The organism is Tardiphaga sp. 37S4, assembly GCF_021044645.1.
Taxonomy (GTDB): domain Bacteria; phylum Pseudomonadota; class Alphaproteobacteria; order Rhizobiales; family Xanthobacteraceae; genus Tardiphaga; species Tardiphaga robiniae.
This window is the reverse complement of the sequence record NZ_CP088008.1, coordinates 2,620,019-2,732,979: the sequence shown is the minus strand read 5'-3', so window position 1 is coordinate 2,732,979 and position 112,961 is coordinate 2,620,019. Positions and strand designations below refer to the sequence as shown.

Below are 112,961 nucleotides of genomic sequence, written 5' to 3'. Positions count from 1 at the left end.
CCGCGATCAGATCTTCCTTGTCCTCGATACCGACAGACAGCCTGACAACGTCGGGCCCGGCGCCGGAGCGCGTCTTGGCTTCGTCGTCGAGCTGGCTGTGGGTGGTCGAGGCCGGGTGGATCACCAGCGAGCGGGTGTCGCCGACATTGGCAAGATGCGAGAACAGCTTCAGGTTCGACACCAGGCTGACGCCGGCGTCGTAGCCGCCCTTCAGACTGAAGGTGAACACGGCGCCCGCGCCCTTCGGCGCATATTTGCGGGCGAGGGTGTGATAGCGATTATCCGACAATCCAGAATAATTTACCGCCGCCACTTTCGGATGTGCCGACAGCCATTCGGCGACCGCCTTGGCGTTGTCGCTGTGGCGCTGCATGCGCAGCGGCAGCGTTTCGATACCGGTCTGGATCAGGAATGCGTTGAACGGCGACAGTGCCGGGCCGAGATCGCGCAGGCCGAGTACGCGGCAGGCGATGGCGAAAGCGAAGTTACCGAAGGTCTCCTGCAGCTTGATGCCATGATATTCCGGGCGCGGCTCTGACAGCACCGGATATTTGTTGCCTTTCGACCAGTCGAAGGTGCCCGCGTCCACGATGATGCCGCCGAGCGAGTTGCCGTGGCCGCCGAGAAACTTGGTCAGCGAATGCACGACGATGTCGGCGCCGTGGTCGATCGGCTTGATCAAATAGGGCGTCGCCAGTGTGTTGTCGACGATCAACGGAACGCCGGCCTTGCGCGCCACGGCCGCGACCGCCTCGATATCGGTGATCGAGCCGGCAGGATTGGCGATGGACTCGATGAAGATCGCCTTGGTCTTGTCGGTCACCGCGCGCTCGAACGAGGGGACGTCATCGGGATCGGCCCACACCACGTTCCAGCCAAAGCTCTTGAAGGCGTGGCTGAACTGGTTGATCGAACCGCCATAGAGTTTGCGCGAGGCAATGAATTCGTCGCCGGGCTGCAGCAGCTGCTGAAACACCACGAGCTGCGCGGCGTGGCCGGACGCGACGGCGAGGGCGGCCGTGCCGCCTTCCAGCGCAGCAACGCGTTCCTCGAGCACGGCGGTGGTCGGGTTGGTGATGCGCGTATAGATGTTACCGAAGGATTGCAGGCCGAACAACGAGGCGGCGTGATCCGCATCGTTGAAGACGAACGAAGTGGTCTGATAGATCGGCGTCGCGCGGGCACCGGTGGTCGGGTCGGGCTGCGCGCCGGCATGGACGGCGAGGGTGCCGAAGCCTGGAATACGATCGTTCATCATCACTCCCTGTCGAATAGCGGTTTGTTGGCGCCAACCTGATCGGGCGCAGCGCTGCCGTCAAGGCGAGGCGGCATTTTGCCCTGACTTCGCAACAGTCGTGCTGCGCTGTGTCATTTCAAAGGAAATAAAATCGCGAAACGCACCGTCAGGCGGTGTCGTTCTTGTCCTTGTTATTTTGCTGCGCAACGCGATCGGCCGCAGCGGTGCTACCACCGCCAAGGCTGCTGCGATTCAGCGACAGCCGCATGCCCTGGGTCGGGATCGGCGCGCGCTTGGAGCTGAGCGTGCGCGAATTGACACCCATCCACTGGATCTCCGACGACAGCCGGCCATATTCGATCTTGGGGCAGCGGTTCATCACCACCTTGATGCCTGCGGCTTCAAGCTTGGCGGCGGCCTCGTCATGGCGCACGCCAAGCTGCATCCAGACCACCTTGGGCAGCGGATTGAGCGTCAGTGCGAGTTCGACGATCGGCATGACATGGTCGGCGCTGCGGAAGATGTCAATCATGTCGATCGGGCGACCGATCTCCTGCAGCGAGGCGACGAAAGGCTTGCCCAGCAGGCTCTTGCCGACCTGGCCCGGATTGATCGGGATCATATCGTAGCCGCGTTCGGCGAGATACTTGAATACGAAATAGCTCGGCCGCACGTTTTGCGGGGAGGCGCCGACCATCGCAACGGTTTTGACGGTGTTGAGGATCTCGCGGATATAGGCGTCGTTATAGCTGTCGTGGTTCATTTCAATTACCGGTCTTCCCACTTCGGCTCGCGCTTTGCGATGAACGCGCCGATGCCTTCCTCGGCATCGCGGGCCATCATATTCTCGGTCATCACTTCAGCGGCGAAGCGATAGGCATCCGCGAGATTCATCTCGGCCTGGCGATAGAAAGCTTCCTTGCCGATCTTCACCGTATGCGCCGACTTGTGCGCCACTTGTTCTGCCAGCGCGATCGCTGCATCGCGTTCGGTGCCGGCAGGTACCACGCGGTTGATCAGGCCGATCTCGCGGGCGCGGGTGGCGGAGATGGGCTCGCCGGTGAGCAGCATTTCCATCGCCTGCTTGCGCGGCACGTTGCGCGATAGCGCCACCATGGGCGTCGAACAGAACAGGCCGATATCGACGCCGGGCGTCGCGAATTTTGCGTGTTCGGAGGCGATAGCGAGATCGCAGCTCGCCACGAGTTGGCAGCCTGCAGCAGTAGCAACGCCTTGCACGGCGGCGATCACCGGCTTTGGCAGCCGCACGATGGCCTGCATCATGGCGCTGCAGATCGTCATCATATGCGCGAAATAGGCGCGGCCGCGATCGGCATCAGTGCGGCGCGCGGTGAGTTCTTTCAGGTCATGTCCGGCGGAGAAGACCGGGCCGCTGGCGGCGATCACCACGGCGCGCACGGTCTTGTCGCTGGCTATGTCATCGAGGGCGGCGTGCAATTCGCCGATCAGTCCTTCGGAGAGGCTGTTGCGGGCAGCCGGACGATTCAGCGTCAACACGCCGATGCTGCCGACCGTTTCACGCAGAAGAATGGATGGCCGCGCTGTTTCCGCGCGTGCTGGTTGAACCATGACTTGAGATTCCATCGCTGGGCAGGACCGTCACCATATTGTAACAGGACGGCACAAGCGAGAGCAGGGTAGAGACATGGCGACTGCGAAAATGAGCGTGGCTGAACTCGAGGCGTTTCTGAAGCGCGAGTTCCCGCAGGCCTTTGGCGCCGGCGATATCGCGATTGAAAGCGCTGATGGTACCACTTGCCTGCTGCGCCAGACCTATGGCGAACGCATGCTGCGGCCGGGCGGCACGGTATCGGGTCCGACACTGATGGCCCTGGCCGATTTTGCCATGTACGTCGTGCTGCTGTCGGCGATCGGCCCGGTCGGCCTCGCGGTGACCACCAGCCTGAACATCAATTTCCTGCGCAAGGGCCTGCCGGGGCAGGATGTGCTGGCAGCCGCCAAGCTGCTGAAGCTCGGAAAACGCCTCGCAGTGGGCGAAGTGACCCTGTTATCAGGCACTTCCGCCGATCCGATCGCCCATGTGACGTCGACCTATTCCATTCCGAACGTTGGGTAATTTGAAGGGTATTATAGAACCATAATTATAACGTCATGATTTAATAGGCGAATTCTGCCATATTTGGCATTGACGGAATCCGGTTGTCTATCTAGAAACGCCTCAGTTCGGCGGATCACCGCCGATATCCCCTTTTCATGGATATTCACAATGAAGACGTTTTCGGCAAAGCCCGCCGAGATCACGAAGAAGTGGATCGTCATCGACGCCACTGGTCTCGTGGTGGGCCGGCTGGCCACGTTGGTCGCAATGCGGCTGCGCGGCAAGCACCTCCCGACCTATACCCCGCATGTTGATTGCGGCGACCATGTCATCATCGTCAACGCGGACAAGGTGGTTTTCACCGGCCGCAAGCGTGAAGACAAGGTCTACTATCACCACACCGGCTTCATCGGCGGCATCAAGGAGCGCACTGCGAAGTCGATCCTCGAAGGTCGTTTCCCGGAGCGCGTTGTCGAGAAGGCTGTTGAGCGCATGATCCCGCGCGGTCCGCTCGGTCGCGTCCAGTTCGGCAATCTGCGTGTTTATGCCGGTGCAGAGCACCCGCACGAGGCCCAGCAGCCGGAAGCATTCGATGTCGGCGCTTTGAACCGCAAGAACAAGAGGGCCGCATAATGTCGGATACCATGCAGTCTCTCGATCAGCTGGCGTCGCTGAAGGTGTCCGCTCCGGATGCCCCGAAGTACGTCAAGAAGGTCGACAAGCAGGGCCGCGCCTATGCGACCGGCAAGCGTAAGGACGCTGTCGCTCGTGTCTGGATCAAGCCGGGCGCCGGCAAGGTTGTCGTCAACACCCGTGAAGTCGAAGTGTACTTCGCTCGTCCGGTGCTGCGCATGCTCATCCAGCAGCCGCTGGTCGCTGCAGCCCGCGCTGGCCAGTACGACGTGATCTGCACCGTTGCCGGTGGCGGTCTGTCGGGCCAGGCCGGTGCCGTGCGTCACGGCATCTCCAAGGCTCTGACCTGCTTCGAGCCGGATCTGCGCGGCGTCCTCAAGAAGGGCGGCTTCCTGACCCGCGACTCGCGTGTCGTCGAGCGCAAGAAGTACGGCAAGGCGAAAGCCCGCAAGTCCTTCCAGTTCTCGAAGCGCTAATTCCTGCTTCGATAAAATTTGCTGCAAATGCGGTGAATACAATTTTGAAAAGGGCGCCTTCGGGCGCCCTTTTTGCGTTCCGGGACATTCCGGATACCGACAGATTGATGCAGTTTTTCGTGAAAACTTGTGCAGGCACGCAAACGGATTTCCAATCGGTACACTCGTATGTTCGATGATGGCGAAGAGGCCAGTCCGAATCATGATGGTTTGGAAATCTCGCAACAATTGCCGGTGCTCAAATATGTCGCTCGATTCTTCCACGCTCTATTTGGTGGCAACCCTGGTTGCGGCGATGTTGGGCGGGATGCTGCTGTTCTTCGGACGACAGGAAAAGATCGCGGCCCTCAACTGGTGGGGGCTGGCTTACCTGCTCGGCGCCGTATCGGTCGCATTGTGGACACTTGCCGCGTCGCTCCTGGGCGACGTGCTGTCGCTGGCATTCAATGCCGTGGGCTTCGTGGCCTGCGGCATGGTGTGGAACGCTGCGCGCGTGTTCCATGGCCGCAGGCCGAGCTGGGCCGGCCTGTTTCTCGGCGCCATCGCCTGGATCGCTGTCATCTTCACCCTGCCGGCTGAGGCTGCGTCGCTGCGCATGACCATCGGCGCCGGCATCGTCGCGCTTTATGCGATGTTGACGGCGCATGAATTGTGGAACGAGCGTCGCAAGGCGGTGCAACGGCGGTGGCCGACCATTTTGGTGCCGATGCTGCATGGTTTCGTCCTGATGCTGCCGATCCTGCTCGGCGATCTGCTGCATGGCGATCACAGCAATTTCGGCAATAGCATCTGGGTCACGGCCTTTGCCGTCGAGCTCGTGCTCTATGCGGTCGGCACGGTGTTCCTGATCTTCATGCTGGTGTCCGAGCGTGCGGTCACGGCGCACAAGGTCGCGGCGTCCTGCGATCCGCTCACCGGCCTGTTCAACCGCCGCGGCTTCTCCGAGGCGACGGCGCGGATGATCGAGCGCGAGGCGAAAGCAGGCCGCCCGGTCACGGTCATGATCTTCGACATCGATCACTTCAAGTCGATCAATGATCGCTTCGGCCATCCCGCAGGCGACGAGGTGTTGAAACTATTCGCCACGGTCATCACGCATACGCTGCGGATCACCGACCTGTCGGGCCGCATCGGCGGCGAGGAGTTTGCGGCGATGTTGCCCTGCAGCCTGGACGAGGCAATGCAGGCGGCCGAGCGCGTGCGCGAGGCGTTTGCGACCTGCGGCATTCAGGTCGACGAGGCGCCGGTGGCAACCACCGTGAGTATCGGCGTGGCCGGCGGACCGGCCGGCACTGAACTCGACGTCCTGCTGGCTGCCGCGGACACTGCGCTCTACCAGGCCAAGCGCAGCGGACGTAACCGCGTGCAGGCCGCGGAAGAAGAGCCGCTGTCGCTGGAGCAGGGGCGCCGCGCTGCGGCGATCGGGCAGGCGGCGAAGCCGAGCGTCGTGCGGGCTGCGGTCACGATGACGGCAAGCAGCGCGCGATAAAGGATCCGTTTACCATTCGATCCCTACTGTCATCGCATGATGACCTTGCCTGACTCGACCTCCGATACCGCTTTGATGTCCCTTGAAACGGCCGCTGCCTCGGCCCGTGCCGGCTTTGCCTGCATGTTTTCGAGCTCGGACGAATACGAGATCGCACTGATCACCGAACGTCGTGCGCAGGGGCGCTACGGCGTGCAGCACGGCAGACTGCCGGTCATCGCTTTCATCGGCTGCTGCGTCATGCTCGTCGGCACGGTTCTGCTGTTCGCCTGATCACTTTTCGGCGGCTCCTTCACCGAACCCCGACTTTGCGGTAAAGACACCGACCGTAAAACAAAGGGTCGGGAAACCATGATTACTGAAATCGCACAGATCGACGTCAAGCCGGGCACCGAGAAGGATTTCGAGGCGGCCGTCGCCAAGGCGAAGCCGCTGTTCCTCCGCGCCAAGGGCGGCAAGGGCTTCGAGCTGCACAAGTCGGTCGAGATGCCGTCGCGCTACCGTCTCGTCGCCAAGTGGGAAACCCTCGAAAACCACACCGTCGATTTCCGTGGTTCGCCCGATTTCGCTGAATGGCGCGCGCTGGTGGGCCCGTATTTCGAAACGCCGCCTTATGTCGAGCACACTGAGACTGTGCTGACGACGTAGGGATAACCCAAACTCAGTCCCTCATGGTGAGGAGGCGCTTCTTCAGCGCCGTCTCGAACCATGAGGTGACTTGGCTCGAAGCCTGTGGCCATCCTTCGAGACGCGCGCCTTCGGCGCGCTCCTCAGGATGAGGGATCAGGTTAAGCCGCCATCGCCTTATCCTGCGCGGAGGCTTCGTCCTCTTCGCGCATGAAGTCGATGACGACCTTGACGATCGCCAGCACCGGCAGCGCCAGTGCGAGGCCCCAGACGCCGAACACCACGCCGAGCAGAATCTGGAACGCGAACAGCGTGGCCGGCGGAATGTCCAGCGCCTGCCGCTGCAGGATTGGCGTCAGGATGTAGCTCTCCAGCGCATGCACGCCCATGAACAGCGCAAAGGCTGACGCGGCGGCGACCCAGCCCGAGGCGAGGCTGGCGAGCACGACGATCAACCCGCCGAGCAGGGCGCCGACGGTGGGAATGAAGGCGAGCAGGCCGGCCTGAACGCCGAGAATGAAGGCACTGGGAATCCCGATCAGCTTCAGCCCGATCCAGGTGATGGCGCCGACCACCACCATGGTGAGCATCTGCGCGATCAGCCAGCGCTGCAGCGTGTCGCTGATGCGATCGACGATGACCGTCATCGGCCCGCGATGTTTCCGCGGCGTCAGGTGCAAGAGCCCTTTGCGATAGACGCTGGGCTGTGCGGCAAACGACAGGCCCAGAAACAGCACGATGAAGAAGTTGCCGACCGCGCCGACCGTGCCGAGCAGGATCTTCAACGTCTGGCTGACAATCGCCCCACCTGATGATGCGATTGTGCCGGCGCTCGGCAAGCCGCTGCTGGACTTCGGCGTTGAGGCGGCGGGCGACGTGCCGGGCTCGGCGGGCGGATCCGACGTGATGCTGTTGAAATCGAAATAGCTGGTGTCGACACCGTGCTGCTCGAGATAGGTCTTTACGTTGACGACCTGTGACTTGAGGGTGCCGGACAGCGTCTTGGCCTGATTGGCGATGGTCGATCCGCCGAGATACATCACGCCCACCAGCATCGCGGCGAGCACGATGCAAATCATGACGAGCCGCATGGGATGCGGGCCGCCCATGAAGCGCCCGAATAATTCCGTCAGCGCATTGAGCGCTACACCGAGCAGAATGCCTGCGAAGATCAGGAATAGCGTTCCCGAGAAGTACCAGGCGAAGCCTATGAGGATCGCAAAGGACACCGTGGCGATGCCGCCCGCCGTGATCGCCCAGGTCAGGTCGCTGCGCGTCTGGACATTGGCTTCTGCGGGCACGGTGGATCCTCTGCATCGATCGGACTTTCACTGTTCCGTCAATTGCATCGGGGATCAAGACATATCGCCGCTTTGACGTCTCCGTCGCGATCGTGCATGGCCGATGGGGGAGGCCAATAATAATGAACATGCTGAAATGGGTCGGTCCGCTCGGACTGCTCGCTGCCCTGGTGATCGGCGATCAGATCCGGATCAACCGGCCCGCGCACAAATATCGGCTGACCATGGAGGTCGAGACGCCGGACGGCGTGAAGTCGGCCTCGCATGTCGTCTCCGTGCATCCCTATCGGGGCTACCAGCCTGGCGGCAAGGTGACGTCACGGGGCGATGCCGTGGTCGTCGATCTCGGCGGCGGCAGGAATCTCGCCGCGCTGATGTTGCATGACGACAAGGGCAGCGCGGATTTCGACGGCGCCAATTTCGTGGCGATGCGCGCCTATCAGGCGGCGGGGCGCAAGATCGCCTTTCGCGACGTCAGCAGCCAGACCGGCGCCGTTCCGGTCACCGGCGAATTGATGCCGGTGCTGGCCAGTTTGACAGACCCCCGGGATGCATCGACGGCGCGGCGGCTGCAACCGGATGATCTGTCGCCCCTCGGCGCTGGCACGCGGCTGCGCGGCGTCACTGTGGAGGCGGTGCCGAATGGTCTGTGGCCGATCGATTTCGGCGGCTTTCTTGGCGAGCCGGTTACGCGCAGTGTCGCGGTGAAGCTGCCATGGGCTGGTCGCGAAGAGGAGGCGGCCAGAGCGCTTACAGCGCTTGGCTTTGCCGCTGCATCGGAGCCTGCACGCTCTCTCACGCGACCATAAGCTGGAAGTTCGAGAAACTTACAAATCGCTCGCAACTTGCTTCCCAAGGCGCGTTTGTTGTGTATATTCAACCTGTGATTTTATTTTAGTCGACTGACACGTTCGACTTCGATCTTTTCTGCATTGCGACGACTTCAGCTTCTTTTCAGTCCGGGAGAATTCTGATGACGACCTGCGCAATTTGCACCCCGAAATCGCTTCCGAAACATCAACTTGAGAGTGCCGCGCGGAAGGCGATGGAAATCAATCCGATGAACGCAGCTCCTGTTCACAGGATTGCTGCGATGGTTCGCGACGACGTGCCCCACACGGCATTGATTTCTGTACTGACCAACAAATACTGGCACTCAACGGGGCTGGTTCGCCTGACCGTCAGCTTTATGGATGGCGAGGCTGCAGACCTTCGCGCGCGCATTCTGTCGCACATGAATGCGTGGTCGACGCGATTGAACGTCTCGTTCGTCGCCAGCAATACCGACGCGCAGGTTCGCATCGCACGGACGGAGAATTCCGGCTACTGGTCGTATCTCGGAACCGATATCCTGAGCATCCCGTCCGGTGAGCCGACGATGAATTTGGAAGCGTTCACGATGAATACGCCTGATTCCGAATTTCATCGCGTCGTCCGGCATGAAACCGGCCACACGCTTGGCTGCCCGCACGAGCATATGCGACGAGAACTCGTCGAGAAAATAGACCGCAACAAAGCCATCGAATTCTTTGGACAGACACAGGGCTGGTCGGCGCAGCAGGTCGAACAGCAGGTTCTGACGCCGATCGAAGACAGCTCGTTGTGGGGAACGACGCATGCGGATGCGCGCTCGATCATGGCTTACCAGATTCCCGGCACCATCACGAAAGACGGTGAGCCCATCATCGGAGGTACCGATATAGACGAACAGGACTTCGCATTCATGGCGAAGGTCTATCCGAAGGCCACCGTCAACGCGCCGGTTGCGGCGATCGACGACAGAAGCCTGGAAATGGCCGCCACGACGTTAAACGCTCAGGACCAGGAACGGGCGTTTGCGCAGCTTCGCGACGATAACGGCGTTCTCAAGAAGGCGATCGGGATCCTGACGCGCGATCTATGACAGCATAGCGCGATGCGTTGCTGTTCTGCAACGCCGTGTCAACATGAGCTAAACAACGTGGGTTGAAGCCAGGCTGAACGGGCCCTGAGGCGAACCAGAAGAATGCTCCTCACAAAAACAAAGGCGCTCCTCTCGGAGCGCCTTTGCGGTTTGATGGACGCGTCGTCACTCTTACAGCGAGTAGTACATGTCGAATTCGACCGGGTGCGGCGTCATTTCGTAACGCATCACTTCGGTCATCTTCAGTTCGATATAGCTGTCGATGAAGTCGTCGTCGAACACGCCACCGTTCTTGAGGAAGCCGCGATCCTTGTCCAGGTTCTCGAGGGCTTCGCGGAGGGAACCGCACACCGTCGGGATCGACTTCAGCTCTTCCTTCGGCAGATCATAAAGGTCCTTGTCCATGGCCGGACCCGGATCGATCTTGTTCTTGATGCCGTCGAGACCGGCCATCAGCATCGCGGCGAAAGCGAGATACGGATTGGCCATCGGATCCGGGAAGCGGACTTCGACGCGCTTGGCCTTCGGGTTGGTGGTGTAGGGGATGCGGCAGGAGGCCGAGCGGTTGCGCGCGGAGTAGGCGAGCAGCACCGGGGCTTCGTAGCCGGGGACCAGACGCTTGTAGGAGTTGGTCGACGGATTGGTGAAGGCGTTGATCGCCTTGGCGTGCTTGATGATGCCGCCGATGTAGTGGAGGCAGGTCTCGGAGAGATCGGCGTACTTGTTGCCGGCGAAGGTTGGCTTGCCGTCCTTCCAGATCGACTGGTGCACATGCATGCCCGAGCCGTTGTCGCCGAAGACGGGCTTCGGCATGAAGGTGGCGGTCTTGCCGTAGATGTGCGCGACCTGATGGATGCAATACTTATAGATCTGCATCTGGTCGGCCATGTAGGTCAGCGTGTCGAACTTCATACCGAGTTCGTGCTGGGCGGACGCCACTTCGTGGTGATGCTTCTCGACCTTGACGCCCATGCGCGCCATCGCGCCGAGCATTTCCGAGCGCATGTCCTGCACCGAGTCCTGCGGCGGGACGGGGAAGTAACCGCCCTTGGTGCGGATGCGGTGGCCGAGATTGCCGCCTTCATATTCGGTGCCGGAGTTGGTCGGCAATTCGGACGAGTCGAGCTTGAAGCCGGTGTTGTATGGGTCGCTCGAGAAGCGGACGTCGTCGAACACGAAGAATTCGGCTTCCGGACCGACGAACACGGTGTCGCCGATGCCCATGGACTTGACCATGGCTTCGGCCTTCTTGGCGATGCCGCGCGGGTCGCGGTTATAGGGCTCGCCGGTGGAGGGCTCGAGAATATCGCAGGTGATGACCATGGTGGTCTCTGCGAAGAACGGATCGATCGTCGCCGTTGCCGGATCCAGCATCAGCATCATGTCGGACTCGTTGATCGCCTTCCAGCCGGCGATCGAGGAACCGTCGAACATGGTGCCTTCGGCAAACATTTCTTCATCGACCATCGAGACGTCGAAGGTCACGTGCTGCCACTTGCCGCGGGGATCGGTGAAACGCAGGTCGACGTACTTGACGTCATTGTCCTTGATGGACTGCAGGACTTCTTTGGCGGTCGTCATGGGGCTCCCTACCTTTTTTGCGGGCCGATTTCCGGGACGTAACAATCTGTCGTGACGATCAGGTCACAACGGCACGTTTTCAACAAGACAAACCGTCAACAACAGAAGGCTGCCGAAGCAGCCTTTTTGGTGACGCCTTGAAGCGTTGAATGTCGGATAGCACCCGGCTTGGAGAGCGTCCAGTCCGTCAGATCGCGTCGAGTCCGGACTCGCCGGTACGGATGCGCACGGCTTCCTCGATGTTCGACACAAAGATCTTGCCGTCACCAATGCGGCCGGTTTGTGCGGCGCGACGGATGGCATCGATCGCCTTTTCGACGAGGTCGTCGCCAATCACGATCTCGATCTTCACCTTGGGTAGAAAGTCGACAATGTATTCAGCGCCGCGATAAAGTTCGGCGTGGCCCTTCTGACGGCCGAAGCCCTTGGCTTCCGTGACGGTAATGCCTTGCAACCCGACTTCCTGAAGAGCCTCTTTCACCTCGTCCAGCTTGAAGGGCTTGATGATGGCTTCGATCTTTTTCACTGAACGTCTCCCCGGCACTTCCAATCAGGCCGCAAGTTATTTGCCTCAAGTAGCTTTGACCATTGCGCGTTGTGCGCACACTGTTCGATACCCAATTTCGGGCGTTATTGCGCTGCCGCCACGCCGCACAGACGAAATCTCGCCCGATGCGGTAGACGGTCGGCCACCCCTGTCTCTTAAACAGGTGTCTTTCAACATTTGCCGGTGAGCGCGACGGACCCGAAGCTGGCTTCCCTAAAAGCAGGGTCCGTGCCAAGTTCGCTCCTCGGCTATTTTTGAAGCATTATCAGGTTATTACATCGCACCTGACGAGGTTCGCATCAAGAGTATTCGATTACTTTTGCCTACATAGTGATCAAAGTGATCGCATGATGTGCAGTTTTACTCTGCTGCGTTCGCGTGTGACGCGAGTGCCTTCCAAAAAGGCGTAGTGAGAAGCGAGATGGATATTCTAACGACCGACGAGATGGCGCGCGCCGATCAACTCACGATTGCGTCGGGCACGCCAGGCTTCAAACTCATGCGCGCCGCCGGACGGGCGGTCGCGGACGTGGCGGGCGAACTGGCCGAGGAGGGGGTGATCCTGGTCGTTGCCGGTCGTGGCAACAATGGCGGCGATGGCTTCGTCGCGGCGGCCGAGCTCGCGGCGCAGGGGCGTGACGTTTCGGTGATCCTGCTCTGCGACCGGGCAACGCTGAAGGGCGATGCGGCGCTGGCTGCCAAGGGATGGAAGGGCGAGGTGCTGCCCTGTGATCCCTCCTTGATCGGGCAGCCGGCTTTGATCATCGATGCGTTGTTCGGCGCCGGGCTCAATCGTCCGGTCAAGGGCGATCCGCTGATCATGATCGACGCCATCAATGCGGCCGGCGTGCCCGTGCTGGCTGTCGATCTGCCGAGCGGTATCAACGGCGATTCAGGGGCCGTGATGGGCGGCGCTATCAGGGCGACCGAGACCGTGACGTTCTTTAGACCCAAGCCGGGCCATCTGCTGGTGCCGGGCCGGGTGCATTGTGGCCGGCTCCGGGTGATCGACATCGGCATCGACGAGGATGTGCTGGCGGAAATCCGCCCGCAGACCTTCGAGAACAATCCGGACCTGTGGGCCGACGCGTTTCCGGTACCGAAGATCAACAGCCACAAATTCTCGCGCGGCCATGCCGTGGTTGTCTCCGGCGACATCGCCGCCACCGGCGCCGCCCGGCTGTCCGCTCGCGCCGCCTTGCGAGGCGGGGCAGGGCTGGTGACGGTGGCGTCGCCGCGCGATGCGCTGGCGGTCAATGCAGCCGCGCTGACCGCGGTGATGGTGCGGCCGGTGGATACGTCGGCGGAGTTCGCCGCGCTGATCGGCGGCAAGGTGTCAGCCTGCGTGATCGGGCCGGGCGCTGGCGTCGGCGAACGGACGCGCATGTTCGTGGAGGCCATCCTGGCTGCGAAGCGACATGCGGTGCTCGACGCGGATGCGCTGACCAGCTTCGCGGAAGTGCCCGAACGGCTGTTCGGTCTGATCAAGGCCAGCCCGGAATCCGGTATTGTATTGACGCCGCACGAAGGTGAATTTTCGCGCATATTCAGTAAATTGGACGGGGAACATCCAGCGTTATCTAAACTGGAGCGGGTTCGTCTGGCGGCGCAGCAGTCAGGCGCTATCGTGCTGTTGAAGGGACCGGATACGGTCGTGGCATCGCCTGATGGCCGAGCCGCCATCGCTGCCAACGCGCCGCCATGGCTGGCGACTGCCGGTTCCGGCGATGTGCTGGCCGGCATCATCGGCGCGCTGCTGGCGCAAGGCGTTCCGGCCTATGAGGCCGCATGTATCGGCGTCTGGATGCATGGCGAGGCCGGCAGCGAGGCCGGGCCGGGGCTGATCGCCGAGGATCTGACCGAGGTGCTGCCGGCGGTATTCCGTCGGCTCTACGACCAGCTCGGTATCCAGTACTGAGAAGGCCTAGTCGACGCCGTACCAGCGGACCTGCCGCGGGGCGGCCCAGTCGGCGACGAAGGCCTCCATCAGCCAGCGCCCGACATTGTTGGCGGCAAAGGCGATGCGCTGGGTCTGGCCGACGTCCAGCGCCAGTGTGTCGAGCCAGAACGGTTTCCAGCCGTCATCGAGCCTGTCGAGCAGGCGGACGTGATGGCCGTGGATCTGGAATACCATCGGGCTGGTGGCCCGGTTGGTCAGCGCAAGCACCACGGTGCGGCCGGGCTTGGTCCGGAATGCCGGCGGCGTGCTGGCGGACAGATCGACCGGCTTCACCCATTCGGGACTGACGGCGCTCAGGGCCATATCGACGCGCAGCGCGCCCTTGAGATCGAGCTGAGCTGGCAAACCGTTGGAGGGCAGCGGCGCGGCGGCCGGCAGGGGCGTGGCCCGTAGCGGTGGATCGTTGGACATTTGGATCTGGCCGATCGGCCGGGCTGTCTTGCCGTCATGGAGCAGGATCGCCGAGGTCGATCCCGCCGGCCTGACGGCGTCGAGGAAGACGTCAACCCGCGTTCCGGGCGCCAGCACCACCTGATTATTACGGGCAGGGAATGGCTCCGAGGGCTGACCGTCGATAGCCATCACGCGGACCTCGTGATCGTCAAATTTTATAGCAACCACATTGCGTTGGCAGCCATTGATGAGACGGAGCCTGAGCCGTTCGTTGACGCGGGCCGACAGCTCCAGCGTGGATTTCCGGTTGATCAGGAACAGCGCCGCGGCGTCTTTCGGATCACTGGCGGGGGCGAGCAGACCGCCGTCCGGCCTGAGGCGGAAGTCCTCGATCAGCAGCACCTCGTCGCGGTCCACCTCGACCGGATCGCTCTCCTGGACGACCACGCTGCGGACCTGAGACGGCAGCGCCTGACCGTCGCCGAGCAGGCGCATGTCCAGATACGACGTTCCGGCGCTGCGCATCTGCAGCTTGAACGCGTCATTGGCCCCGGCCGCGACCGGCTTGCGGTCGAGCAGCGGGCCGATCCCGGACGTGCCGTTAATGCCTCGGCAGTTCAAGACGATAGGGACCGGCAGCTGATTGGCGAGTTGAACTGTGATCTCGTCGCCGCGGTTGAAGCGCAGCGGCCCCTTCTGGGCCGAATGGAGCGTCCAGGCCTCGGTGGAGGCGCCGGGCTTCACCGGGAAGGGATCAGCCTTGGCCTGTAGTTCCAGCGCGGCGACGGCTTGCGCGAGGCTGACCCGGGGCAGAATCGGGGCGATCAGCGCGCTTCCGGCGCCTGCAAGCAGGGTCCGGCGCGTGAGGGGGAGAAAGCGGTTCGTCATGCCCAAATCCCGACCATTTTGCCGCGCCAAAGTCCAGTTGCCGAGGCTGCGGCAAGTAAGCCGCTATGTGACCATTTTTTTGCTGCGAACCACGGTCCCCATGTTATAAGCCCGCCGCTCGCGACATCGCGGCCGGACATGATGTTTTTCGCGGGCGTGGCGGAATTGGTAGACGCGCTGGATTTAGGTTCCAGTGACGAAAGTTGTGGGGGTTCGAGTCCCTCCGCCCGCACCAAGCGCACATAGCGTTTGACCATGACGATTTTCGGACGTGTTTCCGCAAGGTTGGCCTTGCAGAGACAGTTCGCACCACCGGCGCGGGCTCTGGCCTGATGCCGCACAGATTTACAATGTCCGGGCCATTGGGCCGGACCAAGCGGGAAGAAGATTGACGCCATGCAGGTGAATGAAACCCTCTCCGAGGGATTGAAGCGCGAGTTCTCGGTCAACGTGCCGGCTGCCGACATCGAAGCCAAGGTCGATGCGCGCCTCGATGACATGAAGGGCAAGGTCAAGCTCAACGGCTTCCGCCCGGGCAAGGTTCCCGTCGGTCACCTGAAGCGTCTCTATGGTCGCTCGGTAGCCGCCGAGACCGTCGATGAATTGATCCGCGACACCAACACGCAGATCTTCACCGAGCGTGGCTTCAAGCTCGCTTCCGAGCCGAAGATCACCATGCCGACCGAGCAGAAGGAAGTCGAAGACATCCTGTCGGGCAAGTCGGACCTCAATTACACCGTCGCCATCGAAGTCGTACCGCCGATCGCGCTCGCCGACTTCAAGAGCTTCACCGTCGAGAAGCCGGTGGCCGAAGTGACCGATGCGGACGTCGATGAAGCCATCAAGCGCGTCGCCGACCAGAACCGTTCGTTCACCGCGAAGACCGGCAAGGCCGAGTCAGGCGACCGCGTTACGGTCAACTTCAAGGGCACCATCGACGGCGTCGCCTTCGAGGGCGGCACCGGCGAGGAGATCCCGGTTGCGATCGGCTCCAACACCTTCATCCCGGGCTTCGAGGACCAGCTGATCGGCATCGCCGCCGGCGAGACCCGCACCCTCAAGGTGTCGTTCCCGGTCAACTATGCGAGCGAGACGCTGGCCGGTAAGGCCGCCGAGTTCGAGACCACTGCAGCCAAGGTGGAATCGCCGGTCGACACCGTGATCGACGACGAGTTCGCCAAGACCCTCGGCCTCGAGTCCCTCGACAAGCTGAAGGAAGCTGCACGCGAGCGTCTGGTTGCCGAATTCGCCGGTGCGACCCGCCAGCGCGTCAAGCGCCTGCTGCTCGACCGTCTCGACGAGACCCACAAGTTCGATGCGCCTCCGTCGCTGGTCGACGAAGAGTTCAAGCTGATGTGGAATTCGATCCAGCAGGAGATGGCATCGTCGGGCAAGACCTTCGCCGACGAGGACACCACCGAAGAAGCCGCTCAGGAAGAGTACCGCAAGATCGCCGATCGCCGCGTGCGCCTCGGTCTCGTACTCTCGGAGATCGGCGAGAAGAACAAGATCACCGTCAGCGATGACGAGGTCAGCCGCGCCGTGATCGAGCGGGCCCGTTCGATGCCGGGCCGCGAGAAGGAAGTGTGGGACTTTTACCGCAGCAATCCCAACGCGCTGGCCCAGCTTCGTGCACCGATCTACGAGGACAAGGTCGTCGACTTCATCCTCGAACTGGCCAATGTGACCGAGAAGAAGGTGTCCAAGGACGACCTTTACAAGGACGAAGACGAGAAGACCGCGGCCTGAGCCGCTTCTTCTTAGAAGACGTTAAAAGAAGCGCCGGCCGGGTCCTCCAGCCGGCGTTTTGACGTTAAGGATACCGCTCGAAACAGGTTCCAAAAGGGCTCCAGTGCTTTGCGGTGGCCGTCCGAATCGGCTTGAACTGAGGTTCAGGGCGGCATGTGGACCGGTGGTCTTGTTGCCGCTCGATTGGTCCATATCTGTGGGCTCTGTTTGTTGTTCCTGCATCACGGGACGTTCGTCCTCTCCCGGCAAACCGTAACCGGTTCCAGTCTTGCCGATGGACGTGTGTCTCCTCCAACCTTTCGGGTGATCAATGCGCGATCCGGTAGAAACCTACATGAACCTCGTCCCGATGGTGGTCGAACAGACCAACCGCGGCGAACGGGCTTACGATATCTTTTCGCGCCTTCTGAAGGAGCGCATCATCTTCGTGACCGGTCCGGTCGAGGATGGCATGTCGACGCTGACCGTTGCCCAGCTTCTGTTTCTCGAAGCCGAGAATCCGAAGAAGGAAATCTCGATGTACATCAACTCGCCCGGTGGTGTGGTGACGTCGGGTCTGGCCATCTACGACACGATGCAGTTCATCCGTCCGCCCGTGTCGACGCTGTGCGTCGGTCAGGCCGCGTCGATGGGCTCGCTGTTGCTGACGGCTGGCGCAAAGGACATGCGCTTCGCGCTGCCGAACGCCCGCATCATGGTTCATCAGCCGTCAGGCGGCTTCCAGGGCCAGGCCACCGACATCCTGATCCATGCCAAGGAAGTCGAGAGCCTGAAGCGCCGGCTCAACGAGATCTATGTGAAGCACACGGGACGTGCTTACGAGGACATTCACAATGCGCTCGAGCGCGATAACTTCATGACCGCGGATCAGGCGAAGGATTTCGGGCTGATCGACAAGGTCATCGACAAGCGCGCTGAAGAATCGACCCCGGCGAAGCCGGCCTAAACGACGCCGTTTCGGCGAACATATCGAGACCGAGACAGACGGCGCCCGCGCGCCGCCTGTCCCAAGCCAGCCATATCGATCAAGTTATTCCCGAATTGGTACTATGTGCCGACGCCAGCAGACGCGAGAGTTCCGCTTTCGTGCTGGTCGGGTGGTGTCATTCACGCAACGTTCCCCAATTTTCGGGGTTCTCCCGCGCAAATGCCGCAAATCACGCTATTGTCACGCTCCAGGCGATGGAGCCGATTAGCGAATTCTTGATCATCGGCTGTCAGCATGGTTCGCTGATGCGGATCGGTTAGTATCGCGGGGATTCGAGTGAGCCGTGATTCGAGCGGCATTCTGGAACGAGGTCTTTTTTGGTACGGATTTTGCTCTATCTACGGGATATGTCCCGTAACTGGGCGACCGGCAGACAAAGATCGAACGGCGGACGGAGATAGGAATGAGTAAGGTCGGTACCAGCGACTCCAAGAATACGCTGTATTGTTCGTTCTGCGGCAAGAGCCAGCACGAAGTTCGCAAACTGATCGCGGGTCCTACCGTCTTCATCTGCGACGAATGCGTTGAACTCTGCATGGACATCATCCGCGAGGAGAACAAGTCCTCGCTGGTCAAGTCGCGCGACGGCATTCCGACGCCGAAGGAAATCTGCAAGGTGCTCGATGACTACGTCATCGGTCAGTTCCATGCGAAGAAGGTTCTCTCGGTCGCGGTGCATAATCACTACAAGCGCCTCAACCACCAGACCAAGCACAATGACGTCGAACTCGCGAAGTCGAACATCCTGCTGATCGGTCCGACCGGTTCGGGCAAGACGCTGCTCGCGCAGACGCTCGCCCGCATTCTGGATGTGCCGTTCACGATGGCTGACGCGACGACGCTGACCGAAGCCGGTTATGTCGGTGAGGACGTCGAGAACATCATCCTCAAGCTGCTGCAGGCTGCCGACTACAATGTCGAGCGTGCGCAGCGCGGCATCGTCTATATCGACGAAATCGACAAGATCTCGCGCAAGTCGGACAATCCGTCGATCACCCGTGACGTGTCGGGTGAGGGCGTGCAGCAGGCTCTGCTGAAGATCATGGAAGGCACCGTTGCCTCCGTGCCTCCGCAGGGCGGCCGCAAGCATCCGCAGCAGGAATTCCTGCAGGTGGATACGACGAACATCCTGTTCATTTGCGGCGGTGCGTTCTCGGGCCTCGAGAAGATCATCTCGTCGCGTGGACGGACCACCTCGATCGGCTTCGCAGCGCAGGTTCTGGCACCCGAAGATCGCCGCACCGGTGAAATCTTCCGCCACGTCGAGCCGGAAGATCTGCTGAAGTACGGCCTGATCCCCGAATTCGTCGGCCGTCTGCCTGTGGTCGCGACGCTCGAGGATCTCGACGAGACCTCGCTGAAGAAGATTCTGATCGAGCCGAAGAACGCGCTGGTCAAGCAGTACCAGCGCCTGTTCGAGATGGAGAACATCGAGCTGACCTTCGCCGACGAGGCGCTGGGTGCGGTGGCCCGCCGGGCTATCGAACGCAAGACCGGTGCACGTGGTCTGCGGTCGATCCTGGAGAGCATTCTGCTCGAAACCATGTTCGATCTGCCCGGTCTGGAAGGTGTCGAGGAAGTCGTCATCTCCAAGGAGGTTGTGGATGGGACGGCTCGCCCGCTCTACATCTACGCCGACCGTTCGGACCGGACCGCGGAGAGCAGCGCAAGCGCCTGATCGGCGCGGCTTTCGGGCCCATCGACTTAAGTTCAATAGGCGGCTGCCGGTGATCGGCAGCCGCCTATTTTATTGCTGCTACGCTCTGTAAACCGCCCTTGTTCATGGGTATTTCCGCGACTTGACACCCCCCCGGCCCATAGCCACCTAATGCTCTCGGCGAACACAAAATCTCCCTCAAGATTCGCCATAACGATCCGGACACGTAGAGCCTGAGACGGCCGAGCAAAGACGGAAAATCGGCACCTTGTGCGGTTGCGCCATCGGGCGGACTGCTTGCAAGGGGGCACAGCAAAAGGAATGGGCCATGACTGCCTCCAAACCCCGGCCAACCATTGTTCACGGCGAAAGCCACTCCTATCCGGTGTTGCCGCTGCGCGACATTGTCGTCTTCCCGCACATGATCGTGCCTCTCTTCGTTGGCCGCGAGAAATCGATCCGCGCGCTCGAAGAGGTGATGAAGAATGATGCGCTCATCATGCTCGCCACGCAGAAGAATGCGTCGGACGATGATCCATCGCCGGACTCGATTTACGAGATCGGTACGCTCGCCAGCGTGCTGCAGCTTTTGAAGCTTCCCGACGGCACCGTGAAGGTGCTGGTGGAAGGGCTCGAGCGCGCCAAGGTCGAGAAGTATTCCGATCGCACCGAATATTACGAAGCGACGGCGGTCGCGCTGGCCGATACCGATGCCAAGAGCGTCGAGGCGGAAGCGCTGTCGCGTTCGGTGGTCTCGGACTTCGAGAGCTATGTGAAGCTCAACAAGAAGATCTCCGCCGAAGTCGTCGGCGTGGTGCAGGCGATCACTGACTTCGCCAAGCTCGGCGACACGGTCGCGTCGCATCTCGCCGTCAAGATCGCGGATCGCCAGGGCATCCTGGAAACGCTGTCCGTCACCGCGCGCCTGGAGAAGGTGCTTGGGCTGATGGAGAGCGAGATCTCGGTGCTGCAGGTCGAGAAGCGCATCCGCTCGCGCGTCAAGCGCCAGATGGAGAAGACCCAGCGCGAGTACTATCTCAACGAGCAGATGAAGGCGATCCAGAAGGAGCTCGGCGACGACGAAGGTCGTGACGAGCTGGCCGACATCGAAGAGAAGATCGCCAAGACCAAGCTGTCGAAGGAAGCCCGCGAGAAGGCGCAGCATGAGCTGAAGAAGCTGCGCCAGATGTCGCCGATGTCCGCGGAAGCGACCGTCGTGCGCAACTATCTCGACTGGCTGCTGTCGATTCCGTGGGGCAAGAAGTCCAAGGTCAAGAAGGACCTCGCGGCGGCGCAGGCCGTGCTGGATGACGATCACTACGGGCTCGAGAAGGTCAAGGACCGCATCGTCGAGTATCTCGCGGTGCAGACGCGCGCCAACAAGCTGAGCGGGCCGATCCTGTGCCTCGTCGGTCCTCCCGGCGTCGGCAAGACCTCGCTCGGCAAGTCGATCGCCAAGGCGACCGGACGTGAGTTCGTGCGCGTGTCGCTCGGCGGCGTGCGTGACGAGGCCGAGATCCGCGGACATCGCCGGACCTATATCGGTTCGATGCCCGGCAAGATCATCCAGTCGATGCGCAAGGCTAAGACCACGAATCCACTCTTCCTGCTGGACGAGATCGACAAGATGGGCGCCGATTTCCGCGGCGATCCGTCGTCGGCTCTGCTTGAGGTCCTTGACCCCGAGCAGAACGGCACCTTTGCCGATCACTATCTGGAGGTCGACTACGATCTGTCGAACGTGATGTTCATCACCACGGCGAACACCCTGAATATTCCGGGCCCGCTGATGGATCGTATGGAGATCATCCGGATCGCCGGCTACACGGAGAACGAGAAGGTCGAGATCGCCCGCAAGCATCTCATTCCGATCGCGCTCTCGAAGCACGGTCTGGATGCCAAGGAATGGTCGATCGACGACGACGCCTTGCTCTTGATGATCCGCCGCTACACCCGCGAAGCGGGCGTGCGTAATCTGGAGCGCGAGCTCTCCACACTGGCCCGCAAGGCCGTGAAGGAGCTGATGCTCTCGAAGAAGAAGGTGGTGAAGGTCACCGAGAAGAATCTCGAAGAGTTCCTGGGTGTGTCCAAGTATCGCTACGGCGAGATCGAGAGCGACGATCAGGTCGGTGTCGTCACCGGTCTGGCATGGACGGATGTCGGGGGTGAATTGCTCACCATTGAAGGCGTCATGATGCCCGGCAAGGGCCGCATGACCGTCACCGGCAACCTGCGTGACGTGATGAAGGAATCGATCTCGGCAGCGGCGTCCTATGTCCGCTCGCGCGCGATCAACTTCGGGATCGAGCCGCCGCTGTTCGAGCGGCGCGACATCCACGTCCACGTGCCCGAAGGTGCAACGCCGAAGGACGGTCCGTCCGCAGGCGTGGCGATGGCGACGACGATCGTGTCCGTGCTCACGGGCATTCCGATCCGTCACGATGTCGCCATGACCGGCGAGATCACGCTGCGCGGCAGGATCCTGCCGATCGGTGGTCTGAAGGAGAAGCTGTTGGCAGCGGCCCGCGGCGGCATCAAGACGGTGCTGATCCCCGAGGACAATGCCAAGGATCTCACCGAGATCTCCGACGCCATCAAGGGCGGGCTGAACATCATCCCGGTCGCCCGGATGGACGAGGTGATCGCCAACGCCCTGGTGCGAGCGCCGAAGGCGATCGTCTGGGAAGAGGATACCAAGCTGCCGGTGAAGGCCGACGGCGCGGAAGAGGCCGGCAGCGGTCTGACGGCCCACTAAGGCTGATATCCTCGACAACAATCAGCGGCGCCCTTCGGGGCGCCGTTTTTTTTATGGCAAGATCGCAGTTGCTTGAGATGTTCGGGAGACGGGACGATGCAGATCGACGGTCATCAGCTATCGCGCGACGATCGATCCGCAGCGGGTGTCGATCTGTCACTGCACGGATTGCCAGATGCTGACGGGTTCGCCCTATCGCGTCACGGTACTGACGCCGGCCGACACGATCGAGATGACGGGCGGTGCGCCGAAGATCTATGTCAAGCGCGGCGACAACGGTCTCAACCGGCTGCAGCACTTTTGCGGGGACTGCGGCTCGCCGATATTCGCCAGTGGCGAGGAGGCTGAGGATAACGAGTGGGGTATTCGCTGGGGCAGTATCCGCCAGCGCGCCGAGCTGCCGCCACGACGCCAGATTTGGTGCCGGTCAGCCGCGCCCTGGGTTTATGATCTTGCGGAACTGCCAGCGCGGCCAAAGGGATCGAACGATCCATAGAGGGCCAGGGGAGGTGGTAGGCGGCGAGAGATTCGAACTCCCGACCCTCTCGGTGTAAACGAGATGCTCTAACCAGCTGAGCTAGCCGCCCTCGGGCAATCACCCTCACGGCCTCTCTTTAACGCCAGCACTCCGTCGCGGCAAGACGTTCCCGCGTGGATATTCCGATCTCGCCCTCAGGTGTTTCGCCTAGCGCGCCGCCAGCACCTTGGCGAGTTGAACGCCTTCGTTCAACAGCGCCATGCGCAGCAGATCATAGGTCGTCTCGGACCCGCATGCGTTTGCCAACCGCAAAGCTTGCAGCATCGTGACGATCAGCTCGTCGCTGTCCTTGCCGCCCTGAATGACCTGGAACTGATTGGGGGACATCGGCATCAGGCGATCCGCCGGGATGTCTGAGGCAGTGCAAAGACGCTGTCTTTGATGGCGACACTCTTGCTGACGCGGGCGAGACACTTTTCGCTGACATGAAACAGCACGGCGATGGTGGCCTCGCCATCGATCATGGCTGGCAATCCCAGCGGCTCGATCTCCAGTCCGAAGCCCTGAAGAATCGGGATGCGCAAGGGATTGATGACCGAGGTGAAACCGGACAGGCCTTCCATCAGGCCATATTCCTGAATCGCGAGCAGCAGTTCGAAATAGTGATGGCTGCGGCGTTCGGATTTGCGCATGGCAAAGCGTGTCAGCTCGAACACATCGCGGCGCTGGATCAGCGCGCCATCGACAAGCTGCGCAAAATTCTCGCTGAGCATGTGAGGCAAGACGGTTGGATAGAGCCGGAAGCCGCCTGCGACAGTGCCTGCGTCGTCGGCCGCGACCAGATAGACGGCGGCATCATCGTCATACTGGTCTTTCTCGTGCTCGCCATCGACATCGAAGGCGGTCCAGCCGCGCTCGCCGACAAAGACCTCGTGCCGTAACCGAAACTGCTTGTCCAGGAGATCGCCGAACTGCCCAGCATTACCGCTGTGAATGACCTCGATCATAAAAAGCTCTCCACGCTCGTCTGCGTGGAGGGGTCTCATGATGAGTTTGGTCGCGATATTCCGTGGGCAGGGGATTGACAATTCAGAAAGCGATCAGTCCTTGTGTGATCGCTTCGGCCACGGCCTGCGCGCGCGTATGCGCATTCAACTTGTGCATGGCGGCGGTGACAGTCTTGTTCACCGTATCCTCGGAGATACCGAGAATGACGCTCGTGTCCCAAGCGGTCTTTCCGGCAGCGACCCAGCTGACGACCTCGCGCTCCCGCAAGGTGAGGGCGATCAACTTCGCACGCTGGTGAGAGCGAAGCGTTGCAAAGCGGTTGAACGCATACATGGTGACGAGCTCGATAGCGCCGTGCGCGTCTTCGGTATTTTCGACTTCGTAGCCTGCGAGTGACAAGCCGGCCTGATAGCCGTTCATGCCGTGCACGGGTGCGCAGAGGCCGAACTTCAATCCGTAATCGACAGACGCGATCTCCATGATGGTCCGTGATATCGGGCTGACCTCATCGAGCCGGATGTCGGACCAGGTGAACAGCTCGGGTTGCCGGCGGATCCGCGGCGCAACGGGATCCGAGGCATAGAAATTGGACGCGCTATATTGTTCGGCCCATGGCTTGGGCCATACTTTCAGCAGCACGCGATCTTCGAACGGTTGGTTGACGCCGGTCGAGGCCAGAAAGCAGATGTGGTTGTAGCCGAACGATTTGGCCGTAGCGGCCACGACATCGCCAACCGCAGACATGGAGGCGGCATTGGCAATGCTTTCGATGGCCGACAACGCGGTCTGAAAATGCTTGCCTTTGAATGACCCCATGGCGCGCCTGCATATCAGCTGAAATGGAGCTATGTTTTTGGGAAATAATTCTTATTATAATTTGTAGTATGTACTGGGGAGGATATCGCGGCCGTCACGGCGCGCAATTCGCCATTCGATTGACACCACAACTATACACCGTTCCGTCACGAATGATGCGGCTTGGGCGGCCTCATGATAGTTATGTTTAGTGGTTCCCAGTTACCGGAAAGGCTGCCTAGCTTAGCGCAGCGGGGGTCAAATACCCTTTGTATCTGACGATCGAGCCAACCAATGGCATCGCGATATCCACATCGAAATGGAAACGGCCGTTGTTGTCCACGCTTTCGCGGGCGCTGGAGCGGGGTTGCAGGATGGACGGCAAGGGAAGTCCGAGAAGTCGTGCACCGACGATGTGCAGCGTCAGATCCGAATCCGTCGCTTTCCATTCCAGTCTGATGGCGACTGGCCCGAACACCTCGTCCAGACAATGCGTGAACGGATCGACGTTGCGCAAGTTCGAGCGCATCGTCACATCGGGATAGATCCGGGTCCAGGTTTCCGACCCGTCGTTCTCGCTGCGCATTTCTACGCGCAGCGGCATGTTCGTGCCGCCGCGCGGAAAGCGAAATACACGTGAAAACATAGCAGTGATGATCCCATCAGGACTGGTCGCATCGGCACGGCCTTCGAGCACGAGAACGCCACTCACGTCGTGGCTATCGCGGATGGCGGCAGGCAAAGTGTCATAGTCGGCGCCGAGCAGTCGTTTCATTAGAGGCGGTGGCGCCGCCGTCTCGGATTGCTCTGCCGTGATGCCGTGATGGGCAAACTCAGCAGCAATGACGTCGTACGGAATGATGCCGGCACATGCCGCAGCGCCGCGCCACGATAGACTGTTATCAGCGAGCATCTTCAGCGCCGCGAGCGCCGGCAGCGTCGGAATATAGGGGCCGACGCCTGCATTTGCCGATAGCGTCCAGACCCGACGTGCAAGATCGCCTTTGTCGTTGATGAGGAGTGCATCGATCCGCATGCCGCCGCGGTCGGAGCCGAAGGGCTTGAAGAGATCGGCGATGGCTCGCAACGGCCGCGCCAGCGGGGTGAGCGTCTTGATGAGGCCGAGACGGACGAACAGTCCGAGCGCGGCAACGCCGTAGTGCAATAGACCGAGTTCAAGACCGGCGCGAAAGATGGCATCTGCCTTGGGATGATAGCGCGAGACGAGGAGATCGAGATCAGGCGTTTCGCATAATGCGACAGGACGACTGCCAATGCCAGGCAACGTCACCTTTTTGCCAAGGCTCCAGCCGGCATATTCACTCCAGCGACCGCTGCGAAACACGCGGACCGGTTGGCCTACCGTGGAGAGGATGGCCTTGACCACGCTCAGCCCGCGTGGAGCCCGGTTGCCCGGCGCAATGCTAACGTCGATCGAGATGACCGCGCGCGCGTCGGCCAACAACCTGTCGAGGGCCGCATGCGACAGTGCGGGCGTCGAACTTGCGCCTGACAAGACGGCAACCCCCTCCGAGCGGGCATCCTGATCGAGGTTGCCGATATGGCCTACGAAATCGCGGGCATCGGCAAGGTCGACATAGTGAAGGCCGGCACCGATGGCCGCGCGAGGCAAGCGATCGTCGCTGGCCTGAAACGGGCCGGACGAGTCTGCGATGGCATAGACACCGGGATAGCGGCTGCGAAGGGCATTCAAGAACGGCGTGTCGATGCGGCTGCGCTCGCAGGTCTCGATAGATATTTGCGTGCCGAGCTGCTGAGCGAGTTTTTCCAACCGCGCGGTGTTGCGCGCGACCGCGATCACGGCGATGCCGGACCGGATGAGACCTGCCGCAAGCCGCTCGCCGAAAGCGCCTGTGGCTCCGACCAGCAACACGCTGCGTTCAAATGGCTGCATTGGCAGCCTGGTCGAAGCCGACAGCGGAATCGCCGGCCAGATCACTGGGTAAGCGGTGCGTTAAAATACCGGTCTTGAGACCCGCAAGTGTGTGCAGCATGTGCCGGCGTAGATAAGGTAACTTCGCGGCGCGATCAAAGGTGAGGTCACGCATCAAAGCCAGCGCGCCGGAATCCGACTGAAAGAACGGCGTCATCACTCGGCTCGCCAGCTGATAGAAGCGGACATGTGCGCGTCGAACCTGTGCGTAACGCGCGAGTGCCGACGGCACATCGGTGCAAGACGCAAGCGCATCGGCCAGCGCCAGTGCGTCGAGCAATCCGTTGTTGGCGCCCTGGCCGAGTTGCGGCGAAGTCGCGTGCGCTGAATCGCCGATCAGGGCCAGCGCGCCCTTGAACGGCTTTCGTGCCGTGTAGTGCACATAAGTCGCCAGCGTGAGGTCATCTGGACTGGTTAAGCCGGCAACGACCGGCGCAAGCGCAGGCCACAGTTTTACGATCTGTTCGCGCCATGGTTCGAAACCATCGCGCCATTGCGGATAATCTCCGGGTTTTAGGCTCCAGAACAATGCCGCCAGCGGCGGCCCGCCGGGCAACGCGCGGCCGACCGGCAGATAGCCGATCATGATCCGTGCCGCGACGTAACGCTGCGCCAGTTGGCCGTCAGCGATGCCGATATCGGGGACTGCAGCCCATACAGCGCCGTAGCTGAAATCCTGCGCGGCCGCTTGCGACACCAGCGGACGGAAACGCGACCGCGCCCCTGATGCGTCGATGACAAGATCGAAGCCCAGTCGGCTGCGGCCATTTTCGTCTTGCAGCGACGAGCGCCCGTCGGCGCGCGCCTCGATATCGACGATAAGCCTGCCGGTTTCCAGCGTCGCGCCCGATCGCGCGAAGGCGGCCCACAATTCACCGTGCAGCGCGGCACGGTGAATGCCGATTGCGTAGAATTCCGGCGTAAGGTCGGCATAGAGCAGATCGAAGATCGTGCCACCGCGTTCGGTGATGCCGTGCAGGCGCCCGATACGCGCGCCCAGCGCCTCGATCGAACCGCGAAGTCCGAGCCGGTCCAGAGCCGCCAGACCGGTCGGCTGCAGCATCAGGCCCGAACCGAGTGGCCGCGACGTCTCGAAGCGCTCATGAACGACCACGCGATGACCGGCACGCGTCAGCAGCGTTGCGGCCGCAAGTCCCGCGACGCCCGCGCCGATGATTGCAACGTCGAGCGGAGCGCGCATGGTTTAGCGCACGATCAGTGACGACGAACCGGCGGGACAGAGACACGCCATCATCATGCTTTTTCTTCCCAGATCATCGCGAGATGCACGATGGTCTGCACGGCTTTTTCCATGTCCTGGACGCTGACCCATTCGGTACGGCCATGGAAGGCGTGTTCGCCGGCGAAGATATTGGGGCAGGGCAGGCCCATGAAGGACAGCCGCGATCCGTCGGTGCCGCCGCGGATGCTGCTGCGGACGGGTTTGAGCCCGGCGCGCTGGATCGCTTCCACGGCGTATTCGACCATCTGCGGATAGCGGTCGATCACCTGCTTCATGTTGCGGTATTGCTGCTTGATCTCGAGTGTCGCCGTCGAATGCGGATAGGCCGTCATCACGTCGTCGACGATGGATTGCAGCAGCGCTTCCTTCTCGGCAAGGCCGTCATCTGTGAAGTCGCGCACGATCAGACTGAGCGTCGCTTTTTCAAGCGCGCCAGAAATGCCGATCGGATGCAGGAAGCCTTGCTTGCCGTCGGTGGTCTCAGGCGAACAGGTGTCTTTCGGCAGTCGCTCGACGATTGCGGCGGCGATCTTGATGGCGTGCTCCATCTTGCCCTTGGCAAAGCCGGGATGCGCGCTGACGCCTTCGATGGTGATGACGGCACCGTCGGCCGAGAAAGTCTCGTCTTCGACATAGCCGGCGGTCTCGCCATCCATGGTGTAGGCGAAGTCGGCGCCCAGTTTTGTCAGGTCGACCTTGTCGACGCCGCGGCCGATCTCTTCATCGGGCGTGAAGAGGATCTTGATGGTGCCGTGCCTGATCTGTGGATTGGCAACCAGGAAACGTGCCGCATCCATGATCTCGGCAAGGCCGGCCTTGTTGTCGGCGCCCAGCAAAGTGGTGCCGTCGGTGGTGATGATGTCATGGCCGATCTGGTCCTTCAGCGCCGGATTGTCGGCGACGCGGATGACCTGCGTTGTGTCCACCGGCAGCATGATATCGCCGCCCCGATAGTTCCTGACGATCTGCGGTTTGACGTCCTTGCCGCTGCAGTCGGGCGAGGTGTCCATATGCGAGCAGAAGCATATCACCGGCACTTTCTTGTCCGATGTCGCGGGGATCGTCGCATAGACATAGCCATGCTCGTCGAGATGCGCGTCCCTGAGCCCCAGGTCCCGCAGTTCCTGCGCGAGTACGCGGCCGAGATCCTTCTGCTTTTCGGTTGATGGGCAGGTGGGGGAGGCGGGGTCGGACTGGGTGTCGATCACCACATAGCGCAGGAAGCACGCAGTCACGTCATGGGCGAAATCGAAGAGGGGAGTTGCTGTCAAAGGGCACCATCTGATTGCAGAAGTCCTCACAGCTTAGAAGTTTCATTCCGGGCCGTCACGAGGACGCGGCCCGGAATGAGATCAGTTCAAGCGGTCGATCAGACGGCTTCCTTGAGTTCCTTGGCCGGCCGGAACGCGACCTTCTTGCTGGCTGCGATCTCGATCTGCTCGCCGGTCGCCGGGTTGCGACCCATGCGGGCGGCGCGCTTGCGGACCTGAAGGATGCCAAGGCCGACGATACGGATACGCTCGCCATTCTTGAGGTGGTTGGTGATGCGCTCCACCATGTCACCGAGGATTTCTTCGGCCTTCTTCTTCGACAGCTCGTGATCTTCAGCCAGGGCCGCGGCGAGATGCTTCAGCGTGATGGTGGGAGGAGTGGCCGCTTTCGCGGCGGTGGTGGTTGCAGCTTTTGCCATGAATCTGGCCCTTCTCGTTGGTGGTCTGTCTTAAACCTGTGACGCAGCAGGGCTTAAACGATTCGGAGCGATGCCGCCCCGCTGTTTTGCCTGCAAACAGGGGCTTATTTGCATTTCCGGCCTTAAAACGGCCTTCTCGCAAAGCCTGCAACGACGCCTTCTTGTGATGTCCCCGGGAATGGTTCTGCAACGTCCTTGACTTCAAAAGGACGTCCCTTTATGTCCAGCCCCACTGCGGGATTGCAGACGATCCACGCGGGAGTAGCTCAGTTGGTTAGAGCGCTGCCCTGTCACGGCAGAGGTCGCGGGTTCGAGTCCCGTCTCTCGCGCCATTCCATCGGGAATGGCGGGATTCAGGTCCATCCGCGGTCGTCCCCACAAGTTTCCTCAAGAGAATTATAGAGTTGCAGACGTCACGCGCGGCATTTGACGTGCCAGCGCTCAGAACGAATCTGCGAGCGCGATTTCCTGCTTCAGCGCCTCGATTCGCCGCGCGGCTTCAGCGCGCGTCAGGTCCTTTTCGAATTGTTTGGGCTGATAGGCCTCGATCGCCAGCGATTTCAGCGTCAGCGCCTGGCCGCGAGTCATCGGCCCGGAGAGGCGATCCGGCAGGCTCTCATACGACGATACCGATGCGGCAATCGCGGGGACGACGATCTCACCGCGGGTGTTCAAAGCCGGGGTCTTCAAAGCCAGGGCCTTCAAAGCAAGGGTCATGGGAACCTCCAAAAATCCGATCTGGGTCGAAACAATGGCTTGTCAATTTGTTCTCTTTTTGTTCTATATCGCAAATGACCAAGCTCGCCAACCTGAATTTCAGAATCGCCCGGCTGCGCTACCAGATGAAAGGGGTGCAGTCGGATATCCGGCTGCTGACCAATGCTGGGCTGGACTGTGCCAATGCCTCCATGCGCCTGCGGCGGATGCAGGCCGACCTGCTGGTGCTCATTGCGGAGCGTGAGGGGCTGGCATGTCTGGCGTGAGCGAGCCGCCGCAACTCAGGATCATCACATTGCGGGCGCAGATCGCCGAGCTCGGCGCGGCGATCCGCCTGTTGCGACAGGCGGGCATGGACAACGCCGCCGCGGAGTTGCTGCTGGTGCGGAAACGCGCCGAACTGGACGGCATGTTGTTGCCGGGAAGGAGCGCCAAGTCTGACCCGCCGACGGGCGAGGTTTGACGGTCCCGGCGATTGAGAAGTCATGCCGGATTTTTGAGAATCTGCGGGAGGTTTGTCGCAGCCGGCGATGCATCGGCAAGGTTGCGTTTCAATCGTCGCGCCGCGCATGGCAGGGCATGAAACTGTCAACATCCCTTGTCTTGCATGGCTTGTTGCGCTGCGCTAAGCCTCAGAACCATTCCAATGTTCGAATCTGTGGCAAAGTCAGGGCCGCAGGAGTAAGGCTCGCCGATGAACGGCATCTTGCATAATTATCTCCCACTTGTGGTCTTTATCGGCATCGCATCCGTCATCGGTCTGGCCTTGCTGATCGCGCCATTTCTCGTCGCCTACCAGCAGCCAGATCCGGAAAAGCTGTCCGCCTATGAATGCGGATTCAACGCTTTTGACGATGCGCGCATGAAGTTCGATGTGCGGTTCTATCTGGTGGCGATTCTCTTCATCATCTTCGATCTGGAAGTCGCCTTTCTGTTTCCGTGGGCAGTGGCCTTCGGCAAGCTTGGCGCAACCGGCTTCTGGTCGATGATCGTGTTTCTCGGCGTGCTCACCATCGGTTTCGCCTACGAATGGAAGAAAGGCGCGCTCGAATGGGATTGAGCCCAGTCATAGCCTCGGCTCCCGCGATCGCGCAGGCGCCGAAAGGCATCATCGATCCGTCCACCGGCAAGCCGGTCGGCGCGAACGATCCGTATTTTCTCGAGGTCAATGCCGAGCTGTCCGACAAGGGCTTCTTCGTCGCCGCGACCGACGATCTGATCACCTGGGCGCGCACCGGCTCGCTGATGTGGATGACCTTCGGTCTCGCCTGCTGCGCGGTCGAGATGATGCAGGTGTCGATGCCGCGTTACGACGTCGAACGCTTCGGCTTCGCGCCGCGCGCCTCGCCGCGTCAGTCCGACGTGATGATCGTCGCCGGCACGCTGACCAACAAGATGGCTCCGGCGCTGCGCAAGGTTTATGACCAGATGCCGGAGCCGCGTTACGTCATCTCGATGGGCTCCTGCGCCAATGGCGGCGGCTACTATCACTACTCGTATTCGGTGGTTCGGGGCTGCGACCGTATCGTGCCGATCGACATTTATGTCCCGGGCTGCCCGCCCACCGCAGAAGCGCTTCTCTACGGCGTGCTGCTGCTGCAGAAGAAGATCCGCCGCACCGGCACGATTGAACGCTAAGACTCGCGAACGCTTAAGGCTTTGTCATGGACGATGTGAGGCTCGACACACTGGGTCAGACGATTGTCGGCGCCCTGCCGGGTGCCGCGCTCGCGCATGAGGTGGCGTTCGGCCAGCTGACGATCGCGGTGGAAACATCGAAGATCGTCGAGGTCGCGCAGTTCTTGCGCGACGATCCGCGCTGCCGCTTCGTCAACTTCACCGATGCGACGGCTGTGGATTACCCGGGGCGCGAAAAGCGCTTCGACGTCGTCTATCACTTGATGTCGCCGACGCTGAACACCCGCATCCGTCTGAAAGGTCTGGCATCCGAAACAACTCAGGTGCCGTCGATCATTTCGGTGTTTCCCGGCGCTGACTGGTTCGAGCGCGAAGCCTATGACCTCTATGGCGTGATCTTTGTCGGCCATCCCGACATGCGCCGTCTGCTGACCGATTACGGTTTCGACGGCCATCCGCTGCGCAAGGACTTCCCGCTCACCGGTTTCGTCGAGGTTCGCTACGACGACCAGGAGAAGCGGGTGGTGTATGAGCCGGTCCGGCTCAATCAGGAATTCCGTAAGTTCGATTTCCTCTCGCCCTGGGAAGGCGCGGATTATCCCGTGCTGCCCGGTGACGAGAAGGCAGAGGTCAAGCCATGACCGAACAACCCAACGTTCGCAATTTCACGATCAACTTCGGACCGCAGCATCCGGCCGCGCACGGCGTGCTCCGCCTTGTGCTGGAACTCGACGGTGAAGTCGTCGAGCGCGTCGATCCGCATATCGGCCTGCTTCACCGCGGCACCGAGAAGCTGATCGAGCAGAAGACCTATCTGCAGGCGATCCCGTATTTCGACCGGCTCGATTACGTCGCGCCGATGAACCAGGAACACGCGTTCTGTCTGGCTGCTGAAAAGCTGCTTGGCATTACCGTGCCGCGCCGCGGCCAGTTGATCCGCGTGCTGTATTCCGAAATCGGCCGTATCCTGTCGCATCTTCTCAATATCACCACGCAGGCGATGGACGTCGGCGCACTGACCCCGCCGCTGTGGGGGTTCGAAGAGCGCGAGAAGCTGATGGTGTTCTATGAGCGCGCCTCGGGCTCGCGCATGCATGCCGCGTTCTTCCGCATCGGTGGCGTGCATCAGGATCTGCCGCCCAAGCTGATCAACGATATCGACGCCTGGTGCGATGCCTTCCCGCAGGTGCTCGACGATCTCGAGACGCTGCTCACCGGCAATCGCATCTTCAAGCAGCGCAACGTCGATATTGGCGTGGTCTCGCTGGAAGACGCATGGAAGTGGGGTTTCTCCGGCGTGATGGTGCGCGGCTCCGGCGCCGCCTGGGATTTGCGCAAGTCGCAGCCTTATGAGTGCTACGCCGAAATGGATTTCGACGTTCCGATCGGCAAGAACGGCGACTGCTACGATCGCTACTGTATTCGTGTCGAAGAGATGCGGCAGTCGACCAAGATCATGAAGCAGTGCATCGCCAAGATGCGCGCGCCAGACGGACAGGGTGCCGTTGCCGTCGAAGACAACAAGATTTTCCCGCCGCGTCGCGGCGAGATGAAGCGTTCGATGGAATCGCTGATCCATCACTTCAAGCTCTACACCGAAGGTTTTCGCGTTCCGGAAGGCGAAGTCTACGCCGCCGTCGAAGCGCCGAAGGGCGAGTTTGGCGTCTACCTCGTCTCCGACGGCAGCAACAAGCCGTACAAGTGCAAGATCCGCGCGCCGGGCTTTGCGCATCTGCAGGCCATGGACTTCATGTGCCGCGGCCATTTGCTCGCCGACGTGTCGGCCATTCTCGGTTCACTCGACATCGTGTTCGGAGAGGTCGATCGGTGACGCTGACGCCTCCCATCCAGTTTGACCGGGCGTCCGGCGTTCTCCAGAGCGTGAATCTCTGGGAACGTGCGATGGCTTGTGCGCTGGTGGTTGGCTCGAAGATCTCGTCGTCGTTCTCGCATCGCGGCTACAACATGTGCGCCAATCTGATGCGCAGGACTGTGCTGCCGGCGCGGGATCTCGTGGTGAAGCTGAATGCGGATGCGCTGTTCGCGTTCCCGTTCGGCGATGGCTACTGGAGCAAGTTGCTCAACCGCACCTTCTCCTATGAAGACGAGCTTGAGGTGTTGTTCCGGAACTCGATCGATGTCGATTACACGCTGCTCGATTGCGGCGCGAATTACGGATACTGGTCGGTGCTGGTGTCGAGCGGACCGTTCGGCTCGCACAAGGCGATCGCGATCGAGCCGTCGTTCGACAATTTCGCCAAACTTGCTACTAACGCCAGGATCAATGGTGACCGGTTCGACGTCATCAAATGCGCGATTGGCTCGCAGCGTGGCACGGCGCATCTGTCGGGCACCAAGCACGAAGCCTTCAGCATCGCCGGCGATCCCAATGCCGGCGGCGAGGAAGTGCCGGTGATCTCGCTCGACAATCTGCTCGACGACGGCAAGGTGTCGATGTCGGGCAAATATCTGATCAAGCTCGACGTCGAAGGCGTCGAGATCGAGGCCATCAAGGGCGGCGCACGATTGCTGCAGGGCGACTCGGTCATCATGTGCGAAGAGCACGGCAATGACCCGCATCACACCGTCTCACGCTTTATCCTGGATCAAACGCCGCTCAAGCTGATCGTGCATGATCCCGCCACCAACCGTTTCGAAACCGTGACCGAGTTGTCGATCCTCGATCGCATCAAGGTGTCCACACATGTTGGCTACAACGTGTTTGGCACATCGAGTGCGTTCTGGCTCGACCGCATCAACAGCCTGAATGCGAGCGCGGCGCGCCGCACTCATTGAGAGACTAGACATGTCCGTCCGCCGTTTGGCTCCGAAAGAAGTTCAGCCCGCTTCGTTTGAATTCACGCCCGAGAATCTGGCGTGGGCGAAAGAGCAGATCACGCATTATCCGCCCGGCCGTCAGGCATCGGCCGTGATCGCGATCCTGTGGCGTGCGCAGGAACAACAGGCAGGCTGGGTGTCGGAAGCAGCGATCCGCGTCGTCGCCGACATGCTGGAAATGCCCTATATCCGCGTGCTCGAAGTCGCGACCTTCTATACCCAGTTCCAGCTGCAGCCGGTCGGCAAGAAGGCGCATATTCAGGTCTGCGGCACCACGCCTTGCATGTTGCGCGGCGCCGGCGATCTGATCGACGTCTGTCAGCATCGCATCCATCACGACCCGTTCCATCTGTCCGCAGATGGCGATTTCTCGTGGGAGGAGGTCGAGTGCCTCGGCGCCTGCGTCAACGCCCCGATGGCAATGATCTGGAGCGACACTTACGAAGACCTCACCAAAGAGAGCATGAACAAGCTGATCGATGGTTTCGCTGCCGGCACGCCGCCGAAGCCGGGTTCGCAGATCGGCCGTCAGTTTGCAGCGCCCGAAGGCGGCGCGCGCGTGATGACGAGCGGTGGCGCCGCCAGTTACACCAAGGTTCTGGATATGCCGAAGGAACCCGCGCTCGCCGATGCGGAGCCGAAGAAGCAGACCGAGTCGGCCAATGTGCAGGAGCGCCCGGCGCCGAAGCCGCCGGCGGCCGATGCGACCAAGGCTAATCCGCCGAAAGCTGGTGCTCCCAAGGAGCCGAAGACTCCGAAGGAGCCGAAGAAATGACGCGCGTGCTGTCGATGAAATTTGCAACGCTGTCGGGGGACGCGGCAATGAACAAGTGGCTCTACATCGCACTGCATACGATGGTCGCAGCTGCGTTCATTTTCTCGCTGCAGCGTTTCTTTTTGAACGCCACGCTTGAATCCAGTCTGTTGTGGGCCGTTGTGTTCGGCGGTTGCGCCGCGATGCTCGCCTACAAGCAATCCAATCGCTGATCGAGGAAGCCATGCTCGACGACAACGACCGCATCTTCCGCAATCTCTACGGCCTCGACGACTGGGGTCTCGCCGGCGCACGCCGTCGCGGCGGCTGGGATGGCACCAAGGCCATCATCGACAAGGGCCGCGACTGGATCGTTAACGAGATGAAGGCGTCGGGCCTGCGTGGCCGCGGCGGTGCGGGTTTCCCGACCGGCATGAAGTGGTCCTTCATGCCCAAGGACAATGCCGACGGCCGCCCGAGCTATCTCGTCGTCAATGCTGACGAGTCCGAGCCCGGCACCTGCAAGGACCGCGAGATCATGCGGCACGATCCGCATACGCTGGTCGAAGGCTGCCTGATCGCCGGCTGCGCCATGGGCGCCCATGTCGGTTACATCTATGTCCGCGGCGAATTCATTCGGGAGCGCGAGCATCTGCAGGCGGCGATCGATCAGGCCTATGAGGCCAATCTGATCGGCAAGAACAACATTCACGGCTTCCCGTTCGACCTCTATGTCGCGCACGGCGCCGGCGCCTATATCTGCGGCGAAGAGACTGCACTGCTCGAAAGCCTTGAAGGCAAGAAGGGCCAGCCGCGCCTGAAGCCGCCATTCCCGGCCAATGTCGGTCTCTACGGCTGTCCGACCACGGTGAACAATGTGGAGTCGATCGCTGTTGCGCCGGACATCCTGCGCCGCGGCGCTGCATGGTTCGCCTCGATCGGCCGTCCGAACAATGTCGGCACCAAGCTTTACGGCATCTCCGGCCACGTCAACACGCCCTGCGTCGTTGAAGACGCCATGAGCATTCCGTTCCGTGAACTGATCGAGAAACACGGCGGTGGCATTCGCGGCGGTTGGGACAATCTGCTCGCGATCATCCCGGGCGGCGCATCGTGCCCGTTGATCCCGGCTGCGGATTGCGAAGAACTCATCATGGATTTCGACGGCACACGCGCGGTGAAGTCGTCATTCGGCACCGCCGGCGTCATCGTCATGGACAAGTCCACCGATGTCGTCGCAGCGATTGCCCGCATCAGCTACTTCTTCAAGCATGAGAGCTGCGGCCAGTGCACGCCGTGCCGTGAAGGCACCGGCTGGATGTGGCGCGTGCTGAGCCGCATGGTCGAAGGCCGCGCTCACAAGCGCGAGATCGACATGCTGCTCGAAGTCACCAAGCAGGTTGAAGGCCACACCATCTGCGCACTCGGCGATGCCGCCGCGTGGCCGGTGCAGGGCCTGATCCGCGCCTTCCGCCCGGAGATCGAACGCCGCATCGAAGAGTTCAGCCGCAAGGCGACGCTCGACGATCAGGGCATCCTCGATCCCGCGCATCTGGTCGCGGCGGAGTAGGGCGCATGGCTATGACGAAACTGATCATCGACGGCAAAGAGATCGAGGTCCCCGCGGAATACACGCTGCTGCAGGCGTGTGAAGCCGCCGGCGCCGAAATCCCGCGCTTCTGCTACCACGAGCGCCTGTCGATCGCCGGCAACTGCCGCATGTGTCTGGTCGAGGTGAAGGGCGGACCGAAGCCGGTCGCGAGCTGCGCCTGGGGTGTGCGCGATTGCCGGCCTGGTCCCAAGGGAGAACCGCCGGAAATCTCGACCCGTTCGCCGATGGTCAAGAAGGCACGCGAAGGTGTGATGGAATTCCTGCTGATCAACCACCCGCTGGATTGCCCGATCTGCGATCAGGGCGGCGAGTGCGATCTGCAGGACCAGGCGATGGGCTATGGCGTCGACACGTCGCGCTTTGCCGAAAACAAGCGCGCGGTCGAGGACAAGTATCTCGGTGCGCTGGTCAAGACCTCGATGAACCGCTGCATCCAGTGCACGCGCTGCGTCCGCTTTGCTGCAGAAATCTGCGGCGTGCCGGAAATGGGTGCCACCGGTCGCGGCGAGGACATGGAAATCACCTCGTTCCTCGAAACGGCGCTGACCTCGGAGCTGCAGGGCAACCTGGTCGATATCTGCCCGGTCGGTGCGCTGACCTCGAAGCCTTACGCTTTCGCCGCGCGTCCGTGGGAGCTCGGCAAGACCCAGTCCATCGATGTCATGGACGCCGTCGGCTCGGCGATCCGCGTCGATACCCGTGGCCGCGAAGTGATGCGCATCCTGCCGCGCGTCAATGAGGCCGTGAACGAGGAATGGATCTCCGACAAGACGCGCCACATCGTCGACGGCCTGCGCACGCAGCGCCTCGATCGTCCGTATATCCGCGACAACGGCAAGCTGCGCGCTGCGACCTGGGCTGAAGCGTTCAGTGCCATCGCTGCGAAGGTTGCCGGCAGCAAGAAGATCGGTGCCATCGCTGGCGATCTCGCCGCCGTCGAGGAAATGTTCGCGCTGAAGCAACTGCTCGCGAGCATGGGTTCGGCCAATCTGGCGACCCAGAGCGCGGGCGCTTTCGATACGGCCACCGGCCGTGCGTCCTACATTTTCAACCCGACCATCGCCGGCATCGAGCAGGCCGATGCGCTGCTGATCGTGGGCGCCAATCCGCGCAAGGAAGCCGCCGTTCTCAACGCGCGCATCCGCAAGGCATGGCGCACCGGTGCATTGAAGGTCGGCGTGATCGGCGAGAAGGCCGATCTGACCTATCGCTACGACTATCTCGGCGCCGGCACGGACTCGCTGGCCGAACTCGCCGCCGGCAAGAACGCCTTCGCCGATGTGCTGAAGAACGCCAAGCACCCGATCGTGCTGGTTGGTGCCGGCGTGGCCGCACGTGCCGATGGCGCTGCGGTACTGGCGGCGGCTGCCAAGCTCGCTTCGGACTTCGGTGTTATCAAGGACGGCTGGAACGGTTTTGCGGTGCTGCAGACGGCGGCCTCGACCGTCGGCGCGCTCGATATCGGCTTCGCGCCGACATCGGGCAGCCTGAGCCTCGCGCAGATGACATCGGCCGGTTCGCTCGACGTGCTGTTCTCGCTCGGCGCCGACGACGTGAAAGTCGCCGACGGCACCTTCGTCGTCTACATCGGCACCCATGGTGATCGTGGTGCGCATCGCGCCGACGTGATCCTGCCGGGTGCGGCCTATACCGAAAAGTCCGGCATCTTCGTCAACACCGAAGGCCGCGTGCAGATGGCGGAGCGCGCCGGTTTCCCGCCGGGCGATGCCCGCGAGGACTGGGCAGTGATCCGCGCATTGTCCGACGTGCTCGGCCACAAGCTGCCTTACGACTCGCTGGCTGCGCTGCGGCAGGCGATCTTCAAGGCTGCACCGCACCTGATGCGCATCGATCAGATCGAGGCCGGCGATGCCGGTGCGATTAAGACCCTTGCGGGCAAGGGTGGCACCGTCGACAAGACACCTTTCAAGGCCTCCGTTGAGGACTTCTACCTGACCAACCCGATCGCGCGTGCGTCAGCCATCATGGCGGAATGCTCCCGCTTGGCCTCCGGCCAGATGCTGACGGCGGCGGAGTAAACCGATGGCTGAATTCTGGACAAGCACGCTGTGGCCGCTGATCATCATGGTCGCGCAGAGCCTCCTTGTGCTCGTGGTGCTCTTGATTGCGATTGCCTACATCCTGCTGGCTGATCGCAAGATCTGGGCGGCGGTACAGATCCGCCGCGGACCCAACGTGGTCGGACCATTCGGCCTGCTGCAATCCTTCGCGGATTTGCTGAAATTCGTGTTGAAGGAACCCGTGGTTCCTTCTAGCTCCAACAAGGGCGTGTTCCTGCTGGCACCGCTGGTGTCCTGCGTGCTGGCGCTGGCGGCCTGGGCGGTGATCCCGATGGATCTCGGCTGGGTGATCTCCGACATCAATGTCGGCGTGCTCTATATCTTCGCGATCTCGTCGCTGTCGGTCTACGGCATCATCATGGCCGGCTGGTCGTCGAATTCGAAGTATCCGTTCCTGTCGGCACTGCGCGCCGCCGCGCAGATGGTGTCCTACGAAGTCTCGATCGGCTTCGTCATCATCACCGTCTTGCTCTGCGTCGGCTCGCTGAACCTGACGGCCATCGTCGCCGCGCAGGATTCGAAGTGGGGCATTCTCGGCTGGTATTGGATCCCGCTGTTCCCGATGTTCGTGATCTTCTACGTCTCGGCGCTGGCTGAAACCAACCGTCCGCCCTTCGATCTCGTCGAAGCGGAATCGGAACTGGTCGCGGGCTTCATGACGGAATACGGCTCGACCCCGTATCTGCTGTTCATGCTCGGTGAATACGTTGCCATCGTCACCATGTGTGCGCTGGCAACGATCCTGTTCCTTGGCGGTTGGCTGTCGCCGATCCCGTTCGCGCCATTCACCTGGGTGCCAGGCATCATCTGGTTCGCCATCAAGGTGATGTTCATGTTCTTCCTGATTGCGATGGCGAAGGCGATCGTGCCGCGCTACCGCTATGACCAGCTGATGCGTCTGGGCTGGAAGGTGTTTCTGCCGCTGTCGTTGGCGTACGTCATCATCGTCGCTGCCGTGCTGCAATTCGGGGGCCTTGCTCCGAAATGAGGTCACTATGAATATCAGGGCAACAGCTCATTCGCTTCTGCTGGCGGAGTTCGTTTCGGCGTTCGTCCTCGCCATGCGGTATTTCTTCAAGCCGAAGCCGACGCTGAACTATCCGTTCGAGAAGGGGCCGATCTCGCCGCGTTTCCGCGGTGAGCATGCGCTGCGCCGCTATCCGAACGGTGAAGAGCGCTGCATCGCCTGCAAGCTCTGCGAAGCGGTGTGTCCGGCGCAGGCCATCACCATCGAAGCCGGCCCGCGCCGCAACGATGGGACGCGCCGTACCGTCCGCTACGACATCGACATGGTGAAATGCATCTATTGCGGACTGTGCCAGGAGGCCTGTCCGGTGGATGCGATCGTCGAGGGACCGAACTTCGAGTTCGCCACCGAGACGCGTGAGGAACTCTATTATGACAAGGCGAAATTGCTCGCCAACGGCGACCGCTGGGAGCGCGAGATTGCGAAGTCAATCGAACTCGACGCGCCGTACCGGTAAGGTGACCAGATGATCCTTCCCGCATTGTTCTTCTATCTGTTCGCCAGCATCTGCGTGGCTTCCGCGGTCATGGTGATTGCCTCGCGCAATCCCGTGCATTCCGTCCTGTTCCTGATCCTGGCCTTCGTCAACGCCTCGGGCCTGTTCGTGCTGATGGGCGCCGAATTCCTCGCGATGCTGCTGATCGTCGTCTATGTCGGCGCCGTCGCGGTGCTGTTCCTGTTCGTCATCATGATGCTCGACGTCGACTTCACGCAGCTGCGCGAAGGCTTCATTCAGTATCTGCCGTTTGGTCTCGTGATCGGCGCGATCTTCCTTGCCGAATTGCTGCTGGTCGCAGGTGGTTGGGTAATGAACCCGAACGTCACCAAGTCGATCACGGCGGCCATCCCGACGAATGTGAGCAACACGGAGGCGCTCGGCCTCGTGCTCTATACGAAGTACATCCATTACTTCCAGCTGGCTGGCATGGTGCTGCTGGTGGCGATGATCGGTGCGATCGTGCTGACGCTGCGTCACAAGGTCAAAGTCCGGCGCCAGGACATTAATGTTCAGAACGCGCGCAATCCGGAACTGGCGATGGAAGTGCGCAAGGTCGCGACCGGGCAGGGCCTGCAGGACGCCGACGCGGGGAGCTGGGTCAAATGACGATCGGTCTCGGACACTATCTGGCGGTCGCAGCGATCCTGTTCACGCTGGGCATTCTCGGCATCTTCCTGAACCGCAAGAACATCATCGTCATCCTGATGTCGATCGAGCTGATCCTGCTCGCCGTCAACATCAACATGGTGGCGTTCTCGACCTTCCTCGGCGACATCGTCGGGCAGGTGTTCGCGCTGCTTGTGCTGACCGTGGCCGCTGCGGAAGCAGCGATCGGTCTCGCCGTGCTGGTGGTCTATTTCCGCAACCGCGGCTCGATCGCGGTTGAAGACGTCAATCTGATGAAGGGCTGAGCCAGTTATGATCCAGGCTCTTGTATTCCTGCCGCTGATCGGCGCGCTGATCGCAGGCTTCATCGCCATTCTGGGGGCGCATGGGCGTAACCCGAGCGGCGACGAGATGGACCATGCGCATGACGACCACGGTCACGGCGATGCCAGCGCGCATGCACATGCTGCGCATGGGCATGACGATCATGGTCACGATGATCACGACGACCATCACCACGTTGCCGAGCCGGCCGCGCTCGGCTCGCGTGCAGCCGAGCTGATCACCGCCGGTCTGCTGGTGGTGTCGGCGGTGCTGTCCTGGATGACCTTCGTGGACGTCGCCTTCATGCATCACGATGCCCGTATCGTGCTGCTGAACTGGATCAATTCGGGCGACTTGCAGCTATCGTGGACGCTGCGCGTCGATACGCTGACCGCCGTGATGCTGGTCGTCGTCACCACGGTGTCGTCGCTCGTGCACATCTATTCGCTCGGCTATATGGAAGATGATCCGAACCGGCCGCGCTTCATGGCGTATCTGTCGCTGTTCACTTTCATGATGCTGATGCTGGTGACCGCGGATAACCTGCTGCAGCTGTTCTTCGGCTGGGAAGGCGTGGGTCTGGCCAGCTACCTGCTGATCGGTTTCTGGTTCAAGAAGCCCTCGGCCAATGCGGCGGCGATCAAGGCCTTCGTGGTCAATCGCGTCGGCGACTTCGGCTTCCTGCTCGGTATCTTCGCGCTGTTCATGCTGGTCGGCTCGACCGATCTCGACACCATCTTTGCCAGCGCGCCTGGCCTGACCGGCAAGACGATCAACTTCTTCGGCTGGCACGCCGATGCGCTGACGCTGACCTGTCTGCTGCTATTCGTCGGCGCGATGGGCAAGTCGGCCCAGTTCCTGCTGCACACCTGGTTGCCGGACGCGATGGAAGGCCCGACGCCTGTGTCGGCGCTGATCCACGCGGCGACCATGGTCACCGCGGGCGTCTTCATGGTGGCGCGCATGTCGCCGCTGTTCGAGCTCGCACCGAACGCGCAGGCCGTCGTGATGCTGGTGGGCGCGACTACTGCATTCTTCGCCGCGACCATCGGTCTGGTGCAGAACGACATCAAGCGCATCGTTGCCTACTCGACCTGTTCGCAGCTCGGTTACATGTTTGTGGCGCTGGGGACGGGGGCTTACTCGGTCGCCATGTTCCACCTGTTCACGCACGCCTTCTTTAAGGCCCTGCTGTTCCTGGGCTCGGGCTCGGTGATCTACGCGATGCATCACGAGCAGGACATCCGGAAGATGGGTGGCCTTTGGAACAAGATCCCGTTCACCTATGCGATGATGACCATCGGTACGCTGGCGCTGACCGGATTTCCGTTCACGGCCGGCTACTTCTCGAAGGACGCGATCATCGAAGCGGCTTACGCCTCGCACACCCAGTTCGCCTTCTACGGCTTCCTGATGACCGTGGTCGCGGCGCTGCTGACCTCGTTCTATTCGTGGCGTCTGGTGTTCAAGACGTTCCATGGCGAGCCGCACGACAAGAAGCACTACGATGCAGCGCATGAAGCGCCGCTGTGGATGCTGGTCCCGCTGGCCGTGCTGGGCATCGGATCGTTCGCCGCAGGCTTCCCGTTCAAGGAGCTGTTTGCTGGTCATCACGTCGGCGAGTTCTTCCGGGAGTCGCTGAAGATGAACCCGCACATCATCGAGGAGATGCATCACATCCCGGGCTGGGTGCCCTATGTGCCGACCGTGATGATGGTGCTCGGTTTCCTGATTTCGTACCTGTTCTATGTTCGCAAGCCGTATTTGCCTGTCGAACTCGCGAACCAGCATCCGCTGCTCTACAAGTTCCTGCTCAACAAGTGGTACTTCGACGAGCTCTACGAGATCATCTTCGTTCGTCCGGCCAAGTGGATCGGCCACTTCCTGTGGAAGAAGGGCGACGGCATGATCATCGACGGCCTCGGGCCTGATGGTGTCTCGGCCCGCGTGCTCAATATCACGCGCGGCGTGGTCAAGCTGCAGACCGGCTACCTCTATCACTATGCCTTCGCGATGCTGATCGGCGTCGCCGGGTTGATCACCTGGTTCATCTTCGGCCTGGGGGGCCAGTAACAATGGCGTCCGTCATGACATGGCCGGTTCTTTCGGTCGTCACCTTCCTGCCGATCGTCGGCGCGATCCTGATCTATCTCAGCCGCGGCGATGATGAGGCTGCGCAGGGCAATGCGCGCTGGATCGCGCTCTGGACCACGCTGATCACTTTTGCGGTCTCGCTGATCCTGGTGATGCGCTTCGACCCGTCGAACGGCGACTTCCAGTTTGTCGAAAAGGCGCCCTGGCTGGCCGCGACCATCAACTACCATATGGGCGTGGACGGCATTTCGCTGCCCTTCGTGATCCTGACCACGGCGCTGATGCCGTTTTGCATCCTGTGCAGCTGGAAGTCGGTCACCAAGCGTGTCCGCGAATACATGATCGCGTTCCTGTTCCTGGAAACGCTGATGATCGGCACCTTCTCGGCGCTGGATCTGGTGCTGTTCTATCTGTTCTTCGAAGGCGGCCTGATCCCGATGTTCCTGATCATCGGCATCTGGGGCGGCCCGCGCCGCGTCTATGCCTCGTTCAAGTTCTTCCTCTACACCTTCCTCGGCTCGGTGCTGATGCTGCTGGCCATCATGGCGCTGTACTGGAACGCGGGCACAACGGACATCCCGACGCTGATGCACACCGCCGTGCCGCGCAGCCTGCAGACATGGGCGTGGCTGGCATTCTTCGCATCCTTCGCGGTCAAGATGCCGATGTGGCCAGTGCACACGTGGCTGCCTGACGCGCATGTGGAAGCGCCGACGGCAGGTTCAGTCGTGCTGGCCGCGATCATGCTGAAGATGGGTGGTTACGGCTTCCTGCGCTTCTCACTGCCGATGTTCCCGGATGCCTCTCTCTACTTCGCGCCGATGGTCTGGACGCTCTCCGTTATCGCGATCGTCTACACGTCGCTGGTCGCGCTGATGCAGGAAGACATCAAGAAGCTGATCGCCTACTCGTCGGTCGCGCATATGGGCTATGTGACCATGGGCATCTTCGCCGGCACGACACAGGGCGTCTCCGGCGCAGTGTTCCAGATGGTGTCGCATGGCATCGTGTCGGGCGCGCTGTTCCTCTGCGTCGGCGTGGTCTACGATCGCCTGCATACCCGTGAGATCGCGGCCTATGGCGGCCTCGTCAACCGGATGCCGATCTATGCGGCGCTGTTCATGGTCTTCACGATGGCCAATGTCGGTCTGCCGGGCACCTCCGGCTTCGTCGGTGAATTCCTGACACTGATCGGCACCTTCAAGGTCTCGATCCCGACGGCGACATTCGCCAGCATCGGCGTGATCCTGTCGGCGGCCTATGCGCTGTGGCTGTACCGCAAGGTCGTGTTCGGCGAACTGACCAAGCCTGCGCTGCAGGGCATCAAGGACATCACGTTCCGGGAAGGCCTGGTGCTGGTGCCGCTGGTCATTCTCACCATTCTGTTCGGAGTCTATCCGAAGCCGGTGCTCGACATGTCGGCGGCTTCGATCCAGCTCCTTGTTAACAATTACGCTGCTGCAACGTCTGCCGTGAAGGCAGCCGCGCTGCTGCAATGACCGCAGCAGATCAGGATAACGCGCAATGACGATTACGACCGCCGGATATTCCCTGCTGCCCGTACTGCCGGAGCTGATGCTCGCGGTTGGCGCCATGGTGCTGCTGATGATCGGTGCCTTCAACGGACCGAAGTTCACGGGCTTGGTCACCACGCTCGCCGTCTGTCTGCTGGTGGTGGTCGGCGCGGCTGAAATCATGCTGCCTGCGGGCAAGCATGTCACCTTCGGCGGCAGCTTCATCGTCGACGATTATGCGCGCTTCCTGAAGGTGCTGGCGATTATCGCGTCGGCCGTGACGCTGATCCTGTCGCGTGAATTCCTCGCGGACCAGTCCCGTCGTATTTTCGAATACGCCATCCTGGTGCTGCTCTCGACGCTCGGCATGATGGTGCTGATCTCGGCCGGCGACTTGATCATGCTGTATCTCGGCCTCGAATTGATGAGCCTTGCGCTCTATGTCGTCGCAGCCTCTAACCGCGATAATGCAAAGTCGACCGAAGCCGGCCTGAAGTATTTCGTGCTGGGCGCGCTGTCGTCCGGCATGCTGCTCTACGGCGCTTCTATGATCTACGGCTTTACCGGCACGGTGTCCTTCGCCGGCATCGCCGCCGAAGCCAAGACCGGCAATATCGGCCTGGTGTTCGGCCTGGTGTTTCTGCTCGCCGGCCTCTGTTTCAAGGTTTCGGCCGTGCCGTTCCACATGTGGACGCCCGATGTCTACGAAGGCGCACCGACGCCCGTCACGGCCTTCTTCGCCTCGGCCCCGAAGGTTGCAGCACTCGCTGTGTTCACCCGCGTCACGCTGACCGCGTTCCCGGGCATCGTGGTGCAATGGCAGCAGGTCGTGGTTTTCGTGTCGCTGGCCTCGATGGTGCTGGGCTCGTTCGCCGCCATCGGCCAGACCAACATCAAGCGCCTGATGGCCTATTCGTCGATCGGCCATATGGGCTTCGCGCTGGTCGGCCTTGCCGCCGGCACGCAGGAGGGTGCGCAGGGTGTGCTGGTCTATATCGCGATCTATGTCGCGATGACCCTCGGCACCTTCGCCATCATCCTGACCATGAAGCGCAATGGCCAGCCCGTTGAGACGATCAAGGATTTCGCCGGCCTGTCGCGCACCAATCCGATCATCGCCTTCTTCTTCGCGATGTTCCTGTTCTCGCTGGCAGGCGTGCCGCCGCTGGCCGGCTTCTTCGGCAAGTTCTACGTCTTCATGGCGGCCATCAAGTCGGGCCTGTTCGTACTGGCCGTGGTCGGTGTGTTGGCCAGCGTGGTGGGTGCGTTCTACTACCTGTCCATCGTGAAGCTGATGTATTTCGACGAGCCGGTCGGGAAGCTCGATCCGATGCGCGTTGAACTGCGCACGGTGCTGGCAGTGGCGGGTCTCTTCAACGTGCTGTTCTTCGTCTATCCGGCGCCTCTGGTCAGCGCGGCGGCATTCGCAGCGAAGTCGCTGTTCTAGATGGCATTTTCGCTCGGTCCCCGAGCCCTCGCGGCGGGCACGAAGCTCGCCGCATTCGACTCAACCGGTTCGACCAATACTGAAGCCATGGACCGCGCGCGCGCAGGCGAGCGCGGTCCGATGTGGTTTGTCACAACGGAACAGACCGCGGGACGTGGGCGACGGCATCGGCCGTGGGTCGCTCCCCGCGGGAACCTCGCCAGTTCGGTTCTCGAAGTTCTTGATGTGACGCCCTCAGTTGCGGCGACACTGGGCTTCGCCGCCGGCGTTGCCGTTGAGAAGGCGCTCCGACAGATCAGCGTCGAAGCCGCGATGCGGGCGCCGCAGTCGGCCGCGAATGACTATCGGCTGAAATGGCCGAACGACGTTCTGGCGGGCGGGCACAAGCTTGTCGGAATGAATCTGGAGGCGGAGGCAGCGCCGAACGGCCAGCTTGCTGTTGTCGTCGGCATCGGCACCAATGTGGTGGCGGCCCCCGACAATATGCCTTATCCGGTTGCTTGCCTGCATGCGATGGGCGTCAGCGCCAGCGCCGAAGACCTGTTTGCGGCGCTTTCGGACACCTGGCAGGAGATGCGCGGCATCTGGGATTCCGGCCGCGGGTTTGCCGAGATCCGGCGACAGTGGCTGGAGCGTGCAGCAGGGATCGGTCAGCCGGTGTCCGTGGACAACGGGGTACAGACGATTTCGGGAATTTTCGACACCATTGATGAGGCCGGTTGTATGATTGTCGCGACAGCGGATCGCCGGCGAATCCCTATTACCGCCGGCGACGTTCATTTCGGATCGGCCGCGTCGACAAGGACAGTACGCAAATGACGCGACCCAACGAATTGACCTTCGCACCGCTGGGAGGCGTCGGCCAGATTGGCATGAACCTGTCGATCTATGGCCTGGCCGGGAAGTGGCTGGCGATCGACCTCGGCGTCTACTTCGGCGACGAGGAACATCTGCCCGGCATCGATCTGGTGATGCCCGACGTGCGCTTCCTGGAAAAGGAAAAGAAGAATCTCGTTGGTCTCGTGCTCACCCACGCCCATGAGGACCATTTCGGCGCCATCATCGACCTGTGGCCCAAGCTGAAATGCCCGATCTATGCGACGCAGTTCAGCGCCGCATTGTTTGAAGCCAAATGCGCCAGCGAGCGCAATCCGCCGAAGATCCCCGTCACCGTGGTGCCATCGGGCGGCCGCATCAATCTCGGCCCGTTCGATATCGAGTTCATTCCGGTTGCGCATTCGATTCCGGAATCCCATGCGATCGCGCTGCACACGCCGCTCGGCACCGTGCTGCATACCGGTGACTGGAAGATCGATCCGACACCGATCATCGGCCCGCCAACCGACGAAAAGCGGCTGCGCGAACTCGGTGATGCCGGCGTACTGGCCATCATCGGCGACTCCACGAATGCGGTGCGCGATGGCCGCTCACCGTCCGAAACGGAGGTTGCCGCCACGCTCACCAAACTGGTGAAGGCTGCCAAGGGCCGCGTCGCCGTTACGACCTTCGCATCGAACGTGGCCCGGTTGCGGGCCGTTGCCGAAGCGGCGCAGGCCGCGGGCCGCGAAGTCGTGCTGGTCGGCCGCGCCATGGAGCGCGTCGTGCAGGTGGCCCGCGAATGCGGCTATCTCGATGGACTGCCGGCGTTCCGCAACGCCGACTATTACGGCCATTTCCCGCCGGACAAGGTGGTGGCGCTGTGCACGGGCAGCCAGGGTGAAGCGCGCGCGGCGCTGGCGCGTATCGCCAGCGACGATCATCCGATGGTGACCCTCAACAAGGGTGATACGGTGATCTTCTCGTCGCGGACCATTCCGGGCAACGAGAAGGCGGTCGGCACCATCATCAACGGTCTTGTCACGCAGGGCATCGAGGTGATCACCGATCGCGATGCGCTGGTGCATGTGTCGGGCCATCCGCGCCGCGACGAATTGCGCGACATGATTTCCTGGGTTCGTCCGCAATTGCTGATCCCCGTCCATGGCGAGGCGCTGCATCTGCATGAGCATGCCAAGCTCGCGCGCGCCTGCGGCGTGCCTCGGACCATGATCGTCAAGAACGGCGACCTGGTGCGCCTGGCGCCCGGCGATGCTGCCGTCATCGACGAATTGCCGTCGGGCCGCATGTTCAAGGACGGCCTCATTCTCGAGGATTCCAAATCCCGCGCCGTAAGCGAGCGGCGCCGGCTGTCCTTTGCCGGCTGTGCGTTCGTGGCATTGGCCGTGACCATGAAGGGCGAACTGGTCGACGACCCTGCGGTCGATCTGATCGGCATTCCCGAAAAGAACCTCAAGGGCGAGGTGATGGAGGATGTCGTGTTCGACATCGTCGTCAACATCGTCGAGAACCTGCCCAAGGCGCGCAAGCGCGATCCGGATGCGATGGCGGAGTCGGTGCGACGCGCTGTCCGTTCCTCACTCGCCGATCAATGGGGCAAGAAGACGATGTGCTACGTTCACATCCTGCAGGTCGAAGACTAAAAGCAAAGAAACAAAGACTACGGAGGACACCATGCTGGGCCGGCTCAATCATGTGGCGATTGCCGTCGCGGATGCGGAGAAAGCTGCGAAGATCTACGGCACCGCCTTCGGTGCCGAGATTTCCGCGACCGTGCCGCTGCCGGAGCATGGCGTGATCACGGTGTTCGCGACGCTGCCGAATACCAAGATCGAATTCATCCAGCCGCTCGGCGCGGATTCGCCGATCGCTAAATTCGTCGAGCGCAATCCTGACGGCGGCATTCATCACATCTGTTACGAAGTGCCTGACATCATCGCGGCACGCGACAACCTGATCAAGGAAGGCGCGCGCGTGCTTGGCGACGGCCAGCCGAAGATCGGCGCCCATGGCAAGCCTGTGCTGTTCCTGCATCCCAAGGACTTCTCGGGCGCGCTGGTAGAGATCGAACAAGCTTCCGAAATCGAACAGTCCTGAGGACGCGATGGCCTATACGATCTCGACGTCGCTCGCGGTCTATTTCGTCATCTGGTGGATCACGCTGTTCCTGACGCTGCCGTTCGGCGTGCGCAGCCAGCATGAGGACGGCGAGGGTACCGACGGCACCGATCCCGGTGCGCCTGTGCTGGCCCGGATGGGGCGCAAGCTGATCTGGACCACGGTGATTTCCGCCGTGCTGTTCGCGGGCGGCATGTATGCGTATCGCATGGACTACTTCAACATCGAGCGGCTCTCGAAGCTGATGGGCGTGCCGATCTGAGAGCGATCTTTAACCTGCGGAGTCTGTCCTTTCAGGTGTCGATACGGAGCTGACGCATGAAGCGCTTTCTGCTTTTTCTGTTGCTTGGGCCGGCTGTCGGTTTCGCGGTTTTCGAGCTGCGCGAAATTGCCAGCGGCAGGATCATCGGCGGCTTTCCCGGCTTCATTATGGGATTGCCCTTTGCCTACTGGTTCGGGCTGATCCCGTCGCTGGTGATGTGGCTTGAGGACTGGTTCCTTGAAGACAAGATGCAGCTGTGGCCGAAGGTGCTGACCTCGGCGCTTACTGGCTATGTCGTGAGTATCGGGATGATGTTGATCTGGACGTCGGTGTCGATTCCGCTGCGTCAGATTCTTACATTCGGGATCGTCGGCGCGGTACAGGGCCTGGTCTGTTCGTGGCTGTCGGGCATCAAGCCGAAGGGTGGTGCGCTGTAATACGCGGCGCTTTGCATCTCCGAAAAAAGGCCGGCATGGATGCCGGCCTTTTTTCGTCTCGGACGATATGAAGTGTCGCTATCGTTGTCGGGAATCTGCCGAAAAAAAAGAGCAGGGCCGCAGCCCTGCTCGGAAAATTGTGTCGACCCTATTACCCCAAACTTTGGATTTTATCCTTGCTTAGCGGGTTGACGCTGCTTGAGCGCGTCAGGGCTCCTCCCGAGACTTGGACCACCAGACTCTGTCCTTACGAACCGCCTGAGCTGTGAGTCGTAGCTTAACTTTTTTTGTTTGTCACCAATTTCGGCAATGTGTGTTCAAAATTTAGGCCAAGGGTAGAATCGCGACCTTTTACGCGATTTCCGGTCACGCTGGGGTCGCTGTGGCCGACATCGGAAATGGAGATATTTGACAGCCTGGGAAGCAATTCGCCAGGCGAACGGAATTAAGCCCCGATTGCCAGCTCCATGTCCTAGACTGCCCGGCGTCCGACCCGTCGCCCTTGTATTTTGGCGGCCGATCCGGTTTCACTCGCGTTCTCCCGTGTCCCTCCGATTCCCAGGCCTAACCATGCGATTGTCGCGCTATTTTCTGCCCATTCTCAAGGAAACGCCGAAGGAAGCCGAGATCGTCTCGCACCGGCTGATGCTGCGCGCGGGCATGATCCGGCAGGAGGCCGCCGGCATCTATGCCTGGCTGCCGCTGGGCCTGCGGGTGCTGAAGAAGATCGAGGCGATCGTCCGCGAGGAGCAGAACCGGGCGGGCGCCATCGAGCTCCTGATGCCGACATTGCAGCTCGCCGATCTCTGGCGCGAAAGTGGGCGCTACGACGCCTATGGGCCGGAGATGCTGCGCATCGTCGACCGCCACAAGCGGGAGCTTCTCTACGGGCCGACCAACGAGGAAATGATCACCGAGATCTTCCGCGGTTATGTGAAGTCCTACAAGAGCCTGCCGCTGAACCTGTACCACATCCAGTGGAAGTTCCGCGACGAGCAGCGTCCGCGTTTCGGCGTGATGCGCGGCCGCGAATTCCTGATGAAGGATGGCTATTCGTTCGACATCGACGAAGCCGCGGCGAAACATTCCTACAATCAGATGTTCGTCGCTTATCTGCGCACCTTCGCGCGCATGGGCCTCAAGGCGATCCCGATGCGCGCCGAGACCGGACCGATCGGCGGCGATCACTCCCACGAATTCATCGTGCTCGCCGAAACCGGCGAGTCCGGCGTATTCTGCGACAAGAACGTGCTCGATCTGCCGATCCCGCCGGCCGATGTCGACTATAGCGGTGATCTCACGGGCATCATCAATCAGTGGACCTCGATCTATGCGGCAACCGAAGACGTCCACGACGCCGCGCGGTTCGAGAGCGAAGTGCCGGCCGAGCGGCGGCTCAACACCCGCGGTATCGAAGTCGGCCAGATCTTCTATTTCGGCACCAAATATTCCGACGCGATGAAGGCAACCGTCGCGGGCGCCGATGGCGCGGAGACGCCGATCCATGGCGGCTCCTATGGCGTCGGCGTGTCGCGGCTGCTGGGCGCGATCATCGAGGCCTGCCACGACGAGAACGGCATCAAGTGGCCCGAGGAAGTGGCGCCGTTCCGTGCTGCGATCCTCAACCTGAAGCAGGGCTCGCCCGATACGGATGCGGCCTGCGAGGCGCTCTACAAGGAGCTCTCGGCCAAGGGCGTCGATGTGCTCTATGACGACACCGACCAGCGCGCCGGCGGCAAGTTTGCCACCGCTGACCTGATCGGTGTGCCCTGGCAGATCCTCGTTGGCCCGAAGGGGCTGGCCGAAGGCAAGGTCGAGCTGAAGCGGCGCGATGACGGTTCGCGTGAGAATATCAGTGCCGCTGAGGTCGTCGCAAAGCTGACGTCCTGACGACTTATCCACTGCGTGGTCGCCGCATCACTCACGATGCGGCTAGAATAAGCCCGATTCGTATGGGAGTCGGGCGATGGATGATGCCATGAGCGAGCCAGTTCGAACCCCACCCTTCGCCGCCTTCGAATGGCTGCTGTCCGGACGCTATCTCCGCGCGCGCCGTAAAGAGGGATTCATCTCCGTCATTGCCGGCTTCTCGTTCCTCGGCATCATGCTCGGCGTTGCCACGCTGATCATCGTGATGGCCGTGATGAACGGCTTCCGCAAGGAGCTGCTCGACAAGATCCTGGGTCTCAACGGGCATCTGCTGGTGCAGCCGCTGGAAAGTCCTCTGACCGACTGGAAGGATGTCGCCGACCGCATCAGCGGCGTGAATGGCATTCGTCTCGCGGCGCCGGTCGTGGATGGCCAGGGATTGGGATCATCCGCGTTCGGTGCTGCCGGCATCTTTATCCGCGGTATTCGCTCTGGCGATCTCAATAACCTCACGTCGATCGCCAAGAACATCAAGCAGGGCACGCTCGAAGGCTTCGATGACGGGCAGGGTGTGGCGATCGGTCGGCGGCTGGCAGATCAACTCTCGATCCACGCCGGCGACATGATCACGTTGATCTCGCCGAAGGGGGCGGTGACCCCGATGGGCACGACGCCGCGCATCAAGCCCTACAAGGTTGCTGCCGTCTTCGAGATCGGCATGTCGGAATATGACTCGACCTTCGTGTTCATGCCATTGGCCGAGGCGCAGACTTACTTCAATCGCCCCTCTGACGTGACCTCGATCGAGGTCTACACCAACAATCCCGACAGGATCGACGAGTATCGCAAGCTCGTGACCGAGGCGGCCGGGCGACCGATCTTCATCGTCGATTGGCGGCAGCGCAACTCGACCTTCTTCAATGCGCTGCAGGTCGAGCGCAACGTCATGTTCCTGATCCTGACGCTGATCGTGCTGGTAGCGGCGCTGAACATCGTCTCCGGCCTGATCATGCTGGTGAAGGACAAGGGCAGCGATATCGCGATCCTGCGCACCATGGGCGCCTCTCAAGGCTCGATCATGCGGGTGTTCCTGATCACGGGTGCCGCGATCGGCGTGGTCGGCACGCTGGTCGGCTTCTTCGTTGGACTACTGGTCTGCTTCAACATCGAGACGATCCGGCAATTCATCTCGTGGATGACATCCACGGAGCTGTTCTCGCCGGAACTGTATTTCCTGTCCAAGCTGCCGGCCGAGGTCGACGTCGGCGAAACCAGCGCGGTGGTTATCATGGCGCTGACGCTGTCGTTCCTGGCGACCCTCTACCCGTCGTGGCGCGCCGCGCGCCTCGATCCCGTCGATGCGCTAAGATACGAGTGAGTGACTGATATGGCGCAAGGGGCAGATGATGTACCGGTGGTCTATCTCCACGACATCAAGCGGCAATACACCCAGGGCGAAAGCGTTCTGACCATTCTCGACAATGCCAAGCTGGCATTGTGGGCGGGGCAGTCTGTCGCGCTGGTGGCGCCGTCCGGCTCGGGCAAGTCGACGCTGCTGCATATTGCCGGCCTGCTCGAGAGCCCGGATGACGGCGAGGTCTATGTCGGCGGCACCGCGACCTCGGGCCTGTCGGACACCGAGCGCACCCAGATCCGCCGCACCGATATCGGGTTCGTCTACCAGTCGCATCGGCTGCTGCCGGAATTCACCGCGCTGGAAAACGTCATGCTGCCGCAGATGATCCGCGGCCTGAAGCGCTCCGAGACGGTTGCCCGCGCCAAGGAAATCCTGGCCTATCTGGGTCTGGCCGAACGCATCACACATCGCCCTGCGGAGTTGTCGGGCGGCGAGCAGCAGCGCGTTGCGATTGCCCGCGCGGTGGCCAATGCGCCGCGCGTGCTATTTGCGGATGAGCCGACGGGTAATCTCGATCCGCACACCGCGGATCATGTCTTCAAGGCGCTGATGCAGCTGGTGAAGGCGACCAAGGTGGCGATGTTGATCGCGACCCACAACATGGAACTGGCTGGCCGTATGGATCGGCGGGTGTCGCTGGAAAACGGCAAGGTCGTCGAACTCGACTGACCCCGCCACTCGTTTCATTCGAGAGAGAAAAAGCGAGGCGCCGCGGACGGCGTCGTCGCTCAGTAGCTGCTCTTACGCTTGCGCTTCACGCGCGGCTGCTGCGGCGCGTAGGTCTGCGCATAGGCCAGCGCCGGATTGGCAAAGCAGGTCAGGCCGATGCCCGATGCCGTCGCGGCGCACTGCGCATAGGTGCGGTAGCTGCAGTCGTCGTCGTCATAGAGCGAGCGCATGCAGAACGGATAACCGCTCGGCGTGTTGAACGAGAACGGGCCGGGATCGGTGCGCTGTGCTGCGGCGGGCGTGACGGTGAGGGCCGAGAGGGCGCCGAGGGCGACCAGAGCAAGCAGGGCTGCGCGCATCGAATTCTCCTGCCGACTCAGATGGCCGGCTGCGTGTGATCTCTGACCGGCACAAAGCCGGTCCGAGAGGTATTCGTCAACTCACAAAGCCGGATTCCGCTCCGCATCTGGCGCCGGAAACATGCCGTAACAGGGCTTGTTCGGCACAGGCGACGCAATACGGCGTAGGTGATCGCCGGCGAGGGATGGCCTTGGCTGGCTGGGCGTAAAGCGTGCCGGCTCGCCGTCTTAACCATTCGGAATATGAGGCGCGACGCGCCCGGATCGGCTGCTTGACTCAGGAACAGAATGAGAACAATGTTCTTCATATGTTCCAGAGATCACGGAGGCCACCATGTTGAAGACCTTTGTTGAAGAAGCCGCTGCGCTGGCATCGATCGTTCTGTTCGTCGGCATGATTGCGGTTTGGGCGCAACTGATCCCCCAGCTGTGATCTTGCTCCCGGACGCTGGCTGCGAAGCTGGCGCCGGAACACCGGGGAAGCACTCTCCGGTGGATACGGGAACGCTCCCGGGGAATGCGGGAACGCTCCCGGGGAATGCGGGGACGCTTCCGGGCCCGAGCGGGTTTCACATGGACTTGGCCGGGGGCAGGCATCACCATAGGGCAGCGAGTCGGCCTGAACAGGCTGCCGCGATCCCCAGTGTCGATGACTGCCCAGATCGGGCGCTGCAAAGTCCGGAACGCCCCACGCCATGAGTCAGAAGCCCGCCGCCGCGTCGAATGCCGGATTTGTCCATCTGCACGTGCATTCGGCCTATTCGCTGCTGAAGGGCTCGATCAAGATCCAGAAACTGGCGGAACTGGCGAAGGCCGACCATCAGCCAGCGCTGGCGCTGACCGACAGCGACAACATGTTTGGCGCGCTGGAATTCTCCGAGAAGCTGGTGGGCTACGGCATCCAGCCGATCACCGGCTGCGAGGTCGCCATCGATTTCGGTGACCAGGATCCGAACGCCCGTAATGCGCTGAACGCCGTGATGCCGCGCATTGTGCTGCTGGCTGCCAAGGAGCGCGGCTATCAGAGCCTGATGAAACTCAACTCGCGCGCGTTTCTGGAAACCCCGGTCAATCATGCGCCCCACATCAAGCTGGACTGGCTGCTGGAGGAAACGGAAGACCTGATCGCGTTGAGTGGCGGTCCGGACGGTCCGATCAATCAGGCGCTGCTCGCCGATCAATCCGCGCTTGCCGCTGCGCGTTGCGACCGGCTCGCGTCGCTATTCGGCGATCGACTCTATATCGAACTGCAGCGTCATGGCGCCGAGAAGGAGCGCCGCGCCGAAGCCGGTTTGATAGACTTGGCTTACGCCAAGGGCCTGCCGTTGGTGGCAACGAACGAGCCGTATTTTGCCGCCGCGGATGACTATGAGGCCCATGATGCGCTGCTATGCATCGCCGGTGGCAGGATCATTGCCGAGACGGACCGCGAGCAGCTTACCACCGATCATCGCTTCAAGACCCGCGCCGAAATGGCAGTTCTGTTTGCCGACATCCCCGAGGCATTGGCGTCAACCGTCGAAATCGCCGAGCGCTGCTCGTTCCGGCCAAAGACGCGCAAGCCGATCCTGCCGCGCTTCACGGTCGGCGCCGGCAGTAACGCCGAAGGTGCGGCCCAGGAGGAATCCGACGAGTTGCGCCGTCAGGCCGAGGAGGGCCTGCGCAAGCGTCTCGAGATCCACGGCGTGTCACAGGGCAAGAGCGAGGAGGAATACCACGCTCGGCTCGACTTCGAACTTAACGTCATCTCCCGCATGAACTATGCGGGTTACTTCCTGATTGTGTCCGACTTCATCAAATGGGCGAAGGCACAGGGCATTCCGGTGGGGCCGGGCCGCGGTTCGGGCGCGGGCTCGCTGGTCGCCTGGGTCTTGACTATCACCGATCTCGATCCCTTGCAGTTCAATCTTCTGTTCGAACGCTTCCTCAATCCGGAACGCGTCTCGATGCCAGACTTCGACATCGACTTCTGCCAGGATCGCCGCGGTGAGGTGATCTCCTATGTGCAGCAGCGCTACGGCCGCGATCAGGTCGCGCAGATCATCACCTTCGGTACGCTGCAGGCGCGCGGCGTGTTGCGCGACGTCGGCCGGGTGCTGCAGATGCCCTATGGCCAGGTCGACAAGCTGACCAAGCTGGTGCCGCAAAATCCTGCGGCCCCTGTGACCTTGGCTGCGGCGATCGAAGGCGAGCCGAAGCTGCAGGCGCTCCGCGACGAGGATCCGATCGTCGCCAAAGCCTTCGATATCGCGCAGCGCCTCGAGGGCCTGACGCGCCACGCTTCGACCCACGCAGCAGGCATCGTGATCGGCGACCGGCCGCTGTCGCAGCTCGTGCCGATGTATCGCGATCCGAAATCGGACATGCCGGTCACCCAGTTCAACATGAAATGGGTCGAGCCAGCAGGTCTCGTGAAGTTCGACTTCCTCGGCCTGAAGACGTTGACGGTACTTGACGTCGCCGTGAAGCTGCTCAAGCAGCGCAATATTGACGTCAATCTTGCGACCACGCCGATTACCGACGCCAAGAGCTACGAAATGCTGGCGCGCGGTGAAGTGGTCGGCGTGTTCCAGGTGGAAAGCCAGGGTATGCGGCGCGCGCTTGTGGACATGCGGCCCGACCGTTTCGAGGACATCATCGCGCTCGTCGCGTTGTATCGTCCGGGCCCGATGGCGAACATCCCGACCTATTGCGCGCGCAAGCATGGCGATGAAGAGCCGGAATATCTGCATCCGATCATCGAGCCGATCCTGAAGGAAACTTTCGGCGTTATCATCTATCAGGAACAGGTGATGCAGATCGCGCAGGTCATGGCCGGCTATTCGCTCGGTGACGCCGACCTGCTGCGCCGCGCGATGGGCAAGAAGATCCGCGCCGAAATGGAAAAGCAGCGCGAGATCTTCGTTGCAGGCTCTGTCAAGAACGGCGTGCCGAAAGGGCAGGCCGATACGATCTTCGATCTGCTCGCGAAATTCGCCGACTACGGTTTCAACAAGAGTCACGCCGCGGCCTATGCGCTGGTGTCGTATCACACCGCCTATATGAAGGCGCATTATCCGGTGGAGTTCATTGCGGCGTCGATGACACTCGACATGGGCAATACCGACAAGCTGTCGGAATTTCGCGCCGAGGCGCAGCGGCTCGGTATCAAGGTCGAGGCGCCGAACATCAATCGTTCGGGCGTCACCTTCGAGGTCAGCGACAACACGATCTATTATGCGCTGGCCGCGTTGAAAGGCGTCGGCGCTGGCGCCGTCGAGCTGATCGTCGCCGAGCGCAACAAGAATGGTTTGTTCACGTCGCTTGCCGACTTTGCGTCGCGCGTGAGCCCACGCGCCGTCAACAAGCGCATCATCGAAACACTCGCTGCGGCCGGCGCCTTCGATACGCTCGATCCACATCGTGCCCGCGTGCATGGCGGCGCGGATGCTATTTTGGCCGCCTGCCAGAGCGCCCACGTGGATACGACAATCGGTCAGGGAAACATGTTTGGCGGCGCGGCCGATGCGCCGACCATCATGCTGCCGCAGATCGACAACTGGCTGGCGGCGGAGAAGCTGCGCAAGGAATACGACGCTATTGGCTTCTTCCTGTCCGGCCATCCGCTCGATGACTATGCGACCGCCCTGAAGCGACTGCGGGTGCAGAGCTGGGCCGAGTTCTGCCGCGCGGTCAAAACCGGCGCTACGGCGGGCAGGGTGGCGGCTACCGTCGTGTCCCGCATGGAGCGGCGGACCAAGACCGGCAACAAGATGGGCATCATGGGCCTGTCCGACCCGACCGGCCATTTCGAGGCGGTGCTGTTCTCCGAAGGGCTGGCCCAATACCGCGACGTGCTGGAACCGGGTACCGCGGTGTTGCTGCAACTCGGTGCCGAACTCCAGGGCGAGGACGTTCGGGCCCGGGTTCTCCACGCGGAGCCTCTGGATGCCGCCGCTGCCAAGACCCAGAAGGGGCTCAGGGTGACCATGAAGGACACCAAGGCACTGGATTCGCTGGTAAAACGCCTCCAACCGCAGCCGAGCAATGCCGCCGGCGGGGGCGACGTCTCGCTGATCCTTCGCCTCGACCTGCAAACTGAGGTCGAATTCAAGCTCGAAGGCCGGTTCCAGGTGTCCCCGCAGATCGCCGGAGCCATCAAGGCGGTTTCCGGGGTGGAAATGGTCGAAACGCTTTGAGCTGGCAACCCGCGCGGTAAACCGGCCGAAGCCGCCGGATTTCCTTGCTTATCCCGGGAATCCGGCTATAAGCCGGCCCATCTCACACGGAAGCATGGCTTAATCGCCGTCCGGTGGCATCCGGGCTGCACGGCAGAATCCTCTGCCCGAACGCTCGTTTGCTCACACGCTTCCGGAGGAAACAACCGGAGAATTGATACTATGGCACTACCCGAATTTTCTATGCGTCAACTGCTCGAAGCTGGCGTCCACTTTGGCCACCAGTCGCACCGCTGGAATCCGAAGATGGCGAATTACATCTTCGGCGCACGCAACAACATCCACATCATCGATCTCGCGCAGACCGTGCCGTTGCTGCACACCGCGCTGAAGGCTGTGAGCGACACCGTCGCCAAGGGCGGCCGCATCCTGTTCGTCGGCACCAAGCGCCAGGCGCAGGACGTCGTTGCCGAAGCTGCGAAGCGTTCGGCGATGTACTTCGTCAATTCGCGCTGGCTCGGCGGCACGCTGACCAACTGGAAGACCATCTCCGGTTCGATCAAGCGTCTGCGTCACCTGGACGAAGTGCTGAACTCCGGCGATGCGTCGGCCTACACCAAGAAGGAGCGTCTGACGCTGCAGCGCGAGCGCGACAAGCTCGATCGCTCGCTGGGCGGCATCAAGGACATGGGCGGTCTGCCCGACCTGATCTTCGTGATCGACACCAACAAGGAAGACATCGCGATCCAGGAAGCCCAGCGTCTGGGTATCCCTGTCGCGGCAATCGTCGACACCAACTCGGATCCGAAGGGCATCACCTATGTGGTCCCGGGCAACGACGACGCCGGTCGTGCGCTGTCGCTGTATTGCGACCTGATCGCACGCGCTGTCATCGACGGCATCTCGCGCGCCCAGGGCGACTCGGGCTTCGATATCGGTGCATCGGCTGCCCCGGTGGCTGAGGCCATCCCGGCTCCGGAAGCAGGCTTCCAGGGCCTGGCCGGTCCGCGCGGCACCGCCGACGATCTCAAGAAGCTCACCGGCGTGTCCGGTGCGATCGAGAAGAAGTTCAACGACCTCGGCATCTTCCACTACTGGCAGCTGGCCGAACTCGATCACGACACCGCCCACAAGATTGGCGAAGAAGTTGGACTTCCGGCCCGTGCCGACGGCTGGGTCGCCCAGGCCAAGGGTCTGACGGCGGAAGCCGAGTAACGCGCAGGCGTGATCCCGGAACCGGTGTCCCGGTTCCGGACAAAATCATGCCGATGCGACAGCCAAGAAACTCTTGTGCGGCCGTCATCCCGGCCGCACTTTCCATCTCTACACTTCTCTCGATGATAGTTCCTGCGGCGTAACGCGACTGACCAGCACCGGCTGGCTCGCAGGCGCCCTGACAGGCAAAGGGTTCAACGATGGCAACGATTACTGCAGCGATGGTCAAGGACCTCCGCGAAACCACCGGCGTCGGCATGATGGATTGCAAGAACGCACTGGCTGCCAATGACGGCGACATGCAGGCGTCAATCGACTGGCTGCGCGCGAAGGGCCTGTCCAAGGCCGCCAAGAAGGCCGACCGCGTTGCGGCTGAAGGCCTGATCGGCGTTCTCACTGCCGGCAACAAGGGCGTCGTGGTCGAAGTCAATTCCGAGACCGACTTCGTCGCGCGCAACGATCAGTTCCAGGGCCTGGTCAAGATGATCGCTCAGGTCGCGCTCAAGGTCGGCTCCGACGTTGAGGCCATCAAGGCGCACAAGGTTGGCGACGTCACTGTCGAGACCGCGATCACGGAAGCTATCGCCACCATCGGCGAAAACATGACCCTGCGCCGCGCCGCGACGCTGGAAGTCTCGGCCGGCGTCGTGTCGAGCTACGTGCATAACGCCGTGATCGAAGGTCTCGGCAAGATGGGCATCATCGTCGCGCTGGAATCCACCGGCAAGGCTGACGAGCTCGCGACCCTCGGTAAACAGATCGCGATGCATGTCGCTGCTGCCAACCCGCAGGCGCTGGACTCGGCCGGCCTCGATCCGGCCGTCGTTGCTCGCGAGAAGGAAGTGATGGCGGACAAGTATCGCCAGCAGGGCAAGCCGGATGCGATGATCGAGAAGATCGTCGAGAACGGCCTGAAGACCTATTACAAGGAAGTCTGCCTGCTGGATCAGGCCTTCATCCACGACACCGGTAAGTCGGTGGCGCAGGCCGTCAAGGAAGCCGAAGGCAAGGTCGGCGCGCCGATCAAGCTCACTGGCTTCGTGCGCTACGCGCTCGGCGAAGGCATCGAGAAGCAGACTTCGGACTTCGCTGCCGAAGTTGCCGCCGCCAGCGGCCAGAAGTAAGACGAATTGGAAGACCTCCCGGCGATCTACGCCGGGAGCTGCCGCCTCGAAAGGAAGCGATCGCATCATGGGTGAGCCGCTCTATCGTCGCGTCGTGATCAAGGTCTCGGGTGAGTCTTTCGCCGGAGGCCAGTCATTCGGTATCGATCAGCCGACTATCGACCGCATCGCCGTCGATCTCATTGCAGCCCAGAAACTTGGTGTCGAAGTCGCAGTCGTCGTCGGCGGCGGCAATATCTTTCGCGGCGTCGAAGTCTCCTCGCGTGGTGTGTCGCGCCCGACCGGCGATAGCATGGGCATGCTCGCTACCGTTATGAACTGCCTGGCACTGGAAGCTGCGATCGAGCGCCACGCCGTGCCGGCCCGCACGCTGTCGGCGATGGTGATGCCGCAGGTCTGCGAACTCTTCACACGTGCTGCCGCACACAAATACCTGTCCGAGGGCCGGATCGTGCTGCTGGCCGGCGGTACCGGCAATCCGTTCTTCACCACCGACACGACCGCAGTGTTGCGCGCTGCCGAGATCGGCGCATCGGCTGTGCTGAAGGCGACCAATGTGGACGGCGTCTACAGCGCCGATCCAAAGAAGGATCCGAACGCGACGCGCTTCGAGCGTCTCAGCCATTCGCAGGCCGTGGAGGGGAACTACAAAGTCATGGATGCGACGGCTTTCGCGCTTGCCCGCGAGACCTCGCTGCCTATCATCGTGTTCTCGATCGCCGAACCGGGTTCGATCGGCGCCATTTTGACTGGTACTGGCCGCGGCACCATCGTCGCGGGCTGATTTTAGACGGGTTCGGAGCGCCATACCCGCTTCGCACCAGCAGGATACAAGGGAGAGCTGCATGGCCACCATGGCCCCATTCGACATCAACGACCTCAAGCGCCGTATGCAGGGCTCGACCCAGTCGCTGAAGCATGAGCTTGGCGGCTTGCGCACCGGACGTGCGGCAGCCTCGATGCTGGAGCCGGTCCAGGTGGAAGCTTATGGCAGCCACATGCCGCTGAACCAGGTTGCGACCGTCAGCGTTCCCGAGCCGCGCCTGCTGTCGGTGCAGGTTTGGGACAAGTCGATGGTCAAGGCGGTGGAAAAGGCGATCGTCGATTCCAATCTCGGCCTTAGTCCGGCAACCGAAGGCCAGATTCTGCGGCTACGCATTCCCGAATTGAACACCGAGCGCCGCAAGGAACTCGTGAAGGTCGCGCATAAATATGCCGAGGCAGCCAAGGTCGCCGTGCGCCACGTCCGCCGCGACGGTCTCGACATCATCAAGAAGCTCGAGAAGGCTCACGAGATTTCCGAGGACGACCAGAAGCGCCACGATACCGAAGTGCAGAAGGTCACGGACAGCATAATCGCTGAAATCGATCAGTTGCTGGCGGCTAAGGAAAAGGAAATCATGACGGTTTAAGCGTCAGAAGCCGCTTTTAAGCTGTTGAAAAGCGTATGGTCCGCAAATTGGTCACATATGTGCCGGACCATAGGCTGGGGATTTTAATCGATGTCGAATGCCGCCGCGCCCGCAAATGATGGATCGGACCGATCCACGCCTTTGCATGTCGCGATCATCATGGACGGCAATGGGCGCTGGGCTGCAGCGCGGGGGCTTCCGCGCGCCGAGGGCCATCGCCGCGGCGTCGAGGCACTTCGCCGTGTGGTGCGGGCATCCAACGAACTCGGCATCCAATATCTGACAATCTTCTCGTTCAGCTCCGAGAACTGGTCGCGACCCGCATCCGAGATCAGCGATCTGTTCGGCCTGCTGCGTCGCTTTATCCGCAACGACCTTGCCACGCTGCATCGCGACGGCGTGCGGGTCCGCGTGATCGGAGAGCGCCAGGGCCTCGATTCCGATATCGCGTCATTGCTGAAAGAGGCCGAGGACCTGACGCGGGGCAACACCCAGCTCAATCTCGTGGTCGCCTTCAACTACGGCTCGCGGCACGAGATCGCCACGGCAGCGCAGCGCCTTGCGCGCGAGGTCGCCGAGGGCAAGCGGACGCCCGAAAGCATCAATGTCGATACGCTCGGCCAGTATCTCGACGCGCCTGATATTCCGGATCCCGATCTGATCATTCGCACGTCGGGTGAACAGCGGCTATCGAACTTCCTGATGTGGCAGGCCGCCTATAGCGAGTTCGTCTTCGTGCCGATCCACTGGCCGGATTTCGACAAGGCCGCGCTGGAAAGCGCCATTGCCGAATATGCCCGCCGCGAGCGGCGCTTCGGTGGTCTCGCCGCGAAAACCGGTTCGTGACCGGCGTGACCCAGAACGACAGTACGCCGAAGCAGGCGGATGACCGGGGGCTGCGCAATCTGCTGATGCGTGTTCTGGCCGCGCTGGTACTGATCCCCGTCGCGATTCTCGCCGCCTATACCGGTGGCTGGCTGTGGTTCGGCCTCGTGACGCTGGTGTCGGTTGGTCTCTTCCTGGAATGGCGGGCCATTGTCGGCAATCATGTCGGCTGGATTGGGCTCGGCGTCGTCTATGCCTTGGCTGCGTTTGCGGCGTCCATTGTCGTGCGCCTCGATCCCGTCTGGGGCTTCTCGGCCCTGATGTTCATTCTGTTGGTGGTCTGGATGACCGATATCGGCGGCTATTTCGCCGGGCGCGGCATCGGCGGCCCGAAACTGTGGCCGCGCGTCAGTCCGAAGAAGACATGGGCCGGCGCTATCGGCGGTTTTGTTCTCAGCCTCGCTGTGGCTGCCGGTTTTGCCATGGATGGTTTTGGCAGCCTGCTGCCGCTGCTCATGATCGCAACCGTGCTGACGGTGCTGTCGCAACTTGGTGATCTCTTCGAGTCCGCAGTGAAGCGCAAATTCGGCGTCAAGAATTCCGGCCAGATCATTCCTGGCCATGGCGGTCTGCTGGATCGCCTCGACGGCTATGTATTCGCGGTGGTTGCTGCCGCGGTGATCGGTCTTTTACGCGGCGGCGCAGATGGCGTCGGCCGCGGTCTTATGGTTTGGTGATTTGATGAGCGCTGTTCCCCTGCGAAATAACAAGCCCGCCGCGTCCAGTCTGCGCAGCATCACTGTCCTCGGTGCGACCGGTTCGATCGGCGACAGCACCATGGATTTGCTACGAGCCTCGCCCGAGCGGTACCAGGTGGAGGCTTTGACGGCTAACGGCAACGTCGAAGGCGTGGTCAAGCTGGCCAAGGAATTCAACGCGCGCTTTGTGGCCGTCGCTGATGAATCCAAGCTGGACGAACTCCGCGCGGCACTCGCCGGCACCGGCATCGCCAGCGGGGCAGGGGATAGCGCCATCGTCGAGGCCGCCGAGCGGCCGGCCGACTGGCTGATGGCCGCCGTGTCGGGCGCCGCCGGCTTGAAGCCTGCGCTCGCCGCCGTTGATCGCGGTGCAACCGTCGCACTGGCCAACAAGGAATGCCTCGTTTGCGCCGGCGATTTCTTCATGGATCGCGCCGCCAAGGCGGGCGCCTGCATCCTGCCGGCGGACAGCGAGCACAATGCGCTGTTCCAGGCGCTGGCCTCCGGCAGCCGCGAGGAACTGACCCGCGTCATCATCACCGCCTCGGGCGGACCGTTCCGCACCTGGGCTGCCGCCGATATCGAGCAGGCAACGCTGGCGCAGGCGCTGAAACATCCGAACTGGTCGATGGGGCAGAAGATTACCATCGATTCCGCATCAATGATGAACAAGGGCCTCGAAGTGATCGAGGCGTCCTATCTGTTCGCACTGGCGCCGGACGAGATCGACGTATTGGTGCACCCGCAGTCGATCATCCACGGCATGGTCGAGTTCCGCGATTATTCTGTCATGGCGCAGCTCGGTTCGCCCGACATGCGCACGCCGATCGCGCATTGCTTGGGTTGGCCGGACCGCATCCCGGGCCGGGCGGCGCCGCTCGATCTCGCCAAGATTGGTTCGCTGACCTTCGAGGCACCGGATTACGCGCGCTTCCCTGGCCTGAAGCTGGCCTATGACGCGCTGCGCACCGGCAGCGGCGCAACCACCGTCTACAACGCGGCCAACGAGATCGCCGTGGCTGCCTTCACCGCCCAGAAGATCCGCTTTGGCGCCATTGCAAGGCTGGTCGAAGCCACCATGAATGAATGGGTGCGGGCAGGGAATTTGGCGCCGTTGTCATCGGCGGATGACGCCATCGCTGTTGACCATAAAGCGAGAAAAATGGCTGCCACCCTCTTGCCTCAAATTGCCGCAAAGGCATCCTAGAGCATTGGGGACGGGGCCTTTGGCCTCGCGTTAGGGGATCGGGATGCTTGAGTTTTTCCAACATAGTTTCAATACGTTAAGCCACGGCTTTATCGGCTATATCATCCCCTTTCTGTTTGTCCTGACGATCGTGGTGTTCTTCCACGAACTCGGCCACTTCCTGGTCGCCCGCTGGAACGGCGTTAAGGTCCTGACGTTCTCGCTCGGCTTCGGTCCCGAACTGGCCGGCTTCAACGATCGTCATGGCACGCGCTGGAAGATTTCCGCGATTCCGCTTGGCGGTTATGTGAAGTTCTTCGGTGACGAGAGCGAAGCCTCGACCCCCTCAAGCGCTGCGCTGGAAGGCATGACGGCGGATGAGCGCAAGGGCAGCTTCCACCACAAGCGGGTTGGCCAGCGTGCGGCCATCGTGGCTGCTGGTCCGATCGCCAATTTCATCCTCGCGATCGTCATTTTCACCTGTCTGTTCACGTTCTTCGGCAAGCCGAGCACGACTGCCAAGGTCGACAGCATTCAGGCTGGCAGCGCGGCCGAGAAGGCTGGGTTCCAGTCGGGCGACATCATCAAGGCCATCGATGGCAAGGTCATTGGCAGCTTCTCCGACATGCAGCGCATCGTCGGCACCAAGGCTGGCGAGCAACTGGCCTTCAGCGTCAAGCGCGGCGAAGCCACGGTTGAGCTGAAGGGCACGCCAGAACTTCGCGAAGTCAAAGACAGCTTCGGTAACGTCCATCGTCTCGGCGTCCTCGGCATTACCCGCGCGACAGCGGTTGGCGAAGCGACCACCGAGCGGGTCAATCCGGCGACCGCTTTCGTGCTGGGCGTCAAGGAAACCTGGTTCGTCGTGGACCGCACCATCGCCTATATCGGCGGTGTATTCACCGGACGCGAGGCGGCCGACCAGATCGGTGGTCCGATGCGAATCGCCCAGATTTCGGGGCAGGTGGCGACAATCGGCCTGACCGCCCTGATTCACCTGGCGGCGGTTCTGTCGATCTCGATCGGCCTTCTCAACCTGTTTCCAGTGCCGCTTCTCGATGGCGGTCATCTTTTGTTCTATGTCGTCGAAGCCGTTCGCGGGCGTCCGCTGTCGGAGCGCGCACAAGAGATGGGCTTCCGCATTGGCCTCGGTTTAGTGCTGATGTTGATGGTATTTGCGACCTATAATGACATTCTTCACCTGGCTTCGTCATGATCGAGGCTGGGGGTAACGTGGCCGATGGGCAACGTCTTGGAATGAAATTAGAATTGCAGCGCGAAAGGTCGTTTGCCAGTCAGGTAAAATTGGCTACAAGCTGGGCGACTAAAGGGATTCTGTCAGACCGTAGGGGTGCGGGCTGGCGATGGAATGATAAGGGCGCTTTGCGCATGATTTTTGGTTTGCGGGGTTTCCGAGGCGGCCTTCTTGCTGCTTCGATCTTGGTCGCCATGCCGGTCGCCGTTACAGCGACTGCTGCGCTCGTTTCTTCGACTGCCGTGGCTCAGACCGCCGCTTCGATTGTTGTTGAAGGCAATCGTCGCGTGGATGTGGAGACCATCCGCTCCTATTTCCGTCCCGGCCCGAGCGGCCGATTGGATCAGGGCACCATTGATGACGGCCTCAAGTCGCTCATCGAGACCGGCCTGTTCCAGGATGTGAAGATCAATCAGGCCGGTGGCCGTCTGGTCGTCAGCGTCGTCGAAAACCCGGTCATTGGCCGCGTCGCCTTCGAAGGTAACAAGAAGGTCAAGGACGACCAGCTGAACGCCGAAGTGCAGTCGAAGCCGCGCGGGACGCTGTCGCGCCCGATGGTGCAGGCAGACGCGCAGCGCATCTCCGAAATCTATCGTCGCTCTGGCCGTTATGACGTCAGCGTCGTTCCGGAATTCATCGAGCAGCCGAACAACCGCGTCGACCTGATCTTCACGATCAACGAAGGCGCGAAGACCGGCGTGAAGTCGATCCAGTTCATCGGCAACAACTATTACTCGTCCTACCGCCTCAAGGACGTCATCAAGACCCGTGAATCGAACCTCCTGAGCTTCCTGGCTTCGGGCGACATCTATGATCCGGACCGCATCGAAGCCGATCGCGACCTGATCCGCCGCTATTACCTAAAGAACGGCTTCGCCGACGTTCAGGTCGTTGCCGCGCTCACCGAATACGACCCGAACCAGAAGGGCTTCCTGGTCACCTTCAAGATCGAAGAAGGCCAGCAGTACCGCGTGTCGTCGGTCGACTTCTCGTCCACCATTCCGCAGTTCGATCCGAACTCGCTGCGCAGCTTCTCGCGCGTTGGCGTCGGCTCGCTTTACAACGCGGAAGCGCTGGAGAAGTCGGTCGAGGAAATGCAGATCGAAATGTCCCGCCGCGGCTACGCCTTTGCCGTCGTGCGTCCGCGTGGCGATCGCAATTTCGAATCTCACACCGTCACCATCGGCTTCACGGTGGAAGAGGGCCCGCGCGTCTATATCGAGCGCATCAATGTGCGCGGCAACACGCGTACCCGTGACTATGTCATCCGTCGCGAATTCGATCTCGCAGAAGGCGACGCCTATAATCGTGCGCTGGTCGATCGTGCCGAGCGCCGCCTGAAGAACCTCGACTTCTTCAAGAGCGTGAAGGTGACGACCGAGCCTGGTTCATCCAGCGATCGCGTGATCCTGGTTGTCGATCTGGAAGAAAAATCCACCGGCGACTTCTCGGTCTCGGGTGGTTACTCGACCACCGACGGTGCACTCGGCGAAGTCAGCGTCTCGGAACGTAACTTCCTCGGTCGTGGCCTGTTTGCCAAGGCGTCGGTCCAGTATGGCCAGTATGCCCGTGGCTACTCGCTGTCCTTCGTCGAGCCTTACCTGCTCGACTACCGCGTGGCCCTTGGCCTCGATTTCTATCAGCGCGAGCAGCTGTCCAACAGCTACATTTCGTACAACACCAAGACGCTAGGCTTTAGCCCGCGTCTCGGCTTCCAGCTGCGTGAAGATCTCGCGCTGCAGCTGCGCTACTCGATCTATCAGCAGCAGATTTCGCTGCCGAGCACGCTCGCGAATTGTAACAATCTTCCGGGCAGCCCGACTGCAACCAACACGCCTGGCTATCTGAATTCGTTGTTTGGCCTTGGCTTCGCCGAAACAGGTTCCGGCAACTGGGGCTGTTATGCAGATGGCGAGTCGTCGCTGCCGGTTCGCCGCGAACTGGCCAGCGGCAAGACGCTGACCTCGGCGCTCGGCTACACGCTGAACTACAACACCCTCGACAACAACAAGAACCCGACCGACGGTCTGTTCCTGGAGTTCAAGCAGGACTACGCTGGCGTCGGCGGCGACGTGACTTACCTGAAGACCACCGTCGATGCGAAGTATTACACCCCGCTTGTGGCCGACATCGTTGGTTTGCTGCGTGTCCAGGGTGGCATGCTGAACAAGGTCGGCGAAGACATCCGCATGCTGGATCACTTCCAGATGGGTCCGAACCTGGTGCGTGGTTTCGCGCAGAACGGTATCGGTCCGCGTGACATCAGCTACGTTGCGCTGGGATCCTACGGTGACGCACTCGGCGGCACGAAGTATTGGGGCGCTTCGGCTGAATTGCAGATGCCGTTCTGGTTCCTGCCGAAGGAAGTTGGCATCAAGGGTGCGGTCTATGCCGATGCTGGCGGCCTCTGGGATTATCAGGGACCGACGAGCTGGGCTCAGACTGGCGAAGTCAACGCTGCCGGTTGTGTGGCTGCTAGCCGGACTTCGGTCGGTAACTGCGCTGGCATGACCTATGACGACGGCAATGTCGTGCGGTCGTCGGTCGGTGTGGGCCTGATCTGGCAGTCGCCGTTTGGTCCGCTGCGCTTCGATTACGCAGTGCCGATCACCAAGGGCGCCTATGATCGCGTGCAGCAGTTCAAGTTCGGCGGCGGAACTTCGTTCTGAGTTTGATCTCCGGCCGGACCGCGACGGGTGGAATGGTTCTGCCGACGTTCTTCAAGCAATCGCCGTCGTTGACGCTGGCTGAAATAGCCGCGTCAACGAAGGCGCGACTGGTCGACCCGACGCGGGCCGACCAGGTCGTGACTGGCGTAGCCTCGCTCGATGAGGCTGGCCCCCATCACCTGACCTTCTTCGAAAATCTCCGCTACATCGACCAGCTAACCCACACCAAGGCCGGTGCCTGCCTGGTGAGCGAGAGCTTCAAGGGCGATATTCCGGCTCACGTAACGGTGCTGCGCGCCAAGCGGCCGTTCGCAGCCTTCGTGGAATTGGCGCGCGAGCTGCACGCGGATACGCTGCGTCCGGTCTCCGGCTTTGACATTACTGGCATCGCCGCATCCGCCGTCATCCATCCCACTGCTCAGCTCGAAGATGACGTTACGGTGGATCCGCTGGCCGTGATCGGCCCGGATGTGGAGATCGGTTCCGGCACCATCATCGGTTCTGGCGCGGTGATCGCCGCCGGGGTCAAGATCGGACGCGACTGCAATATCGGCGCTGGCAGCACGCTGCAGTTCACACTGATCGGCAACAACGTACTCGTTCATCCCGGCTGCAAGTTCGGCCAGGACGGGTTTGGCTTCGTGTTCGGCCGGGACGAGCACATCAAGGTCCCGCAGACCGGCCGTGTCCTGATCCAGAACGACGTCGAGATCGGCGCCGGCACCACCATCGACCGCGGCAGCCTGCGCGATACCGTGATTGGCGAGGGGACCAAAATCGACAATCAGGTCCAGATCGGCCACAATGTGACAATTGGACGGCACTGTGTGATCGCTGCGAAATGTGGCCTTGCAGGCAGCCTGACCATCGGCGACAACGTCGCGCTGGGCGCCATGGTGGGCCTCAACAATCACATTACGATTGGCGATGGCGCGCAGGTCGCGGCAATGGCCGGAGTGAAAGACAGCATTCCGCCGCGCGCGCGGTGGGGTGGCATCTTTGCCCGGCCGACCAAGCAATGGTTCCGCGAGATCCTCGCGGTTGAGAAACTCGCCCGCGAGAGCATGCCGGGAACGGATGCGACGACGCAGGATACGAAAGACGAGGGGCGGGAATGAGCCAGGATTTACCAAGCGATGGCGCATCGCCGATCATCATCGAGACGGTCGACATCAACACCATCCTCAAGACCCTTCCGCATCGCTATCCGTTTCTTCTGATCGATCGTGTCGTCAACATCCGCAAGGACTTCAGCGGCATTGGTATCAAGAACGTCACGATCAACGAGCCGGCATTCCTCGGGCATTTTCCTGATCGCCCGGTCTATCCCGGCGTGTTGATGATCGAAGGCATGGCTCAGACAGCGGGCGTGATCGGCATCTCGTCCGTCGAAGGCACCGAGAAGCCGCGTGCGGTGTATTTCCTCACCATCGACAAGTGCAAGTTTCGCAAGCCGGTGATGCCTGGCGATACGATCGAATATCATTTGCACCTGATCGGCCGGAAAAAGGCGATGTGGTGGTTCCATGGCGACGCCAAGGTAAATGGCAAGGTCGTCGCCGAGGCCGATGTCGGTGCAATGCTGACAGACTGATTGGCACCTACCTGAACGCGCATGATGCCATCGAAGACCTCGATGGCATCATGCGTTTGTAAGTCATGGTATGAGACGTGTCGTAACAGATCGCAATCAGACGTCACTGGACAGGCTCGGGAACCCACGTTAACCAACGGAAAAACCTAGATATTTGTAGGCAGCTTGATGGCTGGGATTGGACTGTTTCGATGAGCAAGATCGACCCGACGGCGCGGATCGAGGATGGTGCTGTCATTGGCGAGGGCGCCGAAATCGGACCCTTCTGCATTATCGGACCGCATGTCACGATCGGTGCAGGCACAAAGCTGCTGTCGCATGTCAACGTGACGGCGCAGACGAGCATCGGCGAGAACTGCACAATCTATCCGTTCGCGTCATTAGGCACGCCCCCGCAGTCGCTCAGCTACAAGGGAGAACTGACCAGGCTGACCATCGGCAATGGCTGTACCATCCGCGAGTCCGTGACCATGAATGCGGGCACTGTCGCCGGTGGCGGCATTACGTCGGTGGGCGATCGCGGCTACTTCATGAACTGCGCCCATGTCGGCCATGACTGTCACGTCGGCAACGACGTGATCTTCGCGACCTCGGCGACGCTTGGCGGTCATTGCGAGATCGGCGATTTCGTTTTCATGGGCGGGCTGTCGGCCGTGCACCAGTTCACCCGCATTGGCTCCCAGGTCATGGTCGGCGGCATCTGCGGCGTGCGCGGTGACATCATCCCGTTCGGGCTTGTGAATGGTCAGTATGCGGCGCTGGAAGGCCTCAACATCATCGGCATGAAGCGCCGCAAGTTCACCAAGGAGCGCGTCGCCGCCGTGCGCTCGTTCTATCAAAAGCTGTTCCATGGCCCCGGCGTCTTTGCCGAGCGGCTCGAGCGCGTGCAGCCCTTGGCGAATGACGATCCGGCGATTGCAGAAATCCTGACATTCATCGCCGGCGCCAAGCACCGCGCGCTGTGCCTGCCCGAGGATAGCAAGAGCAGTTCCTGAATTCGGGTATCGCGGGGCGAAGCATGACTGACCAGGCTCAAATACAGCACCCGCAATTACATCCGCCGATAGGCTCGCCGTTCGGCATCATCGCCGGCGGCGGCTCGCTGCCCTTCGCGGTCGCGGACTCGCTGCAGGCACGTGGCATCAAGCCTGTCGTGTTCGCGCTGAAGGGCTTCTGCGATCCGGCGCTGGTGGCGCGATTTCAGCACCACTGGATTCCCATCGGCCAGTTTGGCCGTTTGCTGAAGCTGATGCGCAGCGAAAATTGCCGGGATCTCACCTTCATCGGCACGCTGGTGCGGCCGGCAATCTCCGAGATCAGGCTGGACTGGGCAACGCTTCGCGTAATGCCGAAAGTGTTTCGCGCGTTTCGCGGCGGTGACGATCATTTGCTGACGAGTATCAGCCGCCTGTTCGAGCATGAAGGTTTTCGTCTGCTGGGGATCAAGGACGTCGCGTCCGATGTGCTGATGCCGGAAGGCAGCGTGACGCGTGCCGTACCGGATCAAGATGCTGAAGCCGATATCGCGCGTGGGCGCGACGTCCTGCGCGCCTTGAGCCCGTTCGATATCGGCCAGGCGACCGTGGTGATCGACGGCCATGTGGTGGGAATCGAAGATATCGAAGGCACCGATGGATTGCTGGCACGCGTGGCGCTCTTGCGTGAACAGGGACGTATTCGCGCCAAGGCAGGACGAGGTGTGCTGGTGAAGGCGCCGAAGAGCGGTCAGGATCTGCGTTTCGATCTGCCGACATTGGGGCCGCGGACCATCGAGCGGGCTGCGGCCGCGAAGCTCGCCGGCGTCGCCATCGTCGCAGGCAATACGATCGTCGCCGAACCGCAGCAGATGATTGTCGCCGCCGATGCCGCAGGTCTTTTCGTGACGGGACTTCCGACGTGACGAAGACGATCTATCTCATTGCCACTGAAGAATCCGGCGACCGTCTCGGTTCCGCGCTGATGAAGGTGTTGCGCCAGCGGCTCGGCGACGATGTGCGCTTCGAAGGCGTCGGCGGTTCGTCGATGGCACGTGAAGGTCTGCAGTCGCTGTTTCCGATCGAAGAGCTTTCCATCATCGGCCTTGCCGCCGTCCTACGGAAGTTGCCGTCGATCCTGAAGCTCATCACGCGCGCGACCGAGGACGTCTTGCGGGCCAGACCCGACGTGCTGGTCATCATCGACAGCCCGGACTTCACCCATCGCGTCGCCAAGCGCGTGCGCCAGCGCGATCCCTCCATTCCCGTCGTCAACTATGTGTCGCCAACGGTGTGGGCGTGGCGGCCGGGGCGCGCGAAGGCGATGCGCGCCTATGTCGATCATGTGCTGGCGCTGCTGCCGTTCGAGCCGGAGGCGCATCGGCGGCTCGGCGGACCGCCATGCACTTATGTCGGTCATCCCCTGATCGAGCAGATCGATGCGCTGCGTCCCAATGCGGGCGAGCAGGCGCGTCGCGAAACGAAGCCACCGGTGCTGCTGGTGCTGCCCGGTAGCCGTCGCAGCGAGATCCGTCATCACATGGCAACGTTCGGCGCGACGCTCGATCTGCTGCAAAAGCAGGGCACGCAATTCGAACTGATCCTGCCAACCATGCCACATCTCGTCGAGGTCATCGCCGAAGCGCTCAAGGCGTGGCCGGTGCAGCCACGGATCGTTGTGGGCGAAACAGAGAAGCGCGCCGCGTTCCGCATTGCGCATGCGGCCTTCGCCAAATCGGGGACGGTGACGCTGGAGCTTGCCTTGTCGGGCGTGCCGATGGTCACAGCCTACAAGGCCGGCAGTGTCGAGGCCTGGATCATCCGCCGCCGCATCACCTCGTCGTCGGTGATCCTCGCCAATCTGGTGATCGGCGAGAACGTCATTCCGGAGTTCATCCAGGAAGACTGCACGCCGGAGAAGCTCGCGGCGTCGTTGCAAGAGGTGATGGCAGACACACCCATGCGGCGCCGTCAGATTGAAGCCCTGGCGCGGCTCGACGGGATCATGGCGACGGGCGAAGCGTCGCCGAGCGTCGGTGCGGCCAATGTCGTGCTGGCTACGATGCGGAAGAGTTGAAGACCTCAATTCAAGAGATTGCAGCGAAATAAACAAAAACGGCGGATCTTGCGATCCGCCGTTTTGATTTTCGCACTCTGCGAAACGAGGTCTTAGGCGCGCTTGGCGATATCTACGTAATCGCGGCGGGCAGCACCCGTGTAGAGCTGGCGCGGACGACCGATCTTCTGCTGCGGATCGCCGATCATCTCGCTCCACTGGCTGATCCAGCCAACGGTGCGGGCAACCGCGAACAGCACGGTGAACATCGAGGTCGGGAAGCCCATCGCCTTCAGCGTGATGCCCGAATAGAAATCGACATTCGGATACAGCTTGCGGTCGATGAAGTACTGGTCCGACAGCGCGATCTTCTCGAGCTCCATCGCAACGGCGAGCATCTCGTCGCCACCGTGACCGGTTTCCTTGAGAACCTCGTGGCAGGCCTGCTGCATCAGCTTGGCGCGCGGATCGTAGTTCTTGTAGACACGGTGACCGAAGCCCATCAGGCGGACGCTGGAATTCTTGTCCTTCACCTTGGCGATGAATTCCGGAATCTTGTCGACGGTGCCGATCTCGGCGAGCATCTGCAATGCGGCTTCGTTGGCGCCGCCATGCGCCGGACCCCACAGGCAGGCGATGCCGGCGGCGATGCAGGCGAACGGATTGGCGCCCGATGAGCCGGCGATGCGGACCGTTGAGGTCGATGCGTTCTGCTCGTGGTCGGCGTGCAGCGTGAAGATCTTGTCCAGCGCCTTGGCGAGCACCGGATTGACCTTGTACTCCTCGCACGGCACGGCGAAGCACATCTTCATGAAGTTCGCTGCGAAATCGAGCGAGTTGGTCGGATACACGAAGGGCTGACCGATCGTGTACTTGTAGGCCATCGCCGCGAGCGTCGGGATCTTGGCGATCATGCGGATCGACGCGATGTCGCGCTGCTTCGGATCGTTGATATCAGTTGAGTCGTGGTAGAAAGCGGCGAGGGCGCCAACCGATGCGACCATCACGGCCATCGGATGCGCGTCGCGGCGGAAGCCCTGAAAGAAGCGGCTCATCTGGTCGTGAACCATGGTGTGGTTCGTGACCAATGCGTCGAACTTTGCCTTCTGCGCCTTGGTCGGGAGTTCCCCGTATAGCAGCAGATAGCAGGTCTCGAGGAAGTCGCCCTTCTCGGCGAGCTGCTCGATGGGGTAGCCGCGGTATTCGAGGATACCGGCATCGCCATCGATATAGGTGATCTTGGACTGGCAGCTGCCCGTCGAGGTGAAGCCGGGATCGTAGGTGAACATCCCGGACTGGGCGTAGAGCTTGCCGATGTCGATGACATCAGGGCCGACGGTCCCGCTGTGGATCGGCAGTTCGAAGCTCTTGCCGTCGACTGTCAGCGTTGCGGATTTGGTATTGGTTTTTGCGTCCATCGCGTGGTCCCCGATGAGATCGTTGAGGGGCCGGCAAGCCACCGACATTTCAGGAGAAATGGGGAGGCTAGCCGGGAATTCCAGAGCATTCGCCAGAATGCGTAGCGTATTGCTGTGTGCGCTGCAAGGCGGGCAAAAGCAGCCTACAGCTATGCTAAATAGATGCCTGATCGGCGAGCCGGTCCAGGCATTCCTGCCGTCCCAATACCGCCAGAACATCGAAAATGCCGGGCGATGTGGTCTTGCCGGTCAGCGCCACGCGAAGCGGTTGCGCAACCCCGCCAAGCTTGATGCCAGCTTCCTCGGCAAAGGCGCGGGTGGCGGCTTCGGCATTTGCTGCGGTCCAGTCGGTGACGGCTTCCAGTGCCGTGCGCAACTTGCCAATCAACACACGGGTTTCCGGCGTCAGCGCGGCCTGCGCCTTCGGCTCCATCGCCAGTGGGCGATCGGCGAAGATGAAATTGGCGCCGTCGATCAGTTCGATCAGCGTCTTGGCACGTTCCTTCAGGCCGGGCATGGCGCGCAACAGCTGGGCGCGCGTGGTGTCGTTGAGCTTCGCCTTCAGTTCGGGGCCGCCGGGCACGTAATTCAGCACGTCCTCGAACATGGTCACGAGGGATTGATCGTCGGTGTGACGGATGTAGTGACCGTTGAGATTTTCGAGCTTGGCGAAATCGAAGCGCGCGGCGGAACGGCCGATCCCCGACAGGTCGAACGCGTCGATCATCTCCTGGGTCGAGAAGATTTCCTGATCGCCATGGCTCCAGCCGAGCCGCACCAGGTAATTCCGCAGGGCGGCGGGCACGTAACCCAGCGCGCGATAGGCTTCTACGCCGAGCGCACCGTGGCGCTTCGACAGTTTCGAACCATCGGGCCCATGGATCAGCGGAATATGCGACATGCTGGGCACGGTCCAGCCGAGCGCGTCGTAGATCTGCTTCTGGCGCGCGGCGTTGATCAGATGGTCGTCACCGCGAATGACATGGGTCACGCCCATGTCATGGTCGTCCACCACCACGGCCAGCATGTAGGTGGGATTGCCGTCGCCACGCAGCAGCACGAGGTCGTCGAGATTCTCGTTCTGCCAGACCACACGGCCCTGCACCTGATCCTCGATCACGGTCTCGCCGGTGAGCGGCGCCTTCAGGCGGATCGTCGGTTTGACGTCGGGGCGCGGATCCGACGGATCGCGGTCGCGCCACAACCCGTTATAGAGCTTGGACTTGCCCTCGGCGCGGGCGGTCTCGCGCATCTGCTGCAGCTCCTCGGCCGAGGCATAGCAGTAATACGCCTTGCCCTCGGCCAGCAGCTGTTCGGCGACTTCGCGGTGCCGGCCGGCACGGGCAAACTGGAAGACGGTGTCGCCATCCCATTCGATGCCCAGCCACTTCAACCCGTCGATAATGGCGTCGATCGCGGCATCCGTTGAACGCTCGCGGTCCGTATCCTCGATCCGCAGCAGCATCTTGCCGCCGGTCTTTTTGGCATAGAGCCAGTTGAACAGCGCGGTGCGTCCACCGCCGATATGGAGGAAGCCGGTCGGCGAGGGGGCGAAACGGGTAACGACGGGAGCGGTCATATCAGCGGGTTCGATCGAGTTCGGTGTGAGTGTTGGCGGGCGTTTATCACAACGACAGGGCGCTGTCTCACGGCGAATAAACGCGGATTTGGGGCCGGAACCGCATCGGAAAAGGCCCTTTCGCGGGACCTGGCCCCTGATCCGGCCTTGGCGCGGCCTTCCGGATTTGGCACATAGGGCGCAGCTTGAAAGGCAGCAAATGACAGACGAATCGGTATCCGACGCAGGCCGTGACTTCATCCGCGACATCGTTGCGGCGGACCTGCAATCCGGCAAACACAAGAGCGTGGTGACGCGCTTTCCGCCGGAGCCCAACGGCTACCTGCATCTCGGCCATGCCAAGTCGATCTGCCTGAATTTCGGCGTCGCCGAGGAATTCGGCGGTCACTGCAACCTGCGTTTCGACGACACCAATCCGACCAAGGAAGAGCAGGAATATATCGACGCCATCCAGCGCGATGTGCGCTGGCTCGGCTTCGAGTGGGGCGAGGGCAACCTGCATTACGCCTCGGACTATTTCGAGCAGCTCTATGACTGGGCGGTACATCTGATCCGCGCGGGCAAGGCCTATGTCGATGACCAGTCGCAGGAAGAAATCCGCTTTAAGCGTGGCACCCTGACGGAGCCCGGCCAGAACAGCCCGTTCCGCGATCGTCCGGTCGACGAGAACCTCGATCTGTTCGCCCGGATGCGTGCCGGCGAATTCCCGAACGGCGCCCGCGTGCTGCGCGCCAAGATCGACATGTCGTCGGGCAACATCAACCTGCGCGATCCCGTGATCTATCGCATCCTGCATGCGCATCATCCGCGTACGGGCACCGCTTGGAGCATCTATCCGAGCTACGACTTCGCGCACGGTCAGTCGGATGCCATCGAACACGTAACGCATTCAATCTGTACGCTCGAATTCGAGGATCACCGGCCGCTTTACGACTGGTGCCTGGAAAACCTGCCGGTGCCGTCGCGGCCGCATCAGTATGAATTCGCGCGCCTCAACATGACCTACACGCTGCTGTCGAAGCGCGTGCTGACCGAACTTGTCCGCGGTGGCCATGTCACGGGCTGGGACGATCCACGGATGCCGACGCTGGCCGGCCTGCAGCGCCGCGGCATTCCTGCCGAAGCACTGCGCGAATTCGTCAAGCGCATCGGCGTCGCCAAGGCCAACTCGACCGTCGATATCTCGATGTTCGATTTCGCCGTGCGCGAGACACTGAATCGCACGGCGCAGCGCCGCATGGCGGTGCTGAAGCCGCTGAAGGTGGTGATCGAGAACTACCCGGAAGGACAGACCGAGCAGCTCGAAGCCATCAACCATCCCGATGATGCGTCGCTCGGCAACCGGCAGATTTCATTCGGCCGCGAGCTTTACATCGAGCATGACGACTTCATGGAAGAGCCGCCGAAGAAGTTCTTCCGCATGGCGCCAGGCCGCGAGGTCCGCTTGCGTTATGGCTACTTCATCACCTGCAAGGACGTCATCAAGAATGCCGCTGGCGAGGTGGTCGAACTGCGCTGCACCTATGATCCGGAAACCCGGGGCGGCAATGCGCCGGACGGCCGCAAGGTCAAGGCGACGATCCATTGGGTGAGTGCCGCAGATGCCGTGCAGGCGGAAGTACGCGTCTACAATCAGCTGTTCGCCGATCCGCAGCCCAATGCGACCGAGTTCGCATCGCAGCTCAATCCGGACTCGCTGGAGACGCTGACCGGCGCCATGCTGGAGCCGGCGCTGGCGAGCGACAACACAAGCGATGTCGTGCAGTTCGAGCGCCAGGGTTATTTCTGTCGCGACAAGGATTCAGCGCCGGGCAAGCTGGTCTTCAACCGTACCGTCGGTCTGCGCGACAGCTACGCCAAGCTCGCTTGAGCAACCCCAGGGATTAGTTTTCGTATTCTGCATCCGTTCCGCTAGCCGCCGCTTGCCCTTCCGATAGCATTCGGAAGGACAAGCTTGGCGTGTGTGCGTTCGATGGCGCGGGGCGGGGATCAGCAACAGCGGCGGGGCCGATCCGGCACGGCGACCACATGGCCGCCGCCGGCCACGGCAGGCGTCGCTGTCCCGTCACCGACGTCATCAACGTCGGGCTTCGAGACGCTCTGGACGTGGGTGCGGGCCGAAGCGGGTCCCGGTCGCTTGCTGCCTTGGGTGCCGATCGCTTTCGGGACCGGCATCGCGCTGTATTTTGCCGCTGAGCATGAGCCGGTAGCCTGGGTTGCCGCCGCGACGGCTGGCCTTCTTTGCGTGGCTGCGTTTTTGCTGCGGCGGCAGCGATGGTTTCCCTTGATCTTGCTCATTGCGGCCATCGCGTCCGGCTTCGCGATGGCGGCCATGAAAACCGCGCGTGTGGCTCATGAGGTTCTGGCGAAGCCGCTCTATTCCGTCGCGCTGACCGGCTTCGTCGAAACCCACGAGGAACGGGAGCGCACGGATCGCTTCGTGCTCCGCGTTGCCACGATGGACAGCCCGCGCGCCGCACCGAAGCTCACCCGTGTGCGGCTGTCGGTGAAGAAGGGCACGGCGCCTGTCGTCGGCAGCTTCGTCGAATTGAAGGCAAGGCTGCAGCCGCCGCTGTCGCCGCTCCGGCCGGGTAGCTACGACTTCGGACGAGATTTGTATTTTCAAGGGATCGGCGCGTCCGGTTTTGTGATGGGCGGCATCAAGGCGGTCGACCCGCCGATACAGCCGAGTGTGGCGTTACGCTATTCGGCGACCATGCAGGGGCTGCGCGACGCCATCGACGCGCGGATCCGCACCGTGCTCTCGGGCGATAGCCGCGCCATTGCCACGGCGCTGCTCACGGGCCGCCGCGATGCGATTTCGGCTGACGTCAATGATGCGATGTTCATCTCCGGCCTCGGTCATGTGTTGTCGATCTCCGGCTATCACATGGCCGTTGTCGCCGGCGTGGTGTTCTTTGCGATACGCGCACTGCTGGCACTGATCCCTGTCCTGACGGTGACATTCCCGATCAAGAAAGTCGCAGCGGCTGCGGCGTTATTCGCAGCACTGTTCTATTTGCTGCTGTCAGGTGCCGAAGTCGCGACACAGAGATCCTTTTTCATGACGGCCGTTGTGTTGATGGCAGTCATGGTCGATCGCCGGGCGGTGACGTTCCGTACGCTGGCGGTGGCAGCAATGGTTGTGCTGATCGTGGCGCCGGAAGCACTGGTGCATCCGAGTTTTCAGATGTCATTCGCGGCGACGCTGGGGCTGGTCGCATTGGTGCAGATCGGCATGCCCGCGCTGTTTGCGTCGCCCGATCATTCCGCGACGGCGCGCGTGGCGCTATGGGGCGGACGCGAGATCGCGATGCTCGTGCTGGCCTCGCTGGTCGCGGGCCTCGCCACCACGCCCTATGCCGCATTTCATTTCCACCGCGTCACGCCTTATGGCGTTGTCGCCAATCTTCTGGCGATGCCGGTGGTCTCGGCGCTGGTGATGCCGGCGGGTATTCTTGGTTTGGCAGCCATGCCGTTCGGCTTTGACGGTGTGTTCTGGCGGCTGATGGATGTCGGCATCCAGTGGATGATCGTGGTCACGCAATGGGTCGCAGCCGTGCCCGGCGCCATCGGCCGGATGCCGGCCTTCGGGACGGGACCGCTGATATCAGCCAGTATCGGCATCATCGTGCTGGGATTGCTGCGCACGCCGTTGCGCTTCGCGGGGGCTGGCGTGCTGATGCTCTCGATTGTCTGGGCATTGCTGGTGAAGCAGCCGGATGTCCTGATCTCGGGTGATGGTCGCAGCGTCGCGGTACGGGGCAGGGACGGACGCCTGCATGTGATGCGCAGCGCCAAGGATACATTTTTGCTGAAAGAGTGGCTCGCCGGCGATGCCGATGCGCGTCTGCCGACCGATGCCTCCGTCAGCCACGGTGTGTCCTGCGACCGCGACGGATGCATCACGCCGCTGGCCGATGGCGCTTTGGTGGCGCTGGTTTTACAGCCGGACGCCTTCACGGATGATTGCGAGAAAGCGGCGCTCATCGTCACGACGAAACAGCCGCCGAGGGATTGCAGGGCGCTGGTGATCGATCAGGATCGCTTGCAACGAAATGGTGCGGTGAGCCTGCAGCGAACCGCAAACGGCTTTACCATCGATGCCGTGCGGCCACGGGGCCTGGACCGTCCGTGGTCGCGCGCAATTCCCGATGAGCCCCAGCAAGATCTGATCCAGAACAGTCGTCCACCGCAAAACCGGCCGGTGGATGCGACGCCGGCGGAAACCGATCTTCAACCCGAAGATCAGTAATCCGCCGAGGCGCAAATCTCAGTAGCGGCGATACAGGCCGATCAGCTTGCCCTGAATGCGCACCCGGTTGGGTGGCAGGATACGGACCTCGTAGGCGTCATTCGCAGGCTCCAGCGCGATCGACGCGCCGCGGCGGCGGAAGCGCTTCAACGTGGCTTCCTCGTCGTCGATCAGGGCCACCACGATGTCGCCGGTGTCGGCGCTCTCGTTGCGCTGGATCAGCACGGTGTCGCCGTCGAGAATGCCGGCGTCCTGCATGGAATCGCCGCGCACTTCGAGCGCGTAATGTTCGCCGGAACCGAGCATGTCGGCGGGCATGCTGATGGTGTGGCTACGGGTCTGCAGCGCCTCGATCGGCGTACCGGCCGCGATCCGGCCCATGACCGGGATAGCAACCGTGCGGCCATTGTCATCATCACCGCTGTTGCTGGCGATGCTGGCGGCCGAACGCACCTTGCCAAGCGTGCCTTCGATGACGCTGGGCGTGAAGCCGCGGCGCCCGGTGCCGCCGGTGACCGGTGCGCCGAGCTCTGGCAGCTTGATGACTTCGATGGCACGGGCGCGGTTGGGCAGACGGCGTATGAAGCCGCGTTCTTCCAGCGCCGTGATCAGACGATGGATGCCGGACTTCGAGCGCAGGTCGAGCGCATCCTTCATCTCGTCGAAGGACGGTGGGACGCCGGCTTCCTTCAGCCGTTGATCGATGAATCGCAGGAGTTCGTATTGTTTGCGCGTGAGCATCTGAAGCCATCCTCAGTTGACGGTGTCGGCCGCCGCGTGCGTTTCAAAGGGCCTTCGAACGGTGAGCCTCAATCCAGAGACGATCGTTCGAAGATCGGTTGCGCGAGTTCGGGCACTCTCAAACTACTCAAAGCCACAGAATCTCGAAACAAATCATGAACGAACACTATATGTTCCATATGTGTTCTGCAATGCTTAATTTGCCGTCAACAGAACGCACGTTGAGTGAGGTTTGAGGAGGCTGTTCCTCACCAGTCGTCGATCCTCGACGGACATGGAAAATGCTTCCGCGGTCGCTTGGGCTACGCGGACGTCACGCGCCCAATGGGCGGCGGCGGAGTCGTGGAGCCGGTCGCCAGCGAGCGCTGAACCATGATCGTGTCGGCCCAGCGGCCGGAGCGATAGGCGACGCCGGGCAGCAAGCCGACGCGGGCAAAGCCGAAGCTCTCATGCAAGCCGAGCGAGGCCGTGTTGTCGGCATCGATATAGCCGATGATCTGCCGGAAGCCGGCCGCCGCGCAGACATCGATCAACTCGCGCATCAACAGCCGGCCGATGCCCCGGCCGACATGTCCGTGGTGGATATAGATCGAATGCTTGACCGTGTAGCGATAGGCCGGTCGCTTCCGAAACAGCACCACATAGGCGTAGCCGACGACCTCGCCGCCTTGCGTGGCGACGAGATGCGGGAACCGTTTGCTGCGCAGGTTCTTGCGCCGGTCTCTGAGATCGTCGGGCTGCGGCGTGTCCGCGTCGCTGACGCCTTCCTCGACGCCTTGCCGGATGTGCCGGCGATAGATCGCCAGCATGGCATCGACGTCGGTGTCGCGTGATGGTCGGATGACGACCGGCTGTTCGAGTTCCGTTGGCAAATCAGGCTCCTTACGTGCTCCCTATTCGGAGACCACGTAAGTGTAAAGTCGGATCCGGCCATTGGCGTCGACCTTGCGGTAGATGCCCTGGATTTCGACGTCGAAGCCCGGGAAGGTGTTGAAGCAGGTCTCGAACATCCTGAGATAATCGATCATCGGCTTTGACCGTTCGGTGAGCCGTTCTCCGGGGACGATCGTGGCGATGCCGGGCGGGTAGACCACGAACGGCGTCGTCGCGACGCGCCCGAAGATCTCATCGATCGGGAGGTAATCGACGTCGTTGCGCACCAGACAGCGCGCGGCATCATGGGGTGACATGGCAATCTCCGGCAGATGGTCAGCGGAGAATTGCCTGGTCTGAAGTTCGCTCACATTGGCCTCGCGGAAGAACCGGTGCATGTCGCCGCATAGATCCCTCAGGCGTATGCCCGCGTAACGCGCGGGCCTGCGCCGTGCGAATTCCGGGATGACGTCTTCGAGCAGGGCGTTGTCGTCATGAAGCTTCTTGAAGGCGACGAGGCCCGATATCAGCGTGCCGGCCTTGCTGGCTTCCACGCCGGGCGTCAGCAGGAAGAGCAGCGAGTTGAGATCGTTCTTCTCCGGCACGATGCGATTTTCGCGCAGGAACTGCGCGACCACGGGCGCGGGGATGCCGTGTTCCGCATAGCCGCCGGTGGTGCGGTCGAAGCCGGGTGTCAGCACCGTCAGCTTGTTGGGATCGGTCATGGTGAAACCGGCTTCCATGCCGGGGAAGCCATGCCAAGCGGCGTCAGGCGCGAGCTGCCAATAAGCCGGATTGGTGGCGAGCTGGTCAGTGCCGATGCTTTCCCACGGCACATTGTGAACAGCACCTTCGCTGGCTGCGTCGGGAATCGCGACGCGCTCGGGCACGAAGGGTTCGAAGAACCAGCGACGCTCGGCGCGGGTTTCCTTCTCCTCGAACTCGCGGCGCACCGCGCGCATCTTCTTGCGCAGTTCGATGCCGAGGCGGATCGTATCGTCCCACAACACTTCGCCCGAGCGGCCCTTCATCATCTGCGCGCCGACATCCAATGATGCGAACAGTGGATAGAATGGCGAGGTCGAGGCGTGCTGCATGAAGCTTTCGTTGAAGCGCCGGTGCTCGACGCGGCGCTTCTGCCCGCGGATGTGGCGATCCTTCATGTGGATCTGCGACGCCTGCGAGAAGCTCGCGAGCTGCTTATGGGTCGACTGCGTCGCGATGATACCCGGGGAATCCGGACCAAGCTCCTTGAGCCCCATGGCGAAGCGACCGGCATAGAGCGGGTGGAATTTCATGAAGCCCGCCCAGGCTTCGTCGAACAGGATGTAATCGCAGAGATGGCCGATGCGCGCGATGATCATCTCGGCGCTGTAGATGGTGCCGTCATAGGTGCACTGTTCGACCACGGCGACGCGGAACGGGCGTGGACGCTTCCAGGCCTCGGGATCCGTGACCAACGGATTGATACGGATGCGCTCGCGCAGCGCGTCCTCGTCGAGCGCGTCCCAGTTCATCGGGCCGATCAGGCCCCAGGGATTGCGCGTCGTTGGCACATAGATCGGCACACCGCCTGAAATCATCAATGCGCCGTGCAAGGCCGCCTTGTGGTTGTTGCGGTCGAACAGCACGAGGTCACCATCGGTGACCAGAGCCGATAGCGCGACCTTGTTGGAGGTCGAGGTGCCGTTGAGCACGAAATAGGTTTTCTCCGCCCCGAAGATCTGCGCGGCTTCCTTCTGCGCCTGCAAAGCAGGGCCCTCATGGGTCAGCAGATCGCCGAGATCGAGCACCGAATTGTCGAGGTCGTCGCGAAACACGGCTTCGCCGAGATGTTCCATGAACACGCGGCCGATCGGGCTGCGGCTGTAGAACACGCCGCCATTGTGGCCCGGGCAGGTCCAGAGCTGGTTGCCTTCCTCGGCGTAGTCGACCAGCGCGCCGAAGAACGGCGTCTTCAGCGTCTCGGCATATTGCTTCAACCGGCTGATCAGATTCTTGGCGATGAACGGCGGCGTTTCTTCGGACAGGAAGACATAGCCGTCGATGAAATCGAGCACCTCGACCGGGACGTCTTCAAACCGCTTGCGACGGATCAGCAGGATGATGGGGAAGTCCAGGCCCCGTTTACGCATCAGGTTGATCAGCGCCGCGGTCTTGCCTTCGAGGCCCTTCTTGCCCCAGTCGACCACCATGCAGCCGATCGCCGCGTCGGTCTGGACCGCGATCGTTGCGTCTTCGAGCTTGCGCGCCTTGACGACCTCGAAGCCGGAACGCTCGATCTCGTCGACGATCTGATTGAGGCGAATGCCCTCGAGATCGTCGGCGTCGAATGTTGGCATCGCAAACAGGAAATTGAAGCGTTTGAAATAGTCCATTTGTGCACCGATCTTGTTTCGCAGCGATGTCTCGCTGCGTTACGTGACAATTCAGTGACTGAAGCCGCGTTAAGGTATCTCAGTCAGAAAAAAGGTTTGGGAGCATGCCGCAAGGTGGGAGTTCCGAACGCGGCGTCGTTCTGTGAGGAGGCGCCGCTAGGTTGGCAGTCGTATGATGGCGCATGAATCCCCGGCCGCCGCGGCCGGCGCGAATGGCTTGCGGATCAGAAGTCCTTCGGCAACAGCCAGATTTCCTAGCAGCGACGAGTCCTGTTTCATCACCGGCGTCGCCACCACGGTGCCGTCGGCGCGGGTTTCCAGACGCGTGCGCAGATAGTCCTCGCGCTGGTCGTTGGCGGCGAGGTCGCGGCCGAGCACCGCGGGTTCGAGCGCGTGAGCGACCTCGTTTCGGCCGGATAGCGCGCGCAGCAGCGGCACCATGAACAGGAAGCCGCAGACATAGGACGAGACGGGATTGCCGGGCAGGCCGATCACGCGCATGCCCTGGCGGCGTCCGTGCATCATCGGCTTGCCGGGCCGCATGGCGATGCGCCAGAACGCCATCTCGACGCCGGCATTGATCAGGGATTGCTGCACGAGGTCGTGGTCGCCGACCGACGCGCCGCCGGTGGTGATCAGCACGTCGGCCTTCAGATCGATCGCGCGCTGAATGGCCGATGTGGTCGCCTCCAACGTGTCGACGGCGATGCCGAGATCGACCACCTCGGCGCCTTCGGCACGGGCCAGTGCACGCAGCGCGAAGCCATTGGAGAGCACGATCTGGCCGGGGCCGGGGACCGCACCGGGCATGACCAGTTCGTCGCCGGTGGCGAGCACCGCAACGACCGGCCGTCGCCGCACGGGCAGTGACGGATGGTTCATCCCGGCAGCAAGCGCCAGGTCGCGATCGGTGAGGCGGGTGCCGGCGCGCAGCAGCACATCGCCTTCGTTGAAATCGACGCCAGCCGGGCGGATATGCTTGCCGGAAATCGCAGCTTCGTTGATCCCGACGACGTCACCTTCGCGCGTTGTGTCTTCCTGGATCACCACGGCGTCGGCGCCAGCGGGCAGCACGCCGCCGGTGAAGATTCGCAGGGCTTCGCCGGTCTGCAGCGGGCGGTCGAACGGCTTGCCTGCGGCGATCTCGCCGATGACGCGGAGCTTGGCGCCCAGTGTCGCATCGGCGGCGCGCACGGCATAGCCGTCCATCGCTGACATGGGCTCCGGTGGTTGCGTTCGCCGCGAAGCGATGTCGCGGGCGAGCACGCGGTGGAACGCGTCTTCCAGCGGCACCATCTCCTCAGGCAGCGCATCGGCGCCCGCGAGAATCGCGGCCATGGCATCGGTAACCGGCATCAGGGCCATCGCGGGGATCTCCGGCAGTGTGGGCGCCCGTCATAGCGGAGAGCGGGAGCGGACGCAAAACCACAGCCGCTTTGGCGGGGCAGGGAAACACGATAGACATCGGCGATCATGACCGACAACCACGCCGCAACCGACGATGAAGCGCCTGTCTGGCGGGCGGATGTCGATGCGCTGGCATTCCGGCCGTCCGGCCATTGCGGGCTGTGCATGGTGCACCGTCATGCGTTCCGGACGCTGCTCCGGCGTTACCCGTCGCCGGAGGAATGCGCGGCCTATTTCCGCGACCACAGAGAAGTGTTCCAGGCGGCGGCCGGCGCCAAGCTGGTGCGTGCGCCGGTGGCGGCAGATGCGAATTTTCATCTGACCAGCCGCGATCTCGCCCGCGCGATGTAAAATTAACGGTCGCGCCGCCGGTGCAACTCGGCTAAATTGGCGGTCTATTTCGCGAGGATTCCGATGCAACAGACCCAGACCGCCCAGATCTCCGCCGTCACCACTGACGTCAATGTCGTCGTGCAGGCCGTTCTGGCCATGGCGCTCGGTCTGTTCATCGTCGGCGTGGTCGGCTTCTCGCATATCAGCGCCGTCCACAATGCGGCCCATGACACGCGCCACGCCAACGCATTCCCCTGCCACTGAGACATGTCCGTCTTCAGGTCGATCGTTTTCTCGGCAGCGCTGGCTGGCGTGATCACTGGTGCTGCCATCACCGGCGCCCAGATGGTCGGGACCATTCCCCTGATCCAGAAAAGCGAAGTTTATGAGCGCAAGGCGGAAGCGCCGGCTGCTGTTGCGCCGACGGCTGCCGCGCAGCCCGCCCATACGCACGACCATGGCGCCGCCGCCCATAGTCATGAGGCCGAATGGGAGCCCGCCGAGGGCTTGCAGCGCAATGCCTTCACCACCGGCGCTAATATCCTGACGGCCATCGGCTTCGCGTTGCTGCTGGCCGGCATCTTCGCGCTGCGCGGCCGGGCCGTGGGTTGGCGGGAAGGGCTGTTCTGGGGCCTCGGCGGTTTCGTCGTCTTCACGGCGGCGCCCGGCCTCGGCCTGCCGCCGGAATTACCGGGAATGCCTGTCGCCGACCTCACACTGCGCCAGACCTGGTGGATCGGCACTGCCTGCGCCACCGCGGCGGGGCTCGGCCTGCTGGTCTTCCGCAAGGCGTCATGGGCCGCCATTCTCGGCCTTGGCCTGATCGTCCTGCCGCACCTGATCGGCGCACCGCTGGCGCCGGCTGGCCATACGGATGTCCCCGAGGCACTGTCGCACAGTTTCGTCGTTGCGGCGGTCCTGACCAGCCTGCTGTTCTGGGCACTGCTCGGCGTCCTCACCAGCATCGCCTTCCAGCGCATCTCGCGGATCTAAAGCCCGAGTGCCTTGAGCGCCTCGGCGACCGATGTCGGCGAGGTGACGTGGACGGCCTGCAATCCGCAGGCGCGAGCGGCCTCGATATTGTCGGCAAGATCGTCGAAGAACACGATGCGGTCGGCGGGGATGCCGATTTCCGCGATGACGTGCTCATAGGATTTTGCATCGGGCTTGCGAAGCCCGATCGAGGACGACAGAAACACCGTGCGGAAGTGACTGAGCAGATCGGCATGGTGTTCCGAGAAATGCGTGACATGCGCGACATTGGTGTTTGAGAATGCGTAAAGCGGCCAGCGCTTCGCGGCATGCGCGAGGAGTTCGGCGATGCCCGGCATCTCCCCGACGAAGATCGCATTCCAGCCTTCGAGAAATTGTGCCGGCGTCAGATCGATACCGAGCGTGTCGTGCAGATGCGCAAAGAATGCGTCGTCGGAAATCTCGCCGCGCTCGTGTCGCATATAGACGTCGCCGCGCGCAAACCGGCTCACGATGTCGTCCGGTGTACACTGCGCGTAGTCCGACCAGACCTTCAGCACGCGCGTGAAATCGATATCCAGCACGACGCGGCCAAGATCAAACAGCAGGGCGTCTGCGGAATTTGGCGTAAGCGACATCGTCATCTGTATCTTTTGGCTCAACGATTGAACATGTGCGGTGCAGGTTAGTGGATGATGGCAGAAAATCCTTGCCTCCGCGTGACAAACCGTCCCGATATTTCTGTTGCCTAGGCAACTAATTCGTGAGAGCCTTTCCAAAGAGGGCGCTACCTAGAGCAGTCAACTGCCGGCCAGGGAGAGAAACGATGGTGGACCGCTTGTGCGGGACAGCGATTGATGACGCGCGAACGCGTGGTGGCCTAGCCGGTTACCGCGCCGAGATTGCCGTGAATGCGTCGCAGCAAGTCGATCAGCACTTCGCGTTCGCTTTCATCCAGACAGGACAGCAGCTTTCGCTCGCGTTCCAGTGCGGTCACGATGACGGCGTCATGGGTCGTGCGACCCTTCGTGGTCAGCGTAATCGAATGGGTGCGTGCGTCGTCCGGGTCGGCATTGATGGCGACCAGGCCGCGTTCTTCCAGCATGGCAAGCGTGCGGCTGACCGGTCCCTTGTCGAAGCCGATGACGTGGCAGATGCGCGAGGCGGGAATGCCGGGCTCGATGGCCAGCAGCGACATGATGCGCCACTCGGTGACATTCACGCCAAAGCGCTTCTGATAGAGCGCGGTCGCGTTGCGCGACAGCTTGTTCGCAATGAAGGTGATGAAGGCCGGCACATAGCGCTCGAGATCGAGCAACTGCCCGCCTTTCGAAGCGGGCGCTCTCGCGGCGACAGTCCTGACATTGACCTTGGTCACTTTCGCCTTGGCGGGCTTTCGAACCGTTTTTCCCGATCCATTCTTGCTCATGCACCACGATCCTGCCTGCCAGCGTGACGTCGTCGAAATCGGCGAGATCACGTGGTCCTGAGGAATAGAGACACGCAGCCGCAATTGCCAACAAGAAAATATGGGAGATTCACATGGTTGCCACGGTCACGACGGCATCGCCCCACACCCCGCCGGTGCTGTCCTTTGGCGGAGCCTTGCTGAACGACGCGTCGTCTCAGCCCGTCGTCCACCTCGACGTCGATCCCTTCGCCATGGACTTCTTCGCCGATCCTCACCCCACCCACGAGGTGCTGCGTGAAGCCGGGCCCGTGGTGTATCTCGACAAATGGAACGTCTACGCGGTCGCGCGTTATGCCGAAGTTCATGCAGTCCTGAACGATCCCACGACGTTCTGCTCGAGCCGCGGCGTGGGCCTCAGCGATTTCGCCAGGGAGAAGCCGTGGCGCCCGCAGAGCCTCATCCTCGAAGCCGACCCGCCGGCGCATACGCGCACGCGCGCCGTGCTCAATAAAGTGCTGTCGCCCGCGGTGATGAAGCAACTGCGCGATGGCTTTGCCGCGGCGGCTGATGCCAAGGTCGACGAACTGCTGGAGCGGCGCAGTTTCGACGCGGTCGCGGATCTTGCCGAAGCCTATCCACTCTCGGTGTTCCCCGATGCGATGGGACTGCAGAAGGAGGGCCGCGAAAACCTGCTGCCTTATGCTGGTCTTGTCTTCAACGCGTTCGGCCCGCCGAACCAGCTGCGCCAGGACGCCATCGAACGCTCTGCGCCGCATCAGGCCTATGTCGCCGCGCAATGCCAGCGCGACAATCTCGCGCCCGGCGGTTTCGGCGCCTGCATCCATGCGCGGGTCGACACCGGCGACATCACCGCCGACGAGGCGCCGCTGCTGGTGCGCTCATTGCTGTCGGCAGGGCTGGACACGACGGTGAACGGTATCGGCGCTGCCGTTTATTGCCTGGCGCGCTACCCGCAAGAATTCGCGCGGCTGCGCAGCGACCTGTCGCTGGCGCGCAATGCTTTCGAGGAGGCCGTGCGTTACGAAAGCCCCGTGCAGACCTTCTTCCGCACCACGACGCGCGACGTCGAGATTAGTGGTTGTCGTGTCGGTGAGGGCGAGAAAGTGCTGATGTTCCTGGCCGCCGCCAACCGCGATCCGCGCCGCTGGGCCGATCCCGAACGCTACGACATCACCCGCAAGACGTCCGGTCATGTCGGTTTCGGCTCCGGCATCCACATGTGCGTCGGCCAGCTCGTGGCGCGGCTTGAGGGCGAGGTCATGCTCTCCGCACTGGCGCGCAAGGTCGCGTCGATCGAGATCACCGGCGACGTCAAGCGCCGTTACAACAACACACTGCGCGGGCTCGAAAGCCTGCCGGTCACCTTCACGCCTGCCTGAGGATCCTATGCCGAGCATTACGTTCATTCATCACGACACCCGTGCCGAGACAGTCCGCGCCAATGATGGCGATAGCGCCATGTATACGGCGCTGCTGCATGGCATCGACGGCATTACGGGCGAATGCGGCGGCGGCGCGGTCTGCGCCACCTGCCACGTCTATGTCGACGACAACTGGCTAGGCAAAGTTGGCGCAGTCGGTGCCGACGAGGATGAGTTGCTGGAAGGCGTCGCCAGCGAGCGGCTGCCGAACAGCCGGCTGTCGTGCCAGATCAAGATCACCGAGGCGCTCGATGGCCTCGTGCTCCGGCTGCCGGAGCGACAGGTGTAGTTCGCAAGAAAGACCGCGACCGGCAACGTCCGGACCCGCGCAATCAAGGTAGAGGGGAGAGACGACAATGAAGGGCTTGAAGACAGTTTTGGCTGCTGCGGCATCCTGCGTGATGGCGACGGCAGTCCAGGCGCAGGTGTCCGACGATGTGGTGCGGGTCGGTGTGCTCAACGATATTTCCGGCGTGTTCCAGGACACCAACGGCATGGGCTCGGTGGAAGCCGCGCGGATGGCGGCCGAGGATTTCAACGGCGGCGGCAAGAATATCAAGGTCGAGATCGTCTATGCCGACCATCAGAACAAGGCGGATGTCGGCTCCGCCATCGCGCGCAAATGGCTCGATGTCGAAAAGGTCGATGCCATCGTCGACGTACCGAATTCGTCGGTCGGTCTCGCCATCAACAATATCGCCCGCAACACCAGAATGACGTTCCTGGCCTCATCCACCGCGACGTCGGACCTCACGGGTAAGGACTGTTCGCCGAACACGATCCAGTGGGTCAACGACGCATGGGCCACCGGCAACACCACCGCGGCGGCGATGATGCAGCGGGGCGGTGACGACTGGTACTTTCTCACGGTGAATTACGCGCTGGGGCAGGGCATCGAGGCCGAAGCCACCAATTACATCACGAAGAACGGCGGCAAGGTGCTGGGGTCATCGAAGCACCCGCTCGGCACCTCCGATTTCGCCTCGCTATTGCTGCAGGCGCAGAGCTCCAAGGCCAAGGTGATCGGTCTTGCCAATGCCGGCGCGGATGCCATCAATGCGGTCAAGCAAGCTGGTGAGTTCGGCATGCAGGATGGCCCGCAGAAGCTGGTCGCATTCCTGATCTTCATCAATGACGTTCACGGCATGGGCCTGAAGACCGCGCAGGGCCTGTTGCTGACGGAATCCTTCTACTGGGACATGGATGATGACACCCGCGCCTTTGGCAAACGCTTTGCGGCGCGGCCGGGCATGAACAGCAAGATGCCGAGCGCCAATCAGGCGGGCGTTTATGCCTCCACGCTGGCCTATCTCAATGCCGTGGCCGCCAAGGGCAGCGACGATGCCAGTGTCGTCGTACCGCAGATGAAGACCTTCAAGGGCAAGGACAAGCTGTTCGGTGAGGTCACGATCCGCGCCGATGGCCGTGTCATTCATCCGATCTATCTGTTCGAGATCAAGAAGCCGGCAGAGTCGAAGGGGCCGTATGACTATTACAAGCTGCTCTCGACGATCCCAGCCGAAAAGGCGTTCCGGCCGATGGCCGAGGGTGGTTGTCCGATGATCAAGTAGCCTATCGCGCATCGATACCGGCAACATCAGTCGTTCCCGGTATCGATGTGGGTCCAGTTGCGGGAGTTGGCGGATTGGTAGGTAACTTGCTGCTCCGCAGAAAATACATGCGGGCTATTTCAAACCTAAAAGGCTATTCCACGTACCTAATGACATCGAACCCCTTTGATTTAAAGGATTTGGAATGTCGATTATGGTTGGATGGATGGTCTTGCTGCTGCCGCCTGCTGCGTGGTTGCTGGTCAAACGATATGAGCGTCATCTCGATGCGCAGATCGGGCCGTGGATCGTCAGTGAGATGAAGCCGCAGCGCAGCCGGCAGCGTCTCGTGCGCGAGCACCGTGATGACAGCGATTGCTGAAATCCGCCCCTATTCAGGTTACCGCAAAACTTACAATGCGCGCGCGTAACTAAGTAGTGCGCATTCACACTTGGCCTCGCCCTGCTTGGTAGTGCTGATCCCGCCACGAGCACCAGCCTGGATGTCTCATCCGTCCGGTTGGTTGCTTGATGTGGCCCGGGACCGCCGCCAAACACCCCCATGTCGCGCGCGGTCCCGGTTATTGTTTGTAAACAAGAACATGAGGGATCGATGATGGCGCAGGATCACGATTTCACAGTGATGTCGGTGGACGCGCTCTGGGACCTTCATGAGAAGTTGCGCGTCGTGCTCGCCGCGAAGATGGCTGAGCAGCGACAGGAACTCGACGAGCGTCTGCGCGATCTCGAGCAGTTCTCAACCTCATCGAGGCGTGCTGTCGCAGCATTGCGGCCGAAGGCCGGTCCGGTCTATCGCAATCCGGAGCAGCCGTCGCAGATCTGGTCGGGCAGAGGTCTGCGTCCGCGCTGGCTGGTGTTTCAGCTCACCGCGGGGCGCTCGCTGGATGAGTTTCGGGTCGAGCCTGACAGCATCTTCCGAATGCCATCGAATGTACCGCAGGCGCACAAGAGCGCCTGATCGCAATCAGTCGGCGGCGTTGTCCGTCACCAGATAGTGCCCGGACTTGCCACCCTTTTTCTCGACGAGGTGGATGCCCTCGATGCGGACACCGCGCTCGACGGCCTTGATCATGTCGTAGATTGTCAGGCATGCGACGGAGACGGCCGTCAGCGCTTCCATCTCGACGCCCGTGGGGCCCGTGACCTTGACTGATGCACGTACGCGGCAGCCCGGCAGTTTCTTGTCGGGCGTGATGTCCAGCGTGACTTTGGATAGCGCCAGCGGATGGCACAGCGGGATCAGATCCGATGTGCGCTTTGCCGCCATGATGCCGGCGATACGCGCCGTGCCGAGCACATCGCCCTTCTTGGCATTGCCGGAGACGATCATGTCGAGCGTCGCCTTGCTCATGATCACCAGACCTTCGGCAACCGCGATGCGTTCGGTCGCCGGTTTCTCCGACACATCGACCATGCGGGCCTCGCCCGAGGAATCGATGTGGGTGAGGGCCGGGGCCTGCTTCGATTTTTTCGTCTTGCCGGACATGATCAATGCGTTCCGTTCGCGCGCTTGAGCAGCGTTTGCGTTGCAGCCGTCACGTCCGCCTGCCGCATCAGGCTTTCCCCGACCAGGAAGGTGGAGATGCCGACGCGATCGAGGCGTGCGAGGTCGTCTGGCGTGAAGATGCCGCTTTCGCCGACCTTGAGACGATCCCGGGGGATCATCGGCGCCAGCGTTTCGCTGGCGGTCAGCGTGGTCTCGAAGGTGCGCAGATTGCGGTTGTTGATGCCGACCATCGGCGAGCGCAGGTTCAGCGCGCGTTCCAGCTCCGGCTGGTCGTGGATTTCGATCAGCACATCCATGCCGTGGTCGATGGCGGCGTCTTCGATGTCACGCGCCTGCGCATCGTCGAGTGCAGCCATGATGATCAGGATGCAATCGGCGCCATGGGCGCGGGCCTCGACCACCTGATAGGTGTCGAACATGAAGTCCTTGCGCAGCACCGGCAGTTTGGTCGCGGCGCGCGCCGCGACCATGAAGTCGAGATGCCCTTCAAACGACGGCGTATCGGTCAGGACGGAGAGACACGCGGCGCCGCCGGCTTCATAGGCCTTGGCCAGCGTCGGCGGATCGAAGTCCTCGCGAATGAGCCCTTTGGACGGCGAGGCCTTCTTGATTTCGGCGATCAGCGCGAACTCGTTCTTGTCGAGCTTTTTGTGGATCGCGGTCATGAAGCCGCGCGGCGCCGGCGCAGCCTTGGCCAGCGCTTCGATGGAAGCGATGGGATGGGCGCGTTTCGCCGCCGCGATTTCTTCGCGCTTGTAAGCTTCGATCTTGGTCAGGATGTCGGACATCGTCGTCTCACAGGTTTGCGTTGGAGACGGCGACCAGTCGCTTCAGCTTCTCCAGCGCTGCGCCGCTGTCGAGCGACTTCTGACCGAGTGCCACGCCTTCCTTCACGTCCTTGACCTTGCCGGCCACGATCAGCGCCGCGGCAGCATTGAGCAGCGCGACGTCACGGAAGGCACTCGGCTTGCCATCGAGCACGGCCTGCAGTGAGGCGGCGTTCTCCTGGGCGTCGCCGCCCTTCAGGGAATCCGGACCGGTGCGCGGCAGGCCCGCATCCTCGGGTGAAATCTCGAAGCTGCGGATATTGCCGTTTTCCAGCGCTGCCACGAAGGTCGGGCCGGTGAGGGTGATCTCATCGAGGCCATCGGAGCCGTGCACGACCCAGGCGGATTCGGAGCCGAGATTCTTCAGCACCTGTGCCAGCGGAAGCACCCATTGCCGCGAGAAAACGCCGACCATCTGCCGGGTGACGCCGGCGGGATTGGACAGTGGCCCAAGTAGGTTGAAGATGGTGCGGGTGGCGAGCTCGACGCGGGTCGGGCCGACATTCTTCATGGCCGGATGATGCGCGGGCGCGAACATGAAGCCGATGCCGGTCTCCTTCAGGCAGCGGCTGACATCGTCGGGCGTGAGGTCGATCTTGACGCCGAGGGCCGCCAGCACGTCTGCCGCGCCAGAGCGTGACGACAGCGCACGATTGCCGTGCTTGGCAACCGGTACGCCACAGCCGGCGACGATGAACGACGCACAGGTCGAGACGTTCACGGAACCGGAGCCGTCGCCGCCGGTACCGACCACATCGACAGCGCCGGCCGGTGCGTCGACCCGCAGCATCTTGGCGCGCATCACCTCAACCGCGCCGGTGATCTCGTCCACGGTCTCGCCGCGCACGCGCAGCGCCATCAACAGGCCGCCCATTTGCGAAGGCGTGGCTTCGCCCGACATCATGCTGTCGAAGGCCGCCGAGGCTTCCTCACGCGAGAGGGAGGCGCCGGTCGCGACCTTGGCAATGATTGCCCTGAGATTGTCCATCGGATGCTTTCAGAGTGATGCACATCGCATTGCAGGCGACATCTGCGACGAAGCCATCCAGCCTTTGCTTGTTGCTTCTGGATGGCTTCGCTGCGCCCGCAATGACGACGTGGGTTTCCTAATTGGTGTTGCTGTTCGCGGCGCCGGTGGCGATCGCAAGGGCTTCCGCGTTGATCTTGGTGCCGATCTGCGTCTCGAGCCTGGTGACATACTGTGCGACCTGTTCATCGGTCAGCCCGCGCTGCAATGTCTCCTTCAGCTTCTTGGCGTCTTCGGAAGCCATGTCGACCGCGGGTGCAGTGACATCGGTGATCCGGTAGACGATCCATTCCGACGGCGTGGCGCCCTGGGCCTGTCCGGCCGAATCCTTGACGCCGCGGAACACAGACTGGATGACGCCGGCCGAGAGAGCCGGATCGCTCGCGTCGCGCTTGAATGGCGCGGAGGTCACGACCTTGAGTCCGGCTGCCGCGGCTTCGTCGGCGAGCTTGGCACCGCTTTCGAGCTTCTTCGCCATGTCGACAGCCTTGTCGCGCAGACGCGTGGTGATCTGCTCTTCGCGCCAACGTGCCTCGACCTGCGGCTTCACTTCGTCGAGCGTACGGTCGCGCGCCGGCGTGACGCCGAGCACGTCGTACCAGATGTAACCGCCGCCGGCCTGCAATGCGTCGTTGTCGACGCCGACATCGCTGTTGAAGGCCTGGGTCACGACGTCCACACCCGTCGGCAGGCCGGCAACGGGCTGGCCGTCCGGCGTACGGCCGGAGCGATCGACGGCCTCGATGGTGACGGCGGTGAGGCCGAGCTTCTTGGCGGTATCGACGACATTGGCTCCGCCACCGCGTTCGTCTTCGATCTTGTTGTGCATGTCGGACACGACGGCACGGGCGCGCTCGATGGCAATATCGCGCTTCAGGTTGGCGGCAACGCTGTCATAGCTCGGCGTCGTGCCGGCCTGAACCTTGCCGACCTTGACCAGCGTCACGCCGAACCGTCCGGTGATCGGCTGGCTGATGCCATCCGGTGCCAGCGAGAAGGCAGCATTCGCGACGGAAGGATCGATAATGCCCGCTTTGGCAACCATGCCGAGATCGATGTCGGAGGCGGACAGCCCGCGTTCCTTGGCGAGGTCCTCGAACTTGAACGTATCGTTCAACTTGGCGCGGCCGGCTTCAGCGTCCGCCACGTTCGGGAAGACGATCTGCGAGATCTGGCGCTGTTCCGGCGTGGAGAGCTTGTCCTTGCGCTCCTCGAACACCTTCCTGGCGTCGTCGTCCGACACCGTCGACCACTTCGCCATCTCGTCGGGCGTCAAAGCGAGGAAGGCAATCTTGCGATATTCGGGGGCGCGGAACTGGGTCTTGCGCTCGTCGAAATAGGCGGCGAGGGCTTCGGGCGAGGGCGCCTCAATGGTCCCGGCCTGTGCAGCATCGAGCTTCACGTAATCGATGGTGCGGGTCTCGTTCTGATAGCGGCTCAGCGCCTCGATCATCGTCTTCGGCGGCTCGACGCCTGACGTGACGGTGCCGGCGATCTGGCGGCGCAGCGACACCTTGCGCTGTTCGGCGATGTAGCGCTGTTCGGTGAAGCCCAGCGAGCGGATCAGCTGCTGGAAGCGCGGCGCATCGAAGCCGCCGGTCGGGCTCTGGAAGTTCGGGTCCGCAATGATCTGCCGCATCACCTCGGCGTCGCCGACACCGAGACCCTTGCGACGCGCGTCTTCATCCAGGGCCGCTTCGGCGACGACCTGCTGCAGGACCTGGCGGTCGAGGCCGAAAGCACGGGCCTGATCCGAGGTCAGCGGGCGGCCGAACTGGCGGCCGATCTGCTGCAGCTTGTCGTTATAGAGCTGGCGGAACTGCTCGGTCGTGATCTCGGTCGAGCCGATGGTGGCGAGCTTGGACTGTCCATAGCCCTTGAACGCGTCGGCGATGCCCCAGATGCCGAAGCTGACAATCAGCACGCCCATCACGACGGCCATAATCGTCTTGCCAATCCAGTTGGATGAGGCTTTGCGCATTCCTCGAAGCATAGGGTCTTCTTATCTGTCAGGAGGGGAATCGGCTCGCACCAGCAGCCCATGGGGCCGGAGGGCGTCGCCAAATAGGAGGCGCATCATAAAGTGGCAAAAGCCGGGTCGCAACCGGCTGGGGCGGGGCGGATTGAAGCGGTTTCCGGCGCTACCGCGAGGCATTAACGGCAGATGGAACTTTCCGGCCCGCTGCTGCTTTGTTGAGCGGGCGTTCAGGCCTGCCGGGAGACATCATGCGCATCGGTTGGCGATCGGGAGTTGCCGCCTGCGGCATCTGGATGGCGCTCGCGCCGGCAGGCGCGCAGCCAAATCCGGCGATGCAGAATCCCACGGTGACGAAGTCGACGAATTCGCAGCCGACAACAGAAACGCCGCCACTTCCCGGCGCCAATAGTTTCACCGAAGGTCAGGCTCGCAAGTCGTTGGAGTCACAAGGCTATGTCGACGTGTCGCCGCTGGTGAACGACAGCCAGGGGATCTGGCGCGGCACTGCGATGAGCGGATCCAAGAAGGTCGATGTCAGCGTCGACTACAAGGGCAACGTCTCGGCGAAGCCGGAATGACCGTGGGGATAGCGCGATGAGCAAGGTGACGATCTCCCGGCTGTTCGACGACTACGCCGACGCGCAGAAGGCCGTTATCAACCTTCGTGAAGCCGGTGTGCCCGAGGAGGACATCAGCATCATCGCCAACAACGCCGACAAATGGTACGCACCCGACTATGCCGCGGGCGCCGGCAAGGGCGCCGCGATCGGTGCCGGTTTTGGCGGGGTCGGCGGATTATTGGCTGGCCTCGGACTGCTGGCGATTCCCGGGCTCGGACCGGTCGTAGCTGCCGGATGGCTGGCGGCGGCCGCAGCCGGCGCCGTGGCCGCGGGCGCCGCTGGCGGGGTGATCGGGATGCTGGCCGAAGCCGGAGTCGCCGTGAACGACGCCGAGGTCTATGCCGAGAGCATCCGCCGCGGCGGCAGCCTCGTCAGCGCCAAGGTGGAGGTGGCCGACAAGGACCGCCTCGAGGCGTTGCTGCACCCATCCTCGGTCGATATCGCCAAGCGCCGCAGCGACCTAGCCGCAACGGGCTGGAGCAAGTTCGATCCCTCGGCCCCTGACCTCACGGCTGACCAGATCAAGCAAGAGCGCGGGTTGCGGGTCTCCAAACCTGCCTGAACTCCAAGCCTGCCTGAACTCCAGGTCGGCTTGAGCTGGTGGATCGCCTCTGTTAGCTCAGATAACCTCTTTCAAATGACAGGATATCCTCATGACTGATGCCGTTCGGCCGCTGATCGCGGGCAACTGGAAAATGAACGGCCTCAAGGCGTCGATGACCGAGTTCGAAGCGATGCTGCGCGGTGCGCCGGATGTGCTGGACAAGGCCGATCTGCTGGTCTGTCCGCCGGTCACGCTATTGGCGACGTTTGCGTCGAAGGCATCGAGCTTCGGTCAGGAGGGCAGCCATGTCGTCTCAGTTGGGGCGCAAGATTGTCACAAGAACGTCTCAGGAGCGCATACCGGCGATATCGCGCCCGAAATGCTGGCTGATGCCGGCGCGACCGCCGTTATCGTTGGACATTCCGAGCGCCGCGCCGATCACGGCGAGACCGATGCCGTGGTTCGCGAAAAGGCGCTGGCCGTCTGGCGCGCCGGGCTCACGGCGATCGTCTGCATCGGCGAGACCCAGGCCGAACGTGATGCCGGCAAGACGCTCGATGTCTGCGGCACTCAGCTCCAGGGCTCGCTGCCGGACGATGCCACCTCGGGCAACCTGATCGTGGCTTATGAACCGGTCTGGGCGATCGGCACCGGACTGACGCCGACAGCCCAGGATGTCGAGCAAGTTCATAAGTTTATCCGGGATCGTTTGACTGAACGCTTTAAGAACGAGGGTGCTTCGATCCGCATCCTCTATGGCGGTTCGGTCAAGCCATCCAACGCCAAGGAGTTGATGGCGGTTCCTCACGTGAACGGTGCACTGGTGGGCGGCGCCAGCCTGAAGGCGGCCGATTTCCTTGCGATCGCGGCGGGTTGTCCCTAACTCCCACGGAATGCTGGAATTTGCGGTCCAGACCGGTCGGCGCGGGGGTGACAATCCCCCGGTCGATCGTGTAGACACCGCTGGATTCAAACCCCGCAAGCCATGACTGCAGCCGGCGATCGGCGCTGCGTGCTTGCGATGGAAGGACACGATGCAAAGCGTCATTATCGTTATCCACCTCATGATCGTCGCGGCCCTGATCGGGACGGTGCTGCTGCAGAAATCCGAAGGCGGCGGCTTGGGCGTCGGTGGCGGCGGCGGTGGCGGCTTCATGTCCAGCCGCGGCACGGCGAACCTTCTGACACGCACCACCGGCGTTCTTGCGGTGGGCTTCTTCCTGACCAGCCTGTTCCTGTCGTGGCTCGCGACCTATGAGCGCAAGCCGACCTCGATCCTGCCGGGCAACACCGCGCCGGTCTCGCAGCCGGGCTCGCCGCTGGCTCCGCCGACCTCGGGCGGTCTCCTGGATACGCTGAAGAAATCCGACGAGCAGCAGGCTCCTGCAGCCCCGGCACCGCCACGCTCGCAATAAAGCAGAGGCGCCATGCAGGACGGGGACTACCGTCCTGCATCAGCAGATCCCATCAAGGGGCTGCAATCATTTCGTTTTTCAAGTCACCCACAGCCTCACCGATTCTCGGCTGACGGCTGCGATTCGTTTTGGCGAATCGGTTTCGGAGCCTTAAAGGTTAAGTCCCATGGCGCGGTACATTTTCATCACCGGCGGCGTGGTTTCCTCGCTCGGTAAAGGTCTGGCTTCAGCGGCGTTAGGCGCGCTGTTGCAGGCGCGTGGCTACAAGGTCCGGCTTCGCAAGCTCGACCCCTATCTCAACCTCGATCCCGGGACGATGTCGCCGTATCAGCACGGCGAAGTGTTCGTGACCGATGATGGCGCCGAGACCGATCTCGATCTCGGCCATTACGAGCGCTTCACCGGGCGACCTGCCACCAAGCAGGACAACATCACCACCGGGCGAATCTATCAGGACATCCTCACCAAGGAACGCCGCGGCGACTATCTCGGCGCCACGATCCAGGTGATCCCGCACGTCACCAACGCCATCAAGGACTTCGTCCTGTCGGATAACGATGGCTACGACTTCGTGCTGGTCGAGATCGGCGGCACAGTCGGCGATATCGAGGGCCTGCCGTTCTTCGAGGCGATCCGCCAGTTGCGCAACGACCTGCCGCGCGGCGATACGGTGTTCGTGCATCTGACGCTGCTGCCTTACATCCCGAGCGCCGGCGAATTGAAGACCAAGCCGACACAGCACTCGGTCAAGGAACTGCGTTCGATCGGCATCCAGCCCGACATCCTGCTGTGCCGCTGCGACCGCGATATTCCCAAGGAAGAGCGCCGTAAATTGGGCCTGTTCTGTAACGTCCGCGAAAGCGCCGTGATCGAGGCGCGCGACGTCGACAACATCTATGCGGTGCCGGAGGCCTATCACGTCGCCGGGCTCGACGACGAAGTGCTGGCCGCATTCGGCATGACGCCGAAGGCGCTGCCCGAGCTGAAGACCTGGAACACCATCAACGAGCGTATCCGCCATCCGGAAGGCGCAGTGACCATCGCCATCGTCGGCAAATATACCGGCATGAAGGACGCCTATAAGTCGCTGACCGAAGCGCTGTCCCATGGCGGCATCGCCAACAAGGTGAAGGTCAATCTCGACTGGATCGAAAGCGAAGTCTTCGAGAACGAAGATCCGGCGCCGTTCCTCGAACACGTCAACGGCATTCTCGTGCCCGGCGGCTTCGGCCAGCGCGGTGCCGAGGGCAAGATCCGCGCAGCGCAGTTCGCCAGGGAGCGCAACGTGCCGTATTTCGGCATCTGCTTCGGCATGCAGATGGCGGTGATCGAGGCGGCGCGAAACCTTGGCGGCATCAAGGACGCCAACTCCACGGAGTTCGGCGAGACCAAGGAGCCGGTCGTCGGCCTGATGACCGAATGGCTGCGCGGCAACGAACTCGAGAAGCGCCACAATGCCGGCGATCTCGGTGGCACCATGCGGCTCGGCGCCTATCCGGCGACGCTGACCAAGGGCAGCAAGGTCTCGGACGTCTATGGCGGCGCCACCGAAATCACCGAGCGCCATCGCCATCGCTACGAGGTCAACACGGCCTATAAAGACCGTCTTGAAAAGCATGGGTTGAAGTTCTCCGGCCTGTCGCCGGACGGCGTGCTGCCCGAAATCGTCGAATACGAGAACCATCCGTGGTTCATCGGTGTGCAGTATCATCCCGAGCTGAAGTCGCGCCCGTTCGAACCGCACCCGCTGTTTGCGTCGTTTATCAAGGCTGCGGCGGCGCAGAGCCGGCTAGTGTGAGACCGGATGAGCGGATTTGGCGAACCTGTATTCCGCCGTCGGCGTGTGTGGGACGGAAGGATGGCGGATCACGCTTCATCAATCCGCCCTACGACCGAGTTGCCCATGTCGCTGCGCTCATAAGGGCTGCGCAGACTGCCGATTGATCGGCAGAAACCAATCATGCGAATGATCCCTGAGGCGTCGGTCTTCTGACCGGCCGAACGGACAGAGGGATGATCCATGCGCGCTTTCTATCACCCGGATCAGGCAATTCATTCGCCGCAGCAATTCATGCGTTACGGCCGCTTCGTGCCCATCAAGGATTCGCCGGTTCGCACCGAACGACTGATCGGCGCTTTGGCGCGGCACGAGATCACGCCTGAAAAGCCGGCGGAGTACGGCACTGCGCCCGCGCTGACGGTGCATACGCCGGCTTACGTACGCTTCTTGGAAACCGCGTGGGATAATTGGGCGCAACTGCCTGACCACGGACCGGAAGTGTGGCCGCAATATTTCCCGTATTGGAGCGGACGCTCGGAAGAGGCTGCACGGCGGGATTGCCCGGCAACCGGATTTATCGCTCAGGTGGGCTGGTATCTCGGCGATCTGTCGGTGCCGATGGGCCCCGAGAGCTGGCGTTCCATCCTGCGCTCGTCGGAAACAGCGGTCGCTGGCGCAGACGCTATCGTCGGCGGCGACCGCGCTGCCTATGCGCTGTGCCGGCCGTCGGGCCATCACGCGCGCGCCGATCGCGGCACCGGCTTCTGCTACCTGAATAACAGCGCGATTGCCGCGCAGCGATTGCGCAGTCGCTTTGGAAAGGTGGCGATCATCGATGTCGATGTTCATCACGGCGATGGCACGCAGCAGATTTTCTATAATCGTCCAGATGTGCTGACGATCTCGATCCACGGCGACCCCACGAATTTCGTGCCGTTCTATACGGGCTATGCAAGCGAGACCGGCCATGGTGCCGGCGAGGGCTTTGATCTCAATCTGCCCTTACCGCCCGGTGCCGGTGGCGCGGAGATGAATGCAGCCCTCGACACCGCGATCGAACGCGTTCGCGCATTTGGCGCCGATGCCCTTGTCGTGGCGCTCGGCTTTGATGCCCATCGCGATGATCCGATCGGCATCCTGAAGCTTGACGCAAAGGACTTCGGGAGCGTCGGCACCAAGATGCAATCGCTGGGTCTGCCGACGCTCATCGTTCAGGAGGGCGGATACGGCATCGATGCGATCCAGGATTGCCTCGATTCCTTCCTGACTGGCTTCAGGCAAGCGTAATTCGGATGGGATCGCGTAGAGCGGATTACGCTTCACCCTACCGCTCAGCCACAGGTTTCAGCTCTCGAAAAATACAAACGCCGCCCAGACCGACGGGTCTTTAGCGGCCGTGATCTTGCCCTGGATCGCTTCGATGCGGACCTTCCGGAGGGCGCTGGCGTAATCGAGTTTCTCGTCGGCCAGCACCTGATAGAACCGCGCCATGAAGTTGGCGGTGCCTTCGTCTGCGACCTCCCACAATGTCAGCAGCGAACGCCGGGCGCCGGCGATGGCAAGGGCGGTGGGCAAGCCGCGCACGCTGCCAATCCGGCTGGGATCGCCGAGCGCGGTTTGGCAGGCGGACAGCACGACAAGGTTGGCCGACGACAAATCCCAGTTCATCAGCTCGTGCGCATAAAGTACGCCGTCATTGTCGTCGCGCTGCGGCGGGCGGCTGAGATTGGGGCGCGAGGCAACGAGGCCGCTGCGCCAGAGCGCGTCGGTGCGGTTGGAGGCGGTCTTGTAGAAGCCGTGGGTGGCGAGATGGATCAGGGACGCGCCTTTGGCGTCGGCGCGGATCGTCGCTTCGCCGCTGTCGCTGCCCGAGAGGATGGTAACGACAAGGTTGCGCTTCTTCAGATCGGCGCTGACCGTATCAACTTCGGTCTTCGTCGAGGGTAGCTCATTGGCGGCGCCGGCATAGTCGAGCCCGCCGACCAACAGCGCCTTGTCGCCCGATGCAAGCCTGTTGTCGTTGTTCGCAAAGAACAGCGCGTCGGCGCGCGTCATGATCCGGGTGTCGTAAATCTCGTCGAGATAGCGGCCGCCGGCATCCTGCAGCATCGCGAAGGGCAGGCTGTAGAGTTCGGCATCGGGGACAAGAAACAGTCGTCTCACGTCGGCGAGCTGCGGCTTCAGCGGTCCGAGCAGCGTGTCATGGAGGCGACGGAAGAGCTTTGCATGATCCGGCGACGTCGCATCGACTGCGAGGAAGCTGTCGAGCGGGCCGAGATCGAACAGTGCTGGCGCGGTGTCGTGGCGGCGGATCACGGCCTGCAGCCGCATCTCCGGTTTTGGCGCGATCGGATTAACGCGGTTGCGGCGACCGCTGACGAAGAAGTCGACCAGCGCGTCTGATCGTTCGAGTCTTTCCTCGATGGATGGGAGCTTGAGATCGGTTGGCGCCTTGCCACCCATCTTTGCCGCAAGCGCCTGCCGCGCGTCCTGCAACTGCCTGAGTACGTCGCGTGCGTCGTCATCGATCTTGCCCGACGACAGCAATTCCTGCTGCTGGCCAGACAGTCGCAGCACGGTCTGTGCCAGTGCTTTGGTGGTGTCGTCAGGCAGCCGGTCGGCCGTCAGGCGCAGCATGGTGCGTTCGCCATCTTCCATCGTCTTCCAGCGCGACACTGCGTCGGCATAAGCGATGGCCGCGGCTGGTTCGACCAGCGCGTAGCGACCGAACTCATACAGGATATCATCGGCCAGCTTGCGCATGGTCTCGGCGACGTAGCGGTTACCGGCGGTGCCGACCTCGCGCAGCATCCAGCGGAACGCCTGCTGCTCGACATCCTTGAAGGTCGCCAGCGTGTCCTTGTCGCCGCGCTTCATTCGAGTCATCGCGACACCGAGCAAGGCATCGAACGTGATCGGATGCTGACGCGCAATGGTCGTCTGCGAACGGTGATAGGCGTCGATCCGCAGCGCCAGCGCGCGGTCGGTCTCGCCACGTGTCTCATACTGATCGGCAGCGAGTTGTGCCGCCTTGATGCGCAGGAGATCCGGTGCGCCGTTCCAGTCCTTGACCTTGGCCATGGCTTCCAGATCAGGGCGGCTCATCTGCTGGTCGGGATGGAAATAGGCTTTGGTATAGGCGATCCAGACATTGGCCTGCTGGACATGTTCAGAGCGGGGATCGGCGAGTTCGGTGGCGCAGCGCTTTTGCAAGTCGAGCGCGCGCAGTGTTTCGGCTTCGTTGCCCATGGCCAGATGGTTGAGCGCGAGATTGCTGGCGCTCACCAGCGCCTGGATGCTGCCATACCCGTAATGTGCGATGCGCTTGCGCAGCAGTGGTTCGTCGATCCCCGCGGCGACGTCGGGATGCCCGACCATGCGCAGCGCTTCGGCATAATTATTCTCGGTGCGCCAGGTCAGCGGCTCGCGGTCGCCGAGTGCCTTTCGCGCATTGAGGTAAGTCTCTTCGGACAGGTTGAGGCCGGATGCGACCGCGCCGTTATTGGTCAATAGCGTCGCGAGGATGTCGCCGCCGGCAATGTCCTGCGCTGAGTTCGGGCCGTATTCCGCGCGCATACGCTTGCGAGCTTCGGTCGCCACGGGGATGCCGAGATCATATTGATTGCTGCGTTCGAGGAAGCGCGCATATTCGAACCAGAATGTAACCGCATCGCGGCCGCCGTCGCGTGCGGCGCGGGTCTTGGCCGCTTCGGCAAAAAGCTCCGACGCGGTCGCGTTGTCGCGTCGCCGCTCGAACGAACTGGCGGCATTGAGATAGGCCGTGATTGTGAGGCCGTGATAGTTGCTCTGCGTGACCTCGCGCAGTGCATTTTTCAGCCGGTCGCGGCCGCTGCCGTCGTTGCCTGTGCGCAGCGCGTTGAACGCATCCTGGATCTTTGCCGTGAGTTCACGCTCGCCGGGTGCGCGGCTGTTTTGCGCTTCGGCGACAGGGGTGAGGACTGGCAGCACGATGAGGCCACCGGTGATAGCGATGGCCAGCCGGCCGGCAACGCCGGCTGCCCATTGCGCCCGGGATGACAAAGACATCTCCGGCAAGTCCTACTTGCAGCCCGATGTGCTGTCTCCGGCACGGGCCATCGGCTTGCCGTTGATGAACACGCCAGTGCTGCCCGAGATGGTCTTGCCGCCGCACTCGGTGCTGCCGCCGACGACGGCCGCAGGCTTGCCGTTAATGTAGACGCCCTTCGCACCCTCGATGATCTTGCCATCGGTCGTGGTGTCACCGACGCGTGCCGCCGGCTTGCCATCGACCATCACGCCGGTGGCGCCCGACGTGATCTTGCCGGGCTGTTGAGCGGTGGCAGACACGGTCAGTGTCATCAGGGCGACTAGCGACAAAAGGGGCTTTTGCATCGTGGATCCAAGTCGGTTGCGTCACAGGCGGCATGATGTAAGCCTGACGTTGTGCAGGCAAGGGACGATGCCGCAACAAGCCATGCGTTAGAGTCTTTCAAGGCTGACAAAAAGGGAAGGAACCAAAGCCGATGATCTATGAATTACGCGTCTATCGCTGTTTGCCGGGACGTTTGCCGGCGCTGATCAAGCGATTTGAATCTGTCACATTGAAGCTCTGGGAGAAGCACGGCATCCGGCAGTCCGGTTTCTTCACCACGGTGATCGGCGAATCCAATCAGGAACTGACCTACATCCTCAAATGGGAATCGCTCGCCGAGCGCGAGAAAGTCTGGACTGCCTTCATGTCCGATCCCGAGTGGATGTCGGCACGTGCCAAGTCGGAAGAGGATGGCCAGATCGTCGGCAATATCGTCAGCCAGCTGCTGGCGCCGACGGCGTTCTCGGCGCTGAAGTAAGCCTGGTTCCGGGGGCAGGCCGGTCCGCCCGGTGCGGAGGCCGCCCTGGTCGGGTCGGAGGCGGCTTCCGCCGCAACCCTGATATTCCGACCGGCGGGATGGGCCTGATCCGGCTTGCATCCCGCCCGGTCCTGCGGTCATGGTCTCGCGCGAAAAGGAGACCATTTTGACCGCATCGTCCACAGCCGCACCTGTTGTCACACTCGGCACCGTCCGCTTCGGCAATGCTCTGCCGATCTCGGTGATCGCCGGGCCATGCCAGCTCGAAAGCCGGGCTCATGCGCTCGAAGTGGCGCAGGCACTGAAGGAGATCGCGACGCGGCTCAAGATCGGTCTCGTCTTCAAGACCTCGTTCGATAAGGCCAACCGCACCAGCGCCTCCGCCGCGCGCGGCATCGGTCTCGATGATGCTCTGCCGATCTTTGCCGAGATCCGCGAGACGCTTGGCCTGCCTGTACTGACAGACGTTCACGAGAACGATCAATGTGCCCGCGCTGCCGAGGCGGTGGACGTGCTGCAGATCCCGGCCTTTCTGTGCCGGCAGACCGATCTGCTCCTGGCCGCGGCCGCGACCGGCAAGGTGGTCAATGTGAAGAAGGGCCAGTTTCTCGCGCCCTGGGACATGGCCAATGTGGTCAGCAAGCTGACCTCGACGGGCAACGACAAGGTGCTGGTCACCGAGCGCGGCGCGTCGTTCGGTTACAATACGCTGGTGTCGGACATGCGGGCGCTGCCGATCCTGGCCCGCACCACCGGCGCGCCTGTCATCTTCGACGCCACCCATTCGGTGCAGCAGCCGGGCGGCAAGGGCACGTCGTCGGGCGGCGAGCGCGAATTCGTGCCGGTGCTGGCGCGTGCGGCTGTTGCGGTCGGTGTGGCCGGTGTCTTTATCGAGACCCATCCCGATCCGGACAACGCGCCGTCCGACGGACCGAACATGGTGCCGTTGCGTGACTTCGAAGCGCTGGTGAAGAACCTGATGGCGTTCGATGCGCTGGCCAAAGAGACGGCGGCGAAAGCGTAACATGCAATCCCGGTTCGCGGCGCTGGCAGCGTACTGATGCCTCCGGTCCTCAACATCATCGCACTGGCGTCCTTCGCCGCCGCGCTGTCCATGCGCGCGCTGGACCCGGTGCTGCCGCATGTCGCCGACGATTTGTCCATCACGGTGGCAATTGCCGCCGGTCTGGCATCCGCACTGGCCTTTACCTTCGCCATTGTGCAGCCGGCGCTCGGTGCTGCCGCCGACCTGTTCGGCAAGCCGCGCCTGATGATCGTCTGTCTGGTTCTGCTCGGCATCGCCAATATTCTCGGCGCGATCACCACCGACTATCCGCTGCTGCTGGCGACGCGCGTGCTGGCCGGCATCGGGGCAGGCGGGGTGTTTCCGGTGACGCTCAGCCTGACCAGCGATCTGGTCGGGCCGAAGCTGCGTCAGGTCGCGCTGAGCCGCGTGATGGCCGGCGCCATGACCGGCAATCTGCTAGGCTCGACGGCGTCCGGCGTGATCGGTGATTTCTTCGGCTGGCGCGGCGTGCTGGTCATCCTCGGCGGTCTTGCGATCGTCGCTTCCGTCGCTGTGGCGTACGGCTTCAAGGGCGCTGCGATCATCAAGCCGACTGTGAAAGCCGACTTCGGCAAGCTTGCCCAAGGCTACAAGGTCATTTTCCGCAACCCGAACACGCTGATCGTCTACAGCGCGGTGTTCATCGAAGGCTGCTGCATCCTCGGCCTGTTTCCCTATATCTCGTCATTCCTGTTCGACCGCGGCGTCACAAGCCTCTCGATCGCCGGCCTCGTGATCGCCTGCTTTGCCGTCGGCGGCCTGTTCTACACGGCGACCGTGTCGCGCATGCTGGCGCGGCTCGGCATCAACGGCATGATGATCTATGGCGGCATCGTGATCGCGATCCAGCTCGCCGCCACTGCCTTCAGCCCCAATTGGCAGATCCAGGCGCTGAGCCTGCTGCTGATGGGCTGGGGCTTCTACATGCTGCACGGCTCGTTGCAGATATTCTCCACTGAGCTGTCACAGGAAGCCCGCGCCAGCGCCATGTCGCTGCACGCCTTCTGCTTCTTCATGGGCCAGTCCGTCGGCCCGATCGCCTATGGCTTCGGCCTCGCCCATGCCGGCAAGATGCCGACACTGTTGACGTCAGCCGCCATTGTCTTCGCGCTTGGATTTGCGGCCGCGAAGCTGCTTAAGCCGACAAAACCGGCCGATGCGAAAGCTTAGCCCCGCCTGCGATACGGCGCGACGCTTTATTTGCTTCAGGCACTGAGCCATTTGATACGGAGCAGGCCTTGTGTGCTGCGCGGCCGGTAGAAATGCTGCAGTGATCTTTCAAAGATAGCCGAGAACGCGGAGTTTGTAGCATCTCGTTACCTCTTTCGAGGATGCTGCGCGCTATGGGGGTGTATCAATTAAAAGATGTGTATATAAGAAAAACAATCTAAGATAATTTAGTGATTTCCAAAGCAGGAGGGTCAGAATGGTGGTGATGGGGCCGACTGGTGGAGGAAGACGTGCGCGTGTAGATAATGCCGCACAAGCCTTAGCGGAAGACAGTGCTTACCTAGAGATCGTCGATCTCGATGCCGAAGAACATCGGCTTTCAGCTGAGTTTGCCGAGCATTTCGTTTTCACAACGATCGACTACGATACGCTGTCGTTGAGCACGCCAATTTTGACCGCGCGTCGAGCGATCCGCTTCGAGGACGTTTGTGAGGAATACTCTACGCTGTGGGCCGAGATGGCCATTCGCAAAGAGCGATTGGGATCGGCGGCCGCTATCGCGCGCCGGATCGTGGCGAATAAGGAGCGTTACCGTCAGGTTGAGGACCTCAGCCGAGTTCCTTGGTATGTGGTCGCTGTCATTCATAGCCTCGAGGCAAGCCTCAATTTTCGCGGACACCTGCACAACGGTGACCCGCTTGATGCGCGCACTGTTCACGTCCCCGCTGGACGACCGAGAAATGGCTCGCCGCCGTTTGATTGGGTGGATAGCGCAGTCGATGCTTTGAACTATGACGGGATCACAGGCAACGCGGACTGGTCCATCGAGCGCATTGCCTATCTTCTGGAGAGCTTCAATGGTTGGGGCTATCGAAGTCATCATCCGGAAGTCAAATCGCCATACCTGTGGAGTTTCAGCAATCAGTACTCACGCGGAAAGTATGTAGCCGACGGAAAGTGGTCTGCCGACGCTGTTAGCGGGCAGTGTGGTGCGATGGTCATTCTCCGTGTTCTCGTTGATACCGGAGAAATTCGTTTGCAGCACGGTGTAGTGGAGCGCCCGGCTACCGCGCGGGAAGGCGGGACAGATTTCGAAACCCTGAACGCCGATGCATCGGGTGTGCTGCGCGAAGAATCGCGCAGTCTTGTTGCTAGCTTTACGGAGATCGTATCAGATGCGGTGCGCATACCGCAATTGATACGACAAGGAAGTACGGCAGAGGGGCTGAAGGCCGCAAGGTTAGAGGCCGCGAGGAATCTGAGAGAGTATCCTCACAACGGCTGTGCCGCGCATTTGAGTGCATTGCTTCGTCAGTCCGGAATCGATATCGCGATGACACTGGGCGCCGGGAGTCTGGCACGCAAGCTTGCGCAACGCGGTTGGTCGAAAATCTCAGTTGGAAATCAAAGAGCCGGCGATGTTGGCGTTACCTTCGACCTCGATCCGACGCCTCCCGGAGCAGATCATATTTATCTGGTCGTCGGGACGCGCGGCGACGATGAGATGCAGATTGCCGACAATCAGAGAATGTCAGACTCGCCGCATGAAAGATATGCGAGCGGTCGTGGCGGAAAAACACCAACGGAGTATTTCTTGAGGGCAGAGTGATTGCGAAGAGGTGCGACCGCGACGCACTGCATGACGCGAGGCCGAGTGGAGAACGGCCGGTGGGCTTGGGATGCATCCGGCTGTAGGCTACCATTGATCGTGCAGGCAGCTCGATCGCAACAGCCCGTCGCTGGATTGGGGTGAGCTGAAACGCCCGCCCCGCTCATCCCCGCCCGCGATACGGAGCGACGCCTTGCTCGGGGACCCAGACGCCCTTGGGCAGCGTTCCGGTCTGCCAGAACACGTCGATGGGGATGCCGCCGCGCGGATACCAGTAGCCGCCGATACGCAGCCATTTCGGCTTGATGGCGGAGGCGACGCGCTTGCCGATCTCCACGGTGCAATCCTCATGGAAGGCGCCGTGATTGCGGAATGAGGCCAGGTACAACTTGAGCGACTTCGACTCGACCAGCCATTGGCCGGGCACATAGTCGATCATCAGATGGGCGAAATCCGGCTGGCCGGTGATCGGGCACAGCGAGGTGAATTCCGGCGCCGTGAAGCGCACCACGTAATTGGTGTCCTTCTGCGGGTTCGGCACCCGGTCGAGTTTGGCCTGCTCCGGGGAGGTCGGCCATTCCACGGCGCGGCCGAGCTGCAAGTCGTCAGGCAATTTCGGGGATTTGCGGGGTGTTTTTGACATAAATAAGTATCTCTAATGATTTCAATGGTTTCCCACGGGGTGTTTCCCAGAAACGTTCCGTATCGGTTCGCATTCGTCCGCGGATTTGCCGCTTTTATGACGATCCGTCGCTGGTGTTTCTTATACCCTTTGTCCGTTTTGCAAATCGCTGATTGCAAAGAAGATCGGGCGCTTGAGCCGACGGTCGAGCGAGTTGATAGGGGGATAAGCCCAACTTCCTAAGAAGCACCTGAAGGCGTTCAACGATAAGCTTGCGCTGGTGACGGATAGCTTTTGGAATTTGATCGTTGTTGCGTGGATGTTCCTGTTTCAACAGGAATCGTTTTTGACAATGATGGGATGTCAAACGACGATTTCGGGAAAAAACCCGATTAATGATTTGCACATCATTATGCGTTTTGCATTATGTGCGTGTGCGTCGTCCTGTGCATGGTGATGCTGTTGTGACAATTACGATGGCATTTGCGTTGTATTTGTCGATGTACGCTGTTGAAGCACAAACGCCGCCCCCGGATGGACCCGGAAGCGGCGTTGCTCAGGCACCGCTGTGGAAGGCGGTGTCGAAGGTGGCCCTTATGGAAGGGGCCGTGGTCCCCGGTCTACGGGATCGCCATCAGGCTAGCGGGGCTGGTGTAGCTTGGCAGTGAGCCAGCCCGCATCCTGAACGTGATTCGACCGTGGAAGGCCGACTCACCACCTGATCGTGATGTGTCAGGTCGCTAGAGTCTATGTGAAACCTGATTCGGCCCCCACTTATCCGTCGGAATTGTGCATTTGTCCCAGCAACCCACAGATAAACCAGCGGATTCTAGGGATGAGGTCTTGAAGCGCATGCTCAAGATGAAGCCGAAGCTTCATAAGTCCGCAGCAGCGCCCGTGTCGAAAAGACGTAAGGCCGGGGTCACCAAACCTGGGATTGAACGGAAGTAGATTCCCTATACTCTCCCCGAAAATTAGGGGGAGACTCAGTCGTGATCGATACTCCAACTGCGCCGCCTGCGCCCTTACCGGCGCCGCCAGACTTGTTCACGATACCAACGGCGCTAGTCGATCAATGGAGCGAGATACCCGGCAGCGATAGACTCAATTTCCCGCTGACCCGCCAAGATATAGATCATCTTTTACTCGGGCTGCTGCGGTCACTTGAGGCGCAGGCAACGCTTGATCGTGTGATCACTGATTGGTCAAATGGTAGAGTTGATGAGGCAAACAGAGCACTGAATGACTTCAGGCGGCAAAATGCCGATGCACAAAACAACATCAGGCAGCTCGTAGCCGCTATCATGGCTTCGGCTCTCCGAGAGCGGAAGAATGCCTGAGACTCCTTATCTGAAGATGGTTGTGAGCAATGCTGGTGCTGCTGTTGGCGGTTCCAGCCCAATGGGTCCACCCTTGCAGCCACCCGGTGGAGGGGGCACATATGACGGTATGTTGGAAGCGCGCGTAGCCAGTTTAGAAGCCGATGTTAAAAATATCCGAGAGAACGTCGGAGAGATGAAGGCTGATCTAAAGTCAGCAAACACAAACATAATCGATCTTAAGCTAAGTTTTGTTGAGCTTAAGACTAACGTCTCTTACCTACCTTCTAAGACATTTCTCGTGACGACTGTAACGAGCGGCGCTGCTTTTGCTATCGTTGTGCTCACGTTACTCTCCAAATTCGGTTGGCTTGTTGCGGGCGCGCCAAAGTAAGAAGCGGCGCGCCATCTGCTTACGATACTTGGGCTTCGTCAGGTCTGCGATACATTAGGCGCTTGCCAACGATACCCTTTAGGGCTTCTTCGGCG

Annotated in this window: 109 protein-coding genes, 3 tRNA genes and 1 pseudogene (2 of these 113 running past the window's edge); 79 read left to right on the top strand and 34 right to left on the bottom strand. The window is 61.8% G+C overall.

Translation table 11 applies throughout. The features are described from left to right. The 3 genes from LPB73_RS13340 to LPB73_RS13330 form a co-directional block, all read right to left on the bottom strand. Positions 1 to 1,255, bottom strand: the 5' portion of a protein-coding gene (locus LPB73_RS13340; protein WP_068730964.1) for an O-acetylhomoserine aminocarboxypropyltransferase. 26 nt of this gene lie to the left of the window's left edge; 1,255 of the gene's 1,281 nt are visible here — the first part of the coding sequence; the start codon lies at positions 1,253 to 1,255; the stop codon falls past the left edge of the window. 148 nt (positions 1,256 to 1,403) lie between these two features. Next, entirely contained in the window at positions 1,404 to 2,000 is a 597-nt protein-coding gene (locus LPB73_RS13335) for a CoA-binding protein (RefSeq protein ID WP_231080828.1), read from the bottom strand. Between the two features lie 5 nt (positions 2,001 to 2,005). Then, positions 2,006 to 2,827 carry an enoyl-CoA hydratase gene (locus tag LPB73_RS13330; RefSeq protein WP_231080826.1) on the bottom strand — a complete coding sequence of 274 codons (822 nt, stop codon included), beginning with the start codon at positions 2,825 to 2,827 and terminating at the stop codon, positions 2,006 to 2,008. A gap of 76 nt (positions 2,828 to 2,903) precedes the next feature. On the opposite strand from LPB73_RS13330, the gene LPB73_RS13325 reads away from it, so the two are divergent. The 6 genes from LPB73_RS13325 (at position 2,904) to LPB73_RS13300 (ending at position 6,563) form a co-directional block, all read left to right on the top strand. Further along, entirely contained in the window at positions 2,904 to 3,335 is a 432-nt protein-coding gene (locus LPB73_RS13325; protein ID WP_068730919.1) for a PaaI family thioesterase, read from the top strand. A 150-nt stretch (positions 3,336 to 3,485) separates the two neighbouring features. Beyond that, on the top strand, positions 3,486 to 3,950 hold the full coding sequence (rplM, locus tag LPB73_RS13320; RefSeq protein ID WP_068730918.1) for a 50S ribosomal protein L13: 465 nt from the start codon (positions 3,486 to 3,488) through the stop codon (positions 3,948 to 3,950). Then, positions 3,950 to 4,426, top strand: coding sequence for a 30S ribosomal protein S9 (rpsI, locus tag LPB73_RS13315; RefSeq protein WP_089264585.1), 477 nt, complete (start codon positions 3,950 to 3,952; stop codon positions 4,424 to 4,426). Before rplM ends, rpsI begins: the two co-directional genes overlap by 1 nt. A 244-nt stretch (positions 4,427 to 4,670) precedes the next feature. Then, entirely contained in the window at positions 4,671 to 5,915 is a 1,245-nt protein-coding gene (locus LPB73_RS13310; RefSeq protein ID WP_231080825.1) for a GGDEF domain-containing protein, read from the top strand. Positions 5,916 to 5,990: 75 nt separating this feature from the next. Beyond that, positions 5,991 to 6,188, top strand: coding sequence for a hypothetical protein (locus LPB73_RS13305; RefSeq protein ID WP_231080824.1), 198 nt, complete (start codon positions 5,991 to 5,993; stop codon positions 6,186 to 6,188). A gap of 78 nt (positions 6,189 to 6,266) precedes the next feature. Then, complete coding sequence (locus tag LPB73_RS13300; protein ID WP_092142187.1) at positions 6,267 to 6,563, top strand: antibiotic biosynthesis monooxygenase family protein; 297 nt, start codon at positions 6,267 to 6,269, stop codon at positions 6,561 to 6,563. Between the two features lie 140 nt (positions 6,564 to 6,703). On the opposite strand, the gene LPB73_RS13295 is transcribed toward LPB73_RS13300, so the two are convergent. Next, the gene (locus LPB73_RS13295; protein WP_231080823.1) at positions 6,704 to 7,843 is read right to left on the bottom strand and encodes an AI-2E family transporter; all 1,140 of its coding nucleotides are present in this window, start codon (positions 7,841 to 7,843) and stop codon (positions 6,704 to 6,706) included. A gap of 122 nt (positions 7,844 to 7,965) precedes the next feature. Between LPB73_RS13295 and LPB73_RS13290 the strand changes: the two genes are divergently transcribed. Both LPB73_RS13290 and LPB73_RS13285 read left to right on the top strand, forming a co-directional pair. After that, positions 7,966 to 8,652, top strand: coding sequence for a hypothetical protein (locus LPB73_RS13290; RefSeq protein ID WP_231080822.1), 687 nt, complete (start codon positions 7,966 to 7,968; stop codon positions 8,650 to 8,652). Between the two features lie 251 nt (positions 8,653 to 8,903). Further along, positions 8,904 to 9,746 carry a M12 family metallopeptidase gene (locus LPB73_RS13285; protein ID WP_231080821.1) on the top strand — a complete coding sequence of 281 codons (843 nt, stop codon included), beginning with the start codon at positions 8,904 to 8,906 and terminating at the stop codon, positions 9,744 to 9,746. Positions 9,747 to 9,917: 171 nt separating this feature from the next. On the opposite strand, the gene glnA is transcribed toward LPB73_RS13285, so the two are convergent. Together glnA and LPB73_RS13275 are read right to left on the bottom strand one after the other, a co-directional pair. Further along, a complete protein-coding gene (gene glnA, locus LPB73_RS13280; RefSeq protein WP_068730911.1) occupies positions 9,918 to 11,327 on the bottom strand; it encodes a type I glutamate--ammonia ligase in 1,410 nt (469 codons plus the stop codon). Between the two features lie 187 nt (positions 11,328 to 11,514). Beyond that, positions 11,515 to 11,853 carry a P-II family nitrogen regulator gene (locus LPB73_RS13275; RefSeq protein ID WP_068730910.1) on the bottom strand — a complete coding sequence of 113 codons (339 nt, stop codon included), beginning with the start codon at positions 11,851 to 11,853 and terminating at the stop codon, positions 11,515 to 11,517. A gap of 442 nt (positions 11,854 to 12,295) precedes the next feature. Between LPB73_RS13275 and LPB73_RS13270 the strand changes: the two genes are divergently transcribed. Next, a complete protein-coding gene (locus LPB73_RS13270) occupies positions 12,296 to 13,792 on the top strand; it encodes an NAD(P)H-hydrate dehydratase (protein ID WP_231080820.1) in 1,497 nt (498 codons plus the stop codon). Between the two features lie 6 nt (positions 13,793 to 13,798). On the opposite strand, the gene LPB73_RS13265 is transcribed toward LPB73_RS13270, so the two are convergent. Beyond that, complete coding sequence (locus tag LPB73_RS13265; RefSeq protein WP_184516143.1) at positions 13,799 to 15,115, bottom strand: multicopper oxidase family protein; 1,317 nt, start codon at positions 15,113 to 15,115, stop codon at positions 13,799 to 13,801. A 150-nt stretch (positions 15,116 to 15,265) separates the two neighbouring features. On the opposite strand from LPB73_RS13265, the gene LPB73_RS13260 reads away from it, so the two are divergent. From LPB73_RS13260 to LPB73_RS13235, 6 genes are all read left to right on the top strand, one after another. Continuing rightward, positions 15,266 to 15,350 (top strand) — tRNA-Leu (locus LPB73_RS13260). A gap of 161 nt (positions 15,351 to 15,511) precedes the next feature. Further along, positions 15,512 to 16,864, top strand: coding sequence for a trigger factor (gene tig, locus LPB73_RS13255; protein ID WP_231080819.1), 1,353 nt, complete (start codon positions 15,512 to 15,514; stop codon positions 16,862 to 16,864). A gap of 310 nt (positions 16,865 to 17,174) precedes the next feature. Then, positions 17,175 to 17,810: an ATP-dependent Clp protease proteolytic subunit gene (locus LPB73_RS13250; protein ID WP_089264576.1), complete on the top strand. Its 636-nt coding sequence runs from the start codon at positions 17,175 to 17,177 to the stop codon at positions 17,808 to 17,810. Between the two features lie 445 nt (positions 17,811 to 18,255). After that, the gene (clpX, locus tag LPB73_RS13245) at positions 18,256 to 19,530 is read left to right on the top strand and encodes an ATP-dependent Clp protease ATP-binding subunit ClpX (protein ID WP_089264575.1); all 1,275 of its coding nucleotides are present in this window, start codon (positions 18,256 to 18,258) and stop codon (positions 19,528 to 19,530) included. A gap of 307 nt (positions 19,531 to 19,837) precedes the next feature. Further along, entirely contained in the window at positions 19,838 to 22,264 is a 2,427-nt protein-coding gene (lon, locus tag LPB73_RS13240) for an endopeptidase La (RefSeq protein ID WP_120290045.1), read from the top strand. Between the two features lie 112 nt (positions 22,265 to 22,376). Further along, positions 22,377 to 22,760: a GFA family protein gene (locus LPB73_RS13235; protein ID WP_231081149.1), complete on the top strand. Its 384-nt coding sequence runs from the start codon at positions 22,377 to 22,379 to the stop codon at positions 22,758 to 22,760. Between the two features lie 14 nt (positions 22,761 to 22,774). Here LPB73_RS13235 and LPB73_RS13230 read toward each other — a convergent pair. The 8 genes from LPB73_RS13230 to LPB73_RS13195 form a co-directional block, all read right to left on the bottom strand. Next, positions 22,775 to 22,851: transfer RNA gene (locus tag LPB73_RS13230), tRNA-Val, on the bottom strand. Positions 22,852 to 22,949: 98 nt separating this feature from the next. After that, entirely contained in the window at positions 22,950 to 23,135 is a 186-nt protein-coding gene (locus LPB73_RS13225; protein WP_089264572.1) for a hypothetical protein, read from the bottom strand. Then, positions 23,135 to 23,749 (bottom strand): acyl-homoserine-lactone synthase, encoded by a 615-nt coding sequence (locus LPB73_RS13220; RefSeq protein WP_158596803.1) that lies wholly within the window; start codon positions 23,747 to 23,749, stop codon positions 23,135 to 23,137. The genes LPB73_RS13225 and LPB73_RS13220 overlap by 1 nt, the downstream gene beginning before the upstream one ends. 82 nt (positions 23,750 to 23,831) lie before the next feature. After that, the gene (locus tag LPB73_RS13215; protein ID WP_089264570.1) at positions 23,832 to 24,566 is read right to left on the bottom strand and encodes a helix-turn-helix transcriptional regulator; all 735 of its coding nucleotides are present in this window, start codon (positions 24,564 to 24,566) and stop codon (positions 23,832 to 23,834) included. Positions 24,567 to 24,783: 217 nt separating this feature from the next. Next, positions 24,784 to 26,460: an SDR family oxidoreductase gene (locus LPB73_RS13210; protein ID WP_184516148.1), complete on the bottom strand. Its 1,677-nt coding sequence runs from the start codon at positions 26,458 to 26,460 to the stop codon at positions 24,784 to 24,786. Further along, positions 26,447 to 27,700: an FAD-dependent oxidoreductase gene (locus LPB73_RS13205; RefSeq protein ID WP_120290037.1), complete on the bottom strand. Its 1,254-nt coding sequence runs from the start codon at positions 27,698 to 27,700 to the stop codon at positions 26,447 to 26,449. The genes LPB73_RS13210 and LPB73_RS13205 overlap by 14 nt, the downstream gene beginning before the upstream one ends. Before the next feature lie 53 nt (positions 27,701 to 27,753). Then, positions 27,754 to 29,013 (bottom strand): peptidase T, encoded by a 1,260-nt coding sequence (pepT, locus tag LPB73_RS13200; RefSeq protein ID WP_231080818.1) that lies wholly within the window; start codon positions 29,011 to 29,013, stop codon positions 27,754 to 27,756. Between the two features lie 98 nt (positions 29,014 to 29,111). Continuing rightward, positions 29,112 to 29,432: an HU family DNA-binding protein gene (locus tag LPB73_RS13195; protein WP_068730898.1), complete on the bottom strand. Its 321-nt coding sequence runs from the start codon at positions 29,430 to 29,432 to the stop codon at positions 29,112 to 29,114. Between the two features lie 255 nt (positions 29,433 to 29,687). On the opposite strand from LPB73_RS13195, the gene LPB73_RS13190 reads away from it, so the two are divergent. Beyond that, a tRNA-Asp gene (locus LPB73_RS13190) sits at positions 29,688 to 29,764 on the top strand. Positions 29,765 to 29,873: 109 nt separating this feature from the next. Here the strand turns inward: LPB73_RS13190 and LPB73_RS13185 are convergent. Continuing rightward, positions 29,874 to 30,149, bottom strand: coding sequence for a DUF3072 domain-containing protein (locus LPB73_RS13185; protein WP_231080817.1), 276 nt, complete (start codon positions 30,147 to 30,149; stop codon positions 29,874 to 29,876). Positions 30,150 to 30,223: 74 nt separating this feature from the next. Between LPB73_RS13185 and LPB73_RS13180 the strand changes: the two genes are divergently transcribed. From LPB73_RS13180 to LPB73_RS13055, 26 genes are all read left to right on the top strand, one after another. Beyond that, on the top strand, positions 30,224 to 30,415 hold the full coding sequence (locus tag LPB73_RS13180) for a hypothetical protein (RefSeq protein ID WP_120290033.1): 192 nt from the start codon (positions 30,224 to 30,226) through the stop codon (positions 30,413 to 30,415). Further along, a complete protein-coding gene (locus LPB73_RS13175; protein WP_120290031.1) occupies positions 30,403 to 30,612 on the top strand; it encodes a hypothetical protein in 210 nt (69 codons plus the stop codon). The genes LPB73_RS13180 and LPB73_RS13175 overlap by 13 nt, the downstream gene beginning before the upstream one ends. A gap of 231 nt (positions 30,613 to 30,843) precedes the next feature. Then, complete coding sequence (locus LPB73_RS13170) at positions 30,844 to 31,209, top strand: NADH-quinone oxidoreductase subunit A (protein WP_068730894.1); 366 nt, start codon at positions 30,844 to 30,846, stop codon at positions 31,207 to 31,209. After that, the gene (locus LPB73_RS13165) at positions 31,200 to 31,787 is read left to right on the top strand and encodes a NuoB/complex I 20 kDa subunit family protein (RefSeq protein ID WP_089264564.1); all 588 of its coding nucleotides are present in this window, start codon (positions 31,200 to 31,202) and stop codon (positions 31,785 to 31,787) included. The genes LPB73_RS13170 and LPB73_RS13165 overlap by 10 nt, the downstream gene beginning before the upstream one ends. Before the next feature lie 26 nt (positions 31,788 to 31,813). Further along, entirely contained in the window at positions 31,814 to 32,428 is a 615-nt protein-coding gene (locus tag LPB73_RS13160; RefSeq protein ID WP_089264563.1) for an NADH-quinone oxidoreductase subunit C, read from the top strand. Further along, positions 32,425 to 33,618, top strand: a complete 1,194-nt coding sequence (locus LPB73_RS13155; RefSeq protein WP_231080816.1) for an NADH-quinone oxidoreductase subunit D — start codon at positions 32,425 to 32,427, stop codon at positions 33,616 to 33,618. Before LPB73_RS13160 ends, LPB73_RS13155 begins: the two co-directional genes overlap by 4 nt. After that, entirely contained in the window at positions 33,615 to 34,583 is a 969-nt protein-coding gene (locus tag LPB73_RS13150; protein WP_231080815.1) for an FkbM family methyltransferase, read from the top strand. Before LPB73_RS13155 ends, LPB73_RS13150 begins: the two co-directional genes overlap by 4 nt. A gap of 10 nt (positions 34,584 to 34,593) precedes the next feature. Next, on the top strand, positions 34,594 to 35,400 hold the full coding sequence (gene nuoE / locus LPB73_RS13145) for an NADH-quinone oxidoreductase subunit NuoE (RefSeq protein ID WP_231080814.1): 807 nt from the start codon (positions 34,594 to 34,596) through the stop codon (positions 35,398 to 35,400). Beyond that, a complete protein-coding gene (locus LPB73_RS13140; RefSeq protein ID WP_089264560.1) occupies positions 35,397 to 35,612 on the top strand; it encodes a hypothetical protein in 216 nt (71 codons plus the stop codon). Before nuoE ends, LPB73_RS13140 begins: the two co-directional genes overlap by 4 nt. Positions 35,613 to 35,623: 11 nt before the next feature. Continuing rightward, positions 35,624 to 36,949 carry an NADH-quinone oxidoreductase subunit NuoF gene (nuoF, locus tag LPB73_RS13135; RefSeq protein ID WP_068730888.1) on the top strand — a complete coding sequence of 442 codons (1,326 nt, stop codon included), beginning with the start codon at positions 35,624 to 35,626 and terminating at the stop codon, positions 36,947 to 36,949. Positions 36,950 to 36,960: 11 nt separating this feature from the next. Further along, complete coding sequence (gene nuoG / locus LPB73_RS13130) at positions 36,961 to 39,030, top strand: NADH-quinone oxidoreductase subunit NuoG (protein WP_231081148.1); 2,070 nt, start codon at positions 36,961 to 36,963, stop codon at positions 39,028 to 39,030. Positions 39,031 to 39,034: 4 nt separating this feature from the next. Next, on the top strand, positions 39,035 to 40,060 hold the full coding sequence (nuoH, locus tag LPB73_RS13125) for an NADH-quinone oxidoreductase subunit NuoH (RefSeq protein WP_089264558.1): 1,026 nt from the start codon (positions 39,035 to 39,037) through the stop codon (positions 40,058 to 40,060). A 7-nt stretch (positions 40,061 to 40,067) separates the two neighbouring features. Next, positions 40,068 to 40,556, top strand: a complete 489-nt coding sequence (nuoI, locus tag LPB73_RS13120) for an NADH-quinone oxidoreductase subunit NuoI (protein WP_089264557.1) — start codon at positions 40,068 to 40,070, stop codon at positions 40,554 to 40,556. A 9-nt stretch (positions 40,557 to 40,565) separates the two neighbouring features. Further along, entirely contained in the window at positions 40,566 to 41,204 is a 639-nt protein-coding gene (locus tag LPB73_RS13115) for an NADH-quinone oxidoreductase subunit J (RefSeq protein WP_068730884.1), read from the top strand. Next, complete coding sequence (nuoK, locus tag LPB73_RS13110; RefSeq protein ID WP_068730883.1) at positions 41,201 to 41,509, top strand: NADH-quinone oxidoreductase subunit NuoK; 309 nt, start codon at positions 41,201 to 41,203, stop codon at positions 41,507 to 41,509. The genes LPB73_RS13115 and nuoK overlap by 4 nt, the downstream gene beginning before the upstream one ends. A gap of 7 nt (positions 41,510 to 41,516) precedes the next feature. Beyond that, positions 41,517 to 43,601, top strand: coding sequence for an NADH-quinone oxidoreductase subunit L (gene nuoL, locus LPB73_RS13105; RefSeq protein WP_089264556.1), 2,085 nt, complete (start codon positions 41,517 to 41,519; stop codon positions 43,599 to 43,601). Positions 43,602 to 43,615: 14 nt separating this feature from the next. Next, positions 43,616 to 45,121, top strand: a complete 1,506-nt coding sequence (locus LPB73_RS13100) for an NADH-quinone oxidoreductase subunit M (RefSeq protein ID WP_414716891.1) — start codon at positions 43,616 to 43,618, stop codon at positions 45,119 to 45,121. Positions 45,122 to 45,146: 25 nt separating this feature from the next. After that, positions 45,147 to 46,583: an NADH-quinone oxidoreductase subunit NuoN gene (gene nuoN, locus LPB73_RS13095; RefSeq protein WP_231080812.1), complete on the top strand. Its 1,437-nt coding sequence runs from the start codon at positions 45,147 to 45,149 to the stop codon at positions 46,581 to 46,583. After that, the gene (locus LPB73_RS13090) at positions 46,584 to 47,402 is read left to right on the top strand and encodes a biotin--[acetyl-CoA-carboxylase] ligase (protein WP_120290019.1); all 819 of its coding nucleotides are present in this window, start codon (positions 46,584 to 46,586) and stop codon (positions 47,400 to 47,402) included. Then, positions 47,399 to 49,063: a ribonuclease J gene (locus tag LPB73_RS13085; RefSeq protein ID WP_231080811.1), complete on the top strand. Its 1,665-nt coding sequence runs from the start codon at positions 47,399 to 47,401 to the stop codon at positions 49,061 to 49,063. The genes LPB73_RS13090 and LPB73_RS13085 overlap by 4 nt, the downstream gene beginning before the upstream one ends. Positions 49,064 to 49,094: 31 nt before the next feature. After that, on the top strand, positions 49,095 to 49,517 hold the full coding sequence (gene mce, locus LPB73_RS13080; RefSeq protein WP_068730877.1) for a methylmalonyl-CoA epimerase: 423 nt from the start codon (positions 49,095 to 49,097) through the stop codon (positions 49,515 to 49,517). A 7-nt stretch (positions 49,518 to 49,524) separates the two neighbouring features. Next, positions 49,525 to 49,800: a DUF1467 family protein gene (locus LPB73_RS13075; RefSeq protein ID WP_175367093.1), complete on the top strand. Its 276-nt coding sequence runs from the start codon at positions 49,525 to 49,527 to the stop codon at positions 49,798 to 49,800. A 56-nt stretch (positions 49,801 to 49,856) separates the two neighbouring features. Then, positions 49,857 to 50,237: a hypothetical protein gene (locus tag LPB73_RS13070; protein WP_089264551.1), complete on the top strand. Its 381-nt coding sequence runs from the start codon at positions 49,857 to 49,859 to the stop codon at positions 50,235 to 50,237. Between the two features lie 570 nt (positions 50,238 to 50,807). Continuing rightward, positions 50,808 to 52,127 carry a proline--tRNA ligase gene (gene proS / locus LPB73_RS13065; RefSeq protein ID WP_089264550.1) on the top strand — a complete coding sequence of 440 codons (1,320 nt, stop codon included), beginning with the start codon at positions 50,808 to 50,810 and terminating at the stop codon, positions 52,125 to 52,127. 76 nt (positions 52,128 to 52,203) lie between these two features. Next, on the top strand, positions 52,204 to 53,484 hold the full coding sequence (locus LPB73_RS13060) for a lipoprotein-releasing ABC transporter permease subunit (protein WP_068730873.1): 1,281 nt from the start codon (positions 52,204 to 52,206) through the stop codon (positions 53,482 to 53,484). Positions 53,485 to 53,493: 9 nt separating this feature from the next. After that, positions 53,494 to 54,192, top strand: coding sequence for an ABC transporter ATP-binding protein (locus LPB73_RS13055; RefSeq protein ID WP_068730961.1), 699 nt, complete (start codon positions 53,494 to 53,496; stop codon positions 54,190 to 54,192). Positions 54,193 to 54,251: 59 nt separating this feature from the next. On the opposite strand, the gene LPB73_RS13050 is transcribed toward LPB73_RS13055, so the two are convergent. Next, a complete protein-coding gene (locus tag LPB73_RS13050; RefSeq protein WP_175367092.1) occupies positions 54,252 to 54,551 on the bottom strand; it encodes a DUF3551 domain-containing protein in 300 nt (99 codons plus the stop codon). A 695-nt stretch (positions 54,552 to 55,246) separates the two neighbouring features. Between LPB73_RS13050 and dnaE the strand changes: the two genes are divergently transcribed. The 15 genes from dnaE to lpxB all read left to right on the top strand — a co-directional run bounded on the left by dnaE (position 55,247) and on the right by lpxB (position 73,797). Continuing rightward, the gene (gene dnaE, locus LPB73_RS13045) at positions 55,247 to 58,729 is read left to right on the top strand and encodes a DNA polymerase III subunit alpha (protein WP_231080809.1); all 3,483 of its coding nucleotides are present in this window, start codon (positions 55,247 to 55,249) and stop codon (positions 58,727 to 58,729) included. Between the two features lie 201 nt (positions 58,730 to 58,930). After that, the gene (locus tag LPB73_RS13040; protein WP_068730869.1) at positions 58,931 to 59,923 is read left to right on the top strand and encodes a 30S ribosomal protein S2; all 993 of its coding nucleotides are present in this window, start codon (positions 58,931 to 58,933) and stop codon (positions 59,921 to 59,923) included. Positions 59,924 to 60,123: 200 nt separating this feature from the next. Continuing rightward, the gene (gene tsf, locus LPB73_RS13035) at positions 60,124 to 61,047 is read left to right on the top strand and encodes a translation elongation factor Ts (protein ID WP_184516176.1); all 924 of its coding nucleotides are present in this window, start codon (positions 60,124 to 60,126) and stop codon (positions 61,045 to 61,047) included. 67 nt (positions 61,048 to 61,114) lie between these two features. Then, entirely contained in the window at positions 61,115 to 61,831 is a 717-nt protein-coding gene (gene pyrH / locus LPB73_RS13030; protein WP_068730867.1) for a UMP kinase, read from the top strand. A 70-nt stretch (positions 61,832 to 61,901) separates the two neighbouring features. After that, complete coding sequence (gene frr, locus LPB73_RS13025) at positions 61,902 to 62,459, top strand: ribosome recycling factor (protein ID WP_374725665.1); 558 nt, start codon at positions 61,902 to 61,904, stop codon at positions 62,457 to 62,459. A gap of 90 nt (positions 62,460 to 62,549) precedes the next feature. Continuing rightward, positions 62,550 to 63,305 carry an isoprenyl transferase gene (locus LPB73_RS13020; RefSeq protein WP_068730865.1) on the top strand — a complete coding sequence of 252 codons (756 nt, stop codon included), beginning with the start codon at positions 62,550 to 62,552 and terminating at the stop codon, positions 63,303 to 63,305. A gap of 5 nt (positions 63,306 to 63,310) precedes the next feature. Continuing rightward, a complete protein-coding gene (locus LPB73_RS13015) occupies positions 63,311 to 64,021 on the top strand; it encodes a phosphatidate cytidylyltransferase (protein ID WP_231081147.1) in 711 nt (236 codons plus the stop codon). A gap of 4 nt (positions 64,022 to 64,025) precedes the next feature. Further along, positions 64,026 to 65,249 (top strand): 1-deoxy-D-xylulose-5-phosphate reductoisomerase, encoded by a 1,224-nt coding sequence (gene dxr / locus LPB73_RS13010; protein WP_093758765.1) that lies wholly within the window; start codon positions 64,026 to 64,028, stop codon positions 65,247 to 65,249. A gap of 43 nt (positions 65,250 to 65,292) precedes the next feature. Next, positions 65,293 to 66,444 carry an RIP metalloprotease RseP gene (gene rseP / locus LPB73_RS13005; protein WP_184516181.1) on the top strand — a complete coding sequence of 384 codons (1,152 nt, stop codon included), beginning with the start codon at positions 65,293 to 65,295 and terminating at the stop codon, positions 66,442 to 66,444. A 173-nt stretch (positions 66,445 to 66,617) separates the two neighbouring features. Then, positions 66,618 to 69,152, top strand: a complete 2,535-nt coding sequence (bamA, locus tag LPB73_RS13000) for an outer membrane protein assembly factor BamA (RefSeq protein ID WP_120290003.1) — start codon at positions 66,618 to 66,620, stop codon at positions 69,150 to 69,152. Positions 69,153 to 69,184: 32 nt separating this feature from the next. Next, positions 69,185 to 70,270 carry a UDP-3-O-(3-hydroxymyristoyl)glucosamine N-acyltransferase gene (lpxD, locus tag LPB73_RS12995; RefSeq protein WP_184516184.1) on the top strand — a complete coding sequence of 362 codons (1,086 nt, stop codon included), beginning with the start codon at positions 69,185 to 69,187 and terminating at the stop codon, positions 70,268 to 70,270. After that, positions 70,267 to 70,746 (top strand): 3-hydroxyacyl-ACP dehydratase FabZ, encoded by a 480-nt coding sequence (fabZ, locus tag LPB73_RS12990; RefSeq protein WP_068730861.1) that lies wholly within the window; start codon positions 70,267 to 70,269, stop codon positions 70,744 to 70,746. The genes lpxD and fabZ overlap by 4 nt, the downstream gene beginning before the upstream one ends. Before the next feature lie 191 nt (positions 70,747 to 70,937). Then, complete coding sequence (gene lpxA, locus LPB73_RS12985) at positions 70,938 to 71,741, top strand: acyl-ACP--UDP-N-acetylglucosamine O-acyltransferase (RefSeq protein ID WP_120289999.1); 804 nt, start codon at positions 70,938 to 70,940, stop codon at positions 71,739 to 71,741. Between the two features lie 23 nt (positions 71,742 to 71,764). Then, on the top strand, positions 71,765 to 72,646 hold the full coding sequence (locus tag LPB73_RS12980) for an LpxI family protein (RefSeq protein WP_120289997.1): 882 nt from the start codon (positions 71,765 to 71,767) through the stop codon (positions 72,644 to 72,646). Further along, complete coding sequence (lpxB, locus tag LPB73_RS12975; RefSeq protein WP_231080808.1) at positions 72,643 to 73,797, top strand: lipid-A-disaccharide synthase; 1,155 nt, start codon at positions 72,643 to 72,645, stop codon at positions 73,795 to 73,797. The genes LPB73_RS12980 and lpxB overlap by 4 nt, the downstream gene beginning before the upstream one ends. Before the next feature lie 92 nt (positions 73,798 to 73,889). On the opposite strand, the gene gltA is transcribed toward lpxB, so the two are convergent. Both gltA and gltX read right to left on the bottom strand, forming a co-directional pair. Next, entirely contained in the window at positions 73,890 to 75,194 is a 1,305-nt protein-coding gene (gene gltA, locus LPB73_RS12970; protein ID WP_089264726.1) for a citrate synthase, read from the bottom strand. Between the two features lie 154 nt (positions 75,195 to 75,348). Then, positions 75,349 to 76,773: a glutamate--tRNA ligase gene (gltX, locus tag LPB73_RS12965; protein ID WP_175367087.1), complete on the bottom strand. Its 1,425-nt coding sequence runs from the start codon at positions 76,771 to 76,773 to the stop codon at positions 75,349 to 75,351. A gap of 199 nt (positions 76,774 to 76,972) precedes the next feature. Here gltX and LPB73_RS12960 point away from each other — a divergent pair, with 199 nt between their 5' ends. Both LPB73_RS12960 and LPB73_RS12955 read left to right on the top strand, forming a co-directional pair. Further along, positions 76,973 to 78,643, top strand: a complete 1,671-nt coding sequence (locus tag LPB73_RS12960; RefSeq protein WP_184516187.1) for a glutamine--tRNA ligase/YqeY domain fusion protein — start codon at positions 76,973 to 76,975, stop codon at positions 78,641 to 78,643. Between the two features lie 102 nt (positions 78,644 to 78,745). After that, complete coding sequence (locus LPB73_RS12955) at positions 78,746 to 81,028, top strand: ComEC/Rec2 family competence protein (protein WP_231080807.1); 2,283 nt, start codon at positions 78,746 to 78,748, stop codon at positions 81,026 to 81,028. 18 nt (positions 81,029 to 81,046) lie between these two features. Here the strand turns inward: LPB73_RS12955 and lexA are convergent, their stop codons facing one another. The 4 genes from lexA to glp all read right to left on the bottom strand — a co-directional run bounded on the left by lexA (position 81,047) and on the right by glp (position 86,385). Further along, complete coding sequence (lexA, locus tag LPB73_RS12950) at positions 81,047 to 81,769, bottom strand: transcriptional repressor LexA (RefSeq protein WP_068730850.1); 723 nt, start codon at positions 81,767 to 81,769, stop codon at positions 81,047 to 81,049. Between the two features lie 302 nt (positions 81,770 to 82,071). After that, entirely contained in the window at positions 82,072 to 82,641 is a 570-nt protein-coding gene (locus tag LPB73_RS12945) for a GNAT family N-acetyltransferase (protein ID WP_256461303.1), read from the bottom strand. A 21-nt stretch (positions 82,642 to 82,662) separates the two neighbouring features. Then, positions 82,663 to 85,020, bottom strand: a complete 2,358-nt coding sequence (locus LPB73_RS12940) for an Orn/Lys/Arg decarboxylase N-terminal domain-containing protein (protein WP_068730849.1) — start codon at positions 85,018 to 85,020, stop codon at positions 82,663 to 82,665. 156 nt (positions 85,021 to 85,176) lie between these two features. After that, a complete protein-coding gene (glp, locus tag LPB73_RS12935; RefSeq protein WP_231080806.1) occupies positions 85,177 to 86,385 on the bottom strand; it encodes a gephyrin-like molybdotransferase Glp in 1,209 nt (402 codons plus the stop codon). A gap of 108 nt (positions 86,386 to 86,493) precedes the next feature. Between glp and LPB73_RS12930 the strand changes: the two genes are divergently transcribed. From LPB73_RS12930 to LPB73_RS12920, 3 genes are all read left to right on the top strand, one after another. Further along, positions 86,494 to 86,778 carry a hypothetical protein gene (locus LPB73_RS12930; RefSeq protein ID WP_231080805.1) on the top strand — a complete coding sequence of 95 codons (285 nt, stop codon included), beginning with the start codon at positions 86,494 to 86,496 and terminating at the stop codon, positions 86,776 to 86,778. A gap of 63 nt (positions 86,779 to 86,841) precedes the next feature. Continuing rightward, the gene (locus LPB73_RS12925; RefSeq protein WP_089264725.1) at positions 86,842 to 87,024 is read left to right on the top strand and encodes a CbtB domain-containing protein; all 183 of its coding nucleotides are present in this window, start codon (positions 86,842 to 86,844) and stop codon (positions 87,022 to 87,024) included. Between the two features lie 3 nt (positions 87,025 to 87,027). Beyond that, positions 87,028 to 87,753, top strand: coding sequence for a CbtA family protein (locus tag LPB73_RS12920; protein ID WP_231080804.1), 726 nt, complete (start codon positions 87,028 to 87,030; stop codon positions 87,751 to 87,753). Here LPB73_RS12920 and LPB73_RS12915 read toward each other — a convergent pair. Then, on the bottom strand, positions 87,750 to 88,376 hold the full coding sequence (locus tag LPB73_RS12915; RefSeq protein WP_231080803.1) for an HAD-IA family hydrolase: 627 nt from the start codon (positions 88,374 to 88,376) through the stop codon (positions 87,750 to 87,752). The genes LPB73_RS12920 and LPB73_RS12915 overlap by 4 nt on opposite strands. 236 nt (positions 88,377 to 88,612) lie before the next feature. Further along, a complete protein-coding gene (locus LPB73_RS12910; protein ID WP_089264527.1) occupies positions 88,613 to 89,161 on the bottom strand; it encodes a MarR family winged helix-turn-helix transcriptional regulator in 549 nt (182 codons plus the stop codon). 233 nt (positions 89,162 to 89,394) lie between these two features. On the opposite strand from LPB73_RS12910, the gene LPB73_RS12905 reads away from it, so the two are divergent. The 5 genes from LPB73_RS12905 (at position 89,395) to LPB73_RS12885 (ending at position 93,114) form a co-directional block, all read left to right on the top strand. Further along, positions 89,395 to 90,543, top strand: coding sequence for a cytochrome P450 (locus LPB73_RS12905; RefSeq protein WP_231081145.1), 1,149 nt, complete (start codon positions 89,395 to 89,397; stop codon positions 90,541 to 90,543). A gap of 7 nt (positions 90,544 to 90,550) precedes the next feature. After that, the gene (locus LPB73_RS12900) at positions 90,551 to 90,874 is read left to right on the top strand and encodes a 2Fe-2S iron-sulfur cluster-binding protein (RefSeq protein ID WP_231080802.1); all 324 of its coding nucleotides are present in this window, start codon (positions 90,551 to 90,553) and stop codon (positions 90,872 to 90,874) included. A 67-nt stretch (positions 90,875 to 90,941) separates the two neighbouring features. Next, the gene (locus LPB73_RS12895; protein WP_231080801.1) at positions 90,942 to 92,156 is read left to right on the top strand and encodes an ABC transporter substrate-binding protein; all 1,215 of its coding nucleotides are present in this window, start codon (positions 90,942 to 90,944) and stop codon (positions 92,154 to 92,156) included. A gap of 184 nt (positions 92,157 to 92,340) precedes the next feature. Next, positions 92,341 to 92,517 carry a hypothetical protein gene (locus LPB73_RS12890; RefSeq protein WP_231080800.1) on the top strand — a complete coding sequence of 59 codons (177 nt, stop codon included), beginning with the start codon at positions 92,341 to 92,343 and terminating at the stop codon, positions 92,515 to 92,517. Positions 92,518 to 92,751: 234 nt separating this feature from the next. Beyond that, entirely contained in the window at positions 92,752 to 93,114 is a 363-nt protein-coding gene (locus tag LPB73_RS12885; protein WP_231080799.1) for an H-NS family nucleoid-associated regulatory protein, read from the top strand. Between the two features lie 6 nt (positions 93,115 to 93,120). Here the strand turns inward: LPB73_RS12885 and moaC are convergent, their stop codons facing one another. The 4 genes from moaC to LPB73_RS12865 all read right to left on the bottom strand — a co-directional run bounded on the left by moaC (position 93,121) and on the right by LPB73_RS12865 (position 97,510). After that, on the bottom strand, positions 93,121 to 93,642 hold the full coding sequence (gene moaC / locus LPB73_RS12880; RefSeq protein WP_175367074.1) for a cyclic pyranopterin monophosphate synthase MoaC: 522 nt from the start codon (positions 93,640 to 93,642) through the stop codon (positions 93,121 to 93,123). A gap of 2 nt (positions 93,643 to 93,644) precedes the next feature. Then, positions 93,645 to 94,451 (bottom strand): indole-3-glycerol phosphate synthase TrpC, encoded by an 807-nt coding sequence (gene trpC, locus LPB73_RS12875; protein ID WP_231080798.1) that lies wholly within the window; start codon positions 94,449 to 94,451, stop codon positions 93,645 to 93,647. Between the two features lie 7 nt (positions 94,452 to 94,458). Further along, positions 94,459 to 95,478, bottom strand: coding sequence for an anthranilate phosphoribosyltransferase (gene trpD / locus LPB73_RS12870; RefSeq protein WP_089264520.1), 1,020 nt, complete (start codon positions 95,476 to 95,478; stop codon positions 94,459 to 94,461). 118 nt (positions 95,479 to 95,596) lie between these two features. Further along, positions 95,597 to 97,510 (bottom strand): peptidylprolyl isomerase, encoded by a 1,914-nt coding sequence (locus tag LPB73_RS12865; protein ID WP_231080797.1) that lies wholly within the window; start codon positions 97,508 to 97,510, stop codon positions 95,597 to 95,599. Between the two features lie 233 nt (positions 97,511 to 97,743). Here LPB73_RS12865 and LPB73_RS12860 point away from each other — a divergent pair, with 233 nt between their 5' ends. From LPB73_RS12860 to LPB73_RS12840, 5 genes are all read left to right on the top strand, one after another. Continuing rightward, complete coding sequence (locus tag LPB73_RS12860; RefSeq protein WP_231080796.1) at positions 97,744 to 98,073, top strand: hypothetical protein; 330 nt, start codon at positions 97,744 to 97,746, stop codon at positions 98,071 to 98,073. A gap of 16 nt (positions 98,074 to 98,089) precedes the next feature. Further along, a complete protein-coding gene (locus tag LPB73_RS12855) occupies positions 98,090 to 98,677 on the top strand; it encodes a general stress protein (protein WP_231080795.1) in 588 nt (195 codons plus the stop codon). A 91-nt stretch (positions 98,678 to 98,768) separates the two neighbouring features. After that, the gene (gene tpiA, locus LPB73_RS12850; protein ID WP_231080794.1) at positions 98,769 to 99,542 is read left to right on the top strand and encodes a triose-phosphate isomerase; all 774 of its coding nucleotides are present in this window, start codon (positions 98,769 to 98,771) and stop codon (positions 99,540 to 99,542) included. Between the two features lie 151 nt (positions 99,543 to 99,693). Further along, the gene (gene secG / locus LPB73_RS12845) at positions 99,694 to 100,074 is read left to right on the top strand and encodes a preprotein translocase subunit SecG (RefSeq protein WP_068730834.1); all 381 of its coding nucleotides are present in this window, start codon (positions 99,694 to 99,696) and stop codon (positions 100,072 to 100,074) included. Between the two features lie 166 nt (positions 100,075 to 100,240). Beyond that, complete coding sequence (locus LPB73_RS12840; protein ID WP_231080793.1) at positions 100,241 to 101,872, top strand: CTP synthase; 1,632 nt, start codon at positions 100,241 to 100,243, stop codon at positions 101,870 to 101,872. A gap of 68 nt (positions 101,873 to 101,940) precedes the next feature. On the opposite strand, the gene LPB73_RS12835 is transcribed toward LPB73_RS12840, so the two are convergent. Further along, a complete protein-coding gene (locus LPB73_RS12835) occupies positions 101,941 to 102,096 on the bottom strand; it encodes a hypothetical protein (protein ID WP_158596801.1) in 156 nt (51 codons plus the stop codon). Here LPB73_RS12835 and LPB73_RS12830 point away from each other — a divergent pair. Beyond that, positions 102,095 to 103,141 carry a histone deacetylase family protein gene (locus LPB73_RS12830; RefSeq protein WP_231080792.1) on the top strand — a complete coding sequence of 349 codons (1,047 nt, stop codon included), beginning with the start codon at positions 102,095 to 102,097 and terminating at the stop codon, positions 103,139 to 103,141. The two genes, LPB73_RS12835 and LPB73_RS12830, sit on opposite strands and share 2 nt — an antisense overlap. Positions 103,142 to 103,198: 57 nt before the next feature. Here LPB73_RS12830 and LPB73_RS12825 read toward each other — a convergent pair whose 3' ends face one another. Together LPB73_RS12825 and LPB73_RS12820 are read right to left on the bottom strand one after the other, a co-directional pair. After that, positions 103,199 to 105,901: a CHAT domain-containing protein gene (locus LPB73_RS12825; RefSeq protein WP_231080791.1), complete on the bottom strand. Its 2,703-nt coding sequence runs from the start codon at positions 105,899 to 105,901 to the stop codon at positions 103,199 to 103,201. A gap of 12 nt (positions 105,902 to 105,913) precedes the next feature. Next, positions 105,914 to 106,228 carry a PAAR domain-containing protein gene (locus tag LPB73_RS12820; protein ID WP_068730830.1) on the bottom strand — a complete coding sequence of 105 codons (315 nt, stop codon included), beginning with the start codon at positions 106,226 to 106,228 and terminating at the stop codon, positions 105,914 to 105,916. Positions 106,229 to 106,359: 131 nt separating this feature from the next. Between LPB73_RS12820 and LPB73_RS12815 the strand changes: the two genes are divergently transcribed. From LPB73_RS12815 to LPB73_RS12800, 4 genes are all read left to right on the top strand, one after another. Beyond that, positions 106,360 to 106,686, top strand: coding sequence for an NIPSNAP family protein (locus LPB73_RS12815; RefSeq protein WP_089264511.1), 327 nt, complete (start codon positions 106,360 to 106,362; stop codon positions 106,684 to 106,686). Between the two features lie 139 nt (positions 106,687 to 106,825). Beyond that, the gene (gene kdsA, locus LPB73_RS12810) at positions 106,826 to 107,710 is read left to right on the top strand and encodes a 3-deoxy-8-phosphooctulonate synthase (protein ID WP_414716890.1); all 885 of its coding nucleotides are present in this window, start codon (positions 106,826 to 106,828) and stop codon (positions 107,708 to 107,710) included. 36 nt (positions 107,711 to 107,746) lie between these two features. Next, positions 107,747 to 108,922, top strand: coding sequence for an MFS transporter (locus LPB73_RS12805; protein WP_120289950.1), 1,176 nt, complete (start codon positions 107,747 to 107,749; stop codon positions 108,920 to 108,922). A 256-nt stretch (positions 108,923 to 109,178) separates the two neighbouring features. Continuing rightward, entirely contained in the window at positions 109,179 to 110,531 is a 1,353-nt protein-coding gene (locus tag LPB73_RS12800; protein ID WP_120289948.1) for a hypothetical protein, read from the top strand. A gap of 163 nt (positions 110,532 to 110,694) precedes the next feature. On the opposite strand, the gene queF is transcribed toward LPB73_RS12800, so the two are convergent. Further along, a complete protein-coding gene (gene queF, locus LPB73_RS12795; RefSeq protein ID WP_089264508.1) occupies positions 110,695 to 111,174 on the bottom strand; it encodes a preQ(1) synthase in 480 nt (159 codons plus the stop codon). Between the two features lie 971 nt (positions 111,175 to 112,145). Between queF and LPB73_RS12790 the strand changes: the two genes are divergently transcribed. Together LPB73_RS12790 and LPB73_RS12785 are read left to right on the top strand one after the other, a co-directional pair. Next, positions 112,146 to 112,493 carry a hypothetical protein gene (locus LPB73_RS12790; protein ID WP_231080789.1) on the top strand — a complete coding sequence of 116 codons (348 nt, stop codon included), beginning with the start codon at positions 112,146 to 112,148 and terminating at the stop codon, positions 112,491 to 112,493. Next, positions 112,486 to 112,866, top strand: a complete 381-nt coding sequence (locus LPB73_RS12785; protein WP_231080788.1) for a hypothetical protein — start codon at positions 112,486 to 112,488, stop codon at positions 112,864 to 112,866. Before LPB73_RS12790 ends, LPB73_RS12785 begins: the two co-directional genes overlap by 8 nt. A gap of 19 nt (positions 112,867 to 112,885) precedes the next feature. On the opposite strand, the pseudogene LPB73_RS12780 reads toward LPB73_RS12785, so the two are convergent. Continuing rightward, positions 112,886 to 112,961 (bottom strand): annotated as a pseudogene (locus LPB73_RS12780) (IS1595 family transposase); its annotated part runs 392 nt beyond the window's last position; the annotation flags it as partial.

Excerpts from the sequence above, each read along its gene's own strand:
- LPB73_RS13335 (WP_231080828.1), bottom strand. The coding sequence starts at position 2,000 with ATGAACCACGACAGCTATAACGACGCCTATATCCGCGAGATCCTCAAC.
- LPB73_RS13330 (WP_231080826.1), bottom strand. The coding sequence starts at position 2,827 with ATGGTTCAACCAGCACGCGCGGAAACAGCGCGGCCATCCATTCTTCTG.
- LPB73_RS13325 (WP_068730919.1), top strand. The coding sequence starts at position 2,904 with ATGGCGACTGCGAAAATGAGCGTGGCTGAACTCGAGGCGTTTCTGAAG.
- rplM (WP_068730918.1), top strand. The coding sequence starts at position 3,486 with ATGAAGACGTTTTCGGCAAAGCCCGCCGAGATCACGAAGAAGTGGATC.
- rpsI (WP_089264585.1), top strand. The coding sequence starts at position 3,950 with ATGTCGGATACCATGCAGTCTCTCGATCAGCTGGCGTCGCTGAAGGTG.
- LPB73_RS13310 (WP_231080825.1), top strand. The coding sequence starts at position 4,671 with ATGTCGCTCGATTCTTCCACGCTCTATTTGGTGGCAACCCTGGTTGCG.
- LPB73_RS13305 (WP_231080824.1), top strand. The coding sequence starts at position 5,991 with ATGTCCCTTGAAACGGCCGCTGCCTCGGCCCGTGCCGGCTTTGCCTGC.
- LPB73_RS13300 (WP_092142187.1), top strand. The coding sequence starts at position 6,267 with ATGATTACTGAAATCGCACAGATCGACGTCAAGCCGGGCACCGAGAAG.
- LPB73_RS13290 (WP_231080822.1), top strand. The coding sequence starts at position 7,966 with ATGAACATGCTGAAATGGGTCGGTCCGCTCGGACTGCTCGCTGCCCTG.
- LPB73_RS13285 (WP_231080821.1), top strand. The coding sequence starts at position 8,904 with ATGAACGCAGCTCCTGTTCACAGGATTGCTGCGATGGTTCGCGACGAC.
- glnA (WP_068730911.1), bottom strand. The coding sequence starts at position 11,327 with ATGACGACCGCCAAAGAAGTCCTGCAGTCCATCAAGGACAATGACGTC.
- LPB73_RS13270 (WP_231080820.1), top strand. The coding sequence starts at position 12,296 with ATGGATATTCTAACGACCGACGAGATGGCGCGCGCCGATCAACTCACG.
- LPB73_RS13265 (WP_184516143.1), bottom strand. The coding sequence starts at position 15,115 with ATGACGAACCGCTTTCTCCCCCTCACGCGCCGGACCCTGCTTGCAGGC.
- tig (WP_231080819.1), top strand. The coding sequence starts at position 15,512 with ATGCAGGTGAATGAAACCCTCTCCGAGGGATTGAAGCGCGAGTTCTCG.
- LPB73_RS13250 (WP_089264576.1), top strand. The coding sequence starts at position 17,175 with ATGCGCGATCCGGTAGAAACCTACATGAACCTCGTCCCGATGGTGGTC.
- clpX (WP_089264575.1), top strand. The coding sequence starts at position 18,256 with ATGAGTAAGGTCGGTACCAGCGACTCCAAGAATACGCTGTATTGTTCG.
- lon (WP_120290045.1), top strand. The coding sequence starts at position 19,838 with ATGACTGCCTCCAAACCCCGGCCAACCATTGTTCACGGCGAAAGCCAC.
- LPB73_RS13225 (WP_089264572.1), bottom strand. The coding sequence starts at position 23,135 with ATGCCGATGTCCCCCAATCAGTTCCAGGTCATTCAGGGCGGCAAGGAC.
- LPB73_RS13220 (WP_158596803.1), bottom strand. The coding sequence starts at position 23,749 with ATGATCGAGGTCATTCACAGCGGTAATGCTGGGCAGTTCGGCGATCTC.
- LPB73_RS13215 (WP_089264570.1), bottom strand. The coding sequence starts at position 24,566 with ATGGGGTCATTCAAAGGCAAGCATTTTCAGACCGCGTTGTCGGCCATC.
- LPB73_RS13210 (WP_184516148.1), bottom strand. The coding sequence starts at position 26,460 with ATGCAGCCATTTGAACGCAGCGTGTTGCTGGTCGGAGCCACAGGCGCT.
- LPB73_RS13205 (WP_120290037.1), bottom strand. The coding sequence starts at position 27,700 with ATGCGCGCTCCGCTCGACGTTGCAATCATCGGCGCGGGCGTCGCGGGA.
- LPB73_RS13195 (WP_068730898.1), bottom strand. The coding sequence starts at position 29,432 with ATGGCAAAAGCTGCAACCACCACCGCCGCGAAAGCGGCCACTCCTCCC.
- LPB73_RS13185 (WP_231080817.1), bottom strand. The coding sequence starts at position 30,149 with ATGACCCTTGCTTTGAAGGCCCTGGCTTTGAAGACCCCGGCTTTGAAC.
- LPB73_RS13180 (WP_120290033.1), top strand. The coding sequence starts at position 30,224 with ATGACCAAGCTCGCCAACCTGAATTTCAGAATCGCCCGGCTGCGCTAC.
- LPB73_RS13175 (WP_120290031.1), top strand. The coding sequence starts at position 30,403 with ATGTCTGGCGTGAGCGAGCCGCCGCAACTCAGGATCATCACATTGCGG.
- LPB73_RS13170 (WP_068730894.1), top strand. The coding sequence starts at position 30,844 with ATGAACGGCATCTTGCATAATTATCTCCCACTTGTGGTCTTTATCGGC.
- LPB73_RS13165 (WP_089264564.1), top strand. The coding sequence starts at position 31,200 with ATGGGATTGAGCCCAGTCATAGCCTCGGCTCCCGCGATCGCGCAGGCG.
- LPB73_RS13160 (WP_089264563.1), top strand. The coding sequence starts at position 31,814 with ATGGACGATGTGAGGCTCGACACACTGGGTCAGACGATTGTCGGCGCC.
- LPB73_RS13155 (WP_231080816.1), top strand. The coding sequence starts at position 32,425 with ATGACCGAACAACCCAACGTTCGCAATTTCACGATCAACTTCGGACCG.
- nuoE (WP_231080814.1), top strand. The coding sequence starts at position 34,594 with ATGTCCGTCCGCCGTTTGGCTCCGAAAGAAGTTCAGCCCGCTTCGTTT.
- LPB73_RS13140 (WP_089264560.1), top strand. The coding sequence starts at position 35,397 with ATGACGCGCGTGCTGTCGATGAAATTTGCAACGCTGTCGGGGGACGCG.
- nuoF (WP_068730888.1), top strand. The coding sequence starts at position 35,624 with ATGCTCGACGACAACGACCGCATCTTCCGCAATCTCTACGGCCTCGAC.
- nuoG (WP_231081148.1), top strand. The coding sequence starts at position 36,961 with ATGACGAAACTGATCATCGACGGCAAAGAGATCGAGGTCCCCGCGGAA.
- nuoH (WP_089264558.1), top strand. The coding sequence starts at position 39,035 with ATGGCTGAATTCTGGACAAGCACGCTGTGGCCGCTGATCATCATGGTC.
- nuoI (WP_089264557.1), top strand. The coding sequence starts at position 40,068 with ATGAATATCAGGGCAACAGCTCATTCGCTTCTGCTGGCGGAGTTCGTT.
- LPB73_RS13115 (WP_068730884.1), top strand. The coding sequence starts at position 40,566 with ATGATCCTTCCCGCATTGTTCTTCTATCTGTTCGCCAGCATCTGCGTG.
- nuoK (WP_068730883.1), top strand. The coding sequence starts at position 41,201 with ATGACGATCGGTCTCGGACACTATCTGGCGGTCGCAGCGATCCTGTTC.
- nuoL (WP_089264556.1), top strand. The coding sequence starts at position 41,517 with ATGATCCAGGCTCTTGTATTCCTGCCGCTGATCGGCGCGCTGATCGCA.
- LPB73_RS13100 (WP_414716891.1), top strand. The coding sequence starts at position 43,616 with ATGACATGGCCGGTTCTTTCGGTCGTCACCTTCCTGCCGATCGTCGGC.
- nuoN (WP_231080812.1), top strand. The coding sequence starts at position 45,147 with ATGACGATTACGACCGCCGGATATTCCCTGCTGCCCGTACTGCCGGAG.
- LPB73_RS13090 (WP_120290019.1), top strand. The coding sequence starts at position 46,584 with ATGGCATTTTCGCTCGGTCCCCGAGCCCTCGCGGCGGGCACGAAGCTC.
- LPB73_RS13085 (WP_231080811.1), top strand. The coding sequence starts at position 47,399 with ATGACGCGACCCAACGAATTGACCTTCGCACCGCTGGGAGGCGTCGGC.
- mce (WP_068730877.1), top strand. The coding sequence starts at position 49,095 with ATGCTGGGCCGGCTCAATCATGTGGCGATTGCCGTCGCGGATGCGGAG.
- LPB73_RS13075 (WP_175367093.1), top strand. The coding sequence starts at position 49,525 with ATGGCCTATACGATCTCGACGTCGCTCGCGGTCTATTTCGTCATCTGG.
- LPB73_RS13070 (WP_089264551.1), top strand. The coding sequence starts at position 49,857 with ATGAAGCGCTTTCTGCTTTTTCTGTTGCTTGGGCCGGCTGTCGGTTTC.
- proS (WP_089264550.1), top strand. The coding sequence starts at position 50,808 with ATGCGATTGTCGCGCTATTTTCTGCCCATTCTCAAGGAAACGCCGAAG.
- LPB73_RS13060 (WP_068730873.1), top strand. The coding sequence starts at position 52,204 with ATGGATGATGCCATGAGCGAGCCAGTTCGAACCCCACCCTTCGCCGCC.
- LPB73_RS13055 (WP_068730961.1), top strand. The coding sequence starts at position 53,494 with ATGGCGCAAGGGGCAGATGATGTACCGGTGGTCTATCTCCACGACATC.
- LPB73_RS13050 (WP_175367092.1), bottom strand. The coding sequence starts at position 54,551 with ATGCGCGCAGCCCTGCTTGCTCTGGTCGCCCTCGGCGCCCTCTCGGCC.
- dnaE (WP_231080809.1), top strand. The coding sequence starts at position 55,247 with ATGAGTCAGAAGCCCGCCGCCGCGTCGAATGCCGGATTTGTCCATCTG.
- LPB73_RS13040 (WP_068730869.1), top strand. The coding sequence starts at position 58,931 with ATGGCACTACCCGAATTTTCTATGCGTCAACTGCTCGAAGCTGGCGTC.
- tsf (WP_184516176.1), top strand. The coding sequence starts at position 60,124 with ATGGCAACGATTACTGCAGCGATGGTCAAGGACCTCCGCGAAACCACC.
- pyrH (WP_068730867.1), top strand. The coding sequence starts at position 61,115 with ATGGGTGAGCCGCTCTATCGTCGCGTCGTGATCAAGGTCTCGGGTGAG.
- frr (WP_374725665.1), top strand. The coding sequence starts at position 61,902 with ATGGCCCCATTCGACATCAACGACCTCAAGCGCCGTATGCAGGGCTCG.
- LPB73_RS13020 (WP_068730865.1), top strand. The coding sequence starts at position 62,550 with ATGTCGAATGCCGCCGCGCCCGCAAATGATGGATCGGACCGATCCACG.
- dxr (WP_093758765.1), top strand. The coding sequence starts at position 64,026 with ATGAGCGCTGTTCCCCTGCGAAATAACAAGCCCGCCGCGTCCAGTCTG.
- rseP (WP_184516181.1), top strand. The coding sequence starts at position 65,293 with ATGCTTGAGTTTTTCCAACATAGTTTCAATACGTTAAGCCACGGCTTT.
- bamA (WP_120290003.1), top strand. The coding sequence starts at position 66,618 with ATGATTTTTGGTTTGCGGGGTTTCCGAGGCGGCCTTCTTGCTGCTTCG.
- lpxD (WP_184516184.1), top strand. The coding sequence starts at position 69,185 with ATGGTTCTGCCGACGTTCTTCAAGCAATCGCCGTCGTTGACGCTGGCT.
- fabZ (WP_068730861.1), top strand. The coding sequence starts at position 70,267 with ATGAGCCAGGATTTACCAAGCGATGGCGCATCGCCGATCATCATCGAG.
- lpxA (WP_120289999.1), top strand. The coding sequence starts at position 70,938 with ATGAGCAAGATCGACCCGACGGCGCGGATCGAGGATGGTGCTGTCATT.
- LPB73_RS12980 (WP_120289997.1), top strand. The coding sequence starts at position 71,765 with ATGACTGACCAGGCTCAAATACAGCACCCGCAATTACATCCGCCGATA.
- gltA (WP_089264726.1), bottom strand. The coding sequence starts at position 75,194 with ATGGACGCAAAAACCAATACCAAATCCGCAACGCTGACAGTCGACGGC.
- gltX (WP_175367087.1), bottom strand. The coding sequence starts at position 76,773 with ATGACCGCTCCCGTCGTTACCCGTTTCGCCCCCTCGCCGACCGGCTTC.
- LPB73_RS12960 (WP_184516187.1), top strand. The coding sequence starts at position 76,973 with ATGACAGACGAATCGGTATCCGACGCAGGCCGTGACTTCATCCGCGAC.
- LPB73_RS12955 (WP_231080807.1), top strand. The coding sequence starts at position 78,746 with ATGGCGCGGGGCGGGGATCAGCAACAGCGGCGGGGCCGATCCGGCACG.
- lexA (WP_068730850.1), bottom strand. The coding sequence starts at position 81,769 with ATGCTCACGCGCAAACAATACGAACTCCTGCGATTCATCGATCAACGG.
- LPB73_RS12940 (WP_068730849.1), bottom strand. The coding sequence starts at position 85,020 with ATGGACTATTTCAAACGCTTCAATTTCCTGTTTGCGATGCCAACATTC.
- glp (WP_231080806.1), bottom strand. The coding sequence starts at position 86,385 with ATGGCCCTGATGCCGGTTACCGATGCCATGGCCGCGATTCTCGCGGGC.
- LPB73_RS12930 (WP_231080805.1), top strand. The coding sequence starts at position 86,494 with ATGACCGACAACCACGCCGCAACCGACGATGAAGCGCCTGTCTGGCGG.
- LPB73_RS12925 (WP_089264725.1), top strand. The coding sequence starts at position 86,842 with ATGCAACAGACCCAGACCGCCCAGATCTCCGCCGTCACCACTGACGTC.
- LPB73_RS12920 (WP_231080804.1), top strand. The coding sequence starts at position 87,028 with ATGTCCGTCTTCAGGTCGATCGTTTTCTCGGCAGCGCTGGCTGGCGTG.
- LPB73_RS12915 (WP_231080803.1), bottom strand. The coding sequence starts at position 88,376 with ATGACGATGTCGCTTACGCCAAATTCCGCAGACGCCCTGCTGTTTGAT.
- LPB73_RS12910 (WP_089264527.1), bottom strand. The coding sequence starts at position 89,161 with ATGAGCAAGAATGGATCGGGAAAAACGGTTCGAAAGCCCGCCAAGGCG.
- LPB73_RS12905 (WP_231081145.1), top strand. The coding sequence starts at position 89,395 with ATGGACTTCTTCGCCGATCCTCACCCCACCCACGAGGTGCTGCGTGAA.
- LPB73_RS12900 (WP_231080802.1), top strand. The coding sequence starts at position 90,551 with ATGCCGAGCATTACGTTCATTCATCACGACACCCGTGCCGAGACAGTC.
- LPB73_RS12895 (WP_231080801.1), top strand. The coding sequence starts at position 90,942 with ATGAAGGGCTTGAAGACAGTTTTGGCTGCTGCGGCATCCTGCGTGATG.
- LPB73_RS12890 (WP_231080800.1), top strand. The coding sequence starts at position 92,341 with ATGTCGATTATGGTTGGATGGATGGTCTTGCTGCTGCCGCCTGCTGCG.
- LPB73_RS12885 (WP_231080799.1), top strand. The coding sequence starts at position 92,752 with ATGGCGCAGGATCACGATTTCACAGTGATGTCGGTGGACGCGCTCTGG.
- moaC (WP_175367074.1), bottom strand. The coding sequence starts at position 93,642 with ATGTCCGGCAAGACGAAAAAATCGAAGCAGGCCCCGGCCCTCACCCAC.
- trpC (WP_231080798.1), bottom strand. The coding sequence starts at position 94,451 with ATGTCCGACATCCTGACCAAGATCGAAGCTTACAAGCGCGAAGAAATC.
- trpD (WP_089264520.1), bottom strand. The coding sequence starts at position 95,478 with ATGGACAATCTCAGGGCAATCATTGCCAAGGTCGCGACCGGCGCCTCC.
- LPB73_RS12865 (WP_231080797.1), bottom strand. The coding sequence starts at position 97,510 with ATGCTTCGAGGAATGCGCAAAGCCTCATCCAACTGGATTGGCAAGACG.
- LPB73_RS12860 (WP_231080796.1), top strand. The coding sequence starts at position 97,744 with ATGCGCATCGGTTGGCGATCGGGAGTTGCCGCCTGCGGCATCTGGATG.
- LPB73_RS12855 (WP_231080795.1), top strand. The coding sequence starts at position 98,090 with ATGAGCAAGGTGACGATCTCCCGGCTGTTCGACGACTACGCCGACGCG.
- tpiA (WP_231080794.1), top strand. The coding sequence starts at position 98,769 with ATGACTGATGCCGTTCGGCCGCTGATCGCGGGCAACTGGAAAATGAAC.
- secG (WP_068730834.1), top strand. The coding sequence starts at position 99,694 with ATGCAAAGCGTCATTATCGTTATCCACCTCATGATCGTCGCGGCCCTG.
- LPB73_RS12840 (WP_231080793.1), top strand. The coding sequence starts at position 100,241 with ATGGCGCGGTACATTTTCATCACCGGCGGCGTGGTTTCCTCGCTCGGT.
- LPB73_RS12830 (WP_231080792.1), top strand. The coding sequence starts at position 102,095 with ATGCGCGCTTTCTATCACCCGGATCAGGCAATTCATTCGCCGCAGCAA.
- LPB73_RS12835 (WP_158596801.1), bottom strand. The coding sequence starts at position 102,096 with ATGGATCATCCCTCTGTCCGTTCGGCCGGTCAGAAGACCGACGCCTCA.
- LPB73_RS12825 (WP_231080791.1), bottom strand. The coding sequence starts at position 105,901 with ATGTCTTTGTCATCCCGGGCGCAATGGGCAGCCGGCGTTGCCGGCCGG.
- LPB73_RS12820 (WP_068730830.1), bottom strand. The coding sequence starts at position 106,228 with ATGCAAAAGCCCCTTTTGTCGCTAGTCGCCCTGATGACACTGACCGTG.
- LPB73_RS12815 (WP_089264511.1), top strand. The coding sequence starts at position 106,360 with ATGATCTATGAATTACGCGTCTATCGCTGTTTGCCGGGACGTTTGCCG.
- kdsA (WP_414716890.1), top strand. The coding sequence starts at position 106,826 with ATGGTCTCGCGCGAAAAGGAGACCATTTTGACCGCATCGTCCACAGCC.
- LPB73_RS12805 (WP_120289950.1), top strand. The coding sequence starts at position 107,747 with ATGCCTCCGGTCCTCAACATCATCGCACTGGCGTCCTTCGCCGCCGCG.
- LPB73_RS12800 (WP_120289948.1), top strand. The coding sequence starts at position 109,179 with ATGGTGGTGATGGGGCCGACTGGTGGAGGAAGACGTGCGCGTGTAGAT.
- queF (WP_089264508.1), bottom strand. The coding sequence starts at position 111,174 with ATGTCAAAAACACCCCGCAAATCCCCGAAATTGCCTGACGACTTGCAG.
- LPB73_RS12785 (WP_231080788.1), top strand. The coding sequence starts at position 112,486 with ATGCCTGAGACTCCTTATCTGAAGATGGTTGTGAGCAATGCTGGTGCT.